The sequence below is a fragment of the Arenibacter sp. P308M17 genome, assembly GCF_003426735.1.
Classification (GTDB): Bacteria; Bacteroidota; Bacteroidia; order Flavobacteriales; family Flavobacteriaceae; genus Arenibacter.
On sequence record NZ_QVON01000009.1, the window covers coordinates 1 to 115343 of the forward strand.

84 protein-coding genes and 1 pseudogene (1 of these 85 running past the window's edge) are annotated in these 115343 nt (G+C 40.2%); 43 read left to right on the top strand and 42 right to left on the bottom strand.

Going from position 1 to position 115343, the window contains the following annotated elements; all coding sequences use genetic code 11:
* A partial coding sequence (locus D0S24_RS18150; RefSeq protein WP_117021256.1) for a PKD domain-containing protein occupies nucleotides 1–939 on the top strand: 939 nt, incomplete at its 5' end.
* A 433-nt stretch (nucleotides 940–1372) separates the two neighbouring features.
* Here D0S24_RS18150 and D0S24_RS18155 read toward each other — a convergent pair.
* Nucleotides 1373–2113, bottom strand: a complete 741-nt coding sequence (locus D0S24_RS18155) for a tyrosine-protein phosphatase (protein WP_117021257.1) — start codon at nucleotides 2111–2113, stop codon at nucleotides 1373–1375.
* Between the two features lie 2189 nt (nucleotides 2114–4302).
* Between D0S24_RS18155 and D0S24_RS18160 the strand changes: the two genes are divergently transcribed.
* Nucleotides 4303–5613 (top strand): phosphoribosylamine--glycine ligase, encoded by a 1311-nt coding sequence (locus D0S24_RS18160; protein WP_251795828.1) that lies wholly within the window; start codon nucleotides 4303–4305, stop codon nucleotides 5611–5613.
* Between the two features lie 36 nt (nucleotides 5614–5649).
* Entirely contained in the window at nucleotides 5650–6108 is a 459-nt protein-coding gene (locus D0S24_RS18165) for a GNAT family N-acetyltransferase (protein ID WP_117021258.1), read from the top strand.
* A gap of 750 nt (nucleotides 6109–6858) precedes the next feature.
* Here the strand turns inward: D0S24_RS18165 and D0S24_RS18170 are convergent.
* Together D0S24_RS18170 and D0S24_RS18175 are read right to left on the bottom strand one after the other, a co-directional pair.
* The gene (locus D0S24_RS18170) at nucleotides 6859–8130 is read right to left on the bottom strand and encodes an MFS transporter (RefSeq protein ID WP_117021259.1); all 1272 of its coding nucleotides are present in this window, start codon (nucleotides 8128–8130) and stop codon (nucleotides 6859–6861) included.
* Between the two features lie 155 nt (nucleotides 8131–8285).
* A complete protein-coding gene (locus D0S24_RS18175; protein WP_117021260.1) occupies nucleotides 8286–8864 on the bottom strand; it encodes an alkylphosphonate utilization protein in 579 nt (192 codons plus the stop codon).
* A 580-nt stretch (nucleotides 8865–9444) separates the two neighbouring features.
* Between D0S24_RS18175 and D0S24_RS18180 the strand changes: the two genes are divergently transcribed.
* Nucleotides 9445–9810, top strand: a complete 366-nt coding sequence (locus D0S24_RS18180) for a pyruvate kinase (RefSeq protein WP_117021386.1) — start codon at nucleotides 9445–9447, stop codon at nucleotides 9808–9810.
* A 174-nt stretch (nucleotides 9811–9984) separates the two neighbouring features.
* On the opposite strand, the gene D0S24_RS18185 is transcribed toward D0S24_RS18180, so the two are convergent.
* The 4 genes from D0S24_RS18185 to D0S24_RS18200 form a co-directional block, all read right to left on the bottom strand.
* Nucleotides 9985–12216 (bottom strand): TonB-dependent receptor, encoded by a 2232-nt coding sequence (locus D0S24_RS18185; protein ID WP_117021261.1) that lies wholly within the window; start codon nucleotides 12214–12216, stop codon nucleotides 9985–9987.
* 159 nt (nucleotides 12217–12375) lie between these two features.
* Nucleotides 12376–12789: a hypothetical protein gene (locus tag D0S24_RS18190; protein ID WP_147321478.1), complete on the bottom strand. Its 414-nt coding sequence runs from the start codon at nucleotides 12787–12789 to the stop codon at nucleotides 12376–12378.
* A gap of 61 nt (nucleotides 12790–12850) precedes the next feature.
* Nucleotides 12851–17002, bottom strand: a complete 4152-nt coding sequence (locus D0S24_RS18195; protein ID WP_117021263.1) for a non-ribosomal peptide synthetase — start codon at nucleotides 17000–17002, stop codon at nucleotides 12851–12853.
* Between the two features lie 11 nt (nucleotides 17003–17013).
* Entirely contained in the window at nucleotides 17014–17247 is a 234-nt protein-coding gene (locus tag D0S24_RS18200) for an acyl carrier protein (protein ID WP_117021264.1), read from the bottom strand.
* A 333-nt stretch (nucleotides 17248–17580) separates the two neighbouring features.
* Here D0S24_RS18200 and D0S24_RS18205 point away from each other — a divergent pair, with 333 nt between their 5' ends.
* Genes D0S24_RS18205 through D0S24_RS18220 form a run of 4 tightly spaced genes read left to right on the top strand, consistent with a single transcriptional unit; the run spans nucleotide 17581 to nucleotide 26715 of the window.
* Nucleotides 17581–18855, top strand: coding sequence for a HupE/UreJ family protein (locus tag D0S24_RS18205; RefSeq protein ID WP_117021265.1), 1275 nt, complete (start codon nucleotides 17581–17583; stop codon nucleotides 18853–18855).
* Nucleotides 18856–18882: 27 nt separating this feature from the next.
* Nucleotides 18883–23532, top strand: a complete 4650-nt coding sequence (locus D0S24_RS18210; RefSeq protein WP_117021266.1) for a non-ribosomal peptide synthetase — start codon at nucleotides 18883–18885, stop codon at nucleotides 23530–23532.
* A gap of 6 nt (nucleotides 23533–23538) precedes the next feature.
* Complete coding sequence (locus D0S24_RS18215; RefSeq protein ID WP_117021267.1) at nucleotides 23539–25944, top strand: condensation domain-containing protein; 2406 nt, start codon at nucleotides 23539–23541, stop codon at nucleotides 25942–25944.
* A gap of 33 nt (nucleotides 25945–25977) precedes the next feature.
* Nucleotides 25978–26715, top strand: coding sequence for a 4'-phosphopantetheinyl transferase superfamily protein (locus D0S24_RS18220; protein WP_117021268.1), 738 nt, complete (start codon nucleotides 25978–25980; stop codon nucleotides 26713–26715).
* An 18-nt stretch (nucleotides 26716–26733) separates the two neighbouring features.
* On the opposite strand, the gene D0S24_RS18225 is transcribed toward D0S24_RS18220, so the two are convergent.
* The 4 genes from D0S24_RS18225 to D0S24_RS18240 all read right to left on the bottom strand — a co-directional run bounded on the left by D0S24_RS18225 (nucleotide 26734) and on the right by D0S24_RS18240 (nucleotide 33197).
* Nucleotides 26734–29127 carry a chlorophyllase/cutinase-like alpha/beta fold protein gene (locus D0S24_RS18225; RefSeq protein ID WP_117021269.1) on the bottom strand — a complete coding sequence of 798 codons (2394 nt, stop codon included), beginning with the start codon at nucleotides 29125–29127 and terminating at the stop codon, nucleotides 26734–26736.
* A gap of 652 nt (nucleotides 29128–29779) precedes the next feature.
* On the bottom strand, nucleotides 29780–30187 hold the full coding sequence (locus D0S24_RS18230; protein WP_117021270.1) for a hypothetical protein: 408 nt from the start codon (nucleotides 30185–30187) through the stop codon (nucleotides 29780–29782).
* A 315-nt stretch (nucleotides 30188–30502) separates the two neighbouring features.
* The gene (locus D0S24_RS18235) at nucleotides 30503–32701 is read right to left on the bottom strand and encodes a xanthine dehydrogenase family protein molybdopterin-binding subunit (RefSeq protein ID WP_117021271.1); all 2199 of its coding nucleotides are present in this window, start codon (nucleotides 32699–32701) and stop codon (nucleotides 30503–30505) included.
* 31 nt (nucleotides 32702–32732) lie between these two features.
* Nucleotides 32733–33197 carry a (2Fe-2S)-binding protein gene (locus tag D0S24_RS18240; protein WP_117021387.1) on the bottom strand — a complete coding sequence of 155 codons (465 nt, stop codon included), beginning with the start codon at nucleotides 33195–33197 and terminating at the stop codon, nucleotides 32733–32735.
* 949 nt (nucleotides 33198–34146) lie between these two features.
* Between D0S24_RS18240 and D0S24_RS18245 the strand changes: the two genes are divergently transcribed.
* Nucleotides 34147–35307 carry a hypothetical protein gene (locus tag D0S24_RS18245; protein WP_117021272.1) on the top strand — a complete coding sequence of 387 codons (1161 nt, stop codon included), beginning with the start codon at nucleotides 34147–34149 and terminating at the stop codon, nucleotides 35305–35307.
* Nucleotides 35308–35476: 169 nt separating this feature from the next.
* Here the strand turns inward: D0S24_RS18245 and D0S24_RS18250 are convergent, their stop codons facing one another.
* The gene (locus D0S24_RS18250; RefSeq protein ID WP_117021388.1) at nucleotides 35477–36076 is read right to left on the bottom strand and encodes an RNA polymerase sigma factor; all 600 of its coding nucleotides are present in this window, start codon (nucleotides 36074–36076) and stop codon (nucleotides 35477–35479) included.
* A gap of 110 nt (nucleotides 36077–36186) precedes the next feature.
* Here D0S24_RS18250 and D0S24_RS18255 point away from each other — a divergent pair, with 110 nt between their 5' ends.
* From D0S24_RS18255 to D0S24_RS18280, 6 genes are all read left to right on the top strand, one after another.
* The gene (locus D0S24_RS18255) at nucleotides 36187–37353 is read left to right on the top strand and encodes a FecR family protein (protein WP_117021273.1); all 1167 of its coding nucleotides are present in this window, start codon (nucleotides 36187–36189) and stop codon (nucleotides 37351–37353) included.
* Nucleotides 37354–37655: 302 nt separating this feature from the next.
* Entirely contained in the window at nucleotides 37656–41036 is a 3381-nt protein-coding gene (locus tag D0S24_RS18260; RefSeq protein ID WP_251795829.1) for a TonB-dependent receptor, read from the top strand.
* 48 nt (nucleotides 41037–41084) lie between these two features.
* Nucleotides 41085–42605, top strand: coding sequence for a RagB/SusD family nutrient uptake outer membrane protein (locus D0S24_RS18265; protein ID WP_117021390.1), 1521 nt, complete (start codon nucleotides 41085–41087; stop codon nucleotides 42603–42605).
* 90 nt (nucleotides 42606–42695) lie between these two features.
* The gene (locus D0S24_RS18270) at nucleotides 42696–44120 is read left to right on the top strand and encodes a sulfatase (protein WP_117021274.1); all 1425 of its coding nucleotides are present in this window, start codon (nucleotides 42696–42698) and stop codon (nucleotides 44118–44120) included.
* Nucleotides 44121–44139: 19 nt separating this feature from the next.
* Nucleotides 44140–45627, top strand: coding sequence for an arylsulfatase (locus D0S24_RS18275; protein ID WP_251795830.1), 1488 nt, complete (start codon nucleotides 44140–44142; stop codon nucleotides 45625–45627).
* A gap of 593 nt (nucleotides 45628–46220) precedes the next feature.
* On the top strand, nucleotides 46221–46589 hold the full coding sequence (locus D0S24_RS18280) for a hypothetical protein (RefSeq protein ID WP_117021276.1): 369 nt from the start codon (nucleotides 46221–46223) through the stop codon (nucleotides 46587–46589).
* Nucleotides 46590–46985: 396 nt separating this feature from the next.
* Here the strand turns inward: D0S24_RS18280 and D0S24_RS18285 are convergent, their stop codons facing one another.
* Nucleotides 46986–47579, bottom strand: a complete 594-nt coding sequence (locus tag D0S24_RS18285) for an RNA polymerase sigma factor (RefSeq protein WP_117021277.1) — start codon at nucleotides 47577–47579, stop codon at nucleotides 46986–46988.
* 117 nt (nucleotides 47580–47696) lie between these two features.
* Here D0S24_RS18285 and D0S24_RS18290 point away from each other — a divergent pair, with 117 nt between their 5' ends.
* The 8 genes from D0S24_RS18290 (at nucleotide 47697) to D0S24_RS18325 (ending at nucleotide 62225) form a co-directional block, all read left to right on the top strand.
* Nucleotides 47697–48857 carry a FecR family protein gene (locus tag D0S24_RS18290; protein WP_117021278.1) on the top strand — a complete coding sequence of 387 codons (1161 nt, stop codon included), beginning with the start codon at nucleotides 47697–47699 and terminating at the stop codon, nucleotides 48855–48857.
* Between the two features lie 179 nt (nucleotides 48858–49036).
* Complete coding sequence (locus D0S24_RS18295) at nucleotides 49037–52396, top strand: TonB-dependent receptor (protein ID WP_117021279.1); 3360 nt, start codon at nucleotides 49037–49039, stop codon at nucleotides 52394–52396.
* Nucleotides 52397–52414: 18 nt separating this feature from the next.
* Nucleotides 52415–53866, top strand: a complete 1452-nt coding sequence (locus D0S24_RS18300) for a RagB/SusD family nutrient uptake outer membrane protein (protein ID WP_181938136.1) — start codon at nucleotides 52415–52417, stop codon at nucleotides 53864–53866.
* Between the two features lie 114 nt (nucleotides 53867–53980).
* Nucleotides 53981–55600 (top strand): arylsulfatase, encoded by a 1620-nt coding sequence (locus D0S24_RS18305; RefSeq protein WP_181938137.1) that lies wholly within the window; start codon nucleotides 53981–53983, stop codon nucleotides 55598–55600.
* An 18-nt stretch (nucleotides 55601–55618) separates the two neighbouring features.
* Nucleotides 55619–57304, top strand: a complete 1686-nt coding sequence (locus D0S24_RS18310; RefSeq protein WP_117021282.1) for an FAD-dependent oxidoreductase — start codon at nucleotides 55619–55621, stop codon at nucleotides 57302–57304.
* An 11-nt stretch (nucleotides 57305–57315) separates the two neighbouring features.
* On the top strand, nucleotides 57316–58896 hold the full coding sequence (locus D0S24_RS18315) for an arylsulfatase (protein ID WP_181938138.1): 1581 nt from the start codon (nucleotides 57316–57318) through the stop codon (nucleotides 58894–58896).
* A 200-nt stretch (nucleotides 58897–59096) separates the two neighbouring features.
* Nucleotides 59097–60761: an FAD-dependent oxidoreductase gene (locus D0S24_RS18320; RefSeq protein WP_117021284.1), complete on the top strand. Its 1665-nt coding sequence runs from the start codon at nucleotides 59097–59099 to the stop codon at nucleotides 60759–60761.
* Nucleotides 60762–60776: 15 nt separating this feature from the next.
* Entirely contained in the window at nucleotides 60777–62225 is a 1449-nt protein-coding gene (locus tag D0S24_RS18325) for a carbon starvation protein A (protein WP_117021285.1), read from the top strand.
* Between the two features lie 178 nt (nucleotides 62226–62403).
* Here the strand turns inward: D0S24_RS18325 and D0S24_RS18330 are convergent, their stop codons facing one another.
* The gene (locus D0S24_RS18330) at nucleotides 62404–62994 is read right to left on the bottom strand and encodes an RNA polymerase sigma factor (RefSeq protein WP_251795831.1); all 591 of its coding nucleotides are present in this window, start codon (nucleotides 62992–62994) and stop codon (nucleotides 62404–62406) included.
* 124 nt (nucleotides 62995–63118) lie between these two features.
* Between D0S24_RS18330 and D0S24_RS18335 the strand changes: the two genes are divergently transcribed.
* From D0S24_RS18335 to D0S24_RS18355, 5 genes are all read left to right on the top strand, one after another.
* Nucleotides 63119–64267, top strand: a complete 1149-nt coding sequence (locus D0S24_RS18335) for a FecR family protein (RefSeq protein ID WP_117021286.1) — start codon at nucleotides 63119–63121, stop codon at nucleotides 64265–64267.
* A gap of 156 nt (nucleotides 64268–64423) precedes the next feature.
* Nucleotides 64424–67777: a TonB-dependent receptor gene (locus tag D0S24_RS18340; protein WP_117021287.1), complete on the top strand. Its 3354-nt coding sequence runs from the start codon at nucleotides 64424–64426 to the stop codon at nucleotides 67775–67777.
* A 22-nt stretch (nucleotides 67778–67799) separates the two neighbouring features.
* The gene (locus tag D0S24_RS18345; RefSeq protein WP_117021288.1) at nucleotides 67800–69275 is read left to right on the top strand and encodes a RagB/SusD family nutrient uptake outer membrane protein; all 1476 of its coding nucleotides are present in this window, start codon (nucleotides 67800–67802) and stop codon (nucleotides 69273–69275) included.
* A 125-nt stretch (nucleotides 69276–69400) separates the two neighbouring features.
* Nucleotides 69401–70996: a sulfatase gene (locus tag D0S24_RS18350; protein WP_117021289.1), complete on the top strand. Its 1596-nt coding sequence runs from the start codon at nucleotides 69401–69403 to the stop codon at nucleotides 70994–70996.
* A gap of 128 nt (nucleotides 70997–71124) precedes the next feature.
* Nucleotides 71125–71592: a DUF4168 domain-containing protein gene (locus D0S24_RS18355; RefSeq protein WP_117021290.1), complete on the top strand. Its 468-nt coding sequence runs from the start codon at nucleotides 71125–71127 to the stop codon at nucleotides 71590–71592.
* Nucleotides 71593–71682: 90 nt separating this feature from the next.
* Here D0S24_RS18355 and D0S24_RS18360 read toward each other — a convergent pair whose 3' ends face one another.
* The 7 genes and pseudogenes from D0S24_RS18360 to mnmE form a co-directional block, all read right to left on the bottom strand.
* Entirely contained in the window at nucleotides 71683–73098 is a 1416-nt protein-coding gene (locus D0S24_RS18360; RefSeq protein WP_117021291.1) for a pyridoxal-dependent decarboxylase, read from the bottom strand.
* Between the two features lie 25 nt (nucleotides 73099–73123).
* Complete coding sequence (locus tag D0S24_RS18365; RefSeq protein ID WP_117021292.1) at nucleotides 73124–73945, bottom strand: helix-turn-helix transcriptional regulator; 822 nt, start codon at nucleotides 73943–73945, stop codon at nucleotides 73124–73126.
* A gap of 53 nt (nucleotides 73946–73998) precedes the next feature.
* Complete coding sequence (locus D0S24_RS18370; protein WP_117021293.1) at nucleotides 73999–74424, bottom strand: cupin domain-containing protein; 426 nt, start codon at nucleotides 74422–74424, stop codon at nucleotides 73999–74001.
* A 12-nt stretch (nucleotides 74425–74436) separates the two neighbouring features.
* Nucleotides 74437–74883 carry a DUF3237 family protein gene (locus D0S24_RS18375; protein ID WP_117021294.1) on the bottom strand — a complete coding sequence of 149 codons (447 nt, stop codon included), beginning with the start codon at nucleotides 74881–74883 and terminating at the stop codon, nucleotides 74437–74439.
* A gap of 10 nt (nucleotides 74884–74893) precedes the next feature.
* Nucleotides 74894–75322, bottom strand: a complete 429-nt coding sequence (locus D0S24_RS18380; RefSeq protein WP_147321479.1) for a hypothetical protein — start codon at nucleotides 75320–75322, stop codon at nucleotides 74894–74896.
* 322 nt (nucleotides 75323–75644) lie between these two features.
* Nucleotides 75645–75746, bottom strand: a pseudogene (locus D0S24_RS21470) (DUF7010 family protein); the annotation flags it as partial.
* A gap of 182 nt (nucleotides 75747–75928) precedes the next feature.
* Nucleotides 75929–77326 carry a tRNA uridine-5-carboxymethylaminomethyl(34) synthesis GTPase MnmE gene (mnmE, locus tag D0S24_RS18385; RefSeq protein ID WP_117021296.1) on the bottom strand — a complete coding sequence of 466 codons (1398 nt, stop codon included), beginning with the start codon at nucleotides 77324–77326 and terminating at the stop codon, nucleotides 75929–75931.
* 433 nt (nucleotides 77327–77759) lie between these two features.
* Here mnmE and D0S24_RS18390 point away from each other — a divergent pair, with 433 nt between their 5' ends.
* A complete protein-coding gene (locus D0S24_RS18390) occupies nucleotides 77760–78212 on the top strand; it encodes a hypothetical protein (RefSeq protein ID WP_117021297.1) in 453 nt (150 codons plus the stop codon).
* Nucleotides 78213–78395: 183 nt separating this feature from the next.
* Here D0S24_RS18390 and dnaN read toward each other — a convergent pair whose 3' ends face one another.
* The 4 genes from dnaN to D0S24_RS18410 form a co-directional block, all read right to left on the bottom strand.
* Nucleotides 78396–79514 carry a DNA polymerase III subunit beta gene (dnaN, locus tag D0S24_RS18395; protein WP_117021298.1) on the bottom strand — a complete coding sequence of 373 codons (1119 nt, stop codon included), beginning with the start codon at nucleotides 79512–79514 and terminating at the stop codon, nucleotides 78396–78398.
* Between the two features lie 146 nt (nucleotides 79515–79660).
* Nucleotides 79661–81325, bottom strand: coding sequence for a gliding motility-associated ABC transporter substrate-binding protein GldG (gldG, locus tag D0S24_RS18400; RefSeq protein WP_117021299.1), 1665 nt, complete (start codon nucleotides 81323–81325; stop codon nucleotides 79661–79663).
* Complete coding sequence (gldF, locus tag D0S24_RS18405) at nucleotides 81325–82056, bottom strand: gliding motility-associated ABC transporter permease subunit GldF (protein ID WP_117021300.1); 732 nt, start codon at nucleotides 82054–82056, stop codon at nucleotides 81325–81327. The genes gldG and gldF overlap by 1 nt, the downstream gene beginning before the upstream one ends.
* 213 nt (nucleotides 82057–82269) lie before the next feature.
* Nucleotides 82270–83100: an S-adenosyl-l-methionine hydroxide adenosyltransferase family protein gene (locus tag D0S24_RS18410; RefSeq protein ID WP_117021301.1), complete on the bottom strand. Its 831-nt coding sequence runs from the start codon at nucleotides 83098–83100 to the stop codon at nucleotides 82270–82272.
* Nucleotides 83101–83230: 130 nt separating this feature from the next.
* Here D0S24_RS18410 and D0S24_RS18415 point away from each other — a divergent pair, with 130 nt between their 5' ends.
* Nucleotides 83231–84184: a PhoH family protein gene (locus D0S24_RS18415; RefSeq protein ID WP_117021302.1), complete on the top strand. Its 954-nt coding sequence runs from the start codon at nucleotides 83231–83233 to the stop codon at nucleotides 84182–84184.
* A 10-nt stretch (nucleotides 84185–84194) separates the two neighbouring features.
* A complete protein-coding gene (locus tag D0S24_RS18420) occupies nucleotides 84195–85151 on the top strand; it encodes a phosphoribosylaminoimidazolesuccinocarboxamide synthase (RefSeq protein WP_117021303.1) in 957 nt (318 codons plus the stop codon).
* Here D0S24_RS18420 and D0S24_RS18425 read toward each other — a convergent pair whose 3' ends face one another.
* Nucleotides 85152–85817 (bottom strand): PolC-type DNA polymerase III, encoded by a 666-nt coding sequence (locus D0S24_RS18425; protein ID WP_117021304.1) that lies wholly within the window; start codon nucleotides 85815–85817, stop codon nucleotides 85152–85154.
* A complete protein-coding gene (locus tag D0S24_RS18430; protein ID WP_117021305.1) occupies nucleotides 85814–87736 on the bottom strand; it encodes a DUF294 nucleotidyltransferase-like domain-containing protein in 1923 nt (640 codons plus the stop codon). The genes D0S24_RS18425 and D0S24_RS18430 overlap by 4 nt, the downstream gene beginning before the upstream one ends.
* Nucleotides 87737–88149: 413 nt before the next feature.
* Here D0S24_RS18430 and D0S24_RS18435 point away from each other — a divergent pair, with 413 nt between their 5' ends.
* Nucleotides 88150–89757 (top strand): VCBS repeat-containing protein, encoded by a 1608-nt coding sequence (locus D0S24_RS18435; RefSeq protein WP_220377789.1) that lies wholly within the window; start codon nucleotides 88150–88152, stop codon nucleotides 89755–89757.
* Nucleotides 89758–89980: 223 nt separating this feature from the next.
* Here the strand turns inward: D0S24_RS18435 and pepT are convergent, their stop codons facing one another.
* Nucleotides 89981–91204, bottom strand: a complete 1224-nt coding sequence (pepT, locus tag D0S24_RS18440; RefSeq protein WP_117021307.1) for a peptidase T — start codon at nucleotides 91202–91204, stop codon at nucleotides 89981–89983.
* 232 nt (nucleotides 91205–91436) lie between these two features.
* Here pepT and D0S24_RS18445 point away from each other — a divergent pair, with 232 nt between their 5' ends.
* Both D0S24_RS18445 and D0S24_RS18450 read left to right on the top strand, forming a co-directional pair.
* A complete protein-coding gene (locus D0S24_RS18445) occupies nucleotides 91437–91853 on the top strand; it encodes a hypothetical protein (RefSeq protein WP_117021308.1) in 417 nt (138 codons plus the stop codon).
* A gap of 81 nt (nucleotides 91854–91934) precedes the next feature.
* The gene (locus D0S24_RS18450; protein WP_117021309.1) at nucleotides 91935–92981 is read left to right on the top strand and encodes a quinone-dependent dihydroorotate dehydrogenase; all 1047 of its coding nucleotides are present in this window, start codon (nucleotides 91935–91937) and stop codon (nucleotides 92979–92981) included.
* 99 nt (nucleotides 92982–93080) lie between these two features.
* On the opposite strand, the gene D0S24_RS18455 is transcribed toward D0S24_RS18450, so the two are convergent.
* Nucleotides 93081–93503: a Dabb family protein gene (locus D0S24_RS18455; protein ID WP_181938139.1), complete on the bottom strand. Its 423-nt coding sequence runs from the start codon at nucleotides 93501–93503 to the stop codon at nucleotides 93081–93083.
* Between the two features lie 113 nt (nucleotides 93504–93616).
* On the opposite strand from D0S24_RS18455, the gene D0S24_RS18460 reads away from it, so the two are divergent.
* The 4 genes from D0S24_RS18460 to D0S24_RS21195 all read left to right on the top strand — a co-directional run bounded on the left by D0S24_RS18460 (nucleotide 93617) and on the right by D0S24_RS21195 (nucleotide 97356).
* Complete coding sequence (locus D0S24_RS18460; RefSeq protein ID WP_117021310.1) at nucleotides 93617–94243, top strand: LysE family translocator; 627 nt, start codon at nucleotides 93617–93619, stop codon at nucleotides 94241–94243.
* Between the two features lie 31 nt (nucleotides 94244–94274).
* A complete protein-coding gene (locus D0S24_RS18465; RefSeq protein WP_117021311.1) occupies nucleotides 94275–95141 on the top strand; it encodes a hydroxymethylglutaryl-CoA lyase in 867 nt (288 codons plus the stop codon).
* 346 nt (nucleotides 95142–95487) lie between these two features.
* Nucleotides 95488–96960 carry an IMP dehydrogenase gene (gene guaB, locus D0S24_RS18470; RefSeq protein WP_117021312.1) on the top strand — a complete coding sequence of 491 codons (1473 nt, stop codon included), beginning with the start codon at nucleotides 95488–95490 and terminating at the stop codon, nucleotides 96958–96960.
* Between the two features lie 249 nt (nucleotides 96961–97209).
* The gene (locus tag D0S24_RS21195) at nucleotides 97210–97356 is read left to right on the top strand and encodes a hypothetical protein (RefSeq protein WP_181938140.1); all 147 of its coding nucleotides are present in this window, start codon (nucleotides 97210–97212) and stop codon (nucleotides 97354–97356) included.
* A gap of 132 nt (nucleotides 97357–97488) precedes the next feature.
* On the opposite strand, the gene D0S24_RS18475 is transcribed toward D0S24_RS21195, so the two are convergent.
* Complete coding sequence (locus D0S24_RS18475; RefSeq protein ID WP_117021393.1) at nucleotides 97489–98016, bottom strand: DUF255 domain-containing protein; 528 nt, start codon at nucleotides 98014–98016, stop codon at nucleotides 97489–97491.
* A 55-nt stretch (nucleotides 98017–98071) separates the two neighbouring features.
* Entirely contained in the window at nucleotides 98072–99313 is a 1242-nt protein-coding gene (lysA, locus tag D0S24_RS18480; protein ID WP_117021313.1) for a diaminopimelate decarboxylase, read from the bottom strand.
* Nucleotides 99314–99610: 297 nt separating this feature from the next.
* On the opposite strand from lysA, the gene D0S24_RS18485 reads away from it, so the two are divergent.
* Nucleotides 99611–100249 (top strand): LON peptidase substrate-binding domain-containing protein, encoded by a 639-nt coding sequence (locus tag D0S24_RS18485; protein WP_117021314.1) that lies wholly within the window; start codon nucleotides 99611–99613, stop codon nucleotides 100247–100249.
* Nucleotides 100250–100493: 244 nt separating this feature from the next.
* Entirely contained in the window at nucleotides 100494–101687 is a 1194-nt protein-coding gene (sucC, locus tag D0S24_RS18490) for an ADP-forming succinate--CoA ligase subunit beta (RefSeq protein ID WP_117021315.1), read from the top strand.
* A 77-nt stretch (nucleotides 101688–101764) separates the two neighbouring features.
* Here the strand turns inward: sucC and D0S24_RS18495 are convergent, their stop codons facing one another.
* Nucleotides 101765–102133 (bottom strand): DUF1456 family protein, encoded by a 369-nt coding sequence (locus tag D0S24_RS18495; RefSeq protein WP_117021316.1) that lies wholly within the window; start codon nucleotides 102131–102133, stop codon nucleotides 101765–101767.
* Between the two features lie 124 nt (nucleotides 102134–102257).
* Here D0S24_RS18495 and D0S24_RS18500 point away from each other — a divergent pair, with 124 nt between their 5' ends.
* Nucleotides 102258–102659 carry a TerB family tellurite resistance protein gene (locus D0S24_RS18500; protein ID WP_117021317.1) on the top strand — a complete coding sequence of 134 codons (402 nt, stop codon included), beginning with the start codon at nucleotides 102258–102260 and terminating at the stop codon, nucleotides 102657–102659.
* 122 nt (nucleotides 102660–102781) lie between these two features.
* Complete coding sequence (locus D0S24_RS18505; protein ID WP_117021318.1) at nucleotides 102782–103207, top strand: Hsp20/alpha crystallin family protein; 426 nt, start codon at nucleotides 102782–102784, stop codon at nucleotides 103205–103207.
* A gap of 100 nt (nucleotides 103208–103307) precedes the next feature.
* Here D0S24_RS18505 and uvrB read toward each other — a convergent pair whose 3' ends face one another.
* The 3 genes from uvrB to D0S24_RS18520 form a co-directional block, all read right to left on the bottom strand.
* Nucleotides 103308–105296 (bottom strand): excinuclease ABC subunit UvrB, encoded by a 1989-nt coding sequence (gene uvrB, locus D0S24_RS18510; RefSeq protein ID WP_117021319.1) that lies wholly within the window; start codon nucleotides 105294–105296, stop codon nucleotides 103308–103310.
* Between the two features lie 182 nt (nucleotides 105297–105478).
* Nucleotides 105479–106312: an ABC transporter permease gene (locus D0S24_RS18515; protein WP_117021320.1), complete on the bottom strand. Its 834-nt coding sequence runs from the start codon at nucleotides 106310–106312 to the stop codon at nucleotides 105479–105481.
* 19 nt (nucleotides 106313–106331) lie between these two features.
* A complete protein-coding gene (locus tag D0S24_RS18520; protein ID WP_117021321.1) occupies nucleotides 106332–107240 on the bottom strand; it encodes an ABC transporter ATP-binding protein in 909 nt (302 codons plus the stop codon).
* Nucleotides 107241–107317: 77 nt separating this feature from the next.
* Between D0S24_RS18520 and D0S24_RS18525 the strand changes: the two genes are divergently transcribed.
* Nucleotides 107318–108397, top strand: a complete 1080-nt coding sequence (locus D0S24_RS18525) for a hypothetical protein (RefSeq protein ID WP_117021322.1) — start codon at nucleotides 107318–107320, stop codon at nucleotides 108395–108397.
* A 92-nt stretch (nucleotides 108398–108489) separates the two neighbouring features.
* On the opposite strand, the gene D0S24_RS18530 is transcribed toward D0S24_RS18525, so the two are convergent.
* The 7 genes from D0S24_RS18530 to D0S24_RS18560 form a co-directional block, all read right to left on the bottom strand.
* The gene (locus D0S24_RS18530; RefSeq protein WP_117021323.1) at nucleotides 108490–109548 is read right to left on the bottom strand and encodes a nucleoid-associated protein; all 1059 of its coding nucleotides are present in this window, start codon (nucleotides 109546–109548) and stop codon (nucleotides 108490–108492) included.
* Between the two features lie 112 nt (nucleotides 109549–109660).
* Nucleotides 109661–110158: an IS1096 element passenger TnpR family protein gene (locus tag D0S24_RS18535; protein WP_117021324.1), complete on the bottom strand. Its 498-nt coding sequence runs from the start codon at nucleotides 110156–110158 to the stop codon at nucleotides 109661–109663.
* A gap of 26 nt (nucleotides 110159–110184) precedes the next feature.
* The gene (locus D0S24_RS18540) at nucleotides 110185–111219 is read right to left on the bottom strand and encodes a heme A synthase (protein ID WP_117021325.1); all 1035 of its coding nucleotides are present in this window, start codon (nucleotides 111217–111219) and stop codon (nucleotides 110185–110187) included.
* A gap of 119 nt (nucleotides 111220–111338) precedes the next feature.
* A complete protein-coding gene (locus D0S24_RS18545) occupies nucleotides 111339–112763 on the bottom strand; it encodes a CCA tRNA nucleotidyltransferase (RefSeq protein WP_117021326.1) in 1425 nt (474 codons plus the stop codon).
* A 2-nt stretch (nucleotides 112764–112765) separates the two neighbouring features.
* A complete protein-coding gene (locus D0S24_RS18550; RefSeq protein ID WP_117021327.1) occupies nucleotides 112766–113335 on the bottom strand; it encodes an L-threonylcarbamoyladenylate synthase in 570 nt (189 codons plus the stop codon).
* Nucleotides 113336–113344: 9 nt separating this feature from the next.
* On the bottom strand, nucleotides 113345–115165 hold the full coding sequence (locus D0S24_RS21425; RefSeq protein ID WP_117021328.1) for a CDP-glycerol glycerophosphotransferase family protein: 1821 nt from the start codon (nucleotides 115163–115165) through the stop codon (nucleotides 113345–113347).
* Nucleotides 115162–115343, bottom strand: the 3' portion of a protein-coding gene (locus tag D0S24_RS18560) for an NTP transferase domain-containing protein (protein WP_117021329.1). It continues 505 nt past the right edge of the window; the window shows 182 of its 687 coding nt (coding positions 506–687); the start codon falls outside the window, past its right edge — the gene reads right to left on this strand; the stop codon is at nucleotides 115162–115164. The genes D0S24_RS21425 and D0S24_RS18560 overlap by 4 nt, the downstream gene beginning before the upstream one ends.

Consider the following 115343-nt stretch of genomic DNA (forward strand, 5'->3'; position numbering starts at 1 on the left):
ACTGGTGCAGAAGCCAACAGCCCTTATACGGTAGAGGTAACGGTCACCGATGACGGCACTCCTGCGGAATCCGCCATGGTCTCCTTTATTTGGAACGTAACTAATGGTCCTGTTAACCAGGCACCTGTGGTCACCAATCCAGGGGTACAGAACCACCTTGTGGGTAATACGGTATCCTTACAGGTATCGGCCACGGACCCTGAGGACGATGGCCTGAGCTATTCTGCCACCGGGCTGCCCACCGGCCTTAGTATAGATACCGCTACGGGACTGATCAGCGGAACCATCGCTACTGGTGCAGAAGCCAACAGCCCTTATACGGTAGAGGTAACGGTCACCGATGACGGCACTCCTGCGGAATCCGCCATGGTCTCCTTTATTTGGAACGTAACTAATGGTCCTGTCAATGGAGCCCCAGTAGCCGTTGCAACGGCCAGTGTGGTGTCTGGGACGGTACCTTTAACGGTTAATTTTACCGGTAGTAATTCTATGGATGATGAAGGAATAACTTCTTATGAATGGGATTTTAAAGACGGTTCACCTACAGATCCAACTGCTGACCCCGTACATGTATTTGAAGACCCAGGTATATATAGGGTTGAATTAACAGTTTCCGATGGCTTCTTAACGGATACCGAATTTATAACGATAACTGTTACGGAAGTAGAGCCCGAGGAAAAAGTGAAAGCGGTAATAGCCCCAAATCCAACAAGTGATACGGCTAATGTCTCTGTGATAAATGCTCCTGATAATCAAGTGGTAAGGGAAATATTCTTGCACGATTCCACTGGAAAATATATTAGTGTTATATCCAATCCAACGTTGGTCGGTGTTCACTATGTAGTGCCTATATATTCTTTGACCGATGGGGTTTATTACATCACATTGATTATGGATGATAATGAAAAATTACCTGTGAGGCTAGTTGTTAAAAATTAATAGAATTTCATTTTAATTAAAGGGAATGGACATACAAAAAATGTCTATTCCCTTTTTTTATATTATCTAGTTAAAGCTTAAAACCCTGCCTGCCTATGCCGGCCTTTAATTTCATTGTAGTTAACGTGAGTTTCCAAAAACTTTGGCAGTCCACGGTTGGCATTGGCAGTTTAAAGTTGGTAGTGAAATCTGTTTTTTTGCCTATTGCCGTGATATAATCCATTCCGTTCCAAACTGGTGCAATTTCATGGCTCCCGATAGGTATAGGGATTAGTTTAGGAGCTTAATTATTCTAAGGGCGGTCACTAATTGTATATGAAAATGTGTTTCTTTAAAATTCTCCGTACCTGTCCCGGAGAAATTTTCTGTGGATAGGAGCTATAAACGAAGCAAATGCAGTTGCTAAGCTTTGGAAAAGGGAAATTAAAACGTCCTAATCAAAATTAATACTGGTTTTTTCAATCAAAGGTAACAGTTGCACAAGCAATTTATCCGAAATCTTCATATTATGTAACATAGTAAGTTGTTGTAAATTGTGAATATCCGAGGCTACAAAATCGATCAATCCTTCGTTTATTAACCTAAATGCCATTTTTTGAACATCTGTACCATAATAATCGCTTAATGACAACAAATTCAATTGAAATAGAATACCCTGTCTTTTATACTTCAAATATTTTGAAAGATTATTGTGCAAATAACCATAGCGCTCTGGATGTGCCAATATTGGGAAATAATTATGCTCCGCAATTTTTTGTACGGCATCCTCGAAATTAATAGAGGGTTGCAAATAGGACATCTCAATCAATAAATAATTTTTGCAAATCGGCATTATAGCTTCTTTTTCAAGCAGATGTTCAAAATTGGCATCTATCATATGTTCCGCCGCCACATCCAAAGAAATGTCTTTCATGCCTTCACTTAAAAGTTTGTTTTTTACTTTTCCATGTGCGGCTTGGATGGTGCTACGATCATTAGGATAATAATTGTGCATGATATGGGGAGTGGCAATGAATTTTTTTACCCCAATATCCGAGAACCCTTTAATAAGTTCCATGGAGTCTTCCACGGTTTTGGCACCATCATCAATTCCTGGTAGAATGTGATTATGGATGTCTATAAAATTATCAAGGGAGTCTACAACAAATTTCTTTTTCTGAAAAAAGTAAAACATGAATGCTAATTTCAGGCAAAGGTAGGATATTATTAAATATCTTGAATTGGGCATTGAGTATTGAGTAGTTAGTATTGAGAAACTAGAGTTTGGAACCTAGAAACTGGAGGGCACCTTTTGTTCAAGGTTTAAAGTGTCTAACATTCATGAATCCCTCCCCTCCTTGGAGGGGTTTGAGAGAACACAAAAGTACATTTCAAAGTGCATTGCCAATTACAATAATTTAAGACCACATGCCAGCTGTGATTACATGACTTCCAATCAAGCCCGTTCAGTAACAGCTAAACTTAAAAAACGATGGAAAAACTATCAAAATTACAACAATCCTAAAATGACTGTACAGTCATTTTAGGATTAAGAAAAAGAGTTGTATAATGATATCAGGATTTATTTAATAACCTGTATAGCTATTTCTGTACGGGATTCCTTAAATGGATCACCAAATTATTCGTCAAATGTCTCAACTAAAAAGTGTAGACTTTATGTATCTGCACCAGATTTTAGGAAGGACTAAAAATAAGTGCCATTTAGTATTCCGGTTTCGTTCTGAAGTTATATCCTAATTTACAAAATGATCAATCTAGTTGTCTTCTATATTCGATTTCTCAGTCAGAAATATTGTGATTTTAGGACGGGTCGCCTCCCCTCCTTGGAGGGGATTGAGGGGTGGGTACTCCATAGATACTCCATAGATACTCCATAGATACTCCATAGATAGTCCATAGATAGTCCATAGATACTCCATAGATAGTCCATAGTTAGTCCATAGTTAGTCCGTATATGAAACGGGCACGACCAAAATTTGGTCGCCAGCCCAAAAAATTCATTCTGGCGGGCCAACTCAAATGAAGATATATGAATTACACCCGCCTGTCCGCCAGGTTCCGGTAAGGACGGGAACGATGTAGTCGGGCAGGTATGACCGCTAAAAAACCCGTCCGTAACGGCACGGGCAGACAATAAATATCTACATATGAAAATAGGGAAAAACAGGGTATATCCACTCCTTTTTGGCGCGTTAAAATAAGATAGACAGGACACTAGTGTCCATTATTGCCTGGCCATGCGAAGTCTTGTGATTTTGCCCCTACAAATATAGGAATCCCTTAATCTTCAATTCCGTAGTCTTTCCTATAAGCCTCTTGGTCCCTATCCAATACCCTCCCCTCCTTGGAGGGGATCGAGGGGTGGGTAAACCGATGAGAAAAATTATACCCTATAGTCCAGATCTAGTTCCTTATGCGAAAAAACTTCGCAACAACATGACCATAGGTGAGATTGCCTTTGTTGATTAGGGCCTTGTTTTTACCTAGGTCAAAGAACATTCATGAATCCCTCCCCTCCTTGGAGGGGATCGAGGGGTGGGTAAACCGATGAGAAAAATTATACCCTATGGTCCAGATCTAGTTCCTTATGCGAAAAAACTTCGCAACAACATGACCATAGGTGAGATTGCCTTTGTTGATTAGGGCCTTGTTTTCACCAAGGTCAAACAACATTCATGAATCCCTCCCCTCCTTGGAGGGGATCGAGGGGTGGGTAAGGGGAAAAATAACCCCATATAATGTAGCAAAACTATTATCATTTTTAGAGCCTGGGGTATAGATGGGTCATCTAGTATTGAGTATTGGGAATCTAGAGTCTGGAATCTAGAAACTGGACGGTATTTTTTGTTTAAAGTTCAAGGTTCAAAGTTCAGCCCATGTCTAGCATCTAGTTTCTAGCCTCCAAGTATTGGGAATCTGGATTTTGGCCTAGGGGGATTATAATTTTTTGCCCTTATTTTATTATCTATTTAATTTTCATATATATTTGTCCCAAAATTATTCACTATTGGGCACTAGCTTGGTATATTGAAATCTGCACTCCCATTCGGGCATACAATTGCTATGCCATACAGTCCTGAGCATTGGACAACGAATAACATTATCGAATATTTATTAAAATTGTTTGCTGTAAAATGGAAATAGCTGGTTTTCACTCTATTTTGTATTTAATAATGTTACTTTATGTTCTATAATATCATCCAAATAATTTTCCCAAGGCACTGCCTTTGGCTTGCCCGATCGTCGGTAAGGATATTCAATCCGCCGGTACAAACGGGTTCACCTCTCCTTTGGAGAGGTCAGAACTGACTTTTTGGGCAGTTCTGGGTGAGGTTAAATAAAAAATTAATATATCCCGATACATTGAAAAAAGAGAAATTAAAAAAGCATATAGAAATTAAACGAAATTTCTTGATCGTATCCCGATGGGGAGAAACATTGGATATGGCAGTAGCCATTTTGAACGAAGGCCATGCCGTTAAAATGTATATTGAAGATAAGTCCTCAAGGGAAATAGGCTATGGTTTTGTGCAAAAGGCCAAAGAATGGAAAAACTATATCGATTGGGCCGATGTCCTTATTTTTGATTATACCGGTTACGGTAAAATATGCTCGGAATTGCGGGCCCAAGGTAAATTGGTAGTAGGAGGTACGGAATATTCCGATCTTTTGGAATTGGATCGTAGTTTTGGCCAGGCGGAATTAAAGAAACATGGCATAAAAATATTGCCATCCAAAGAGTTTTTCAATTTTCAGGGCGCCATTGATTATGTTAAGGCCAACCCCAATGCCTATGTGATAAAGCCCTCCGGGGAAACCCAGGAATACAAGCAATTGCTTTTTGTGGGCAGTGATGATGAAGGCTTGGATGTGATTCGGGTTTTAAAGGCCTACGAGAAATCCTGGGGGAACGATTTTGGTAATTTTCAGTTGCAGCGCAAGGTAAAAGGGGTAGAGGTATCGGTGTCTGCCTATTTCAATGGGAAGGAGTTTATATATCCCATTAATGTTACTTTTGAGCACAAGAAACTTTTTCCAAAAGAATTGGGCGTGTCCACTGGGGAGATGGGATCCAGTATGTTCTGGACCAAGGATTCCCCTATTTTTGAGGCCACCTTAAAAAAGTTTGAAGGTTCCTTGGCAAAAGGGGGATTTATTGGCCAGTTGGATATTAATTGTATAGTTAATGGCAATGGAATTTATCCCTTGGAGTTCACTTCCAGATTTGGTTACCCACAGATATTCATACAACGTGCAGGAATTTTGGAGCCAATGGGGAATATGTTCTACAAACTGGCCTCCGGAGAGAATTTTAGGATCAATGTTAGAAAAGGATTTCAGGTCGGGGCCTATATGGTGGTGCCTCCTTTTCCCTTCGAGGATAAAAAAACTTTTGAACTGTTCTCCAAAGATTCTGTCATCGTTTTCAAAAAGGATATGAAAGATGGGGTACATCCCATGCACCTTAAAAAAATCAATGATGAATGGCTGATTACCGGAAATACGGGAATTGCCCTATTGGTTACCGGAACAGGGCTCACTATGAAAGATGCCCAAAAAATGATGCAGAACAGGATTAGTAACATCATTATCAATAATGTGTACTATAGAACCGATATTGGGGATAGGTGGTCCGATGATTTTGACCGATTATGGTCCTGGGGACTGTTATAGGACACTGCCAAAAGTAATACACTTACAAATCTATATATGGAGCTGATAAACTTAGGACCTGAGGGACGTAATTTTTTTAAGATCCTTCCGGAAGACTGGCAAGACGTAATTGAATCTGTTTGGGACGATTACAAGGATAAGGCCAGTATCTATGTATTTAAAGATGCCTTGGACATAATAGCAGGTGGGATTGTCTTTAGGACGGCCCCTCCAAATATGACGGATTTTGAAATGGGGGAGTGGCAAAAGTACGTGAGCTCCAATTTTCATTATATTGGTTTTTTATTTGTAGATCCCAAATATCGTGGACTATCCTTGGGTTCAAAATGGCTTTCGGCAATAAAGGAAAAATTTCCCGATCAGTCATATTGGTTGACCATAGAGGAGGAAGGCTTAAGGTCTTTCTATGAGAAAAACGGATTTAAGTGTGTTTCAAAAAGCAGGGACAAGGATACCCCGGAGTGGATATTTACGTATACGCCAGGGGGACAGTAAATGGTAGGTTAGAAAGTTCAATGTTTAAAGTTCAAGGTTCAAGGACAAGTTTGAATGTTGAAAGTTAAATGGGGAAGAAGCCCTAAATCTTAATACCGTTGCCTTTCTTATAAGCTTCTTGGTTCCTAATAATAAATTACTTGGATTCGTAAAATTCAATTATTAACTTGGTTCTGGTTTTAACTGAATACATCCTTGATGAAATTGGTCCTATGTTGATTAGGGTCTTGTTTTCATCTAGGTCAAAGAACATTCATGAATCCCTCCCCTCCTTGGAGGGGATTGAGGGGTGGGTAAACTGATGAGAAAAAATAACCCCATATCATGTAGCAACTATTATTAGGCCTTGAGGTGTATTTCTGATTATGCGAACTTGCCTGCCTATCAGACAATCGGAGTCGAAATCGGAATATTCAGATGTGGTTATTGAGTACTGAGATTAAATAATCATCAGTAGGCAGTGGCAGTAGGCAGGGAAAAGGTTCAATGTTCGGAGTTATAAAGTTAAAAAGTTAAAAAGTTGAAGGTTTTTATCATCTCAATTCTAATATCTAGTATCTAGCATCTAGTATTTAGAAATGAGAATCTAGATTCTGGAGCCTAGAAACTGCACGGTATTTTTTGTTCAAAGTTTCAGGTTCAAGGTTTGAGTTAAAATGTTCAAAGTTTGAAAGTTTCCAGCTGTCTAACTTCTCAATTCTAACATCTAGGATCTAGCATCTAGTATCCAATATCTTCCCGCGCCCTTACTTAATCATTACCATTTTCATGATCTTCCAGATCTTTCCTTAAATCCAGTTTTCTAAAAGTAGGGGAGACGGCACCTGTAAATACTACCGTGATCAAGGTCATACAGCCCCCAAAAACAACTGCCGTTACGGTGCCCATCAATTTAGCGGTAAGACCACTTTCAAAGGCTCCCAACTCATTGGAGGACCCAACGAACATGGAATTTACCGAAGCTACCCTGCCGCGCATATGGTCTGGCGTCCTTAATTGTAAGATAGTCTGTCTAATGATCATGGAAATACCATCGGTAACGCCACTGAAAAAGAGGGCAATAACGGATATCCAGAACGAGGTAGACAATCCAAAAATGATAATACAAAGCCCAAAACCAAAAATAGACCCAAGTAGTTTTAGTCCCGCGCCTTTGTTTAATGGAAAATGGGCGGAAGTAAACATAATGATCAATGCGCCCACAGCCGGGGCCGCTCTTAAAATTCCAAATCCTTCCGGACCTACCTTTAGGATATCCTGGGCATAAATGGGCAACAGTGCCACTGCCCCACCAAAGAGCACGGCTACCATATCCAAGGTGATTGCGCCCAAAATAATCTTTGTCCCAAATACAAATTTTACCCCTTCCTTTAGGCTATTTAATACGGGTTCCCCGATATTTGGATTTAAAATGGGTTTCTTTTTAATCTTTGTCAGTGTCAAGAGTGCCATTAGCGAAAACGCGAAGATGAGGCACATGGACCAATGCACCCCGATCCAATTTATAGAAAACCCTGCCAAGGCCGGACCAAGTACGGCTGCCATTTGCCAAACGGAGCTGCTCCAGGTAGCGGCATTTGGATACACTTTTTTAGGGATTATCAACGCAAATAAAGAAAATATGGTGGGTCCTAAAAAGGCCCTTACCATACCTCCTAGAAATACCAAAAAATAGATGCCGTACAAAATGGTATTTTTGGACCAATCCCTAACTACTTGGGGCCAGGTAAGCAAAAATAGGCCCAAGCTTATGATAGAGAAACCTAAAATACATTTCACCAAGAGGCCTTTTTTTTCTTTCTGATCTACAATATGACCGGCAAACAAAGCAAGGGATACAGCGGGAATTACTTCCATAAGGCCTATGATTCCTAAGGAAAGGGGATTTTTGGTCAAGGAATACACTTCCCATTCAATAACCACAAATTGCATGGACCAGGCAAAGACCATAGCAAAACGGACCAACAGAAAAATATTGAATTCCTTATATCTCAGTGCGGCATAGGGATCTTTATTGGACATTGGGTTATGGTTATCAGATTATTAGGGGCTTTTCAACAATACACTGCCAACTGCAACTGTTTACTGCTAATTGGTAAGGGTTATGCAGTTATAAAGTTTTCTCAGGATATGGATTAGTACATATTCATCTTCATGGGAGTGAATCAATGGGATGCCTACATTTTCTTGACAAATTTGGTAAGGATAACAATTTGTTGCCCATCTACTTTTCCTTCAATATATTCCGCATTTTCATGGTCTAGGGAAACACGTCTTACGGCGGTACCTCTTTTAGCTACCATACTTGATCCCTTTACCGCTAGGTCCTTGATCAGGACAACACTATCCCCAGCTTCGATAACGGCCCCATTGCTGTCGCGATGTATTATTTGATTTTCTGTTGGGGCGCCTTCGGCTGTGGCCTTGGCCCAATCCAATATATCATCTTCCAGATAGAACATATCCAGTAAATCCTGTGTCCACCCTTCCTTTCTTAATCGGCTCAACATCCGCCACGCCATCACCTTTACTGGGGTATGTTCGCTCCACATACTATCATTTAAACAGCGCCAGTGATTGGGGTCCGTACTTTCCGGGTTTTCCATTTGCTCCCTGCAAATTTCACAAACCAAAAGATGGCCCTCCAGACCGTTATTTCTAGTAGGTTGCACCTCGAATACCCCCAATTTTTGAGTCCCGGTACATAACTCACATTGGTGATTGCTTCTTTTTTCCAGTTCCCTTTCCAAATTCATCGTAAAAGATTTTATAGGGGCAAATGTAAACGAATTGGGTAAATGGTCACTAAGGAATTGTAAAAAATGGGTGGTCGGATTTATGTAGGTTACTTCGGGGGTACAACCATAGTGGTATTGAAAGGAAATTTATGTTCACTTTTCAACGCCCTCATGTATCACGTTCGGGTAGGCCTGCCCGTAGCGTTCGGGTAGGCCGGAGTCGAGAGGTTATTTACTGTAACGCTTTTAAAATGAGGTCTCGATCCCCGCCCGAACGGACCGTTCAGTACGGCGCGCGTTCGACCCGACAGATGTATTGTAAATAACTGATTTTAAACAAAATATATGTCGAATTTATGTTATTTTAATCAATAGATTTCCCCAAGGCTTTGCCTCGGGTGTAGCGTTATTGTATTGGTAGACACGGATGCGCGGTTTTGGTGTTTTTTGTCTTATATCTTAGTTCTTGTAGCGCAGCGGCCTTGTTTCCAATACCTCATACGCTCTGCGTTGAGGTTGTTCATTTTGGTATTGTTTATAAGTTCTAATGCCTGAAGTTTATTTAAGTAGTATAGACCTTTATTTTTGTCCCCTTTTTATGGAAGACTTAAAAGTAGGCGACAGATTATATAACGTAGGTCAAAACGGATTTGGTGACTTTTACAGGTATTCCTTTTCGGAAGTGGTGCGTCTTACCAAGACTTTGGCGATCTTGGAGAATGGGGAGAGGTTGCGAAATAGGCCCGTAAGGTCCCTGATCAATGACGAGATTGGTTATGCCCTTGCTAAAAACCGCTGGGTGTACTGGCATAAGGTGTCCGATGAAATACTTCATAGGGCACGGAAAGAGAATGAAAAAATTGCCATACACGATTGGTTCGAGGCACGTTCATTTAGCCATCAGGAAAAAAGAATGATCCATAATCTGTTTAAGGAAAAGGGAATACTGGAAGGTCCTGAATAACTTTGAATGGATGCGATGCCACGTTAAAGAATAAAAGGCCCAATGTTTTGGATATATTGTCTGGATTTGGCGTTAAAGTTTTTATACAGACTTGTCTGGACATTAGGCCTATTATCTTTATAGAATTTACCGATTATCCGATGGGCATCATTCAAAAATGCAACGGAAGTGGAATTAGAAATTCACCGTCAGTTTACCTCTAAGATAAAATGGACTTCCTGGTGTGAAGTGAATTTCTTCAACCGAAGAGGTCTCGTTCTGTAATCTACTTTCCGTTGCAAATTGCGTTTCATTCCATTCATTATCAAATAGGTTTTCTATAATTACGCCCAAGGTCCAATTTTTAATACTGTAGTTGAGATTCATATCCGTTACGGTATACCCCTTGGCAACAATTGAATTATCTTCATTGGCCGGTCTATTTTTTATTAGCCTATAATTGATTCCGCCTGAAAAGTTGCTTAAATCCCTAAATGAAATACCTCCAGAAGAAGTTAAATCGGGCGAAAGGGGTATATAATCAGCTCCTTTGGGCTCTTCAGTGCTCCTGGCATAGGTGTAATTAACATCACCGTTAAAATATAGCCAATCGGTCATTTGGTACCGCAGACCAAAATCAACACCAAAGCGTTTTGTTTTTCCACTTGGCTCAACAATGCCTGCATCTCCAACGTATACGAATTCCTGTTCCAAAAAGAGCGTCCAAAGCGAGGCATTTAACATCAACCTTTCCATTGGCATTATAATTGCCCCAAGGTCCGCGGAATAGGCGGCAGGAAGTATTTCTTTGCCATTGTTTGCAGTAACCACCCTTGTATCGTTGGAATGAAAACCAATGCCTGTTTTTCCGAACAATTGCAAACCTTGGGACGCTGCATATATAATGTTTAGTTTAGGTCCCAAAAAAAGTTTGCTCTCACTTTGGTTATCATAGGTTTCAGGTAAAAGGTCCTCATAATCGAACTTAAAATAATCCAATCTCAGGCCTGGATTGATGGTCCATTTGTTTTTTTTGTAGGTTAGGTTAAGGAAGCCGTAACCATTAAATTCATCTATATTTCCATATGCCAGTCTCTCCAACAATTCCTGCCTGTTTTTTGTTCTGGATAGCTGCACTTCATTTACGTCATCATACCTGAAGCCAATGCCCGTTTCGTATTTTAGTTGCGAGTCATGGTCGCCAACGTGTATGGAATGTTCATATTTGGTTTCTGAGCCTATTATGGTTCTATCTTCTTTTTGGCGTATTTGGTCGCCATTGGCCGGATCTTCCAGAAAAAAAGTGAAATTGGAAAAAAGTTCAAAATCATATTTGGATATATATGCTTTTGAAGTTATGTTGGAATGTTCGTTGATCAGTTTTTTATGATTGACCAAAAAGTTGGATCTACTGGTATTGCCCCCTTCCGTATCATCAATTGCCCCAAATCTCCCTATGGTACCCTGATCAACAGCGCGTTGCGGTATTTGTCCGGAAGCATCCCATTTACTTTGAAAATGTGACAATGTGAGGTTTAATACTTGGTTTTCCCTATTATTAAAGTTATAGCGGCCCATCATATTGATGCGATTGAAATTTTGGGGGGATTCAAATGCCCCGTCGGAAAGTACCAATTCTGAAGCGATGTACCCGTTACTATAATTACCTTCTTTAATTTTAAACATTCCCATGGTACGGATGGTATTGAACATGCCAGTCTCAAGCGACAATAAATTATCCTGGATTTTTTGTTTTGTTTTGATGTCTACATATCCGGCAGTATTGAAATTGCCCTGTTCGGCGTAATATGCGCCTTTACCAAAATCAATATTATCAATTGTTTCAGGGATTATAAAGTGCATATCCGCATAGCCCTGACCATGGGCATGCGATACCATATTGACCGGAAGGCCATCCACATGTATACTAATATCCGTTCCATGATCTATATCAAATCCCCTTAAAAATATTTGTTCGGCCTTGCCACCACCGGCATGCTGGCCAATAATGAGACCTGGTACTTTTCTTAATATTTCTTGCGATGATTTTACAGGGTCTGCCTTAACATCTACATTCACAAATTGACTCAAGGCATTGACTTTGGAAACCAATATTACCTGATCCAAAGAAACAGCAGATTCTATAAGCTTAATATTAATGCTGCTATCCAGCTGATTCTCAGCTATTGTTATTTGATGGTTTTGATAACCCAGACTATAAAAATAGATAATGTCCCCAATCGATATGTCGTCCAGTTCAAAATATCCCGAAACATTGGAATAGGTATATCCACCAGTGGTCTTATTATAAACGCCTACGCCATCTAGAGGTACATTATCCTCTGAGACTATAGTGCCATTTAGTTCATGCGCCCTTAAACCTTCAAATAGAATTAAGAACATAAAAAATAGTATATAATTTTTCATAGCTTATTATTTTGATTACAAATTTTGTTTCCAACGCTGTTTTCCATGGTTGGTACTACCCTAAATTAGTGGGTAGTTAAGAAAAATAAATACCATGCTCTATAGGCATTCTACAAGCCTTTGAAATCAAATTCAAAATATTGGGAAGTTTATGAAATCCTATGAGCCTTGGCCAATGCCATTCAGGGGAGGTTTGAGCGATTTTGAGAAGAAGCCCTTTTGGGTGTTTTTTCTATTCCGACTATAATTATTCTCGGTATGATAAAAACGATTTTTAAATTTTAAATCCCAACTACCTATAAGGTGTTTGTCCAGTTCAATTGTAACCAAGAACGAATCATTGGATCGGTTTTTTTCAGGCGAAGTCTCGAAAAAGGAATTTACCAAATCCAAAAATTCATGCTCGTGAAAATCTTGATAGTCAATATGTTGATGATTTTCATGGACCAAAGGATCTGCCGATAAGGTAGAATGGGGGATAATAAATTTTGGTAATTCCAATCCGTGCGAAATTTTATGAAAAACCACATTGATCTGTTGGCGCAATGGATTCAGTAAATAACAAATGCCCATTAAAATGGCCACGTATTTAATTACAGACGGCTTTAAGCCTTTTTTGAACCCATTTTGCATATTATTCTTCCATAAGGGTTAACAAGGTTTCCTCAATATATTTGGCGTATTCCGAAATGGTGGGCAGTTCAAAGATTTTGTTCAATGGAAAAGTCATTTCAACTTCTTCATTTACACGGGCTGTAACCCGAATTGCAGCTAAGGAATGTCCTCCCAAGGCGATGAAATTATCATGTATTCCAATTTTATCCAAAAGAAGAACCTCCCTCCAAATTTTCTCCAATAGTATCTCTATTTCATTTTTTGGTTCTACAAATGGGGTTTCCATTTGGAGTTGAACTATGTTGAGGCCGCGGAGCGCTTTCTTATCCACTTTTCCATTGCTGGTCAATGGCAGTGTTTCCAAATATTTAAATGTACCGGGCAACATATAGTGAGGAAGTCTTTTCGAGAGATGCTGGGTTAATTCTTGGTGGGAGATTTTAGTCTTTGCCGTATAATAACCAACAAGCTGTGGCCGCATTTTATCATTGTAATTGGATTCTACATAACCAATTTCTTTCATAATATGTTTTACTTCATTCTCATCGATATATTCATTGATTTCCTCCAAAGTTTCGGTTCTGGTCTTATGCCCCAAGCGTACATCCCAACTATAGGGAAAAGAATAGTTGCTATATCCCTTTTGTTTCTTATGGACATAGATGCCCAATTGGTTGATCAAACAATTGGTAGATCTGCCGGTATCGGTTGGTCGTACCCATCCCACTTTTTCCTTAAGATATGCAAGCATTTCTTCCAGACGAACATCATTATACCTATAAAAATCTACAAATTGGACCTTTTCAAATGTCTTCTCATCCTTAAACATGGACACATCCAATAGTTGGTTTACAGCATCGCTCTCTTGATGGTACAATTTACGGGCCTCTAATATGGTTTGGTCTATTGTAGAGGTATCGATATCATCGTCCCAGAAAAGTTCTTCGGTCAATCGGGTCTCGAAAAATTGGCCCCTTGAAAGTCCTGTTACCACGAATGGAATTTTCTTGTCAAGCGCAACCTTTGTACTTAGCGTATAAATGGTTTTGAAACAACCATTACAGACATTTTGGTGCCTATCCAAGCTATCTACAAAAATTTTATTCATATGTTCCGTACTTCCATAAACATGGTCAACGCCAAGTTTCTGAACAATTTGGTCTATGTTCGTCTTGGCTTGCTCGGATATGTAACCATTATCCAAGGTAAATGCCAATACTTTAAGGCCCATGTTGATGAGTCTGGCCAGAACATAGGTGCTATCTTTCCCCCCGCTGAGTAGCGACAAACAATCATAAGTAGAATTTGATGCTTTTCGGGAAAGAAGTAATTGATGCAACTCCTCTTCCGTTTTAAAGTATTTATCCGTTTTTTCTTTATAGCCTTTAAACGCATTGCAAAGGTGACAAACCCCTTTCTCGTCGAAATCGGTTTTGGGGTAGTTACTGGGCAGGCCACATTCCGTACAGTTTAGTACTTCATTTTCCGCAACTCTTTCTTGTGCATCGATAAGAACGACCGAGGCATTGTCAATACTGCTATGCTCCAGTAAATTGGCTTCGATGTCCGCCAACTCTATTCTGAAACCATTTAATTTAACTTGTTCGTCATTACGACCAAGAAATTCCATTTCATCTTGGTTGTTCATTCTGACAAGATCTCCGGTCCGGTACATTATACTTCCGGGCCTGAAGGGATCATTTATGAATTTTTGTTTTGTAAGCTCTTTTAAATTGGCGTATCCTTCAGCAAGGCTATCCCCACTCAGGAAAAGTTCGCCAACAACACCTTTAGGCACCAAATTTTTATTATTATCCAGGATATAGGCATTCATGTTGGCAATAACCTTTCCTATGGGAACGGAAATATCTCTATGATGTTCTGGATTAAATTTGCTAACGATACAGCCTACAGTGGCCTCTGTTGGCCCATATTCATTAAAAATAGTAACGTCCTCGCCCAAATGGTCATAGATGTTTTTTGCTATTCCCACCTTAAGATCTTCCCCTCCCACGATCATGGTCTTGATTCTTGAACCCACCAGATTACGGACCTGCATCAATGTAATATGTGCAGGAGTAACCTTTATTGAATTTACCTTATTTTCATCAAGGACCTGAATCAAAGAGATATCGGGACCCAACATTCCTTCTCGGTATACTACAACCTTGCCTCCATTAATAAGGGGCAAAAAGGTTGATGATATAGTAAGGTCAAAACCTATGGAAGTAAATAAAGGGAAAACTGAATTGGTACCTATATTATAGAAACTCGAGGCCCATTGCAGGTAATTGTTCAAAGCCTTGTGAGAGACCATTACACCTTTGGGCATACCGGTAGATCCCGAAGTATATAGGTAATAGGCAATACAGGACCTTTTTAAATTATGCCCCGTGGAAGTTGAAGGTTCGGAACTTATCTTTTCACTTATCTCTCTTAAGTCCATTGTTTTTGTATTCCCTGCAATGTTTTTCCTTAGCGCTTTTTCCGTTATAACCAAAACGCAGTCAGAGTTGGAGATCACAAATTCTATTCTACCTGCTGGTTGATCTGCGGGTATAGGAATGAATGTTGCTCCAATTTTCATTAAGGCCAGGGCACTAATAATGTAATCTGGACTTCTATATAGGTGAAGAGCTACTTTTTCATTCTCCTTTATACCGTTTTTTATCAGAAAATGTGCCAATTGATTGGCTCTATTGTTCAGGTCTAGATAGCTTATCAAATCTTCACCATTTTCTAGAGCAATTTTCTTTGGATTATTGTGAACCGTTTTTTCGAAATGCTCTAAAAAAGTCCCTTTAAAATGACTTGTACCGCTCGTTTTCATATCCCCTAATAATTCCTCTATTTCATACTTGGTAATCAAAGGAGGTGCACCTATAGGTTGATCCAAATCTGTTAAGAGGCCATCCATGAGATTTAAAAAATGATGTGGTACCAATTCCGCCAGGCCCTCATCGAAAATGTCTTGGTTAAGATCGAATAGGATTTCCAATTCCCCTTTGGCATTGAAGTCTATAATATGGCATCTCAGCTGGTGTAAGGGATCACAATGTTTAGGGTGAATCCATTCCACATTGGTAGGAAAGCCATTAAAACTAGAAAAAGAGGTATTGATATAATTTATGACGGCGCTGAAACTTCTACCCACCTCTGCCGAAGAAGAACTAACTTGGGCATTTCTCAGAAAGTCGTTGGTCTCCAACTTCATTTTTTCTATGACCGTGGCAAAGGTGTCGTCATCACTCAACTCTAAGGATATTGGAAAAAGTTCTACAAATAATCCAGGGGTAAATTTAAAATCCCTTGATAGACGATTATGTATGGGAGAGCCTATCAAAATTTTAGATTGGCCACTGATTCTATAGAGAAATATATGAATGAGGGAAGAAAATAGGGTGAAAAGTCCCATATCGGTGGACAATGAGCCAACCTTTGGATTTCGGGTCAATTCTTTAAGTTGTTGGGTACGGCGTTTCCCCAGAGCTATATGTACTCTCTTTGCCCGAGTAGTTTTTGCTTTTTGCCTTGATCCGTATAGTTGTGGTACCGTAGCGATACTTTTAACTTTTTCTTTCCAATAATTGTTGTACTTATTATGATCGGGGCCCTTTCTTTTTTCGGCTTCGAACGTAATAAAATTACTATATGCCGGAGGAAAAGGTATGGTGGCCACATTTTTGTCCTGGACGCCTTTATAAAGATCGGCCATTAAATTAAAAATAAGTACCGCTGTAGTTGCGTCGGTAATTAGGTGATGTAGGTTTAAGTACCAAATATAATTTTCCTCAGCTACTTTTAGAATTGCAGTGTCAAACAACGGTTGGGAAAAATCAAAATTTATTTCACTTCTTTTCTCAAGCCATTCTTTAACCGAAAGTCCGTTCGTATTCCGGCTAAAATCCAGTTTTTTTAATTGGAATGAAAATTCGGCAAGTACTTTCTGGGTGACCGTTCCGTTTTCCTCATAAAAAATGGTCCGTAATATCTCGGTGCGATCAATTAATGCTTGCAAAGCAAGTTCAAAAACCTCTTCTGAAATATTTCCGTTTATTTCGAACGCATACGGAACATTATATAATGGAACATTGGGGTTTATTTTTTGACCCATCCAAATAAGTTCCTGGCTTTGCGTTAATGGTTGGCTATAGAGGTATTTATTATGCATGATCTATCTTTTTAGCTCTTATGGGATAAGTAAGCAACTATTCTGTTAACCGTGCTAAAATTTTCCACTGTTAAATCTTGATAAGGGATTTTTTCTTGACTTTCATTTTCTATAAAAGCAATTAGTCGCATGATGCCCAACGAATCTATTATTCCCGAATCGAACAACATTTCGTCACCATTGATATCTTCAAGCTTTTTATTGGAAATTTCACTCTTGATAAATTGAATTATGGATTCTTTCATTTTTTGTTGGAAGGTTTAATGTTGAGTAGAAAGTATAAATCTACCAATCCCATTGCTTAGGCCTTAATCTTGATTAGGTGATGGACTAAATAGTTGTTTTAAGTCTTGCTCGATTAAATTGGATACGAAATATTTTCTTAATGTAAAGTTAATTTAATTATTATCTCACCTCCAAATCTAGCTGATGTATATCAACTTAATTATCAATGATTTGGTCGAATAAACAATAATCTCTTAATAGAAATTAAAAAATATTATAATATTTATACTTAAATGAGTATATAATTGTATTTTGTTTAATACGTACCGAACTAAATAACCACTATACCGATCATGAGAAATCTTACATTTTTTATAGCTTCAGTTTTCGTTTTTTTATTGCCATTAATTGGATTCGCCCATCAACCAAATCATAGTTTTATCTATTTGAGGGTATATGAAAACCAAAATGTAGAGGGTAGGTTTGAAATGGATGTCAAAGATTTAAACAAATATTTCGGACTGCAACTTAACGAAAGCCCCAAAGCGGAAGACCTTCGGCCTTATTTGAATCAGATGAAGGATTATTTGCTCAAAAACACGAGGTTTTCATCTGGGGATGATGAATATCAAATTGTTTTTACAGATGAAATAAGCATGATGTCCGTAGTTAAAACTTCATTTGCGCGTTTTCATTTTTATCTGGAGAATTCACAGGAACTTCCTGAGGAGATGGAGGTCACCTATACGGTTCTTTTTGATGAGAATCCGGATCATATTAATATGTTGGCTTTCGAATACAACTGGAAAGCTGGTTTGATCAATAATGAATCAATAATAGCTCTCGATTTTACTTTGGGAAACGAAACCAAAATTTTATCCATGACCGATTCTTCCATTTGGAACGGGTTTGTGGCGATGGTTAAACAGGGGGTATGGCATATATGGATAGGTTTGGACCATATCCTTTTTTTATTGGCACTTATTCTTCCATCAGTTGTTCGGCGTAAAAAGAAATTGGTAGAGGTTGAACCCGGGAAGACCGAATCCAAATATTATATATGGGGATGGGAACCGGTACTGAAATTTAAACCAGCCTTTATCTACATCATAAAAGTGATAACTTTTTTCACCATAGCACATACCATAACTTTAACATTGGCTTCCTTGGAAATCGTTAGTTTGCCTTCCCGAGTTGTAGAGTCCATTATTGCCTTATCTATTGGTCTTGCGGCCTATCATAATATCACCCCTATATTTAAGGGCAAAGATTGGATAATTGCTTTTGTATTTGGTCTGTTCCACGGTTTTGGATTTGCCAGTGTGCTTGGTGACCTGGGAATAAAAGGAGAGTTTCTAACTTTAACCTTGTTTGGTTTTAATTTAGGTGTGGAAATAGGACAGGTCGCTATTATTGCGCTTATATTTCCAATTCTGTATTTCATACGTAAAATTAAGTTCTACCCTCATTTTCTTGTTTATCTATCCGTACTGCTTATCATTATTTCGTTATACTGGTTCGTGGAACGGGCCTTTGATTATGACATGGCATTGGATGAAAAGATTAGAAGATTTGGGGGAGACATACTTAGGGCGCTTGGACTCAGGGAGGACTATTATAAATCTTAATTTCATAAATTAAAAGGAAAAAGTTCTATGTCAATTTTAAGTAGATGGAAAAACAAGGATAAAGGGGAATTGACCAAAGACACAATAGGAAAAGCGCCTAATGGGGCAACTATTCCTCTTACGGGTGGTCAACAAAGACTTTTTTTTCTAGAATCGTTATATCCCAAAAATCCTGTTTACAATTCTTCTGAAATTTATAGGTTCAGGGGCAAACTCGTAAAAGAAGATTTGCTGAAAAGTCTACAGGCCATATTTGACCTGAACGATGTTTTTAGGTGTTCTTTCCATATTAGGGAAGGAATTCCTTTTCAAAAGGTATGGGATACGGTTACCCTGGATTTGGTGCATTATGATATAAGCGATGTTATGGCCGCAGAGAAAGATACGCGACTAGCGGAAATTATGTCCGGCGATGCGCTGAAACCTTTCGATCTACAAAGACCGCCCCTGATACGGACTACCCTTATTAAGTTAGATTTTAACACACATATTTTATTCATTACCATGCACCATATTATTGTGGATAAATGGTCTATGGGTATATTTCGTGCACAACTTGCCAAATATTACATAAATCCGCCTACAACCTATGAAATTAAGGATATTCGATCAAGAATTCAGTTTGCGGATTACGCCTATTGGGAACAGGGTAGAGGTGTAGATAGGAATCAATTGGAGTATTGGAAAAATAAACTTTCTGGAAATATTCCCAAGCTTGAGCTACCGACCGACTACCCTCATCCCGCGCATCCTTCCTTTAAGGGAGATTCCAATGTTCAGATTTTATCAAAATCCTTGTCCAGCAAAATTCTTGAACTATCCAAAGAAGTGGAATGTACTCCTTTTATTTTATTGTTGTCCGCTTACTATGTTTTATTGTTTCGATACAGTCGTCAAAATGATATAGTTATTGGTTCTCCCATTTCTATCCGTAATTCAAAAGTACTACAAAATGTTATCGGTTTTTTTGATGAAACGATTGTGTTGAGAACAGATTTTTTATCTTCTATTTCATTTATTGAATTGGTAAAGCGCGTTCGCCAAACCGTTTATGAGGCTTTTAGCAATAAAGACATTGCATTTGATGTCTTGGTCAAAGAACTGAAGCCTGATAGGGTAGCAGGAATTAACCCTTTCTTGCGAACAATGTTCATTTATCATGATGTTCCTCCAATGCCATTTTTTGGTCAAGATTTGGATCTGTCATATGATTTCTATAATACCGGGGTCTCGAAATTTGATTTAACACTCTACGTTGCAAATGAAAAGGGACAGCTTTTGTCAGAATTTGAATATTCAACGGATTTGTTCGATAAAGCTTCCATTGAACAATTTCAGGAACATTTTAGGTTATTGCTAATAGGGGTTACGGACAATCCTGGGATAGAGATTGCCGCCATTCCCATGATGACGGTAAAGGAGCAGGATATTCTTTTACCAAAAAAGGCAACTTACCTTGGGCCGTATGATTCTTATAAAGGCATTCATGAAATTATACGCCAAACCGCTTTGGATAGGAAGGATGCTGTAGCGCTGATTTATGGGCAGGAACAAATGACATATGGAGAACTTGATGATTTATCGGATACCATAGCCCAACATATACTCTCTTTTACGAAAAATACCAATAACAGTATTGTTGGATTATGTTTGGAACGATCTACAATTTTAATTGCCGGTTTAATTGGTATTTTGAAGGCTGGATGTGCTTATTTGCCCATAGACCCGGATTACCCGTTAAACCGAATTTCTTTTATGTTGGAGGATTCCAAAGTTCAATTCGTGCTTACAGATGGGGATTTGTTGTCCAAACTTGAATCCTATAAGGGTACACAACTTCTTATAAGAAATATCATTGATTCAGGGGTGTCCACTCCCATTGCCTTTCCAGATGTAAACGGCAATGATTTGGCGTATGTTATTTATACATCCGGTAGTTCTGGTAAGCCTAAAGGTGTACCCATTACCCATTCCAATATCATAAATTCTACGGAAGGACGCCTTTTGTTTTATCCGGAAAACCCATCAGCATTTTTATTAATGTCCTCAGTGGCTTTTGATAGCTCCAAGGCTGGAATTTTTTGGACACTATGTACCGGGGGTACTCTGGTAATATCCGAGAAGAGATTGGAACAGGATGTAGCCAAAATAAATGACATTATTTACTCCAATAACATCAGTCACACACTGATGTTGCCTTCCCTTTATAAAGTTATGTTGGATTACAGTGATTTGTCCAAGTTGGAATCCCTGACTACCGTAATGGTTGCCGGGGAGGCTTGTTCCAATGTCTTATGCCAAAACCACTTTAACAAGTTGCCCAATACAGGTCTCTATAATGAATATGGGCCTACTGAAGCATCGGTTTGGTGCATGGCCTATAAGATAACGAATGAAAATTTAGGGAACATGATCCCCATAGGAAGTGCAGTCGCAAATGCCGAAATATACCTTCTTGACCCCAATCTAAATTTGGTTCCTTTTGGAGCGGTCGGGGAAATTTATATAGGCGGCCCTGGTCTGGCCAATACTTATCTGAACAGACCAGACTTAACGAATATGGCGTATATAAATAACCCATTTTCTGATACTATTGGAAGTAAATTATACAAAACCGGGGATTTGGGAAGGTATAGGAAAGATGGTGAGATGCTATTCTTGGGAAGGACCGACCAGCAGGTTAAGATTCGTGGATTCCGGGTGGAATTAAGTGAAATTGAAGAGGTAATACTAGAGGACCCCTTGGTTGACCAGGTTTTGGTTATAGTGGCCGAATCGGAAATACAGGAAAGTTCGGGCCCTGCTGAAAATTCCAATTATTTAATTGCATATGTGGAATATAAAGGAATTCTTGATCAAGAAAAGTTCAAAGAACAATTGACAAAAAGTTTACCCAATTACATGGTTCCTTCCAAAATAATCGCAATTGACAATTTTCCTCTTTTACCAAATGGAAAAATTGATAAAAATAGTTTGCCTAAACCCAAAAAAGATGGGAACAAGGCGTTGTCAGCCCATTTTCAAGGTCCTAGAAATGAATTGGAAATTGCGCTGGCAGAGATTTGGCAAGAAGTATTGCATAGGGCACCAATTGGTGTGTACGACAATTTCTTTGAAATTGGCGGGGATTCCATATTGAGTATTCAAATTGTGGCCAAGGCAAGAAGCAAAAACATATTGTTGAGGCCCAATCAAATATTTGAGAACCAAACCATAGCAGATCTTGCGCTCTTTGCCAATTTTTCTACACTGAATGTAGCTGTAGCGCAAAGTATAGAAGGAGATGTTTGTTTGACCCCCATTCAACATTGGTTTTTAAGTACGCACCACAATGCACCACATTATTGGAATCAAATAGTCCGTTTGTTGAATGTGGGAAAACCGGATAGGGCTATCATTCAATCGGTAATTGAAGAATTGGTTTGTTATCACGATGCACTCCGGCTTAAGTTTGTAAAGACAGATTCTTGGAAAGCCGTAATAGATCCCAAGGATGGAAAAAAAGTTTTTTATTTGGAGGATGTAAGCGCTATTGGGGATAGCGTTGAACAGAATAAACAAATCCAAGAATTTTTATATACTATTCAAGAGTCTACCAAATTGTCCGATGGACAACTTTTTAAATGCATTTATTTCAATTGTGGTGAAACTCAGGGGGATCAAGTGTATCTAATAGCCCACCATTTGGTTATAGATGTAGTTTCATGGAATATTCTATTTAATGATATTAATGTTGCCATCAACCAGATAATTAACAATAAACCAATATTATTTAGTGGTAAGACAGCATCGGTTAAGCAATGGGGAGCATATCTAAAAGAACTTTCCAAATCCCAACACCTTTTGGAAGAACTTTCATTTTGGAAGTCCCAGAAGAACGATATACAAATGTTTCCCTCAGATTTTGTTTGTGAAAAGAATAGTTACGAAGAGAGTACAATAGAAATATATCAAGCATCGCTCGGAGCGGAGGACACTCTTAAACTGCTGCAAGATGCCAATTGGGTCTATAACACAAAGATTGAAGAATTGTTGGTAACCGCACTTCTTTCCGTTCTACATAAATGGAGCCTCTTGGATAGGATTTGTCTTGGAATGGAAAAACACGGTCGGAGTGCTGAAATTTTGGATTTGGACGTATCGGGCACTATTGGTTGGTTTACCTCGTATTTTCCGGTTGCATTGAATGTAATGAAGCATGGGGATTTGGGGAATCAGATTAAATTCGTAAAAGAGCAACTTAGAAAGGTTCCGAATAACGGTATTGGTTATGGAATACTAAAATATCTTAGCCAAGAACAAATTGATACTGAGGAACTTGATCAAAGACCTCAGGTGATATTCAACTATCTTGGCAATCGAATGGTTAACGGAAACTCTACGGATATTGGGTTTGATTTGTTGTGGAAAGGAAGTCGGGATCCCAAAAGTGAACGAAGTTATGGTTTGGAGATCAACTCATATATCCTAAATGGGCAATTGTACTCAAACTGGAGTTACTGTAGGGATTTATACAAGGCAACGACCATTGAAAGATTGGTTTCCGAATTTAATACCGTTCTGCATCAAATAATTTTGCACTGTAAAGACAAGGAAATTCAGGAGTATACGCCTTCGGATTTTCCTGAATCCGGTATGGGTCAAGACGATTTGGACATCCTTTTGGGGAATTTATAACCGGATATGGATAAAGAAAAAAAAACAAATATTGAAGCTATTTTACCCCTGACGGAATTACAGCAAGGAATGCTCGTCCATCATCTTTTCAATCCATTGCACGATGAAGGTTTTTTACATGTAGGCTTTAGATTGAAAGGGTCATTAAATACCCATTTTTTCAAGAAGGCATGGGAGCTTTCCATTAAAAGACATCAGGTTTTGAGATCATCGGTGCATTGGGAAAATATCCGTACGCCAGTACAGTTGATACGAGGAACAAGTGAACCCAACTGGACCATTTTGGATTGGACTCACCTCAGTTTAGCTGAGCAAGACATAAGGCTTGAGGCTTTAAAGTCGGACCAAAAAGGATCGGGCTTGGATTTCAAACAAAATCCATTGCTTAATTTTTATCTTATCAAAATGGGCCAAGCGGAGTTTTTTTTTCTTTGGCCATGCCATCACCTTCTATTGGATGGTTGGTCTAGCAGTATCATTGTAAAGGACCTATGCGCCTTTTATGAAGGATTATGTAAAGGCACCGATAGGGAATTGGAAACACTCCCGTCTCTTAAAACCTATTACGCCTGGCTCAAAAACAAAGAACGGAATGGAGCAGCATCCTTTTGGTCCAATTATTTTGCCGGCTATTCCAAATCCCATCTTTTTATTAGGGCCAATGCCCCTATTAGGTCAGATGGGAGCATCATGGAGTGCATATCTTTATCGGTAGCTGAATCAAAAAAAATCACAGAAAAGGCAAGAGCTAATTTGGTAAGTGTCAATACAATGATTCAAGGGGCATGGAGTTTACTTTTGAGTGCCTATTTCAATGCGGACAATGTCGTATTTGGAACTACGGTGTCCGGTCGTTCAAACGATTTCCCCAATATGGACCTTCTTGCCGGAATGTTTATGAATATCTTACCTGTAAGTAGTATAATTGTTAAGCAGTGTTCCTTAATAGAATGGTTGCAATCGTTTCAAAAACGACAGCTGGTATGCCTGCAATATGAGGAAACTGCCTTCACGGAAATTTTGTCCCAAGTTAGTAATACCAAAGGGGGTATAAGGTTCGACAGCCTGTTGGTTTTCGAAAACTTTCCATGGAAGGACCTCAAATGTGGTGATGTTGAAATTAATGACTATGGAAGCGGAGTTACTTCCAATTATCCAATAACCTTAATTATTGTGCCCGGTACACAAATGGAATTTAAGTTTATATTCAATGCCGATGAATTAAATGAGGGAACTAAAAAATGGATTATGGATAATTGGGAGCGTGTTTTAAAACTCATATTATCCGATGGGGTAACGCAGGTCGGTGAAGTTTTGGATGGGGTTGGGGTTTTTCTTCACGATGATTCCGAGCAAAAAAAAAGTAAGGCTCTTAAAATTGAAGCTTTGTGCGTTGATTATATTGCCCCAAGAAATGAGATTGAAGAACAGCTGGTCAATATATGGAAAAATCTTTTGGGATTGGACAAAGTTGGGGTAACGGACAATTATTTTGAACTTGGTGGTAAATCCATAATGGCCGTTCAGATGTTTGTATTGATCGAGAGCAAATTGGGAGCAAAATTGCCCCTGACAACCCTTCTTTTTAGCCCTACAATAGAACAAATAGCGGAGTTGCTTGCCAAAAATATTAAATCGGAATTACCGAATAGAAAGTTTATTGTTCCACTTAGGACAACCGGAAGTGAAAAACCTCTTTTTTGTGTGCATGGAGGTGAGGGCCATGTATTATTTTATAAACTGCTCCCTAAATATTTGAAAGAAAATAGGCCTGTTTATCTGCTGCAACCAAGAGGAATTGATGGAGAGGGCACAATGCATGCTAGTATAGAGGCAATGAGCAAGGATTATCTGTCCGAAATGTTGGAGATAATAGACGATGGTACGTACAATATTATGTTTTTTTGCTATAGTGCCCTTGCTATTGAAATGGCTTTGCTTCTTCAAGGAATGGGCAAACGGGCAAACCTTATAATTGTGGACAGTACGGCACAGTCTCCAGCCAAAATAGACCAACCAAGTTTAAGGCCAAGACTTAAAAATTACTTTTTGAAAATACGGTATGCTCCAATAATGACTTTGAAAAGTTCCATAGTATACAGATATAGGCAATTATTGGAACCTACCTATATTACTTTTACCCAGGATAAGTCTACTATTGCCCTTACTAAAATCCGGAAACATTTGGATTATGTGCATGAACAGTATATATGGAAAAAAATTGATAGTCCAATTACCCTTGTTTTAACTGAAAAAGAACCCATAGGAAGCAGGGAAGAAAAAATACGATTATGGGAATACTGGACCAATTCGAAGGTGAAAGTATATTACAATACAGGAAACCATTTAAATCTTTTTGAAGAACCTCATGTACGTTTATTGGCTAAAACAGTTGATGAAGCATGTGCGTGAACACGCGTAGTATTGTAAATAATAACTAATAGAATGGGTGCTGAGCTGGCTAATTATTACAATTTGGAAAAAGAAACCCTTCATTTATGGTTTGTAGATGTAGGGGCCAAGTTGGCTAACCGTTATTATAACCTTCTATGTGAAAATGAAAAAATTAGGGCAGGCAAGTATAGGTTTGCCCATGATCAATACATTTTTATAACGGCCAGGGCGGTTTTGAGAATATTATCTGGACATTATTTACAAAAAGATCCTACACAAATTAGGTTTAAGTATGGAGCGTATGGCAAACCTTACTTTAAGGAAGAAAATGGTTTGCTTTTCAACATCTCCCATTCGGGTGGCAAGGCTATAATAGGTTTTGGTAAGGTTATGGAAATGGGGGTGGATATTGAAAAGATCAAGGACGATTTTGATGTAGTCGATATTGCGGGTAAGTTTTTTTCACAAAGTGAAATTAAATCGCTAAAAGAAATTGCCAAGGAAACGCAGAACAGGGCATTTTTTCGCTGTTGGACCAGAAAGGAATCGTTTATAAAGGCTAAGGGCGACGGTCTTTCCCTGCCCTTGGATTCCTTTTCTGTTACGCTTGATGACGATAGAGAGGCTAGACTTATTGAAACAAAATGGAATCCCTGTGAAAAGGACAGTTGGAGAATATTTTCTTTTGTACCATATGATAATTACATAGGTGCAGTTTCGGTTCGGGGAAACGTTCAAAATATTAAATATCGGAATTGGAACGAGGTTAGTGAACGGCATAATTTTTAGCTAGGAATAAATGGTTCGTTAGTGATCTAAAGACTGCATAAAACCAATATTATCCATTACAATAAGGCCTTCCTCCGAACGGTCAAATAAAAAATGGATACTCGCAATACATGTAGGGTTAAAACTTGGGTTTTTCTTTAGCATTTCCTTTACTGGAAACGCGAACATTTGAAAAATTTTCTCCGAATCAAACTTACCTTCCAAGTGGTCTATTTTACTGAGGCTTGTTTTGATTTTCCTTTGTAAACCGGAAAAATCGCTAAGTTTAAAACTAACTTGCGTTCCTTTATGATCTATTATGTTAATTGAAAAATCGATAGGCGCTTTTGTATCCGTTTTTTTATTGTGGTTAGTATTTTTATGGTTGACACGAATGACAGTATTGACTTCATAATTGGCAGAGTTGGATTTTTTTTTCATCAATTTAGTGTACTCCCCTTCAGATTCGGCTATAGAGAAAACAAGTACAGATGAAGAGTCTACACGGATTTTTTTTTGTGGAATTTGGATGGAGTATTGTGGAATCGGGTAATTGACAGGGTTTTGCGCCCACAAATTTCCTAATTCAACTGGTTTGGTTTGTTCGCCAGCCCTGCCTTTTGAAGAATTATTAGAATATGGGTTTTGCCAACCAATGAATACCCCTCTACTTCCTTTTAGTTCCTTTTTCAAGTCAATTTCCCTTTCTTGCCAGATTGTCAAACCTTCCGAAGAAATAGCGTTTTTGCCCAGGGTTGAGGAAGTAAGGTCTGCGTCTTCATCAAATGTACAGATAAAGCTTGTCCTTGAATCTTCAAATTGATTCAAATAAATATTATTTGGCAACCAATTCCTACCCTTTCGATAATCTGCAAATATTGGAAAAAATGTTTTGTTGTTTTTAAGTGTGGTTTCCAGAAAAGCACTTACATAGACTTTTGTGATATTTTGTTGCTCTACTTCTGGAATTAAATCGGCTAGATTTAAAAAACCTTTATAGAAAGGAGTAAACGCATCGTTATCCCCCCATGTTGAATTAAACTGACCGTGATTGGCGCCCTTAATATAAAGCCCCGATTTGAAATAATAGGCACTATCGGAAAAATTGATTCGCTCAAATTGCTTTGCCCCCAAAAACGAAGGTACTTCGGCATCTAGAGATCCATGCAATGTTAGGTAGTTAATGTTTTGAATGGAGGATCTTTTACCACCTGGTTTATATTGTCCATCAACTGGAGATAGTGCCACCAGCGATTTTATAGCGTAGTCATAATCCAGCTTTACGGTCATGTCATCCGGATGATGTTTTAGCCTGTTCATCACTGCGGCATGCACTACCGATTCGCCGCCCTTGGAATGACCAAGGAGCGCAATATTTGTTGTATCTACCTTTTTGAAGAATGGGTGATTTTGCTTTGTGTTCCAAGTGTGCCATATTTTAAGATGTTCCAATAGCAGTAATGCTCTGGCGTTGTTATCATTTTTAATTCTTCCCCTATAATCGGACCATGAATAATTAAGAAAGTTTTGGGCTACCGAAACAAGTATGAATCCACGGGAGGCGAGTAGCTCCCCTAAATACGCATAACCATATTCGGAAAAATCCTTCATATCGTGATCCCCATGAACAATCAAAACTAATGGAAAAGGTCCTCTTCCTTCAGGATACCAGACATGGGCATTTAAGGGGAGGGCAGAGGTGTTGAACCCCCAATATTTTTCTCTGAACCAACCACCAAAACCGGTCCAATCCTCCATGAAAGCACTGCCATCTATAGTAGGTGTAAGTAAATCGGTCTCCGATCCAAATGCAGGTCTGTGCTTGTCCTTTCCACTGCCATAGCTCAAATGTTTAACTCGATGGGGGCCGTTCTCAGCTGGAGAAGGGGCGTTAATAGGAACTACATTTTCCGCCGAAAGGGCCGCTGCATTGACCATGGGATCCATTTTCAGACCTCGAATGGAGTATAGAACCAAAGTTGCTATACATAGGGAAAGCGCAAAAGTAAGGATTGTAAGAACAATTATTTGTTTTTTAAGATGCAATGATCGGAGCCCTGGTTTACGTAAATTGGAAAGCCCTCCACCTAAAAGGGACAATATGAGCACCATAAAAATTGTAGAACTTAACTCAAAATAAAGGACCTTCAAAAAAATTGGGATGGTAATCAGAATAGCGGAAAGGTATCTTTTCGGAAAGTTGTAGATTAGGTGGGTCAATCTGAGCAAAACATAGGCGAAGATTAATATGGCCGTGATACGTGCCAGATAGTTTAAAAGAATCCAGGGGTCGTTGTAGGAGAAGACTGCACTCATTGCGGAAAGCAACACAAGTAGAGAGGTAGATACATATAAGGTATATGTAGCCCAGTGAAGTTCACGCTTTGTTGGTCTTAAGTCTTTTGAAATTGATTGTATTTGTTTGAAAATCATGTACTGTTATAATCTAAATGTATTGCTTATTAGGGCAGAAATCCAGTTGATAAAGTCACTAAATTCACCTCGAATCAAGATACCAAAAATTGGGCATCAAGGATATAGAACTAAGTGATCAGCTAAGGAAGATACTACATTTTGCCCATTAATGGTACTGCAATTAATGAAGGAAAAATGTTTTTATTTGGGTATCGGAAATGATTAAACCCCATGGTCACTAGTACCTACCTAATGAATATTTGGATTCGTGTAGGGGAGTTTATGAAATATGGTGGCAGTCTTTTATGGATGGGGGCGTTAACGAAAGTTATGTCTATATAAAAGTAGGATCGCCACAGGAAAATCCAAATCGTATTTCCGTACATAATAGTTAATGGGAAAATTTAACCTTAGGGGCATTAGAGCCGTGTTTGCATACAGGCAGCTCGAAAAGTCCATATAAACTGGATATGGTTCCAAGGTAATGATTATTGAAATTCGAAGTCCTTTGAAATGAAATATCTGTTTTTGAGTTTGAACCGATTTAATCAGAAGATTCTCTGACCCTTGGGTAGGGTCTGCAAATACTTACAAACAGGGTTTCCTATCCGCCCGTGCCCTTCGGACCTGCCTTTTCCGATTTGTACGTGCTTAAATGCACATGGACGCCCTATTGTTCCAAAGTATCGATCCGCTTTTGCAACAATTCCTTTATTTCCTTTAAGGAATCGTTGTTTTCCTTTAAGGCTTCAATGGCTGTTTTTAGAATATTGATCTGCTCCTCCAAAACAGTAATTTTTTCCTGCAGCTGGTAGGTTTCCCCTGCTTCCTTCATGTGATGAAGGTCATTGGTTTCCTTATGTTTTAGCATAGGCCCCTTGTTGGTCAATATCCATTCAGGATTATATTCGGGATAGTTTTCAACAAGGGCAATGAGCCACTTCACCTGAATATCGGTGCCGTGTTTAAGGGCCCTTGACAATACCCCTTTACTGGCTCCGATGGATTTTTCAAGTGCGGACAGGCTAATACCTTCATTCTCGGCGATAATGCTGAAAATTGTTACTATTGAATTCATATAAAGAAAACTATTTCCATGCTGAAAATAATCAAAAAATTGGTTCTGTTTAGGATGTTATCAACCAAAACAAATCTACGTAAAAAATAGAAAGTACGTATTTATGGTTTATTATCATTTCAGGGATGACTATAAAACGCTTACCAAGGGGGATGGAAATAGGATGGATTGCCGCTTATTTATAGAATTTAAAACGGCCTATGGTGATCGTACCCGATCAATAAATTTCGAAAAAACTTAGCTCAAGACTTCGCTCCTGAAAGCGTGCCATATAAATATAACCGAAATATATGAGAATGCCCTATCCAAATTTTCCTATCCCACTAGCTGTTTTTCGGTTACAAAAGGCTGATGATAATGTCGCTGTCCGGTGGCTTTATAAAGGGCATTGGCCAAAGCCCCTATAGCTGGTGGTAGACCAGGTTCTCCCAATCCAGTAGGGTCTATTTCATTTTCGACAAAGAAAACCTCAATTTCCTTTGGCGCCTGTGAATGCCGGATCAACTGATATTTGTCAAAATTCATCTGGTGGGTTGTCCCATTGTCAAAGGTAAGCTGACTATACATGGCATGGCCTATACCATCTATAACGCCGCCTTCTATCATATTTTTTGCGGCATCCCTGTTTACCACTATACCACAATCAACGGCGCACCACACCTTTTCCACGATGGGCTTCCCGTTTTTTATACTCAAATCAAATACTTCCGCAACATAGGTAGAGTGACAAAAATAGGCGGCTACCCCGCGATGTACATTAGGTTTAGCTACTCCCCAATTGGCTTTTTCCTTGACCAGTTTCAATACACCTGCATAGCGTTCCGCTTCGTATTCGTGCTTTTCCCCTACAGGATCTTTTATGGCCCGATCAAACAGTTCCAATCGAAAATCTATAGGATCTTTGCCCGCTGCTTCCGCTACTTCGTCCAGAAACGCCTGTTCGGCACCGGCAGTAAAATTAGATCTTGGTGCCCGCCAGGCGCCTGTAGTAACATTGGTATCGGCCTTTATTTTCTCGGCCGAATAATTTTCAACGGCCCCAGCAGGGAATCGATTGGGAAATACCGGCCCCTCTGGCAACCCGGCACCCTTAACAGTGAAAGCGATCAGATTATTGTTCTCATCCAGACCCGCCTTGTAAATAGAACGATAGGTAGGGCGATAGGTTCCCTGGGTCATATCATCCTCCCGGGTATAGATCAACTTTACGGGACCCCCTATTTTTTTAGAAATAGCGGCCGCCTCTACACCAAAATGTACATAAAGCCTTCTGCCAAAACCACCCCCAATACGGGTCATGTTTACGGTCACATTTTCGAGAGGCAATTTCAACAATTTTGCAACCGACCCTTCCAAGGCCTCTGGAGTTTGGGTTGGACCAATAAGTTCTGCCGAATCCGCCGTTACGTTGGCAAAAAAGTTCATGGGTTCCAAGGTATTGTGGGCTATGAAAGGGGCACTATAGGTGCGTTCAACAATTTTGGCCGCTTTTTTAAAGGCGGCTTCCGGATTACCGTCCATTCTACTTTCCTGTACTTCTCCTGTTGCTAAAGCTTTTTCCAATCTTTTTACATGTATATCGGAACTCTCCAATTCCCCGGTAGTTTCCCAATTGGCCTTTAGTGCCTTTTTGGCCTGCATTAACTGCCATGTAGAATCCCCAACTATGGCGATGAGTTGCTTAAAGCCTTTTTCGTCGAATCCCCCTGGCTCTTCAATGGAAGTATCAATAATAAACGCATCTTTTACCCCGGGCATACTTTTTATTTCCGCTTCATTAAAATCCTTAATAGTCATCCCAAAAGCAGGGGGATGTTGTATCATGGCCAGTTGCATACCGTCCCTATGAAAATCCAGGCCAAACAAGGGCTTGCCGGTAACTATTTTCTTACCATCTACATTTTTGATACTACTACCTATCAGTTTAAAATCCTTAACCCCTTTCAGCTCCACTTCCTTAGGGACTTCTATTCCGACCGCTTTGGAGGCCATATCTCCGTAGCCGACCGTGCGTTCTCCAATATTCTCTTTGATAATTCCATTGCTGGCGCTGAGATGCGATACCGGTATGCCCCATTCTTTTGCAGCGGCTTCCATTAACATCCTTTTACCCGTGGCACCGGCCATTCGCAAGGCATTCCAGCTTAAACGAATGGACAGGCTACCTCCTGCAAATTGATTTTGATACCATCCTGTATTTAGTGGCGCCTGTTCCACTACCACATTTTCCCATGGCACATCCAATTCTTCCGCCACGATCATGGGCATGGACGTACGCACGTTTTGTCCTATTTCAGGATTGGGAGAATATATGGTTACCATTCCGGTATCCCCAATTTTGATGTAGCCGTTTATTTCGAACCATTCCTTAGGTACCGCCACCCCCGCCCCTGGTTCGGGAGTATTTGGCTTACAGGCATTGAGCCAACTAAAGCCTATAAGCATTCCGCCACCGGCAGCAGCTGAAACCTTTATAAATGAACGACGATTGTATTGTGTTTTTATCCGTGTCATGATTTATCTTTTTTTGATGTACCGGGCAATTTTATACGATTTGTGAATTAGCAGCAGTTTTGATCGCTTTTTTGATGCGTGTATATGTGCCACAGCGACAAATATTTCCGTTCATAGCTCCTTCGATTTCCTCATCGGTGGGATTTGGGTTCTTTTTAAGAAATGCAGTTGCGTTCATGATCTGTCCGGCCTGACAATATCCACATTGATATACATCTTCTTCCAACCATGCTTTTTGAACTGGATGGTCGCCGTTTTCGGAAAGGCCCTCGATGGTGGTAATATTTTGTTCGCCAACAGCAGAAATGGGCAATTGGCAGGAACGTACGGCGTTATCGCCCAAATGTATGGTACAGGCCCCACATTGTGAGATACCGCAACCGTATTTGGTACCCACCAATTTCAGATGGTCCCGCAATACCCATAACATGGGTGTATTGGGATCTACATCTATTTGCTGGGTTTTTCCGTTGATTTTAAGTTTGAAGTTTGCCATGATTTTAGTGTAAGGGAGTGATAGTGTTGAATTTACAAAATTATTGGATGAATAATAGGGGTGAAGCAATTTTTTTATCAAGAACAGGTTAAAGAACATGTTAAATTACATAACTTATATTCTAAGGCATAATGATTCTTAATTAAATGGTGGGGATTAATTGGGGCCGAGATACCTAGGCTGCAGAGCACGAATCCAAAGATTCTCCAGCCCTTGATTCTTTTCCGGACAATATAGCTTATAGACACTAATGATGATAATTATCAACTTTAATAATCAGTCATTAAATTGGATGTCTGCTCTCTGCTTCAACACCATATAAAGAGCCATTTAATTGGTAATAGTTTATTTTTAAAGAAAGTATCTACAAATTTTTATGTCTCGCTAACAATGTTGAAAATTGTTAAAATTTTATTGATAGCAAAAAAAATTATTGTAGGTGTAGTTTTGTTGAAAATTATCACCTATATTTGTTTTGTATAAGTTTATTGTTAAGTTGAACATATCTACGATAAGGAAGGTTAATTATAAAAATTTTGCCCAGTAGAGTGTTTTATAGTCCTTTTCAGGATGTAAGCGAGAAGATAACTTATTGAAATTGACAAATAAAATTGTATATAGGATATTCGTTATGGGATTAACGCCACACTATTTTTTCGGTTCTTATCTCCATACCATTTAATTGTTCAATTGATTTTTAAATGGTATTTGTTCCATAATTAACGTACTACACCCGTCATGGTAATCCGGCCATGTTTTTTGTTCCAAACCTATATTGTTAAAAATCACGCTTTTTAATTTGAAGCGTACAATGGCCCAATGGTCTGGATTCTCTATATCATTAAGGCTTTAAATCGGGTACAACAAAAGACACATGGGTATCTTGATATCTATATATGGTCTTATTTCCTGTAAGTATTGTATATCAATTAATTAATATTTATCTAAAATGGAAGCCACACCGCAAATCTTAAGTAAGCTTAATTCGTTGCCCCAGGTGCAACTTATTTACCAATTGAAATTAGATCGGAATGCGAATAGGGAATCGCTATTTATATTCATATTGGACAAAAATTGTGCTCTTGTACCAAAGGAATTGTCGTTAAAGCTGGAAAATATATTTGGTAATGAAACTGACTATTTGTACAGGGTTTTTCCTTTAGAATATGCCCGGCAACAATTAATGGGGTATAATCTATTTTTCGTTCGGGCATGTCTTTTTGGCCAACGGGTTTACTCCAGTTCCAATGAGGGTACGGACCTGTTTAATCAATGTAGCGTAGAATCTGAACAATTGAAAATAATCCATCAGGCTTTTAACAAGGAGTTGGAAAGGGTGGGGAATTTATTGGAAGGCGCCATTTATTTACTTGAACAGGAGAATTTTTTGCAACCGGCATTGTTGTTCCATCAGACTATAAAATTGTTGTTTCTCAAGGTGTCACTGTTTATGAAGGGCGAAGCATATCCGTCCCATAGCCTTAAGGAACAACAACAGTTTATAAAGGCATATGTTCCTGAATTAGGGTTCCTTTTCAATACAGAAGTGAAACATGAACCAAATCTTTTGGAACTATTGGACGAGGCTTATGCCAATAAAGCGGACGAGCATAATTATCTCCTCAGCAAAACGCTATTTCAAAAGATACATGGGAATACGGTCCAAATGTCCGCTTTGGTTTCGAAACTCTTTGCAGATAAATTGGCCGAATGCCAGTCGCATATTCAAAAGCGGGGCACCAAAAAGAAAACACCCTTTGTTCAAGGGAATACCCCCAATAGTAATATTCCGTTATCAGAAGACGATGTAGCCTTAAATAAAATAAAGGCACTGGTAAAAGAACATTTCTCTACCTTAAAACGGTATCCAACGAGGAAGGAACTTTATGCTGTAAACCTCTTAACCGATGGTTATCTGGGAGCTTCATTTATGGTTTCCAACCTAATCAAGGTCTGTATCATGGCATTGGAAGTTGATTTTACTCCCACCCGGGCCGTTCCCGAACCCGAACACAATGTGCGGGAAGTACTGGGATATATTCTGGACATGATACCCTATGAAGAAATGGAATTTCTGGACAAAATTCGGGATTTATTATCGGAACCCTAAAGGCGGCGGTAGAGGGTAGTTAGTAGTGAGTATTGAGATTGGATAGTCTTCAGTAGGCAGTAGCAGTTGGCAGGGCGCACTGGTTCAAAGTTTCAGGTTCAAGGTTCAAAAAGTCTAAAGTCTAACATCTAGCATCTAACATCTCAATTCTATATTTAACAATAGTATGTCATTTGACCAATCCTTTAGTTTCGCTGCCGAAGATGAGGAACATTATCATCCCATATTCCTTGCCCAATTTTTCTCTGAGAAGTCCAAAAGCCTTGGTAATCTGCCCTTCAACAGTTTTTTTGGATACGTTCAAATATTCCGATATCTCAATATTGGTGAGCCCTTCCTTTTTGCTCATAAGAAAAATCTGTTGGCATTTTGGGGGCAATTCATATATGGCATTGAAAAGTATTCCCAATATTTTTTGCTCTTGTAATTCGTCCTTTTCTTCAACCGCCAACTCCAAAGCCTCAATATACTTTCTTTCAAGGGACATTACCGCCTTGCCTTTTCTGAACTGGTCGATGAATTTATTATGTACGGATTTATAAAGGTAGTTTTCCAGGGAAAAATCATGCATCAGTTTGTGCCGCTTTTCCCAAATCTGTACAAAAACATTTTGCACTATGTCTTCGGCCATAAGGTCGTCCCTAATAAGACTGTTGGCATATACACATAATTTGTTGTGATAATGCTCCACCAAAAATTCATAGGCAGCTTCATTACCTTTTTTAAGGCCTTCAATTAGAGTAGATTGGTTTTTAAAATCCCCCTTCATTGTGTGATTTGGTTTTTTTTGGTTCGAAATTATGGTAAATATGAAAAAAAAATGTGAAAAAAATAAGGGTTTCCCAAAATGGCTTCGTATAAAAGTGAAATGCTTAGTCAATGAAGCCAAAAAAGGTAATTGGATTAATAGTAAAATATATTACCTCTTCCATTTCAAGTGAGGAGCTGGATCAATTGGAAATTGAATTGTTGAAGCCTTCAAATACTTTACTTTTTAACGAATATATACGATTAAATTACAGCATTGACCGTAAAATGAAAAGCTACGATACCGAAAAATCAAAACGCCTTTTGCTGGACAAAATAAAGAAGGACAAAAGCAATCTAAAAAGATTTAAGTACCGAGGTGTTCTTAAGTATGCCGCGATTATAATTTTCTCCATTACCCTAGGGTACTTTGTTAATGAAAACCTTTCTAAAAAAAGCCAGTACAGAGCATTTACTCCAAAAGAGAACTTTATTACCTTGGAACGGGAGGATGGAAATATCCAAATTATATCCGAAGACGGCACCTCTGAAGTAATGGATTCTGAAGGGAATGTAGTTGGCTCCCAAGTAGGGAACCAACTTGTATATACCAATGCAAGCAAGGCAGGTTCGAGAGAACCCATGTACAATACACTTCATGTACCCTATGGCAAACACTTTGAGCTGAAATTATCCGATGGTTCCATAGCTTATTTAAATTCGGGATCATCCTTAAAATATCCGGTGGATTTTATAACGGGGAAAGAGCGAAGGGTCTATTTATCCGGCGAGGCATTTTTGGATGTGGCCAAGGATACGGAACGTCCTTTTATTGTAAATGCCGCCGATCTGAACATTAGGGTTTTTGGTACCAAGTTCAATATATCGGCCTATCCGGAAGATCCACTAAAGGAGGTGGTCTTGGTAGAGGGTTCCGTAGGGATGTATCCGGGAAAGGAAATGTCCGATGACAGTGAAGGAACAATGCTTGTTCCCGGGCATAAAGGGAGTTATGATAATGTCCATGGTAATATTAACACCGAGCCTGTGGTTACCAGTATATATACTTCCTGGGTAAACGGGGTAATGGTATTCAGGAATATGACATTCGAAAATATTCTAAAAAAGCTGGAACGACATTACGATGTAAAGATCGTCAACAACAATGGGAAATTGGCTTCGGCCAAATTCAATGCCAGTTTTGGGGAAATGCCCATCCATAAAATATTGGATTACTTTAAAGCGGAATATCATATTGATTATTCTGTAATCAATGACCATGAAATCATTGTAAACTAAATAACAGTGCATGACAAAAACCAATAGGAGCATAAAAAATGCGTTGTTGCTAACAAAGTGAAGCAATCTGCCCAATGGGCGACAGATCGCTTCGTACCTCGCGATGACGAAAAATTATTTTTTGTCACGTACTAAAAACTAAATAATTAAACTTTAAAACATAGGCAGCCAATGAAGAACTAAAAAAAACCAAAAATTTACTTTGTACAGGATCATAAAAAAATCGGAAAATGCGTCACCATTTCCCGATCGGTAGAAGTGATCAACATTTAAGTATAACCACAATCAAACATTATAAAAGTATGAAAAAAAATCTTGACCAAAAGAGAAGGTCCTACCCATTGCTTAAACTCAATTTAAAGATGAAGATTAGTATGTTATTCATGTTTTTGGTGCTGTTTACCATGCAGGCCAATTCCTCCTATGCACAGCGTACAAAGATTACATTAAACCTTCAAAATGTTACGGTAGAGCGACTTATTGATGAAATAGAAAGTAAGACCGACTTTCATTTTGTATATCAGATAAAAGAGGTGGATCTTAACCGCGTAATAAGTGTAAAAGCCAATAAGGAGTTGGTTACCAATATCCTGGAAAGGATATTTGATAATACTAGGACCACGCACAATGTAGTAGATAAACAAATTTTCCTTAAGGAACGTGGCGTTTTAGGCAGAAGGGATAATTCAATTTATCTGTCCGGTTTAGATCATCTTCAAGCTACAGTTTCCGGACAAATTGTAGATAACAATGGCACTCCACTGTCCGGCGCAAATATTGTTGAAAAAGGAACAACCAATGGCGTTACGGCAGATTTCGATGGAAATTTCACTATAGAGGTTGCCAGCGGGGATGCGGTTTTGGTCGTTTCCTACATAGGTTTTGCCACTAAGGAGGTCCAGGTAAATGGACAGACCAGTCTCAGCATTGTTTTAGAGGAAAGCGCAGCTGGATTGGATGAAGTAGTATTAATAGGGTATGGTGAAGTCCGCAGAAAAGATTTGACAGGTTCCGTAAGCAAGGTAGGTGGTGCCGATCTGGAAAATCTCCCAGTAGCTAGGATAGACCAATCATTGCAAGGGAGGGCTTCCGGTGTTCAGGTTTCACAAATTAGCGGGGAGCCCGGGGCGGCAACAACTATAAGGATACGTGGCGGAAATTCTATTCAAGGCAACAATGAGCCGTTATGGGTCATAGATGGTGTTATCGTGGGGACCGACTACAATTTGAGCAACCTGAATACAAACGATATTCAATCCATAGATATTCTAAAAGATGCCGTTGCCGTTTCCATATATGGTACCCGAGGTGCCAACGGGGTAATATTGGTAACAACAAAAAGTGGTGCCGGCGCTACTCCTGGCATACCCAACGTATCCGTTAATGCATATACCGGACTTCAGTCCATGGTTACCCAAGTAGAATTCCTTGATGGTCCCCAGCATGCGGCCTATGCCAATGAGGATGCAGAATTTAGAAATGCAGCCTTACCGTTTCCCGACCTTTCAAGCGTTCCCGATGTTGATTGGATAGATCAGGTAACACATACGGCACCGGTCCAAAATATAGATGTATCGGTATCGGGGGTTTCTGAGAATAGAAATATCAATTATTATGTGTCCGGGAATTATTTTGATCAAGAAGGTCTTGTTAGGGCCACAGGAATCAGTAAATATGTTTTCAGGACCAATTTGGATATTAAACTTTCCGAAAAGTTTAAAGTAGGAATGAGGGTAAATATTGCCAAATTAAAAAAGGAAAATAATAAGTTCAGTTTGGATAACCTGTTTCTTTTCACCACTCCTACAAGAGCAATTTATGACGAAGAAGGGAATTATACGGCATTGGACCCTATTACGGACGGAATAGCATCGAATTATGAGGCGGATATACAATTAAAACAGGACCATAATTTGGAAACAAATATATTGGGGAACCTTTATATGGAATTCAGACCCTTTTCAAACTTGGTGTTCAAAACAACTTTTAGTCCCGAATTGAACAACTTTAAAAGGAATATTTTTAACCCCGGGGCATTGCCCAACAATTTAATCGTTCAAAATGGAGGGAATGCCGAAGTGCGTAATTCTGTGAGAACAGGGTATATCAATGAGAATACCTTGACCTATAATAAGACCATAGGTCAGGACGATTACTTAACTGTTTTGGCGGGGTTTACCCTTCAAAAAACAGAACAGGAGGAAAGCGTGGCGAGGGCATTTCAGATTTCAAACGATGTTACGGGATTCAATAATCTTGGATTTGGATCCAATCCCACACGAAACGAAGTAGTTTCTGGTTACGATTCTTTTCAACTGGCCTCATGGTTGGGAAGAATAAATTATTCCCTGGACAATAAATATCTTTTCACGATAGTGGGGAGGGTAGATGGTTCCTCTCGTTTCGCCCCAGGCAACAAGTATGCATTTTTTCCTTCCGGGGCCTTTGCATGGAAATTAGCGGAAGAGGAATTTATTCAAGATCTCAATATTTTCAGCGAGCTTAAGTTTCGTACCAGTTATGGTAGATCAGGAAGCCAGGCAATACCTTCCTATAGGACTTTGGCTATTTTAAATGGTGCCAATACTACATTTAATGGGATAGAACAACCAGGTGTTGTTCTGGGAAGGCCTGAAAATCCAGAATTAAAATGGGAGACTACAAATCAGTTGGATATAGGTCTGGAGATGGGTTTCTTTAACAATAGACTATCAGTAGAAGTTGATTATTATAAAAAAAATACGGAAGATCTTTTACTCGATGCCCGATTGCCCAGACAAACCGGTTTTGTAAGCAAATTGCAGAATATTGGCAAGGTTGAAAATAAGGGAGTGGAGTTCATGGTAAATAGTGTAAATGTTACAAATGATAATTTTAAATGGACTTCATCCTTATCACTATCCAGTAACAATAACAAGGTGGTCGACTTGGGAGGTGTTGATTTCATAAATCTTGTAACCCCTGCACAACAGGGAGGAACAGGGGCACGTCTTATAGTTGGAGAAAGTGCTCCCGTATTTACCGGGGTCCGTTATTTGGGAACTTGGAAATCACAAGAAGAGATCGATGCCGCTGGACTAGGTGGTAGCCAGGATGTAGGTGGTCCCCATTTTGATGATACCAATGGGGATGGAGAGGTCAATGAGGAAGACTTTGTTGTATTGGGAAGCCCTCAGCCCGATTTCTATTTTGGCCTTGGCAATACACTGTCCTATAAAAACATTGAGCTGGATTTTTTCTTTCAGGGTACCTATGGCAATGAAGTTTTCAATAGCCTAACACAAACGGCATTTTTTGGCCGTTCTGAAACTACAAAATATGCCGAAACGGTCAACAGATGGACACCGGAGAACCCAACTTCTGATATTCCCAGGGCAGGGGCCGTAGCGGCTTTGTCCGAAATATACAATAATTCGGCCATGATCGAAGATGGGTCCCATATTCGTTTAAAAAGTTTGAGATTGGGCTATAATATCCCTGTGGATAATTTGGGCTTAAAGGGATTTAAGGGGATCAATGTATATGTAACCGGAACCAACCTTTTCATTCTTTCCGATTTTAGATTAAAAGATCCGGAAACCAGTCAGTTTGATAGGGATCAGGAAAATCTTTCCATTGGGTTCTCAAGAGGGCAATACCCCACTTCCAGAACAATTTCCGCCGGGGTCAGGGTTAATTTCTAAATATAACAAGCTATGCATCATATGGAAACAACATATAAGATACTGAAAATGAAACAACATATAAATTTCATAATACTAATAACGATCATTACATTGCTTTTTGGCTGTGATAAATTTTTGGAGGAAGAACCTAGGGATTTGGCCTCGCCTTCCAATTTTTTTAACACCCCTACCGAATTCGAATTGGCTATAGTGGGACTCTATAATATCTATAAGGACAATTCCCTTCACGGAAAAATAGGATTGGACCGTTATTATGAGAACGGGGCCGACATAATAGGGCCCAATAGAATTTTTGGGCAGGTAGAACCTACCCAGGCCTATACCTTGAGCGAAAGTAATATTGGTGCCATAGACCAAGGTGCAGGAGCACCTTTGACCTGGCAAAATTTATATGCCATTGTTCTTAATGCGAATACCATTCTGGAACAGATAGATCTAAACCAAACATTGACGGAGGAGGAGCGGAATATGTTTGAAGGGGAGACCCTGTTCCTACGTTCGTATGCCTATTACCATCTAACCAATCTTTGGGGGAACGTACCGTATTATAGGGACAATCTTCCCATAAGTGAAATACAGGTATTGCCCAGAACGGATAAAACCTTGATCAGAAACGAAATACTGGAGGATCTTCAAAGGGCACAGGACCTAATGCCCAATTCATTATCCGAAACCGACCAAGGGAAAGCTACCAAATGGGTTGCTGCCACCGTTATGGTAAAAATTCTGCTTACCCAAGAAAAATGGGAACAAGCACGGGATAAGGCAGTGGAGATAATCAATAACTCCCCACATGATTTATTGGATGATTACGCTGCCGTATTCGACCCCAATAATGAATACAATGTGGAGAATATATGGGAAATCGATTTTGTTCGGGACGTAAGTAGTAACGATTGGGTAGATCATTTTACCCCGCGAATAAGGGACGAACCTAAAGATCCCTCCCAACAAAACGCCTTGAGTGCTGCTTTGGGAGGCAGAAATGAAGGATTTACGGGTTATGGGCTTACCATACCTTTGCCGGACTATGTCAATGATTTTCCTATGGACGATCTTAGAAGATCAGAGAATATTGTTACCGAATACCTGGGATTCGAGCTTAATTTTCCATATATGCCCAAAATGTGGAATCTGGACCAAGTAAATTCACCTAGGGGAAACCATGGGGATAATAAAATTGTGTTTAGATTGGCAGATGTATACCTTATGGCGGCAGAAGCAGAAAATGAACTTAATGGCCCTGGCAACGCCTATCAATATATAAACGAAGTAAGAAAAAGAGCCTATGAGCCAGATCAGCCCTTGGCCAGTCTTACCCAAGAGACCTTCAGACAGGCTATTTATGACGAAAGGCGATGGGAATTGGGCGGAGAAGGACACAGACGAATGGATTTGATTAGATGGGGCATACTGTTGGATGTGGTAAAATCCACGGAGTATAGAGTGTATGACCCAGCTGCCAATATACAGCCCCATCATATATTGCTTCCTATACCTCCGGAAGAATTTACTTTGAATCCGGCTCTTTTGGAATCGGATCCAACAAACAACGGATATAGATAAGCATTTTTATAAAAGGCTGATCGGGTTGTCCTAATTGGCCTTTTATATTTATATTCAAAAATTTCATATCATTAGTTAAAGTAAAAATGTATGGTTCCAAGGATATTTGTTTTTATACTCTGTACCCTACTTATTTCTTGTTTAGGGGTAAATAAGGACAAGGTACAAGAGATTCCATTGGCAAAGCCCAACGTGATTTTTATTAATGTGGACGATTTGGGATGGAAGGATGTCGGTTTTATGGGGGGTGAATTTTTTGAAACGCCCAATATAGACCTGCTGGCTTCGGAAAGCATGGTTTTTATGAGAAATTATTCTGCTGCGGCCAATTGCGCCCCGAGCAGGGCGTGCTTAATGACAGGTCTAAATACGCCTAGGCATGGGGTCTATACCGTGAGTCCATCGGCCAGAGGGAACAAAAAATCCCGAAAATTGGTTCCCATTGAAAATACCGATTCCCTGTTATTGAAAGACATTACCATGGCAGAGCTCTTTAAAAAGGCCGGATATACCACTGGAGTTTTTGGGAAATGGCATTTGGGCAAGGATCCTACCGAACAAGGTTTCGATGTTAATGTAGGCGGAAGCCTTAGGGGCAATCCCGGACGTGACGGTTATTTTAGTCCCTATAATGATTTGGCAAATCTAGAAGTAGCACCGGAAGGGGAGAACCTTACGGACCGGTTAACACAAGAGAGTATTCAGTTTATAAAGGATAATAAAGACCGACCCTTTTTTGTATACCTGCCATTTTATGCGGTCCATACCCCTTTGCAGGCCAAACAGGAGCTTGTAACCAAATATGGGGGCAAATTAAACCAAAAGGACATATCGCCGGTCTATGCCGCTATGGTAGAGACGGTGGACCAAAATGTGGGAAAACTATTGAAGAGCTTGGCCGAAATGGGTTTGGAAGAAAATACTATTTTAATATTTACCTCGGATAACGGAGGAATAAGGAGCATATCTAGCCAAGAGCCCTTAAGGGCAGGTAAAGGTTCCTACTATGAGGGAGGAATAAGGGTGCCATGTACCATTAAATGGCCCGGAACGGATAGGGCCGGTAAAATAATAGGGGAACCTATCAGTAATCTGGATTTTTTCCCGACTTTCATGGAGCTTTTGAATGTGGATTTACCCAATTATAGATCCGACGGCCAAAGTTTAATGCCATTATTGAAGGGTGGTACCATGGAGGAACGACCCTTGTTTTGGCATTTCCCTATCTATTTGGAAGCCTACGACCCTAAATTGGATGATGGCCGCGATCCACTGTTCAGAACCCGCCCTGGATCGGTAGTGATGCAAGGCGATTGGAAACTGCATTACTACTATGAAGATAATGACATAGAGCTGTACAACCTTCGGGACGATGTTGGGGAAAGAAATAATTTGAACACTTCCAATCCCAAAAAGGCCAAGGAGTTATTAGGCCTATTAAAAGATTGGTTGAATGAAACAGGGGCACCCATACCCAAAGTTCCCAATCCGGACTATGATTCCCACGAAAACTAAATTAATTTATAAAAGATACATGATGATCATAACAAAATTTAAATCCTTTTACTATATCGCTATTGGTGTTGGCATACTATTCACATCCTGTAGGGAAGAAGCCAAAAAGGAAGTCTTAAAAATTACTGAAGCCGAAAAGCCCAATATAATCTACATTTTGGCAGATGACCTTGGCTATGGCGACCTTGGCGTCTACGGACAGAAAAAGTTTTCTACCCCTAATATAGACAGATTGGCCTCACAGGGAATTAGGTTTACCCAACATTATTCCGGGAGTACGGTATGCGCCCCTTCACGATCGGCCTTAATGACAGGGATGCATACAGGACATACCGTGGTAAGGGGAAATAAGGAAATACAACCTGAAGGGCAGTATCCCATACCCGATAATACGTACACCTTGGCGGAGGCCCTAAAAAAAGCAGGGTATGTTACAGGCGCATTTGGAAAATGGGGCCTGGGTTTTCCAGGGTCGGAAGGAGATCCGGTACATCAGGGTTTTGATACTTTTTTTGGATACAATTGCCAACGTTTGGGACATAATTATTATCCCTACCATCTATGGTCCAATAGGGATTCTATTGTACTTAAGGAAAATTTGGATATGGGTGATGGAAGCTATGCGCCAAAACTTATACATGACCAGACCTTACAGTTTATGGAAGACAATAAAGAGAAACCATTTTTTCTATACGTACCCTCCATTATTCCTCATGCGGAACTGGTTGCGCCCGAAGATTATATGGAAAAGCACAGGGGAAAATATCCTCCTGAAAAAGTGTATAAGGGAATCGATGAGGGACCGGAATTTAATCTAGGGCCCTATAGATCCCAGACGGAATCGCACGCCGCTTTTGCTGCCATGGTCAGCTTATTGGACGATCAGGTAGGGGAAATTATGGATAAGGTGGAAGAACTGGGCCTGGGCAATAATACCATAATTGTATTTTCATCCGATAACGGGCCACATCAAGAAGGTGGGGCCGACCCGGAATATTTTAATAGTAACGGACCTTTAAAAGGATTTAAACGCGATCTTTACGAGGGGGGCATTAGGGTACCCATGATTGTACGCTGGCCCGGAAAGATTAAGGCCAACAGCCAGACCGACCATATATCCGCATTTTGGGATGTTTTTCCTACCTTATCCGAAATTGCAGGGGTATCGGTTCCCAACAATCTTGATGGTATTTCCTTTCTTCCTACCCTTATGCAGAACGGGAATCAAAAACAGCACGATTATCTTTATTGGGAATTTCATGAAAAAGGGGGGCGACAGGCCATCAGAAAAGGAGATTGGAAGGCCGTTAAATATGATGTATTGAAAAATGCCGATGCCCCTATGGAACTTTATAATTTAAAAGTGGATTTGGGAGAGGAAAACAATGTTGCCCAAACGCAGCCTGAGGTAGTAAGGGAGATGCAGGCCATTTTTGATACTGCACGCACGGATTCCGATATTTTCACATTTTCCTCGCGTACCTATTTGTCCAAACAATTGAAATAGTTTGTAGTTTGGCTGCAATTATTTTTACCACCTTTGCCCGAGGGCCAATTACTGGTAGACTATTTCTATTGCAGATTATTTGAAGAGGGTAGGAATAGGGTATACCCATTATTTTTCTGTCCAATTGTTAGCAGCACCCATAAGCGGGCCTATTGATATGGAAATTCAAGAATTGGGCTATTTCTGTGAAAATTTGCCGGAACCCCAAAATACAAAAAAGCTAAAAGGGGAATGGGTTGCCTATGATTAAAATTATGGGTACTCCTTAACCTATATAACCCCCAAGGTGCAGCCACGGCTTTCCTCTCCCTAATAAAATTTCAGGATTTATTTGGGGAAAATTGCCCTATTGGGGTAAAATTACCCAGATGGATTGTATCAATGCCATCTTAGTATATTATATTATCTCCTGTATTTCAAGTGTTTAATATTTGGGTTTTCATTGCCTATGGTACATGGCATAAGCTTTGCGTAGGGTTGCAATGTATGATGGGTTTTTCACGATATTTTCATGATCGCTAACGCGAAATTGTTAAGACACGGAAAGTCTATCAAAAAGCAGAAAAAATTATTAAACCTTTAAATACATTGGTATGAAAAAAATTATTATTGCAGTCTTGTTTATAGTAGGAGCTTATGGTATGAACGCCCAAAGTAACGGGGCCGAAGCCCTTAATGGGGTAAAGGAAGGGTCAGTACTTCAAATAGGTACCTTGGACACCCCGAGATATAAGCATATAGATTTTCCAAGGGCTAATTTCATTATAAAAAAAGGAGGAATTGCCAACTATAAAAAAATGGAGGGGGTACAAGTAGTTGTGACCGCAATAAACAAAAAAAATGATGGTACTCTACAGGTTCAGATCAAAAGGACTGATGGCAGACGTTTTTTTGGTAATCAATCCGTTGTTTTTGCCGATTTGAAGGATGCACTTGAATCTGGGGAACTCAGGAAGATTTAGTATTTAAACAGTTTCTTTTCTTTCCGTCCAGTTCCGGGTTGTTAAAGTTGCTCTAATTGGTTAGTATGGGCTGGACGGAATTTTTGGTAATAATATACCAATAGGATATGTATTTTATAATTGGATACCGATCCTAATAATTCGTAATCCGGGTTTAAGAGAATCCAACTTTAGCTTCGGAAAATATTTTTGCCATAAGCCATAAGCAAAGGGTACTAAGCAGTGAAAGTAGGCAGGGAAAAAGTTCAATGTTCAATGTTATAAAGTTTAAAGTTGAGTCAAATTCTAATATCTAGCATCTAACATCTAATATCTCAATTCTAACATCTAGTATCTCATTTCTAATATCTAGCATCTAACATCTAATATCTCAATTCTATATTTAACATTAGTATGTTATTTGGCCAATCCTTTGGTTTCGCTGCCAAAGATAAGGAACATTATCATCCCATATTTCTTGCCCAACTTTTCTCTAAGGATTCCAAAGGCCTTGGTGATTTGAGCCTCCACTGTTTTTATAGATACGTTTAGATGTTCCGATATTTCAATGTTGGTAAGACCTTCTTTTTTACTTAGGATAAATACTTTTTGGCATTTTGGGGGTAGATTTTTGATCTCTGTGTTCACCACTTTAATCATCCGTTCCAAAATGTTCTCATCGGTCTCCTCTACGACATCTCCTAGCGACTCTATATATTTTTGCTGTAATAACATCATCGCCTTATTTTTTTGATAATTGTTTATAAACTCGTTGTAAACGGACTTGTATAAAAAGCTTTGTATGGAAAATTGTTTTTTTAATTTTTTTCTTGATTTCCAGATCTTTAAGAATACATTCTGCACTATGTCCTGAGCTTGGGCCGGATCATTCACCAAAGTTAGCGCATAGGCATTTAATCTTCTGTGATAGGTATCCAAAAGAAACATATAGGCTTTTTCATTCCCGCTAATAAGGTTTTCTATCAGAGTATCATTATCGCTAAAATTCATGAAAAGATAATTTTATCGCAAAATAGAACTAAAAATAATATGAATATAAAAATTATTTTAGAAAAAAGTTAGGGTATAGTAATTCTGTCTTGTATTATATAAAAGAATGGTTTAGAAATGATTTCCCCTGAAATAGAAAATCTTATTGTTAAATATTTGTCCCAAGCGGCAACGGCAACGGATTTGGATATTCTTGATAACTGGATAGAGGATGATAAAAATCATCAAGCCTTTAAGGACTTTGTTAAAACTCATTTTGCGATTACATTGGCTATGAACGATTCGGGTATACATAAAATTAAGGAAGAACTCCAGAAAGAAATAAGTAGGGAAAAGAGGGGATACTACAGTAGAAGATTTCTATCAGTAATGAAATATGCGGCTATTGCCATTTTTTTTATTGGAGTTGGGATCATATGGCAGCAGGATACTTTTAATAAAACACAGAACACAATAATTGTCCCAAGAACCGATGCCGTTACACTTGAGTTGGAAAATGGGGATGTAAAAGTCATTACGGAAGCTGGAACCGCCCAAGTTGAGAATTCCAATGGAAAGGTGGTCGGTGTACGTCAAGGAAACAAACTTGTTTACGACCAGGGTGAAGCATCGGAATTGGTTTATAATACATTGACGGTTCCAAATGGCAAACAATTTAATATTGTACTCTCGGACGGTAGTAAAGTGCACTTGAATTCGGGAAGTTCCATTAAGTATCCAATTAATTTCTTAAAAGGGCAGCAGCGGCAAGTGTTTTTAAGGGGAGAAGCTTTTTTTGAAATTGCCCATGACCGGGAACACGCTTTCATTGTAAATGCCCAGGATTTGAACATACAGGTCTATGGAACAAAATTTAATGTGTCCAACTATCCGGAAGACAGGGATACGGAAGTAGTTTTGGTGGAAGGTTCCGTTAGTCTCAAGGAATCCAATTTGGATAAGGGAGACAAGGGGGAAGTATATCTTAAACCAGGATATATGGGGGTCTATAATAGGTCCGATAACCATATTTCACAAGAGGAGGTGAACACCGCAATTTATACCTCCTGGTTGAATGGCAATTTAGTTTTCAGAAATATTTCCTTTGAAAATATTATTCAAAAATTACAGCGGCATTATAACGTGGTCATTATAAATAATAATAAAAAATTGGCACTCGAAACCTTTAATGCCACTATTGAAACGGAACATGAGACTATAGAGCAAGTGTTCAATTATTTTAACAAGGTCTATCAAATCGAGTACAAAATTATAGAAAACAAGATCATAATCAATTAACCCAAAAAATACCGTATGCCTATGGATTAAATCAATTAAGCCAATTCAACCACTTTACAAATTTCGATTTTCATCAAGAACAAGAAATAAAAAAAATCGGAAAATGCTGTAACATTTCCCGATTTCGTAAAGTGATCAGACCTTTTAATAAGTATAACCACCAGTAAACATTCAAAATTATGAAAAAACCACCAAAGTCCGTGGAAATATTCCTATGGCGCTTAAACTTTGATTTAAAAATGAAGTTATCACTTCTTTTTTTAATAACCGTATCCTTTGTAATGCAGGCCAATTCATCCTATGCCCAGAAGACCAAGATTACTTTGGATTTTGGGGATGCCACTATGGAAGAGGTCATTGATGAAATAGAGGCCAATACCGAGTTCAAGTTTATTTTTAACACCAAAACTTTAGATTTAAAGCGAAAGGTCTCCATAAATGTGAGGAAAGCCACAATTAAGCGGGTTTTGGAAATACTCTTTACCAGTAAGGATATTGTATATGTTATAGAGGATCGTAAAATTCTTTTAAAAAGGAAAGAGACAACAATAGGTGTTCTTAGTCCACCACCTTCCAATATGGATGTTGGGAAAATACAGTTTCAGTTAAGCGGAAGCATTAGGGATAAGGTGGGGCAGCCCATGCCCGGAGCCAGTATTGTTGAAAAGGGCACCACCAATGGAACCCAATCCGATTTTGATGGAAACTATACCATGGAGGTGGCCAATGGGAACGCGGTACTTATTGTATCCTATATTGGTTATGCCACCAAGGAAATACCCCTAAATGGGCAGTCCGTTCTGGATATAGTCCTTGAAGAGAGTGCTGCCGGTTTGGAAGAGGTCGTGGTGGTAGGCTATGGCACCATGAAGAAGGCCGATTTAACGGGCTCTGTTTCCCAAGTAAAAACGGAAACCCTGGAGGCTGTCCCGGTCTATAATATGGAGCAGGCATTAAAAGTGGGTGCGGCAGGTGTTAGGGTCTCCCAAAACTCCGGCACACCGGGTTCTAGGATAGAGGTTAGGATAAGAGGTGGCAATTCCATGATAGGGGATAACCAACCCTTATATGTGGTCGATGGCTTCCCTGTTACCGGAGGTATCGATTTTTTGAACCCATCGGACATAGAATCCGTTGACATTTTGAAAGATGCCTCGGCTACCGCCATTTATGGTTCAAGGGGTGCCAACGGGGTAGTGATCATAACTTCCAAACGAGGGGCAAAGGGACAGGATAGCAAGATTGAAATAAATAGTTTTTTTGGTATGCAGGAGTCCATAAATAGGTACGACCTGCTAAATGCACAGGAATATGCCATAGTTGCCAATGAATGGTTGAAGAATGAAGGTTTGGAGCCTTTTTTTGACCCAAATACAGTAGTAAATCCGGGTACCGATTGGTGGGATGCCATTTTTAGAGTGGCTCCCGTTACCAACAATACCATTACATTTTCAGGAAGTTCCGAAAAAGGTAGGTATTCCATTTCGGGCAACTACTATGATCAGGAGGGGATAATAGAAAACTCCGGGGTTGTAAGGGGATCCGTAAGATTAAATTTGGATCAACAGTTAAAGAGCTGGTTAAAAATGGGGGTTAACCTTCAAATATCACGAAATGTGCAAAATTTGGTCGATGTAGATAATGGAAATCGTGGAAATTCCTTGCTTTCGGCCGCTGCTTCGGCACCGCCAACCTTGCCGATTTATGATGAAAACGGCTTGCCTACCCAGATTGAACAGGCCTATAATTTTGGGTCCGCCGACATGCGGAATCCGTTGATTTGGACATTAAGAAAGAACCAAAATTTTTCCAATAGTGTTTTGGCCAACGCCAATTTTGATTTCGCCATTACACCGGAACTATCCTTTAAGACTTTGGCAGGATTGCAATACCAAGATGGGAGAAACGAAACCTTTGTGCCCATAATATATGATAATGATAGGGGGTCGGCCTCGGAAAGCAATTCCTATTCCAATTCCTTCCTAACGGAAAATGTACTCACCTATGCCAAGGTATTTAATGAAAAACATAGTGTTAATATCATTGGCGGAGCTACATACCAGACCAACATCAGTAGAAGTTCAAGGATAAGTGTTACTGGCTTTGCCAATAATGTTACAGAAAATTATGACTTGGCGGCGGCGGAATCCATTGGAAATCCTACATCGGGGTATACAGATTGGACCTTGGCCTCTTTTCTCTCCAGGGTAAATTACTCCTTTGATGGAAAATATTTGTTTACGGCCAGTGTAAGGGCAGATGGTTCCTCGAGATTTGGGGATAACCACAAATGGGGATATTTCCCTTCTGGGGCCATTGCATGGAGGGTTTCCGATGAGCCATTTCTTGAAGAAAGTAAATTTATCAATAATTTGAAATTGCGTGCAAGTTATGGCATCACAGGTAATACGGCCCTAAACCCGTATCAATCTTTGGATAGGCTTAGGTCGGTTAAATATATATACGGGAACCAGACCGATGTAATAGGATTTGTTCCCGATGGTATTTCAAACAGTAATTTAAAATGGGAAACTACCGGGCAGTTGGATGTTGGTTTTGATCTGAACATTTTAAACGATAGGTTACGCTTTGTATTCGACTATTATAAAAAGAATACCAAGGATCTATTGGCTTCGGTACCTCTTCCCCCTACGGTTGGCTTTGGATCTATTTTGAGAAATTTGGGCGAGATACAAAATTCAGGGTTTGAATTAAGTGTAGATGCGGATATATTGAAAAACGATTTCAAATGGGATATATCGGCACAATTTTCCGCAAATAGAAACGAAGTATTGGAACTTGCCGGGGACAGTGATATTTTTGGGGCCGAACAAGGTGCCGTTTGGCCCAGCGCCAACATTGCCAGGGTAGGGGAGCCTCTAGGGGTTTTCTATGGGCTTCTTGAAGATGGCCTGGACGAGAACGGTTTTATCAAATATCAGGATCTTAGCGGACCGGATGGGGAGCCGGACGGGGCGATCAATGCTTTGGACCGGGTTATATTGGGGAGCTATCATCCCGATTTTATTTATGGACTTATCTCCAACTTTAGCTATAAGGGTATAGAATTGAATATAGCCCTGGAAGGGGTGCAGGGCAATGAATTATTTAATGCTACCGACGGAACGCACTTAAATTCGTTTCAAAGGGGGAACAACCAATTTAGGGATATCATAGGGAATTACTGGACCGAGGAAAATCCGGACCCAAATGCAAAGTATCCGAAAATTAGCAGTGCTACCCAAGTAACCGTATCCGATCGTTTTATTGAGGATGCAAGTTATTTGCGGATTCGTTCAATGAGATTGGCGTATAATCTACCTGTTCAGCAAATTGGGCTCACAGGCTTTGATATGGCCCAAATATACGTATCGGGAACCAACTTGTTCACCTTTACGAGCTATTCGGGAATAGATCCCGAAGCAAATACCCGTGGTACCGATTCCAGTAATGTTGCCGATCGCTTAAGATTTGGCCATGACCAAAGCAGCTATCCGAATGCAAAAATATATGCCATTGGTTTAAAATTTAGATTTTAACTATTAATGTACCGTATCATGAAATATATATTTATTACAATAGTAACAACTTTATTGTTTTTTGGCTGTGACAAGGCATTGGAAGAAGTTCCCAAAGATTTTGTTTCCAAGGCCAACTTCTATAAAAATGAACAGGATGCCGAGGCTGCCATTGCCGGGGCCTATGCAGGAATGCAAAATGATTTTTTCGGGATAACCAATTATCTTATGACCGAACTGCATGGGGATTATTTGTTTGGGAGAGGCTCACAGGCCCCTATCACGATTTGGGATCAAATTTTGAACCAGCAGAATATAGGGAGGTGCGCCACCAACTGGTCCCAGTTTTATACCACTATCAATCGCGCCAATGCCGTACTGGACAATGTTCCCAATATTGAAAATATGGATGCCAATACCCAAAAGCAAATATTGGCAGAGGCCCATTTTCTTAGGGCTTTGTGCTATTTCGAATTGGTACGGGGTTGGGGGGCCGTTCCCCTTAAGACCAGTGAAAGCATTGATTTGAGCGCTGTTGAGGCGCCCCGGGCACCGGAGAGTGAAGTGTACGATCTAATAGTCCAGGACTGCCAAATTGCAGAAAATGATTTGGGAGAAGTAGGTGCCGAAACTGGCCGTGCCTCTAAATGGGCCGCCAAAATGTTATTGGCCCATGTATACCTTACGATGGAAAATTGGACCGGGGCCGCTGAAAAAGCCAATGACGTAATTACCAACGGACCGTTTTCCCTGGTAACGGTGACAGAGCCGGACGATTTTTATAAAATTTTTGCAGTGGATACCAGTACAGAGGATATTATGTCCATGCACCACTCCGAGACAAAAGGCTCCACCATTCCCAATTATCTGCACAGGGCGGGCAATATACCCTATAATTACTCTTCAGGTGGGGTTTTTGCATGGTTGCCGGATATGAACTCATTTATAGGGGATAGTTGGGACAGTAATGATTTAAGGAAAGATTTTAATCTCTACACCGAAATTCAGAATGCGGATGGAGAATGGGTTCCCCTACCATCTACTACACCCGTACTGTTTAAAAAGTTCATTACCAATGCTTCGGGAATTAGTTTGTACAGTGTTCCTATTTATAGATTTACCGAGGCTTATTTATTTTACGCTGAAGCTTCGGCTATGGCTGATGGTACCCCTTCAGATCTGGCATTGGAGCGACTCAACATGATAAAGCGAAGGGCCTATGGGTATGATCCATCCACTATATCTCCGGTAGACTATCCTTCTGGAATGGGAGGAGATGAATTTAGGGATGCCGTAATTCAGGAGCGTGCCTATGAGTTTATTACGGAAAGAAGGAGGTGGTTCGATTTGAAACGTACGGGCAAGGTGAAAGAAGCATTTGCAGCTGCGGGGAAAAACATTATCGATGAGCGTCTTTTGTATCCTATTCCAGAGGACGAAATCAATAACAATCCTGCCATTGGTCAGCAAGATCAAAACCCAGGGTACTGAAAGCTAGAGTGGGTTTATAGAAGTTCCCTAATATAAAGGAAATTTTACAGGCTTTTGACCAAGCCTGTAAATTCCTTAATGGAATTTATATTTCAAACTGAATTATTACCAACTATGAAAATGACTAAAAACGCATTAGTGTTAAGGGGGGTGTACATACGTTTGGCAGGGCTTTTTATTTTTGGAGCACCCCTATTTTCCGTTAACGGATATTCCCAAACGCTTAAAGGGAAGTCTCCCAATATAGTCTTTATTTTTCCGGATCAGTTAAGGTCCGATTATATAGGGGCAGAGGACAAGAGTGTAGCTTATACGCCCAATATGGATCGTATGGCCAGAGAAGGAGCTATATTTTCAAGGGCATATAGTGCTTCACCAACTTGTTTGCCCGCAAGGGCCGCTTTGTTAACAGGAATGGCCCCATGGAAGAATGGTCTTTTGTCTTATGCACCAATAGCGACAAAGTATACATATGAAATGCCCCAAATGTTAAGGGATGCAGGTTATTACACTTTTGCTACGGGAAAACTTCATTTTAAGCCTATTGGGACTGGCGATCTCAATGTGAAATTGAGTGAACTGGATAGCAGTAAATTTATGCACGGTTTCCATGAAATAAAATTATGTGAAGGTTGGGGACATCCGCAGAATGCATATAACATATGGTTTAAGGAAAACGCCCCTAATTTGGCTATGGATGGTACCGGACTAGGGCCCACCGATCATCGCACAGGTATTTATCCTTACAGTGATGAATTTCATCCAACGGCTTGGACCGCCAACCAGGCTATTGAATTCATAAATAATAACACTGGCGATAAACCTTTCTTCCTTAAAATAGCCTTTCATAGGCCTCATCCACCTTTTGATCCGCCAAAGAGATGGTTGGACTTTTATAGAAAGAGGGAAATCCCAAAAGCTGTAGTTGGCGATTGGTCGGAAGAAAAATACGGAGGATTTAACCAAAAGCCCCTGCCGGACCAGCAGTTAAATGCCCCTAGGGGACATTATGGTGATAGTATTGTTCGTGATTCACGGGAAGGTTATTTGGCCGCCATTAGTTTTTTGGATGAACAAATTGGAAATGTCATAGCTTCTTTGGAAAGAAAAGGCGAGTTGGAAAATACCTTGATCGTTATATCGTCCGATCATGGTGATATGATGGGAGACCATCATTTATGGAGAAAGTCCTACCCTTATGAAGGCTCGGCCGGGGTACCGATGATCATCAGATGGCCAGAGAGTATCGGAATAAAGGCAAGTCGTGGTCAGGTCATTAAAGAATTGGTGGAGTTAAGGGATATCCTGCCTACTTTTCTCGATGTAGCAGGTGTGGACATACCGTCCGAAATGGATGGCAGGAGCATGATGGCATTATTGGAAGGCAAGAAAAAGGGATGGCGCAAATTCCTGGATATGGAACATGGTCAATGTTATTGGAAGGAAAACAGTTGGACGGGATTAACGGATAGGAAGTACAAGTACATCCATTATTCCGTAACAGGGGAAGAACAGTTGTTCAATTTAATAAAAGACCCCGGAGAGAAAAATAATCTTGCCGGCCTATCCAAATATAAAGGTATCCTAGCTAGATGGAGGCAAAAAATGGTAGATCATTTAACAGAGCGGGGAGAAGAATGGGTTAAAGGGGGCAAATTGGTCATCAGGGATGAAAATATAGTTTTTAGTCCTAATTATCCAAAGGAATATTATCCAGAAGAAATTAAAAATTAACCACTAATTAAATATAAAATGAAAAAAATTATAAGCGTGTTTATGTTGTTCCTGATGGTTCAATGGACGAACGGTCAATCCAAGAAGTATGATATCGTAATCTACGGCGGAACATCGGCCGGAGTGGCTGCTGCCCTTCAAAGTAGTAGGATGGGCAAATCCGTGGTGTTGATAGAGCCAACAAATCGCATAGGCGGTCTCACAACGGGAGGCTTGGGCCAGACCGATATTGGCAATAAGCAGGCTATTGGAGGTATTTCCAGAGAGTTTTATGAGAATATCAAGAAATATTACGATGATCCCAAAAATTGGAAATGGGAGAAAAATTCCGAATATATGGATGGTGGGCAAACCCGCACTGAGGAAGGGGAGGCTACCATGTGGACCTTTGAGCCTTCTGCTGCCCTAGCGGTATACAAGGCCATGATGGATAAGGAGAAAATCACGATGGTCTATAACGAACGGTTGAACAGGGAATCCGGGGTTAAAAAAGTAGATGGCAGAATAGCATCCATTACCATGGAAAGCGGCAAGACTTTTAAAGGAAAAGTATTCTTGGATGCCACTTATGAGGGAGATCTGATGGCTTCTGCCGGGGTTTCCTATTCCGTAGGTAGGGAAAGCAACGAGGAATATGGGGAAACCCTGAACGGGGTACAGGCCAATAGCATAAATAGGGCCTTGACCGGCTTTGTTTCCAAAAACGCCTTCAACCACAATTTTATACCAGGGGTGGATCCATATGTGGTAAAAGGGGACCCAACATCCGGATTATTGCCAAATGTTAATGAGAAGCCTGGTCTGGAAGGGCAGGGCGATAAAAAAATACAGGCCTATTGTTTTAGGATGTGCCTTACCGATCACCCGGATAACCGTATCCCTTTCCAAAAGCCGACAAATTATGATGAGGTAAATTATGAACTTCTTTTTCGTAATTATGAAGCCAGAAAGGGGCCTATAAGGGAAATGTACAGTTACGGCAATTCATTGCTTCCTTGGATCAATTCAAGTATGCCCAATAGAAAAACCGATACGAATAACAAGTTCGGTTTCTCTACGGACTATATAGGTAGAAATTACGACTATCCCGAGGCCTCATATGGGGAAAGGGAGAAGATCATCGAAGACCATAGGAACTATCAGATGGGGCTTATGTGGACCTTGGCCAATCACCCAAGGATTCCTGCCGAGGTCCGGGAGGAAGCTTCCAGATGGGGCACTACCAAGGATGAATTTGAAAGGGCGGATGGATGGCAGCAACAACTATATATCCGCGAAGCCAGAAGGATGATTAGCGATTACGTAATGACGCAAAAAAATTGTGAAGCATTGGATGTGGCCGAAGATGGTATTGGATTGGCAGCCTATGGGATGGATTCCCATAATGTGCAGCGTTATGTGGATGCCAATGGATATGTGCAGAACGAGGGCAATGTGGAGGCCCATGGCTTTAAGCCCTATCCCATAAGTTATGGATCATTGGTGCCCAAAAAGGAGGAATGCCAAAATCTTATTGTACCTGTATGCGTAAGTTCCACCCATATCGCCTTCGGATCTATCCGTATGGAGCCAGTGTTTATGGTCTTGGGGCAATCGGCTGCCACAGCGGCGGTAATGGCCATAGATGGTAATACCAATGTTCAGGAAGTACCATACCCTAATTTAAGGGAGCAGCTCCTTAAAGATGGCCAAAGGCTAAAATGAGTGTAGGTAATATGATTATAATTGATTCCAGATCGATAAAAAGGAGGGTACTTTATCAAGATAGGATAGCAGGTATTCGTGAATTTTTCAAGAAAAGGATTTTTATTTTTGGTCTATTCTTGATGGTCTCCTTACTGGCTTCCTCATGTAAAGATAAGGATGGTGGTGATTTAGGGGTCTATCCCAATGTTGTAATCATCTTGGCGGATGATCTGGGTTATGGAGATCTACAATCGTATAACGAAAATTCCTTGATTCCGACACCCAATTTGAACAAGCTGGCTTCTGAGGGTATCCGCTTTACGGATGCCTATTGTCCGGTTTCAGTTTGTTCCCCTTCCAGATTTGCCCTAATGACGGGAACGTATCCTTTTAGAAGTTGGAAGAAATCGGGGGTCATGGCCAATTATGAACCATCATTGATAGCACCTGGTCAATTGACATTGATGCAAATGCTTCAACAAAATGGATACGTTACCGCCGGTTTTGGCAAATGGCATCTTGGTACCACCTTTCCTACATTGGACGATAAAAAACCGGCAGGTTATGGTAAGTTCAAAGCGGAAAACAATGGGGCCAATATAGATGTAAACAGGCCGGTAAGCGACGGTCCAATAGACCAAGGGTTTGAACATTGGCTTGGATTTAGTTGCGCTAGTGAATGTTGGGTGCTGGAGGGCAAAAGAGTTATGGGAATACTTCAGCACGATTACTATAATGTGGATTCCGCACAGAACAAGGAGCATTTAAAAACTATACCTCGGGATGAATATCTTTCGCTCATTACGGACAAAAGCACTCAATTTTTGACAAAGCATGTTGCCAAGGATAGGGGTAAACCATTTTTTTTGTATTATGCTCCCTATGTTCCCCATATTCCATTGGCAGCAAGTGAGGATTTCATTGGATCAACGGATGCAGGCCTATATGGCGACTATGTGCACGAGTTGGATTTTTATATCGGGAAACTGCTAAGTACTTTGGATAGTCTAAACTTGGCCAAAAATACAATAGTTCTTTTTGCCAGTGATAATGGTTCCACTTTTACGGAAACCAGTAGGGATACGGATTTTTCGAAGGTCAGTAACAGCTTGGGCGAGATGGAGGTTAAGGCCAATAATTCTTTGGTTCATAACCCCAATGGGGAATTACGGGGAACGAAACAAACGGCTTGGGAAGGTGGAGTTAGAACCCCGTTTATAGCAAGATGGCCCGGGCATTTTCCCCAAGGAGCCGTTTCAAAACAGCTTTTTGCCCTAAATGATATTATGGCCACCCTGGCTTCTGTTTTAAATAAAAAATTACCTGGTGATCAGGCTGTGGACAGTTATAACTTACTCCCTGTTCTTAGAGGTAGCCCAGTAAATGTCAGACCCTCGGTAGTCATCCAATCTGGAAGAGGGGACAAAGGTCTACGCATGGGTAAATGGAAATATATCGAGCCAAATAATGCAAATAATGGGACAGGGGAATTATATAACCTGGAAGAAGATGCCTCGGAGGAGGATAATCTAATAGTGAAAATGCCGGTAAAGACACAAGAATTAAAAAGTGCATTGGATAAAATTGTTGAGGGGAAATCTTCAAACTAGTGTTAAGTTAACGGTGAAATGACTTTTCGACTTCCCGCCCGAACGGCCCGTTCGGTACGGGCGGCCGTTCGAAGAGACGATAGATTGTCCGGTCGAGCGGAGTCGAGACCTAAATTTAATTACAAAACATACTTAACATAACACTAGTAAAGATTTAATATTAAACCTATAGGAATAAACAATTCAATAAAAATTAAACTATGAAACGAAAATTAAGTTACCTCGGTTATTTGTTACTGGTCATTTTAGTATCAAGTCTATCATCTAGTTGCGGAAATAGTGACAAACCGGACAATAGCAATGTTGCCGATATCATTATCTATGGTGGCACTTCCGCGGCCATATCGGCAGCAGTGGAAGCCAAGCGTTCCGGAAAATCCGTAATAGTCGTATCCCCGGATATCCATTTGGGCGGACTGTCCTCTGGAGGGCTGGGCTTTACAGATACCGGGGACAAGAGTGTCATTGGGGGCCTTGCCAGGGAGTTCTACCATAGGGTCTGGAAACACTATAACACGGAAGAGGCCTGGATGTGGCAGAAAAAAGAAGAATATGGCAACAAAGGACAGGGTACCCCGGCTATGGACGGAGAGAACAGGACCATGTGGATCTTTGAGCCCCATGTGGCGGAAAAGGTCTTTGAGGATATGGTGGCGGAAGAGCAGATCCGTGTGGACCGGGATGAATGGTTGGATAGGGAAAACGGGGTACAGATGAAGGATGGGAATATAGTTTCAATTACCACTTTGTCCGGTAAGACGTATTCCGGTAAAATATTTATGGACACCACCTATGAAGGAGACCTTATGGCCGCGGCGGGCGTAAGTTACCATGTAGGGCGCGAAGGAAAAGAGGTATATGGAGAGGAATGGAACGGGGTACAGACCGGTGTCCTGCACCATAAACACTGGTTTGAGTCGGATATATCCCCATATGTAGTACCTGGGGATCCCAATAGTGGCCTACTGCCCAAGGTATCTGGAGAGCACCCGGGCGAAAAGTATAGCGGAGACGATAAGATCCAGGCCTATTGTTTTCGGATGTGTATGACAAATCATCCTGAAAATAGAGTTCCCTTTCCAAAGCCTGATGGTTATGATCCCATGCAGTATGAACTTTTGGCACGGGTTTTTGAGCATGGCTGGAAGGATTGGTTCGTGAAGTTTGATCCTATACCAAACCATAAGACGGATACCAATAACCATGGCCCATTTAGTAGTGACAATATAGGTATGAACTATGATTATCCGGAGGCAAGCTACGAAAGACGAAAGGAAATCATAAATGAACATGAAAATTATCAAAAGGGCCTTCTTTGGTTTGTGGCCAACGACCCTAGGGTACCCGAGGACATACAGATGGAAATGCAGAAATGGGGCTTGTCCAAGGATGAGTTTAAGGACAACGGCAATTGGCCCCATCAGATTTATGTTAGGGAAGCCAGGCGGATGATAGGGGATTTCGTCATGACCGAAAATGAACTGTTGAAAAAAAGCCCCACCCCTAAACCAATAGGTATGGGTTCCTATACAATGGATTCGCATAATGTACAGCGCTATATTAAACCCGATGGGTTTGTACAGAACGAAGGGGATATAGGGGTAAGTACCAATGGTCCATATACCATATCGTACGGTTCCTTGGTCCCGAAAAAGGAAGATTGCAAAAACCTTCTGGTGCCGGTTTGTCTGTCCTCCAGTCATATCGCCTTTGGTTCAATTCGTATGGAGCCCGTGTTCATGATTTTGGGGCAATCGGCGGCTGCGGCCGCAGTTCTGGCTATCGATGATGAAATGGCGGTACAGGATGTGGGTTATGATAAATTAAAGGGAGTTCTGTTAGGGAAAGGACAAATAGTGGAATAGGATAAAATTTCGTGTATGATTTCATTCATAGTTTCCATTGCAGTCCTGATCCTGGGTTATTTTACCTACGGAAAATTCGTTGAAAAAATATTCGGAGTCGATAAGGACCGTCCCACTCCGGCCATAAGATTACAGGATGATGTGGATTTTATGCCCTTGCCCGCCTGGCGAATTTTTCTCATCCAATTTCTGAACATTGCAGGACTTGGACCTATTTTTGGAGCGATTGCCGGAGCTATGTTCGGACCTGTCGCATTTCTATGGATCGTACTTGGAAGTATATTTGCCGGCGCTGTCCACGACTATTTGTCGGGCATGCTTTCTGTGCGCCATAACGGACTCAGTATTAGTGAGGTAGTAGGTATATATCTTGGTCCAAAAATGAAGCATTTTATGCGCTACTTTACCATAATACTTTTAATTTTTGTCGGTGCGGTATTTTTAATGGGACCGGCCAAGATCATAGATGGGATGACGGGTAATATGTGGAACCTATGGGTATGGGTGGGCATTATTTTGGCCTACTATATTCTCTCCACCCTTTTGCCCATAGATAAAATGATAAGTAAGCTCTACCCAGTTTTTGGTATAGCCATGCTTTTGATGGCCGTTGGGCTGCTTTTGGCACTTTTATTTGGGGATTACCACATCCCGGAAATTGTACCGGCCAATTTAAGGAATATGACCACTAGTCCTTCTGACACTCCCTTATTTCCTATCCTGTTCGTGACCATTGCGTGTGGTGCCATATCGGGATTCCATGCAACACAATCCCCCTTGATGGCACGTTGTATGAAGAATGAAACATTGGGAAGAAAGATTTTTTATGGTACTATGATAACCGAAGGTATAGTGGCCCTGATCTGGGCCGCAGCGGCAATGACCTTCTTTGGCAATGTAGAATCGCTCAATGGCGCTATGTTGGCCAATAACAATAATGCGGCTTGGGCTGCCAATGAAATATCGCTCCACATGTTGGGTAGCGTAGGAGGCGTTCTGGCCCTATTGGGCATTGTAGCGGCACCTATAACCTCTGGAGATACCGCTTTTAGGTCGGCCAGGTTGATTCTGGCGGATGTGTTCGGAACAGATCAAAAAAAGATCAAAAACAGGCTTTACCTGAGTTTACCCTTGTTTGTGATCGCCTTTGTCCTTACCCAGATCGATTTTGGCATTATATGGCGCTATTTTGCCTGGAGCAATCAGACCTTGGCCACGGTGGTGCTTTGGACCATTACGGCCTATCTTATGTACAATAATAAAGCCTATTGGGTAACCTTTTTACCGGCAATTTTTATGACCATGGTGTGCAGTACCTACATTTTAATTGCTCCCGAGGGATTTAAATTGGCCAATAATTTGGCATATATCGGAGGAGGCTTAATTTCGATCTGTATAACTATCCTATTTTGGAGGTATACGGCTAAAAGACAAAGGGATTTGGGGCCTTTGCCCATTAATTAAGAGAGTTGGGTTTGTTAGTTAAGTTGCAAAAGGAACAATGGGAGACTGTTGTTCTTTTTTTTGCTAACGACAATTTTTAACCTCATATTTATTGGGTTGACGGAGATTTAGGTACGGCAATCTTCGAAAAGTTGACTGATATTACCCATAGGTTTAGGGTTGACAGGACACTAAACCATCATACTAATTTATGTAGGTGTTTGCCAAAGACTACCATCATGATCATTTTATATTTTTTCCCCAACCTTTCCTTTAGAATTCCAAATGCTTTTGTGATTTGGGCTTCCACCGTTTTTAAGGAAACATTTAGGTATTCCGATATTTCCATATTGGTCAGCCCTTCCTTTTTGCTTAACACAAAAATCTGCTGGCATTTGGGCGGTAGGTTTTGTATCTCCTTGGTTATTTGCGCTATAATTAAATCAAAGGATTGCTCATTATGCATATTTACCGCTTTTTCCAGACCCTCGAAATATTTGTGCTCCAAGATCATTGTGGAACGATTTTTCTTATAGGCATTTATAAATTCATTGTAGACCGACTTGAACAAATAGTTTTGTAAAGACGTGTGTACGTTGAGTTTCTTTCTCTTTTCCCATGTTCTTAGAAAAACATTCTGTAGAATATCTTCGGCTAGGGCATGGTCGTTGGTCAATGTAAGCGCATAACCAAAAAGTCGCCTGTTGTACATATCTACCAAACTTACGTACGCCTTTTCATCCCCTTTTTGCAAGCGCTTTAATAATAAAGCATTATCAGCCATTTTCATAAAATAGATAAAAGTTAAGTTGGTCGTAAAATAATGCAATGGTTATTACAAATATGAAAAAAAAATCAACAAAATGTTAGGGTATTGCAAATTTGTTCTGTCATTACTTTAAAGGACACACCTAATGACCAGATCTGAAGAAGAAGGACTTATACTTAAATATTTGTCAAATCAGGCAACGGCAAACGAGCTGGATATTTTGTCCGATTGGATTTTGGAAGAAGGCAATGTTGCCATTTTTGAGGAATACATTCAATTACATTTAGAGATAATTACAAGTATGAACGGACCGGACACGGATAAGATAAAACATACCCTACTTCGGAAAATAAAGAAGGACAAGATTCGTAAGAATATAAAGGGGTTTTTGAAATATGCCGCTATAGCCCTGTTGCTTTTTTCTTTGGGCTACTACATTCAACAAGAGTATATTATAAATAACGAAACCAGTATATTGATTCCTAAGGAAGAAGCGGTTACCATCGTTTTGGACAACGGTAAGGTGGAAACCCTTGTGGCTGATGACAATAGGGAAGTACGGGATACGGAGGGCAATATTATCGGTAGGCAGAACAAGTCCAAACTGAGCTATACCGCCACCACCAAAAATCAAAAATTAATCTACAATACGCTGAATGTACCCTATGGCAAAAGATTTGATGTGGAGCTATCCGATGGAACCCATGTCTATTTAAATTCAGGAACATCCCTACGTTACCCCATAAGCTTTATCCAAGGAGCTGCCCGAAAAGTTTTTTTAACAGGGGAGGCCTATTTTGATGTCAGGGAAGATAAAGAACATCCTTTTGTGGTGAATACCCATGAGATCGATATTCAAGTGTTGGGTACAAAATTCAATGTATCCCACTATCCTGAGGAAGCCAACATTAATACGGTCTTGGTGGAAGGAGCCGTTGAGCTGCGGAGGACTTCCAAAGAAACTTCCGATCAGGAACCTGTGGTGTTGGAACCTGGTTACAAGGCGGAATGGTACAAAAACAATGATGAAATAGCGATAAGCAATGTGGATACCGGTCTTTATACTGCATGGTTGAGTGGAAAATTGGTTTTTAGAAACACTCCGTTTAAACAGATCCGTGAAGCCTTACAACGATATTATAACGTAACCATCATTAATAAGAACGACCAATTGGAGGAACAAATGTTCGATGCCACTTTTGATATAGAAACAATCGACCAGGTTTTGGAATCATTTAATAAAAGCTGGGCCATAGACTATACCATTGTTAACAATGAGGTAGTCATTAAATAATTTTTAAACCCATTAAATCCATAGTGTATGAACAAACATTTTTAGCCAAACCAACCACAGGGTCATTTTAACATAAAAATCGGAAAATGCGGACACATTTCCCGATTTGGTTCAAAATGATTTAAACGAATTTAAATCAATTAACAAATCAAAATTATGAAAAAACTCTTTAATTACGGGGGGTATTTACAATTCCCTTTAAAATTAAGCTTAAAAATGAAACTTACGGTACTGTTAACTATTGTTTCCTTGTTCCAAATTCAGGCAAATACCTATTCACAAAACAAAAAGATCTCCCTGGATATTTCAAATGCTCCTTTAGAAACCATTATCAATAGAATAGAGGCAGCGTCGGAATTTAAATTTTTGTTGAACAGGAAAGATGTTGATCTTAATAGGAAAGTTACCATTAAGGTGGAGAATAAGAGGATTGCCGTTGTCCTATCAAAATTATTTGAAAATACGGATGTTACTTTTGAGGTTTTGAACAAGCAAATTATTTTGAGCAGGAAGAAATTAAAAGTTGGTTCCCCGGACAAGGCCCTAGGCCCCGATCTTAGTTCAATAATAATGCAATTTCAGGTTACAGGAGTGGTTCAGGACCAGGATGGCAATCCGCTGCCAGGAGCCAACATTGTTGAAAAAGGGACAACTAATGGTGTTACGGCCGATTTTGATGGTAATTTCTCACTGGCACTAAATAATGATAATGCCATTTTGGAGGTTTCCTATATCGGATTTTTGACCAAGGCAGTTTCGGTGAATGGTCAAACGAACCTTAATATAATATTGGAGGAAAGCGCGGCTGGACTGGATGAAGTGGTGGTAGTGGCATACGGAACAGTGAAGAAATCCGATTTAACGGGAGCAGTTGCTTCCATTAAGACCGCGGAAATAAATGCGACCCCCTCGGTAAGACTGGATGATGCATTGAGAGGTAAAGTTTCCGGGGTCCAGATTACACCAACTTCTTCCCAACCAGGGGCAGCGGCCTCCATTAGAATTAGGGGGACAAACTCCATTTCGGGAAATAGTTCGCCCTTATTTGTTATAGATGGACTTATCGGGGCGGGCAATTCTTCGGACATTAATGTATTGGATATAGAATCGGTGGAGGTATTGAAGGATGCTTCGGCCACTGCACTTTACGGTTCAAGGGGATCGGCCGGTGTTGTGTTGATCACTACAAAAAGAGGTAAGGCCGGACAATCTAAGTTTACTTATGATGCCCATACCACCTTTCAATCCCCAACACGGTTTTTGGATGTATTGAATGCCGCTGAATTTGCTTCTTGGCAAAACGAAGTTCAAGGTATTGAGGCCTATCCAAATCCTGCTTCTTATGGTGAGGGGACCAACTGGCAGGAAGAAGTCTATAGACATGGGGCTCCTATGACCAGTCATACCCTGTCCGCTTCGGGGGGCAACGAAAAGGCACAATATTTTATTTCCGGCAATTATTTTGACCAGGATGGCATCTATATAGATGGCAACTTAAAAAGATACCAACTGCGCTTAAACGGGGATTATCAATTGAACAAAATATTGAAGGTGGGAAACTCTGTTACCCTTTCCCGAAGTACCATTGTACCAAGAAGTAATAATATTATTAATATTGCCGGTTGGTTCCCCACTTTGCCCGTTTTTGATGAGAATGGAGAATATACGATCCAAACGGTCAGTTCCGAGCTAAATGCTGAAAATCCGGTTGGAAGCTCGGCAAAAGGGATTAATTTAAATACCAGGTCCAGAATATTGGGGACAGTCTATGCCCAGTTGGAACCAATAAAGAACCTTAGGTACAAGTTTAATTTTGGAACCGATCTTTCCCTGGATAAAAGTGAAAATTATGCACCTTCCACATTATTTGGCCAAATTAATGATCGTGGTACGGCAAACATTTCCAATTCGGAGTATTTAAGTGTTCTGGTGGAACAAACTCTATCCTATAACAAATCGTTTGGGGATCATGATTTGGATGGACTTTTGGGTTATACCCGGCAACGGATTTTCAATTCAGGAAGCTCGGTGGAAGTCAGGGGGTTTACCACCGATTATTTTGGGTACAACAACCTTGGGGCGGGATCCGATAGAACAGGAGCGGGTTCCAATGCCAATGAGTTTGGTGTGGAATCGTTCTTGTTCCGATTAAATTATGGCTACAAGGGGAAATACAGGATAACCCTGAATGGAAGGGTAGATGGGTCGTCCAATTTTGCTAAAGACAGTAAGTGGGGTACGTTTCCTTCTGTTGCCGTGGCATGGAATGCCGGTCGTGAAGAATATATAGATAACTTGGGTATTTTTGATGACCTAAAATTTAGGGTCAGCTATGGTAGGTTGGGCAATCCTGCCTCTGGAGGTACATCCTTGGCCAGGCTAGGGGCCGGATTCACCTATCTTTATGGGAACAGTGGGGATATTACCAATGGTATCGGGTTAAATAGATTGGGTAATGATCAGTTGAAATTTGAGACTACGGACCAATTGGATCTGGGTATCGATACCTCTTTTTTTAATGACCGCCTGCAGGTAACCTTGGACTACTACCACAAAAAAACCAACGACTTGTTTACCAATGAAGATATTTTATGGTTGGCAGGAGTGCCCAATGCCATAATTCCTACCAACTTTGGATCCATAGAAAATCAGGGATTCGAGCTTTTCGTAAACTCAATCAATATCGATAAAAATGATTTTAGATGGGATACCAGTTTTAATATTTCTACCAACAAAAATAAGGTGATATCCATACCGGATGAAGATGGCGAGTTATTGATAAATAGATTTGGAGGGGTTTTAAATCAGCCGTCCGCAGTAATTAAGGAAGGAGAGCCTATTGGATCTTTCTATGGGTATATCCGCAATGGTATTTGGAATACGCAGGCCGAAATAGATGCTGCAGGGGTAACCGGCAGAGGTGTTTTTCCCGGGGGCAAACGGTTTGAGGATATCAGTGGTCCGGACGGCACACCGGACGGTGTAATAGACGCTTTGGATCAGACTATTATTGGAAACCCCCACCCGGAGCTTTTTGGGGGCATGAACAATACGTTCACCTATAAGGGATTGGAATTTTCCATGTACTGGTCTTTTGTTCTGGGCAATGATATTTTTAATGAAACCGATTCCAGAATTAACACGGCTTTTGATAACAACGTTAATGGTATGTTTGCCAATCGTTGGACACCGGACAATACCGAAAGTAATATTCCGTCCGTAAGAGGTGTTTTCAGGACGGAGGTCGTTCCTGAGACAGGGATAATCGAGGACGGTTCATTTCTCCGCTTACGGAATATAAGTTTAGGCTATAACATCCCTACCAAATTGATTCCGATTTTTCAAAATGCGAAGGTGTATGTGAGCGGAACCAATTTGTTGTTGTTCGATAAGTATAGTGGGTATGATCCTGAGATTAACAGAGGAAATGAGAATGCCCGAAGGGGGTATGATCAGGCACAGGATCCATCTGTAAGATCAATCACCCTAGGCTTAAGTTTGACATTTTAAAAAAACAAATAAATATCAACAGATGAAAAAATTAATTCTAATAACATTAATATTGGGGATAGCATTGCAATCCTGCGATGATATCATCACCGAAAAGCCCATAGATTTTTTGGTTCCCGGGAGTTTCCCCGCAACCGAACAAGATGCTTTGGCGGCAACGACTGCGGCCTATACCAGATTGCACAGTAATATTATATCCTTTTATTATGCCTTTACCCCGAGTGACATCGCTTTTCAAGGTCAACACAATATGCGTCCAGTATCTTGGTTTCTGGACCTAAATGAAAATGATGCCGATGCCACTGCTATGTGGCAATCTAACTACCAAGGGATTGCGCTGGCCAATACCGTCATTCAATTTGTTCCGGATGTACCCATGAACGATGAGTATTTAAAAGAGCGTTTAATTGGGGAAGCCAAATTTTTGAGGGCATTTTATTATTTTGAGTTGGTAAGGGTGTACGGGGCTGTTCCGGTACTTACCCAAGTAGTAGGCAATACGGATGAGTTGATAGGTATTACCAGAAATACGGTAGATGAGGTTTATGATTTAATAGAGCAAGACCTTGGTGAGGCGCTATCTGTATTGCCCAACGAGTATGTAGGGGAAGATTTGGGCAGGGCCACCAAATGGTCGGCTACCGCTCTACTGGCCAAGGTACATCTTACCCAAAGTGAATGGCTGGAAGCAAATACCAGGGCACAGCAGGTAATAACTTCAGGGATGTTCGGTTTGGTCGCAGATTACAATAGCTTGTGGGGCCAAAATGCGGAGTATGTGCTAATGCCCGATAAAAACGGTGTCTTGGTAAACGAAAATGTCTTTGATATTCAGTTTGAACAAGATGAGCGCAATGATTTTAAACAGAATTGGGTAGGCTCCAGGGATATTGAAATAGTGGGTGCTACCAATGCCGTGGGCGGCGGATGGGAGAACATGTTGCCCACTACGGATTACCAGGATATGTTTGAAGATGGTGACCTTAGAAAGGACATAAGTTATGTTACCGAATTGAACGGGAATGTATTGGAGTCGCCCAGAACCCCTGGTGCAGGTCCAGTAACGGGTAAGTATTTTAATGCGGATGGAGATGCCCCTAAAAGCAACAACGGTAGTCAAAACACCTATGTAATTAGGTATGCCGACGTACTCTTAATGCGTGCCGAGGCAGAAAATGAATTGAACGGACCTGAGAACGCCTATACATTTATCAACTTGATCAGGGAACGGGCAGGCCTACCTCTTTTAGGTGGTTTGGATCAGAGCTCCTTCCGTGAGGCCGTGCGTAAGGAACGTGCCACTGAACTTGGTTTTGAAGGGCATCGCAAGTACGATCTGTTGCGATGGGGGGTTTTTGTGGAGACCATCAGAAATGTTTCCGATCCACATATGGATACCCCGGCGGCCAACATTCAGGATCATCATATTTTGATGCCGGTCCCTGCCAGGGAACGCGAAATTTCAGAACAGAGTCTGTCCCAGAATCCGGGGTATTGATATTAAATATGTAATAATTTGTAGATTTGAAAAACCATGGGCCTAACCATGGTTTTTCATCTTAGGGTGGATAGGAAGTAGGTCTGTGAAGATGAATAGGTATAAAGCAAAAACAATAATTTGAAATGAAAACTCCAAAATTTTATCTAGTATTAATTTTTATAATAGTTTTCTCCTCGTGCAAGGAGGAAAATAAGGTTGTGGGGAAAGACCATAAAAAACCGAACATTGTATTTATTTTGGTCGATGATCTGGGTCTCCACGATCTAAGCGTTACCGGGAGCGAATTCTATGAGACACCCAATGTGGACCGTATTGCCAAAGAAGGCCTTATATTCAATCAAGGATATGCGGCCAGTAGGGTATGTAGTCCCTCCAGGGCAAGCATAATGACAGGGAAGTTTACGGCCCGCCATGGCATTACGGATTGGATCGGTGCCGCATCGGGTACGGCCTGGCGTAAATATAATAGGCATGATAAATTGTTGCCGGCAGAATATGTACACGGCCTTCCAAAAAAGGATGTGACAATAGCGGAGGCCATGAAGGCGGCCGGTTATAAAACATTTTTTGCGGGAAAATGGCATTTAGGGGATGAAGGCTCCTATCCCGAAGACCACGGATTTGAAATCAACAAGGGGGGGTGGGAAAAGGGAAGCCCTATGGGAGGCTATTTTTCACCTTGGGACAATCCTAAGTTGCCCAATAAGGTTAAAGGGGAGAACCTGACTATGCGATTGGGCATGGAAACAGCCAATTTTATTGAACAGAACAAAGACTCTGCTTTTTTTGCCTTTCTGTCGTTTTATGCGGTGCACGGCCCTATTCAGACCACAAGGGAAAAATGGGATAAGTACAGGGACAAGGCCGAGGTTCAAGGTATTGTGGAGAAAGGTTATAAAATGGAACGCGTTTTGCCTATCCGACAGGTTCAGGACAACCCAATTTATGCAGGTCTCGTTGAAAGTATGGACGACGCTGTGGGAGTGGTCCTGAATGCCCTGAAAGATGCCGGCTTGGAAGACAACACTATAGTGGTCTTTACTTCGGACAATGGAGGTGTTGCCTCTGGTGATGCCTTTTCCACTTCCAACCTTCCATTACGGGGCGGAAAGGGGTACCAATGGGAAGGCGGTATCCGCGAACCCTACTTTATAAAGGTACCTTGGTTAAAGAATGGGGGGACACAAAGTGATTTTCCGGTTATTGGAACCGATTTCTATCCTACCCTTTTGGATTTGGCCAATGTAGATCTACTGCCTGATCAGCACATAGATGGGATAAGCCTGAAACCTATTTTGGAAGGCAAGGAAATGAAGGTAGAAAGGCCCCTGTTCTGGCACTACCCCCATTATGGCAATCAGGGAGGTAACCCGTCCTCCATAATTAGGCAGGGCGATTGGAAGCTTATCCATTATTGGGAAGATGGAAGCGAGGAATTGTACAACCTGGCTTTAGATGGTAGCGAGCAGTCCAATGTTATTGCCTATAATCCTGAAATAGCAGAAAACCTTGGTATAACGCTTGTTGATTGGTTAGAGGAAGTGGGAGCCAATATGCCAACAAAAGATCCTGAATTTGATATGGAACTTGCCCAAAAACGGCATCAGAGCATTGTAAATGAGAAGTTACCTGCTTTAGAGGTCGAACGAATGAATTTTTTATCGGTGGATTTTGAACCTAACAACGACTGGTGGGGAAGCAAAGTAACCGAAGATTGAAATTCAACTATGTTTTTTAATTATGTAGGTTCTTGATACTAACAAAATTATAACTGTTATTTTTTTTGAAACCGTAATGAAACTAGTAGGTTGCAATTTCAATATTTTAACAATTAAAATAAATAATTATGTTAAGACTTAAAAGAAAGATGAATGTAATGCTATTTTGTGCCTTGATCTTCGCAGGTTCTATAGCTATTTCACAAACCCAGGAACCTACCCAACAACAAATATCGGTACCAGATGCGGAATTACAGTTGTTTGCCAAAGCATATCAGGGTATCCAAGTAGCACAGCAGGATGCACAGAGAAAGATGATTGCCGTTTTGGAAGAGCAGGAGATCGAAATAGACGTTTTTAACGAGATTCAACAGGCCAAATTGCAAAACCAAGAAATAGAGGCGGCACAATCGGATGTTCAAAAACACGCCAAGGCAGTTGAAAAGATTGAGAAAATGCAACCGGAAATACAGTCCAAAATGGAAAAGATAATAACGGATACCAACCTTGCCGTTGAAAAGTACGAGCAAATTGCAGGTGCCCTCCAAAGCAATCCAGATCTTGTTAAGAGATTGCAAAAATTAATGGCAGGATAATAAAAAGCGAACGAATAGACCATAAAAAAACTGTCCCTTTACGGGGCAGTTTTTTTATTTTATCATCATTGCTAAGAATATACTGACTCCTCAAATTATGGTTATTTTGTCCAATACAGCCTGCATTTCATTAACTGCAATATTTATATCTTCAACGCCCGTCCTCCAATTTACAAATGCAGCTCTAATACCTTTTCTACCGTAATATACCGAAGGGGTCATAAAAACCTTTCCTCTACTATTGACCCCATTGAGGAAATGATCAATTTGTTTATCAGTTAGTCCTTTTATGGTAAAGGCCACAATATTAAGCCTTACAGGAACCATTAGTTCATATTTACTTGTTTCAATCAGTTTTTCTGCAAATAACCGGGCTTGATGAATATTCTCCTCAACCAATTTGGTATAGGTGTCTTTTCCGTATGCAACAAGACTGAACCAAACTGGTAAGGCTTTTAGCCTCCTTGAGTTTTCCGGCAATACATTGAGAAAATTAAAATTATCTTCTGTGTTGCCCAGGTACGGGGCGTTAGAATTCTGAAAAGTCTCGGCCTGTAGGATCGCATGCTTTTTATTTATGAAATAAACAGCACTCTCATAAGGTACGTTAAGCCATTTATGGCAGTCCACAGTAATACTGTCTGCGGCTTCCCAACCCTTGACAAGGTACCTGTATTGAGGTGAACAGCCCGCAAAAGCTCCAAAGGCACCATCTATATGCCACCAAAAGTTGTATTTTGACCTAATCCGTGAGATAGCTTCAAAGTCGTCAAAATCCCCTGAGTTAACGGTTCCGGCACTTGAAATAATAATGCAGGGTTCATCGTCAAGTTTTCTCAGCTCATCTTCTAGGGAAGCAATATCCATAGCTTCCCTGTTGTCTTTCAGGCAGTTTACAATAATGATGTTCCTACTTCCAATACCTAACATGGATAGTGATTTTACGGCAGAGGAATGTGGTGTGGCACATAAAACTTTCAATTGGGATATACCGGATAATCCATCTTTTGCAATATCGTAACCCGATTGTGTTCCTACCCATTGCCTGGCAGTGGAAATACAGGTGAAATTTGACATGGTAGCACCGGTTACAAACCCTCCCGAAAAGTCGTGTGGCAGCCCAAAAAGATCGAGTAATAAACTTATGGTCTCAAATTCTATCAAACCTGAAATATCGCCCGTTCCTTTAATAGTTTGAGTGTTCTGGTCGTATACACTGGCCAGCCAGTCGCCCGCAATGGATGCGGGGGTAGAGCCCCCGGTTACATAACCCCAGTATCTGGGCCCGGAAGAAGCTACAATGACCTCCCTGAAACGCTCATTGAACTCATTTAGTGCTGCAAGGGATCCTTTTCCTTCCGGTTCTATTTTACGAGTAGATAATTCTTTGTTTATTACCGATGTGGGGGCATTTTGAATATTGTTCAGATATGAAAGCCCCTCATTTTTTATAGTTTCAAAAAGTCCCTCTATTGCAGAAAGATCTTCCCTTAGTATTGAATTCATGTTATTATTATTGATTGGATAATTATTACTGATCGGCCACGTTTACAATGAAATTTTCCTTTTCTTTTAGAAAGCCCCTTGGATTGATGCCGGTCAATAGCTTAAATTCCCTGATAAAATGTGACTGGTCGGCAAAGCCGTTTTCATATGATAGTTCGGTAAGTTTAAAATGCCCGGCACCCTCCATATACTTCTGTATGGCGTTGAACCTCGAAAGCCTCATATACTCTTTTGCAGTGATCCCAAACCTTTTTTTAAATTCCCGCTGTAATTGCCTAACGCTTATAGGCACTTGTTTTATAAGGTCGTCCAGGCTTATTGCACCCTGATGTTTTCTTATGATCTCTGATGCCAGCTTAACGTAATCGTAACTGTTGGTATTATTGGAAAGTCTTTTAAGTAAAAAATTTTCGGTAAGGAAAATTTTCTCCTGTATTGACCCCGATTCCCGTAACCTTGAACAATAATCATCAAAGTCTGGGCCGAGAACATCCCTACCGCTTTCAAAAGTTGAGGTGAAATGGGACGGAGGGACCCCGAATATGGTATAGATTCCTTCTGGGTTAAATCTTATACCGAAAACCTGTACCTGCTCATTAAAACGGACTATATAGGGCTTGGTTTGCAAGCCTATGAGGGTAAACTCGGGCGACCTGCCCCAGGCATCTTCTTTTTTCAATTCACAATGATCATGAGTTAAATGTACGATCAATTCAATACATCCGTTTGGGATTACCGATTGTACAAAGTTATTTTCAGAATACAGGTTGAAATCACCTGTCCAATACGTTTGTATCAGCTGTGTCAGAGGTAATGATGGCCTGTATTCTGAAAACCTGATGCCCATGTTCGTTTTTTGATTAATAAAAATAGTAATTAAAAGTAAATCAGATGATTATATCAGTCTTGAAAAAGCAAGGCTGTGTTGACCACTTTCGATTCTGTTGGTAGCATCTCTTTTTCAAAAGTAGCTACGATATTGTTTGCACCGCCAAAAACCCCCAGCACTTTTACAGTATTGGCACCAATATTCTTCACGTCATGTGGCACCATTTTAGGAATCAGTACTATAGTCCCCTGTTGCGCCCCACTTTTACAGTTGCCTACGGTTGCTTCTGCCTTCCCACTTAATATAATAAGAAGCTCTTCTGCACTATCTGTATGCATCCCTAGGTTATCCCCGGGTTCCAGCTCAAAATAGACCGTGGCTATTTCTTTCGACCCGTGAGCCCCGACCAAAGGAAAAGTTGCTTTACAATGCTGTTTATGGTCCTCTTTTCCAATGAACTCGTTAAGTTCGAGTTCGTTTAAATTTACTGTTGTCATTTTGTATTCATTTTAAATTAAATATCCTTTTATGTTAGCTGTGCCGGTATAGAAGTCAACATCCCCTATGCCCAACACCTGTTTATGGTTCAACCAGGCATATCTTTCATCACTGGTAAAGAAAGACATAAACAATTTTAAATCGCCGTTGCTGTTCGTTCCGGTTTCAACAACTTTAATATTTGCACCGTCGTCTGTAATTATACAGGCATGTAGGTTTAAAATGAACTTCCTGTCGGTTCTTACTTCTAAATAGTCGACCCCCCTGATCTTGCCTTTGATCTTCTCACCAATAAGGCTGCCTTCAAAATGAATATCGAAATGGGCCCCTTCATTTGGTATTGGTTTTGTACTATCGAGCAAGTCCCGCATTTCAAAACCGTATTCAATAAAATCGGTTAACCTTACACTTTCTTCAAAGAGAAGTTCCGTACCGGTAGTTGTCATTAAATTTTCCATGTTCGTTTTTTTAAATTTGAAATGATTGTTGAAACACTTTTTTCCCGTCTTTGAATATTACGGTATACACCCCTTTAACTTCTGAAAAGTCAAATCTTTTACTGATATGGGTTTTCTTTCTCGATACATCGGAGTATAGTGTTGTTCCTTTTTCATCGAAGACCACTACCGTAACCGGCGAACCATCAAGATTGGGATAATTTAAGTTGATAATGTTCTCAGAGATTCTGTAATAGGGACGAATCTTTGTAGCCTTTGTTGCCTCTTCTCTTTTTAAACTAAAATATCCCTGATGACTCATTTCTTTTGTCACATTGATGGCTCGGATAGTGTTTCTTACTTCGTTTAAATGAAGCGAATTTGCCTGCCCTATGGCTAAAAAAGCCATCATTGTAACAATTGCAAGCCTTTTTTTCATAATGTTTACTTTTGTCTTCATTTTCATTGATTTTTAAGGTTATATATTTATATGATTAATACGGGCAAAGTTATTATGGTCGGGTCCTTGGAAATTGTAAAAAAACGACTTTGAAAGTGCTTTCTGTGGTTGTTAAGAAGCTGATTCACAATGACGATCCACTAACTTCTGCTTTGCCCTCAATGAAAAGGAAATAAACAAACAAACCTATAACTAGCAATAACATACTTATATATAGTGGAATGTAAAATATATATACTCCCTGCAACCGGCGCATTACAGTTGCCCCAATTGTCATAAGTGCGGCCATAACAGCATAAGATATTTCTTTGTACAACCAAGCCTATGGGAAAAGATGTGCCCCGGTAATAATGGCATAGGCAGATATGAAATAATCGGGTTTTTTGGCGATAAGGAAAATGAGTATGGGAAAATAGAACAGTTGGGAAAAATTAAATTAATTAATTTTTCAGTTCCTTATAAATTTAAAAATAAAAAACATTTTATTAATGTTCTTTTTATCCCTTAAATAGTACCCAGATTCAACGTGTAGATAAAGTGCGGAGCCTCTTTAATCTTTTATCGATAATATTGGAATAGATTTCAGTGGTTTTTTTGGGTTCAAATCTATTTGCCGATACAGAAATTGGCAAATATATTTCCCAACAATTCATCATTGGTCACTTGTCCCGTAATTTCCCCCAAATGGTATAGGGCCTCCTTTACATCTATGGCCAAAAGGTCGCTGGGAGTGTCCTCTTCCATGCCAAATTGTACTTTTTCTATTTCCTCCAAGGCCTTTAACAGCGAACTGTAATGTCTGGTATTGGTTACAATGGTCTCACTGTTCCGCAAGGCTCCCGTATTTACAAAATCCAATAGGCGCGACTTCAAGGTTTCCACCCCTTGTCCGGTTTTGGCGGATAATAGGTGTAGTCCGGGAATTTTGGATTGTAGGTCCTTAATTGGTTCCTTATCCAACCTATCTACCTTATTGGCAATTACCACCAAAGGTTTTTGGGGATATTTGGTCCTTATTTTTTCCAGCTCTTTTATACTGGTTTTTAATTTATTTGCATGGTTTGCCATTTGCCAAGCATCTACCAATAGCACCACTACCTGCGCCTGTTCTATTTTTTCAAAGGTCTTCTTAATGCCAATGCTTTCCACCACATCCTTGGTATCCCTAATTCCAGCGGTGTCTATAAACCGAAAACCTATGCCCCCTATTACAATTTCATCCTCAATGGTATCCCTAGTGGTTCCTGCAATATCACTTACAATAGCCCTTTCCTCGTTTAGCAATACATTGAGCAAAGTGGATTTCCCTACATTGGGTTCCCCTACAATGGCGATAGGAATTCCGTTCTTGATCACATTGCCCACAGCAAAGGAATCGATCAGGCGTTTTAGGATCCGTTGTATTTTGGTCAAAAGTTTTTTAAACTGTGTACGGTCCGCAAATTCCACATCCTCCTCTGCAAAGTCGAGCTCCAATTCCATAAGGGAGGCAAAGTTCAGCAATTGGTCCCGCAATTTTTTGATCTCGTTGCTAAACCCGCCACGCATTTGTTGTATGGCTATTTGATGACTGGCCTCGTTATCGGAAGCTATAAGGTCGGCCACGGCCTCGGCCTGACTCAAGTCCATTTTTCCATTTAAAAAGGCACGGAGGGTAAACTCCCCCGCATTTGCCATGCGGCAACCATTACGCAAAAACAACTGGATTATTTGTTGTTGGATATAGGGCGAACCGTGACATGATATCTCAACAACGTCTTCGCCGGTATAGGAATGCGGGCCTTTAAAAAGGGATACCAATACCTCGTCCAACACCTTGTCATTTTCCATAATATGCCCCAGGTGTATGGTATGGCTTTTTTGTTTTAGTAGATCCTTGTCCCTGATGGATCTAAAGAAAGGACAGGCAAGGGCAATGGAATCCTTACCGGAAATACGGATTACGGCAATGGCCCCGGCCCCGGAGGGAGTGGCCAATGCAATGATGTTGTCGTTGGTAATCATAGCATGATAATTGATATTAAATTACCTCTGGGCAAACCCTCGAGGCATTGAAAGGAACTTTATTTTTAGATTTCGACGCCCGCCTGAACGGAACGGGCAGGCAAGCGTCGGAGCATTTAAATCTCGATTATCGAGTAAAAATACAATATAATATTTTCAAACCAGTCCCATTATCCAATTCACATATTTAGTGGCCCCAATATTTGAAACAATGTGGGTTAAGCCTGAACACTGTATAGAACAGTCTTAAATCGCCCAGATTATAGAAGTGTGGAAAAATATTTTAACAATAGTTAAGTGATGGCCAATGATTTTAGGGCCAATTATTTAAGGAAAAATTGCGTAATTTTAATACTGACCAATATAGCATAGGATCCGATCAAGATTTGGAGTTTAGTTATATCGGGAACCTCAATTTAATATACCATACCAAATGAAAATAATAAATGTTTTTACACTATTGGCAATGGGTTTGTTATGCCAAATCAACTTGGCACAGGAAACCCAAGTGCCTGTAACTCCAATTGATAATACCGAACAAATGGAGCAAGGGCAGATTTTGGCCAAAGCCAAAGAGGCCAAAGAGGTTCAAAAGAGAATTGAAAAGGCCGAAAGGGACGCTAAAAAGTCTGAAAAAGTGCAAAAGAAGGCTGAAAAGGAATTAAAAAAGAGGGAAAAACTTTCGTCGGACATAGATAAAAAGAGAAGGTCTATTGCCAAAGATGAAAAGAAAATTAAAAAGATTCAGGAAAAAATTATCAAAGATGAAAAAAAAGGAAGACTGTCTCCCATGGAAATGGAAAAGCTCACTAAGAAAATAGAAAAACTAGAAGATGGGATTGAAAAAGATAGGGAGAAATTGCTAAAATTGGAGGGTAAACAATAAGTCTCAATTATGGAAACAATTTAATTGTTTATACGTCCTAACCGGTTTGCCAACACAGTAGAAATGTAGGTGCTGGTTTTCATTTTAAGGAACAAAAAAGCCGTATTTTATTGGAAATACGGCTTTTTTATAATGAAAGAGTGGGTGAATTTTGAATTCAACCTTCAAGTTGAATATCTATTTCTAACTGTTCAACATTACCGGCATTACCAGCATGGTTACATTTTCGCCTTCGTCCAAACCGTCGATTGGAGTAAGGATTCCGGCCCTATTCGGAAGGCTCATTTCCAATTGCACATCATCTGAAGTAAGGTTGTTCAACATTTCTACCAGGAACCTGGAATTAAACCCTATCTGCATATCGTCACCCTGGTAAGAACAGGTCAAACGTTCTTCCGCCTTATTGCTGTAATCTATATCCTCTGCAGAAATATTAAGTTCTGCCCCGGCAATTTTTAATCTTATCTGGTGAGTGGTCTTATTGGAGAATATGGAAACCCTTCTTACCGAACTTAACAATTGGTTTCGGGCAATGGATAATTTATTTGGATTTTCTTTTGGAATTACCGCTTCGTAATTCGGGTATTTGCCATCGATCAATCTACAGATCAGGACGGTGTTTTCAAAACTGAATTTGGCGTTGCTCTCATTATATTCAATGAGCACTTCCGTTTCGCTGCCGGCCAAAATTCCCTTTAATAAATTCAATGGTTTTTTTGGCATTATAAATTCGGCCACTTTGGAGGCAGTGACATCCGTACGTTGGTATTTTACCAATTTATGGGCATCCGTGGCCACAAAGGTTAAACTTTCTGGTGAAAATTGGAAAAAGACACCGCTCATTACAGGTCTCAGATCATCATTTCCGGCAGCAAAAATAGTTTTGTTGATGGCAGTTGCCAATATATCCCCAAGTACTGTGGTGGCGGACGGATTTGACAGTTCCACTGATTTTGGAAATTCGGCACCATCGGCATAGGCCAAAGCATATTTACCGTGGTTAGAACTGATTTCCACCGTATTATTATCCTCAACAACAAAAGTTAAGGGCTGTTCAGGAAAGGTTTTTAAGATTTCCAACAAGAGTTTTGCCGGAACCGCAATGGTTCCCTCATTGTCCGAATCCACTTCCAATACAGAACTCATTGTGGTTTCCAAGTCGGAAGCCGAAACGGTGAGTTCCCTTTGATTTAAATCGAAGAGAAAATTGTCTAGAATGGGTAGTGTATTACTGTTATTGATGACCCCACCTAAAACTTGGAGTTGTTTTAGTAAATAAGTACTGGATACTATAAATTTCATTGGTTTATTTTTTTTTAAGGAATCTACATTATACTACAACCTAAAACAGGGTTCGAATATCTGTTTGAATCCGTAAAATTCCTCGAATTACGGTCAAAACAAAGATATTTTAAATGTCCTTTTTAAGGAAACAAACTTATCAACACTTATGCCCCATATTTTTTCTTTCGTATGGCGTGAATTAGGAAACCAAAAATAAGGGTCAAACAAAGGGGTAGGCCAATATTAATCAACTGCCATTTGGTTTTTTGATCATTAATTTTTTCCACGTCCAAGAAAGGGATAGTTACTTTTTTGTTCCGAATGTTTATAAGTCCGGTATCGTCCAAGAGGTAATTAAGGCAATTTATAAGAAATTCCTTGTTGCCAAAAAAGTTGTTTGTCCATTTATCATAACCCAATTCCAAGGGCCTGCCGTTTCGGACCTGGTTTCTTATAAGATCCCCGTCCGTTAGTACGATCATTTTGTTTTCAGGACCTTGATCCACAATTTTGTCCAACTTAAGCGGTTTTACCCGGTTCATGAATGTGGATTTGAAGGCGCCTTCCACCAATACTCCCAAGATCTTATTTCCATTATTGTAGAAGTCTTTATCCGGAGGCGTATTTATAATATCCAGTTGAATCGGCTTTGGCACTGTTTCGGTTTTGGATAAGGGCGAACTACTGAGCAGCACGTGTTTTCTGTAATCATTGGGCAAAGTATCCAAACTACCTGTGAACTGGAACCTTATCGCTTCCAAATTGTTGTTTATGGGATGGTCGTTTTTGGAAAAGACCATTGGATGGTAGTACCAGGGAACAGGTTTGTATTGGGAACTGTTCCCTTCTCCGGTCGCCAAGACTATTTGGGTAAAATAGAGGTCGTTGATCAGATCCGTATTTAAACGAATCCCGTATTTAAAGAAAAAATCGTTTAGGTTAAGATTGCGCGGTAGGGCCATGGCGGTTCCTTCTTCGTTAAAAAGACTATCCAGTTCCATAGCTACCTGATCTATGAGCCAAAGGGATTTGCCGCCCCCGGCAATATATTGATCCAAAATAAATTTTTCTTCATCACTAAAGGCCTCTGTAGGCTTTGCAATGAGCGCAAGGTCAAAACCATTTAATTGTTCCGATACCTTCTCTGGATCTGTGGCCACCGAGTCCAAGGTAATGGCTCCAATGTTGTAATACTCTTTTATGGTGGTCAGATAATCTGCCATAAAAATATCGTCCAATTCCCCATTGCCCTTAATAATGGCTATCTTTTTCTTTTCTTTTATGTTCAATTTTGTAAAGGCGTCCGCAAAGGCATATTCCAAATGTTGCACGGAATTGTTTACCCGCTCCTCTGTAGTGGCACCCAGTTTATTTTTTAGCAAGGGTACCTTAACGGTGCTGTTGTTGTAATTGACCATGGCCCAGGGAAAGATAATCTCTTGGGAGACTTTTCCGTTCTGTTCAACGGTAACGTTGGTGGGGGTAAGGCCCAAAGCCTGTAAATCTGTGATAACGGCATCAATCTGAGTGGCCCCTTCAAGCGGATTTACAAAATTGAACTTTATATTCTTGTTTTCCGCTCCAAATTCCTCTAAAAGCTGCTGCGTTTCCAACTTAAGTTTTACAAATTCCGAAGGAAGATTTCCATCTAGCAGAATATCTATAATTACCGGAGCGTTAAACTGTCCAACAGAATTTAAAGCCGCCTTGGAAAGGGTATATCGGCCATCTTCGGTAAGATCTATTCTCTCATGGAAATAGTTGGCCAGAACATTTACGATCAGCAATAGGGCAAAAGCCTTGATAATAGATAATACAGCTTTCTTCATTACCTATTTTGATTTTTTAGTTGATTTACGGTCAGGTATAGAAAGAACAGGGTAAGACTTGTGAAATAAATAATGTCCCTGGTATCCAGGACACCCCTGGCGATACTTTCAAAATGGGCCTTCATCCCTATTTGCTCCACCAAAAGTACCACAGGACCATTTGGCAATATGGTGGCCAGGCTTTCAAATCCGTACAGCATAAAAAAGCAGAGCACCATACCGATTATAAAGGCCACAATTTGGTTTTCGGATAAGGTAGAGGTAAAAAGACCTATTGCGGTATAGCTTGCAATTAAAAATAAGAGGCTAAAATAAGACCCCAATACCAGGCCTATATCCAGATTACCAATAGTTGCACCCAATTGGGAAATGGTATAGACATAGAGAAGGGTAGGTAGTATAGCGATCAATGCCAGACAAAGGGAACCGAAGAACTTTCCCAGAACCGTTTCCCATAATGAAATGGGCTTTATAAAAAGCAGCTCCAAAGTGCCCAGTTTTTTTTCCTCCGAAAAACTTTTCATGGTAATGGCGGGAATCAGAAAAAGAAATACCCAAGGGGCAAGAAGAAAGAAATTGCCCAGATCTGCAAAACCGTATTCAAATATGTTGAACGGTCCCTTAAATACCCATAGGAACAGGCCGGTGAGCACTAAAAAGAGTCCTATGACCAGATAACCGATAGGTGAGGTAAAAAACGATTGAATTTCTCTTTTAAATATGGCAATCATGTATGTTGGATATTGGATATAGGTTCTATTGTTCCAAGAATTGTAGGCAATAAAATATTTCTTACTTCCGCGCTCTGCAATATTTCCTAAAGGCTAAAGCCTTCCGCCTGTCCGGATTTCTTGGTATTGTTTTTAAAGTTGGCCCTAAAACTAGCAATATTTTTTATTTTGAAGGTCAAATCTACAATTCCTACCAACCTTCACAACTTGATATTAATTGAAATTAATAATTACGGTATCCCTATAATCAAGACCCAATAGGGTAGAGGCCCCCCCCACCGTATTTAGGTCGCTCTTATAAATAGCGATCTCTACATATCCAGAAGAGTTGAATAGGGCCAGTAATTCCCCGGGCGATTTCCGCTGACTTTTATCCAGTTCATAATTAATGATGTCGCTGTATTTTTTATGGATCTCCTTAATTTTTTTATTTCGGGCATGTAGTTCAAAGGGCCTACCCTTGCCAACGGATTTGAAAATATTTTGTTGAATGTTGGTTACCACATTCCCATAGTTATCTATGTAAATAACACTTCCGGAGATGGTCTTGCCGTCATCCGAAATTCTTGGATTGAACTCCCTTAGGTCCTTTAGGTTTTTAAAGGGCCTACCTATTACTTCCAATTTTCCACCTCTTGCAATATGGCTTGCGGCCTTAACAAAAACATCCATTTCAGGAAACGAACTATCAACCGTATTGGGCAATTGAATTTCTATCACTTTTTCCGGTACTATTTCAGAAATAATAAGCCCTATTACCCCATTGTTGGCCATAATAAAATAGTGGTCGTCCACTAAAACGGCAATATGTTGGTTTTCCGGTGTCAATTCAGAATCCACCCCTACGATATGGATACTGCCGTCAGGAAAATTTTTATATGAATTTTTGAGTATGTAGGCACATTCCTGAATATTGAAAGGTGCTATGGAGTGAGAAATATCAACAATTTTTGCGTCTGCCAATTCTTTGTAAATTGTCCCTTTTATGGCGCCTACAAAATGGTCCTTATGTCCAAAATCAGTAGTTAAAGTAATTATAGCCATACAGGACTGTTGATATGTTTTTGGTTTGGTAAGTTGTTTTTTTACTTAAGTTTGTTGCACAAAATTACATAAAAAAACAGCGAACCAAAATATATATTTCATATCTAATCCTTTATAACACCTCTCTTCTTTGAACGAACTTATAATAGAACTTACAGACATTAGCCCAAGGGAATTTTTTGGACAGAGCAATGAGAACATAGATTTACTGAAAAAGCATTTTCCCAAGCTCAAAATTGTTGCCAGGGGAAACAAGATCAAGGTCTATGGAGACGAAGACCTTTTGGATGAATTCGATAGACGGTTCGACCTGCTCACCGCCCACTATGCCAAGTACAATAAGTTGGATGAAAACAGTATTGAGAGACTCCTGGCCGGTAATGGGCAGGAAGTTTTTGAGTCCTCTGAGATCAGTGGTGAAGTTTTGGTACATGGCGTAAGCGGTAGACTAATAAAGGCACAAACGGTAAATCAACGTAGATTGGTCGATGCTGCCAGAAACAATGATATGGTATTTGCCGTAGGACCGGCGGGAACAGGAAAAACCTATACGGGGGTGGCCTTGGCCGTAAAAGCGTTAAAGGAAAAACAGGTGAAACGGATCATCTTGACCAGGCCTGCCGTGGAGGCCGGTGAAAATTTGGGTTTTCTGCCAGGAGATCTTAAGGAAAAGTTGGACCCCTATATGCAACCTTTATACGATGCCCTACGGGACATGATAGCACCGGAAAAATTAGCCCATTATTTAGAAAACGGCACCATACAGATAGCCCCTATGGCCTTCATGCGCGGTAGGACCTTGGACAATGCCTTTGTGATTTTGGACGAGGCCCAGAATACTACCCATGCGCAAATGAAAATGTTCCTGACGAGAATGGGAAAGAATGCGAAATTTTTGATCAATGGCGATCCGGGACAAATTGATTTGCCAAGGCGTTTGATCTCGGGACTCAAGGAGGCCTTGTTGGTACTTCAGAACATTGAAGGGATAGAGGTTATCTATTTGGACGATAAGGATGTGATAAGGCATAAATTGGTTAAAAAGGTGATCGAGGCCTACAAGGGAATTGAGCATAACAATTGATAATTGCAACATGGGTAATACAATAATTGATACAAATTTTAACTTTCCGGGACAGCAAAGTTTATACAAAGGAAAGGTAAGGGAGGTATATTATCTTGAAAATGATATTCTGGTAATGGTGGCTACGGACAGGCTTTCCGCTTTTGATGTGGTTATGCCAAAAGGAATTCCGTATAAAGGTCAAATATTAAATCAGATAGCCACTAAGATGATGGCGGATACCTCCGATATAGTACCCAATTGGTTGTTGGCCACTCCAGATCCCAATGTTGCCGTAGGGTTAGCCTGCGAGCCGTTTAAGGTGGAAATGGTAATCAGGGGGTATTTGTCCGGACATGCCGCAAGGGAATACAAGCTGGGGAAAAGAACGCTCTGCGGTGTTGCCATGCCCCACGGAATGTTGGAAAACGATAAATTCCCCGTTCCTATTATAACCCCTGCCACTAAGGCCGAAATGGGGGACCACGATGAGGATATTTCCAGGGAAGCCATTTTGGAAAGGGGAATAGTTAGTGAGGAAGATTACCTAGTTCTAGAAAAGTACACCAAGGCACTCTTTCAAAGAGGTACGGAAATTGCCGCCAAAAGGGGATTGATTTTGGTGGATACCAAATATGAGTTTGGGAAAACCAAGGAGGGCAAGATTGTGCTTATTGATGAAATCCATACTCCGGATTCTTCCCGTTATTTTTATGCCGATGGCTATGGGGAACGACAGAACAGGGGAGAGGCCCAGAAGCAATTGTCCAAGGAGTTTGTGCGCCAATGGCTGATCAGCAATAATTTTCAAGGGTTAAAAGGACAGGTAGTACCTGAAATGACCGATGAATATATTCAAACGGTCTCGGAACGATATATTGAGCTCTACGAAAATATTACCGGAGAAAAATTTATTAAGGCCGATATTTCGGATATCCAGTCCAGAATTGGAAAAAATGTTTTGGACTATCTAGCTACCTTAAAATAATTACCCCATTTTCAACAGGTCTTTTAACTGCAGTTGTCCCTTGCCCTTCAATCGACTCCTGATTTTTAGGAATGCAATGGCAGTAATGTAGGCATCCCCCATGGCCGTATGCCTATCTTTCTGGGATATATCGAACTTCTCTGCCAATTCATCCAAGGAATAGTGTTCTTTCTTTTTAAATACATTGGAATTTAAAAGTGTTTTTTTGTAGAGATTTGAAGTGTCCAACACCTTGTTTTTTAATCTGGGAAGGCCGTTTCTTTCCAACGCCCTGTTGATCATGGTAATATCAAAAATGGCATGGTGCGCTACTATTACCGCATTCTGCAAAAAGCCCAATAGTTCTTTCATGGCTGCACCCTCACTAATACAGGAGGTCCCGCCATTTTTGAGGATACCGTGAATTTTTGCAGTTTCCGCATTATAGTGGTCCTGCTTTAAAAAGAGTTCCAAGCTTTGGTTCAGGGCAATATTTTTGTTGACCAAACTTAGTGCGCCTATGCATAGAATCCTGTCGTTGAGATAGTCGAAACCTGTGGTTTCCGTATCCAATACCACAAATCTTACCAGGCTGGGGTCCTCAATCGGTTTTTTATTGAAGCTATTCTCGTATTCCTGCCAATAATCGGGATAGTCGTTTACTTTTTTTTTAAAGAAATTTATCATCTCAACAGGTTTGAAACTTTGAATCTTATACTTACCAACTCCTGAATTTCCTTTATGGTCTTAAATGTCCTTTTAAGTTTAATTTTCTCTTCCTTGGTCAATTCCTCTATGGCAATATACCTACCCGAATCATTGTGGAGCAGACCGTGTTTTGTCCTAAACTTTAAAAGGGCCCTAGTGGCATAGGAACAGGCCATGAAAATTTCCTCGTTGTTGGGTTCCAGCTCTGCCAATTTTTCAAATCGCTCTGCGGTACTGTTGATGGATTTGACCGAATGTGATAAAATCAGCACCCTTGCCGCATCGGTCAAAGGCATTAAAGCCCTTCTCTTTAGATCGAAAGAATCTTTATGTTCCCCGTCTTCCTCCACCAATAACTGTCTAAAAAAGCCTGTTGGTGAAGGGTTTTGCAAAGCGCCACTGGCTAAGTGTAAATAGAAAATAGGATATTTTTTGGTGGCATCAAAAATGTGTTCCGATAGTTCGTTCACCAAATTTACATCACCATAGGTAATATTATAATCGAAAAATATGGACGAAAGCAGTACTTCATCTGTCCCTGGATTTATAATCCATTGGGAAATGGTCTTTTTCCATTCCTCCAGACTTAAACACCAATTGGGATTGGAGGCCATCATTTCGGCAGGGCAATAATCGTATCCAATATCAAACAACCCTTTGTTTATCAGTTTGGACAATTTCAAAAAATAATCGGTTGTTTCTATAAGCCTGTCCTCAGGAACATTTTCAAAGACCAGGGCGTTGTCCTGGTCGGTCTGAAGGAGTTGTTCGCTACGTCCTTGACTACCAAGCGCCAGCCATGCAAATTTTACGGGAGGTTTTGTTGGCATTTCCTCCAGGGATAGTTTGATAATTTGTTTTACGCAGGCATCGTTAAGTTCGGATATTATTTTGGTAGTCAATTTAATTGGAATATTTTGATCCAAATAGTCCTGTAAAAGCTGCGTAATACTTTTCCTAATTTGTTTTATCGATTTTATTTTCTTGGCCCTATTTATAGCTTTTATCAATACGGCCGGGTTGTTGCCCAGGGCCACCATAACATCGTGTTTGGATAGTATCCCGATAGCCTTTGAGTTGGGCGTGCCGTCCTTGGTAATACATAAATGGCTGATATTGCTTTTCATCATCGCCATTTGTGCCTGGGTTATGGTCATGTGTTTGTTATAGGTAATCACCGGCGAGACCATTATATCCCGGGCCATGGTTGTAATGGGGTATTTACCGGTAACAATATTGTTACGAAGATCCTTGTCCGTAATGATCCCAATGGGCATCTTATCCTTGACCACCAGCATGGCGCCCACTTTTTTTTCGGTCATTCTCTTGGCTATAGTTTTGGCAGAGGTGGTAGCGGTACAGGTAACCAATTTTTTAGAATACTGTACAGATTGTAAATCCAATACTTGGGTATCGGGGGCCACGGGATTTAAATCCGGTACCTCGTCATACAATTTGCCCCGATGGCTTTTGGAATACGGATTTCTGGTATTGGAGGCGAAACTTTCAATTAAGAAATTTCCAACGGCTATATTCCTTTGGGCGTAGGGTTTAAATATGTTGATGGGAATAGCGTATAGTATACTTTCTTCATGCGCCTTTGCGGTCATTTTATAATTTTCTTGGGCCATTAAGGGTCTAAGTCCAAATATATCCCCTTCATCGCACATGTCCATGATACTCTTGTCCAATCCTTTTTTAAGGGCAACAGCTCCCTTATTTACCACATAAAAATGGGGGTGTGGCTCATCATTTTCGGCAAAAATAACACTATCCTTTTCCTTATAGACAATGGTTATTTCTTGGGCAAGGGTTTCAAGGTCTGTCTGGCCCAGGACATTGAAGGGCGGGAAATTTTTAAGAAAATCGGCTACTCTATGTGAAATGGTATTTTTCATCTAATATCTACTGTTGTTTCTTAATCATTATATTCCTAATTCTAGTTTCCATAAGAAATTAATGTTTAAAGTTACTTTTTTTGGGAAGCTCCAACAACTGAACTCATCTTAACTTTTTCTATTACCTGCAAAATCATCATTTTGCACCCTAATTTTGTCTTTTTCTCTCACCGTAGCGCTGCTATGCTGATCCAAAAAGCCTTTATTAGGGTACAATAGCATAACTTTTCGGTTGAAAACAAAAAGTCAAGATGAGTTCACTGAAAAAATAGCTAATATTTTCTTCTGTCCAATTAAAACAAAGAATAAAATTATATTTGATTAAACCCTAAATGCATTGGTTTTGGGATTGGATTGAATTAATATTGCATGGACCTGTTGGGCAAACGTATATTTTCCAATAAATTTTTTAAATGGAATCGACTATCGGTATCAGATTTTTTATGAAGGTTTTAATTCCATTTGCGGGACTCCTTGTTATGATGTGCTCCTGTTCCGGAAATAAAAAGGAATCGCGGACTTTGGAATATAAGGAACCAACGGCTAGCAATTTACCTGGGAACCGCTTGGCGGAAATTCACTGTGCCAGTTGCCATCTCTTCGTTAAACCGGACCTGTTGCCCAAGTCCAGTTGGAAGAACGATGTGCTTCCGGCCATGGGCCATCGGTTGGGGATATACAAAGGAAACATAAGGCCAGATAGTCTCTTTGATAATGGTAGGAGCGGGGAAGTGGTCAAAAAGGCAAATATCTTTCCTGAAAGACCACTTATCGCCCAATCCGATTGGAATAAAATAGTGGATTATTACCTTAATAATGCCCCGGATACCATTATGCACCCTCAGCGGACCCAAAAAATGAATATGGGCCTAAAGCATTTTAAATACAGGGAGTCCGCTTTTTCCCATACTCCGCCCTTAACGTCCATGGTAAAAATATTACCGGAAAATAGGGGAGTGGTGTTTGCAGATAGTAAGCGAAATATAAATAGCCTAACTTTCCTTACCAATAAGCTCGAAAAGGATTTCATTCTCGGCCTTAAATCGGCCCCTGTCCATTATTACGAAAAGTATGATACTATTTATTTAACCACTGCAGGCAAGAATATTTTTCCTAATGATGTTTCGGACGGGGCTGTACAAAAAATATTTGCCAAGGGAACCCAAGGGCAGTACACTGCCAATGAAATACTTCCCGATCTGCAACGGCCGGTAAGCATGGCCTATGGCGACTTAAACAAGGACGGATTAGAAGACATTGTGGCCTGTGAATACGGCAATGAAACCGGAAAATTGGTTTGGTACGAAAATAAAGGTGGGGATAAATACATTATGAGGGCGCTGGGCAACAGGCCAGGTGCCATTACTGCAGTAATAAAGGATGGCAATGGGGATGGTCTCCGGGACATTTTTGTCCTTATGGCCCAAGGGGATGAAGGAATTATGTACTATCAAAACCAGGGAAATGGTACTTTTTCCAACAAAAGATTACTTTCTTTTCTTCCATTAAATGGTTCCCAATATATGGAACTGTTGGATTTTAATGGGGATGGCTTCGATGATATCGTATATGTTTGTGGGGATAATGCGGATAAAACCCCCATATTAAAGGACTACCACGGTATTTATATCTTTCTGAACGATGGAAATTTAAATTTTAAGCAAGCCTATTTCTATCATTTGAACGGGGCCTATAAAGCTATGCCAAGAGATTACGATCTGGATGGGGATCTGGATATTGCGGCCATTTCATTTTTCCCTGATTATATAGGTTCTCCAGAGGAGAGTTTTGTGTACCTGGAAAATAAAGGGGATATGAAATTTGGGGAATATTCCTTTCCGGAGTCGATCAAAGGACGATGGATCGTAATGGATGCGGAGGATATGGATGGGGATGGCGATATTGACTTGGCCCTGGGATCTTTTGTATATTTTCTACCCTTGGGGGACACGACCGGTCTGGGCCAAAAGTGGCTTTCCAACGGACCTTCGATCGTTGTCTTGGAAAATACTACTCGATGAAGCCGAGCTATATGCAATTAGCAATTAACAATGAACAATAAGCTATAGGCAATGATCAATTGTGTACTGCAGGCAGTGTTGAAAAATTCCCCTCAATTATTTTTATATCGAACTCACGTTACCCTAGAACCAGAATCTCCTGCGAACGCCACTGGCAACTGCTACTTCCTATTGCCAATTGGCAGTATATGGGTGCACTTAAAAGCGCCAATAAATGATAGGACTATCTTTTGGCCGTAAGCTCACAAATTTTTATGATGACCTCCACCGCTTTCTGCATGCTTTCTACAGGCACATATTCATATTTTCCATGAAAATTATGTCCGCCTGCAAAAATATTGGGACAGGGCAGTCCCATATAACTCAATTGGGAGCCATCGGTACCGCCCCTTATAGGTTTAACGATTGGTGATATGCCCAGACTTTCCATGGCCTCTTTGGCAATTTCAACAATATGCATTACCGGTTCTATCTTTTCCCTCATATTAAAATATTGATCTTGGATATGAAGGGATGCACATTCCCCGTATTCCGCATTCAATTTTTCAGTGATATACTGTACAAGTTCTTTGCGCTGTTCAAATTTTTTTAGGTCGTGATCCCTGATGATCAATTCAATTTCGGCCAGTTCAATTTCTCCCTTTATGTGGTGGACGTGAAAGAAACCTTCCCGTCCCGTAGTTTTTTGGGGAATTTCATGTCCGGGCAATTGGGAAATGAAATCGTTGGCGATCAAAATGGCATTGACCATTTTATCTTTGGCATAACCCGGATGTACACTTTTCCCCTTAATGGTTATTTTGGCTCCTGCCGCATTAAAGTTTTCGTATTCCAATTCCCCAATTTGGCTGCCGTCCATCGTATAGGCCCAATCGGCCCCAAATGCGGCAACATCAAAATGATGTGCCCCGCGGCCAATTTCTTCATCCGGGGTAAATCCTACCCTGATATTACCATGTTTAATTTCGGGATGTTGTATTAAGTACTCCATGGCCGTAATGATCTCCGTAATTCCGGCCTTATCATCCGCACCCAACAAAGTGGTGCCATCCGTTGTGATAAGGGTATTGCCCTTGTATTGTAATAGGTCTTCAAAATAACTGGGAGAGAGTATAATATTTTCCGCTTTGTTAAGCACAATATCCCTCCCATCATAATTTTCGATTATTTGGGGCTTCACTTCGGTGGCCGTAAAATCCGGGGAAGTATCAAAATGTGAAATAAACCCTATAGTAGGCACTTCCCTTTCCATATTACTGGGCAAAGTGGCCATAATGTAGGCTTTGTCATCGATAACCACATCCTGCATTCCTATTAGCTTAAGTTCTGCCTCCAATTTACGGGCAAGTGTCCATTGCTTTTCGGTGCTGGGGGTGGAAGTGGAGTTGGGGTCGCTTTGGGTGTCTATGGTGATATAACTTATGAACCTGTCAATAATGTGTTGCATAATAATGGATTTTAATCAAAAATACAGTTTATTATTTTTATTGGTTGCTATTGTGGTAACTCCTTAGCATATAATGTCCTGCATCCAGAAGTAAACTGGTATAGGTCATGAATTCAAGATCTTGTGTAATTTTTTTTCGGTATATGAATATACAGCAAAAGATGTCCTTTGGAGAGGGGCAAGTGGTGACATTATTAGCTTATATTTGTATTTATGATCAGGATAAGAAGCCATGTGTAAAAAAGTTTTTACCGCCTTGATTTTTATTGTCGGATTTTGGATATCCGCGCGGGCACAACAAGAATGTAGTCTGGCGATTGGTGCCACGGAATCGGATACTATTATACAAATATTTCAACTTAAGGAAGATCAGGTGGCCCATTTAGAAGAGTTCAAGGCAGCACTGGAAATAGAAACCCGCCTATTGGATGAGGAACGGAAAAATCTATTTGAAAGCCATCCACAAACCACTCCCGAGGATTTAACGGCATTGGGGGTAAAGTATAAGGTTCTGGAGGAGCGTATGAAGCAGGTTTTTAAGAAGTACGATCTTAAACTTTTGGCACTTTTTAATGAAAAGCAATACCAAAGGTATGTAACACTTTGTCAGGAAGTGTCCAGGCAACCTCTAGGAATGGTACGGGAATAAGTTGTAGTTAATGTTAATAAAAAGCAGGTGTTTAGAGTGGTTTGGCAGGTGTAGTTTGTATTTTTGCGAAAAATATTCTACATGTATAAACAGCTTATCCGCCCCATCCTTTTTCAATTTGATCCAGAAAACATTCATCATTTTACTTTTAAAGCGTTACGTTTTTTTTCCAGAATGGGATTTGGAGCTATATTCAGGAAGCTATATACGGTTAATGACCCGCGTTTGGAACGTGAATTGTTCGGGTTGAAATTTAAGAATCCGGTGGGATTGGCGGCCGGTTTTGACAAGGACGCCAGATTGTACAATGAACTATCCGATTTTGGATTTGGATTTATTGAAATAGGTACCTTGACCCCCAAACCTCAGGATGGAAATCCAAAAAAACGATTATTTCGCTTAAAGAAAGATCAGGCCGTCATAAATAGAATGGGATTTAATAATAAGGGGGTATTCGATGCTGTTGAAAATCTGAAAAAAAAGCATAGGGTATTGATCGGGGGCAATATTGGGAAGAATAAGCTAACCCCCAATGAATTGGCTGCAAAGGATTATTTAATATGTTTTGATGCCCTGTTCGATCATGTGGATTATTTTGTAGTAAATGTTAGCTCCCCAAATACGCCCGGGCTCAGGGAACTTCAGGATAGACAACCTTTGACGGCCTTGCTGAAGGAATTAAAAAAGGAAAATACCAAATTGGCAAGAGCAAAGGATGGGAAGGAGAGGCCCATTCTTCTGAAAATAGCGCCCGACTTATCGAATGACCAGTTACTGGATATTATTGGTATTGTCAAGGATACCGATATAGATGGGCTAATTGCGAGTAATACGACCATTGCCCGTGATAATCTGAAATCCGATATTTTGTTAAAAGAGGAAACAGGGGGGTTAAGCGGTAGGCCACTGGCCAAAAGAAGTACGGAAGTAATCCGTTTTTTATCGGAAAAAAGCAATAAGGCATTTCCCATTATCGGAGTTGGCGGAATTCATTCTGCCGAAGATGCATTGGAAAAGTTGGACGCCGGAGCGGATTTGGTTCAATTGTATACAGGGTTTATCTATGAAGGCCCGTCACTAATAAAAAGAATCAACAAGGCCATTGTAGGCCGGTCCAATGGCCAGTAGGGATAGATTGTCTTATTTTTTAAGGAATAAAAAAAACCAGGCTTTTTCAATATAGGAAAAGCCTGGGTTTTTTTGCCAACTGCTTACTGCCGAAAGACATTAGTTGGTCCAATAATCCACCACGGTAACATCCTCCAAATGTGGGGTCAATATAGCTCCAAAAGCCTTATGGTCGGGATGCGGAAGATATATGGCGCGATCCTCTTCACTGTGGAAGGTAAGGAAAAAGCAATGTGTAAACCCTTTGTCCAATCCTTCGGGACTGTTATTGATTCCCCATTCGTAACCCACTATCTGAGGAATTTTGGAAGGTAGGGCACTAAAAGCGGCCTCCACTTTTTCAATGTCCTCCTTGGAGGTATTCGCCTTAAACTTAAATAGTACTACATGTCGTAATACACTGTCCTGTTTTTTGGAATTTTCCATGTTTAAATCTTTGTTCAAATTATTTGTGTTAGGGGCGCCATAACCCATCAATAGTAGTGCTCCCAATAGGCTGAGGGTAGAAAAAACTAATTTCATATCATGATTTTTGGGGAAGATATAAAAAAGTGGATTAATGATAGGGTAAAGAATCCATAATAATTGATTTCCATCCATGAAAGTTATATACTTTTATTCCAATTTTCTGTAAAATGGATTACGATATATTATTGGCATTTGTATTGGCTACCGCGGCTTTGGCCATTTCTCCGGGACCGGACAATATTTTTGTATTGATTCAAAGTATGGTCCACGGAAAAAAATATGGCATAGCTACCATTGCGGGATTAATGACAGGTTGTTTGGTCCATGCCACCTTACTCGCTTTTGGGGTGTCGGCATTAATAAAACAGAATCCCAATGTATATTTCTCAATAAAGATCTTTGGTGCCTTGTATATGTTTTATTTGGCCTTTAAAGTGCTTAGAAGAAGTGATGAACTGAATATATCCAATGGCCATACAGAAAAAAAATCATTGACGGCCTTATATAGAAAGGGCTTTATAATGAATGTATTAAATCCAAAAGTAACCATATTTTTCTTGGCTTTTTTTCCAGGTTTTTTGTTTAGCCATTTTTTGAATATTATTATTCAATTTTATGTACTGGCAACTATATTCATATTGGTTTCCTCAATTATTTTTATTGCCATTGCCATTCTTGCCGGATCCATTTCCAAATATATTAGGGAGAATGGGCAACTGGGAAAAATCTTGAAATGGCTTCAGATTGTTGTTTTTGTGGCTATCGCCGTTTATCTATTGGTATCCGATAATTAATCTTAATTTTGGAAAAAGCTTTAGCAGGGAAATGTCCAATACCATTAAAATAATAGAATGTCCAAGAGATGCCATGCAGGGGATCAAAACTTTTATTCCAACGGAAAAAAAAGTCCTGTATATTCAATCCCTTTTGAACTGCGGTTTTGATACCATCGATTTTGGGAGTTTTGTGTCCCCTAGGGCAATTCCGCAGATGGTGGATACGGCCGAGGTGCTTTCCCAACTGGATCTTTCCAAGACTACAAGCAAGTTATTGGCCATTGTTGCCAATGTTAGAGGGGCTATGGATGCCTCCAAACATAATTCCATTGATTATTTAGGGTATCCTTTTTCCATATCGGAGAATTTTCAAATGCGGAATACCCACAAGACCATTGCCGAATCAGTTATTACTTTGGAAGAAATTTTAAGGATAGCCGGAGACTCGGGCAAGGAGGTCGTTACCTATATTTCTATGGGGTTCGGCAACCCATATGGGGATCCCTGGAACGTAGAGGTGGTGGGGCAATGGACCACAAAATTGGCAAGAATGGGAGTAAAGATACTATCACTTTCAGATACTGTGGGTTCTTCGACCCCTGAAGTAATCGACTATCTTTTTTCCAACCTAATTCCAAAATTCCCTGAAATAGAATTTGGGGCCCATCTACATACCACCCCGTCCAAATGGCACGAAAAAGTCGATGCTGCCTATAAGGCCGGTTGTCGCAGATTTGACGGGGCAGTACAAGGTTTTGGAGGCTGTCCAATGGCAAAGGATGAGCTCACAGGAAATATGCCCACCGAAAAGATGCTTTCCTACTTTACGGCGGCTAAGGCCGACACCAAGGTTAATTGGATGGCTTTTGAGGCTGCATTCAATAAGGCGTCCGACCTGTTTTCTTCCCATCATTGAGAAGAAAAGGTAGGTTTATGATCATTTTAATAGGCTTTTATGGAAAATTATTAGGGATATAGGGAGAAAACGGATTATAGGTGTTTTATAATCCAGTTAATGGTTAAGGTCCCGCCTGAACGTAGTCGGGCAAGCCTGCCTTTTCCGGCCTGTAATTTCATCTTAGTTTAGTTGGCCGTTGGATGTATTGAAAACGGAATCGTCACATTGGCATATTTAATCATTGCCACATTAATTATGTATTGTCCAATTCCTGTTAAATAAACGTTACAGGCAATTAACACAATAACTGTGCATCAGTTCCTTTAAATGTAGTATATTTGCACGCAATTAATCTTTAATTGCTATGCAAGCTCACCTAAATAAAATTGTTGGAGAAGGCCTTACGTACGATGACGTACTTTTGGTTCCCGCTTTTTCAGAAGTGCTTCCTAGGGAAGTCAATATTCAAACAAAGTTTACAAGAAACATTATTATCAATGTTCCCATCGTTTCGGCCGCTATGGATACCGTTACGGAATCCCGTATGGCCATTGCCATTGCCCAGGAAGGTGGTATAGGTGTATTGCACAAGAACATGACCATAGAACAGCAGGCGCTGAAGGTACGCAAGGTAAAACGGGCGGAAAGTGGTATGATCATAGATCCCGTTACCTTGCCTTTAAATTCGAAAGTAAGGGATGCGAAGGCCAACATGAAGGAATTTAGTATTGGTGGGATACCCATTGTAGATGATGAAGGCAAATTGATCGGAATCGTGACCAATAGGGATCTTCGTTTTGAAAAAAACAATGATCGTCCCATATCCGAGGTGATGACTTACAAAAATCTTGTTACTGTAAGCGAGGGGACTTCCTTAGAGCAGGCAGAGGATATTTTACAGGTAAATAAAATTGAAAAATTACCGGTGGTAGACAAGGATTACAAGCTTGTTGGATTGATCACCTTTAGGGATATTACAAAACTTACCCAAAAGCCTATAGCCAATAAGGACCAGTACGGAAGATTAAGGGTAGCGGCAGCATTAGGGGTTACAGGTGATGCCGTGGAGAGGGCGGAAGCTTTGGTGAACGCTGGAGTGGACGCAGTTGTTATAGATACTGCACATGGGCATACCAAAGGGGTGGTAAACGTTTTGAAGGAAGTAAAAAGAAGATTTCCAGATTTGGAAGTTATTGTAGGTAACATTGCCACTGCAGAAGCTGCCAGGTATTTGGTGGAAGCGGGAGCCGATGCCGTGAAAGTCGGAATAGGTCCCGGATCAATCTGTACTACCCGTGTAGTCGCGGGGGTTGGTTTCCCTCAATTTTCAGCAGTATTGGAAGTGGCCGCAGCCATCAAGGGCAGTGGAGTACCCGTTATTGCCGATGGAGGAATCCGTTATACAGGGGATATCCCCAAGGCCATAGCGGCCGGGGCCGATTCGGTAATGTTGGGCTCCTTGTTGGCGGGAACAAAAGAGTCGCCTGGCGAGACGATTATCTATGAAGGGCGTAAATTTAAATCCTATAGGGGAATGGGTTCTGTTGAGGCCATGAAACAGGGTAGCAAGGATAGGTATTTTCAAGATGTGGAAGATGATATCAAAAAATTGGTTCCGGAAGGAATCGTAGGCCGTGTACCCTATAAAGGAGATCTATATGAAAGTATCCATCAGTTTATTGGCGGTCTGCGAGCCGGGATGGGATATTGCGGTGCCAAGGATATCGATACTTTAAAAGAGACTGGAAGATTTGTTAAGATTACGGCAAGTGGCATCAATGAAAGCCATCCACATGATGTAACCATTACCAAAGAATCACCGAACTATAGTAGATAAGGGATCAGGAACAATTGCTGTGTTTATGCGAATATTCGTATGGAAGAAATAGCTTCATAAAGACACTGCTTTTTAGCTTCGTTTTCCGCAAGGGATCCCGGAAAGTATTTTGCTGTCCATGAAAGGTAAAAAGTGGCTTGAAAAGGAGATATTTTAGAGCGTCAAAAAAGGTGTGGATCCAGCCTGTTTTTCCCTATTTTCATTTATGGCCTAACTATGGCCTAACTATGGCCTAACTATGGACTATCTATGGAGTATCTATGGAGTATCTATGGAGTATCTATGGAGTATCTATGGCTTATCCCCGGACAACAAGACATTTGTTTTTTATTGGTATTCATGAATGCGCTGCATTTGGGCGATCCAAAAAATGAACAGAACACGAATTTGGGATAGAAAATTCTATCTTATTCCGATTCATACACAACTTTTGAGATTGATCCTAGATAAGCAAGTCTAGGTTGGATTTGATGGAATAAAAAAAGCCGGTAGACCGGCTTTTTTTATTTAAACATAGCGTATACCAAACTATTTGCTTTCGCTATCGTAGGTATTCCAATCTTTCTCCTTGTGTATATTGTCGCCAAAATATTTGGCTATTTTTAGGAAGGGTCCGGGCTTTTGATACCCCGGAACAGGAGAGAGCATATTCATTTTTTCATCCAGAAATATCGTCGTGGGATAACTCATTTTGCCCTGCATAAGTGCCGCCGCAAATTCATGATAGCCATTTCTGCCCGAAGGAACGAATTTAAAGGTTTTTCCTTTGAAAACAATAGGTTCCTTGCCTTCCCCATCCAACTTCACCATATAATAGTTTTTGGACATGTATTCGGCAACTTCTGCATTCTGAAAGGTGTCCTTGTCCATTTTTTTACACCATCCACACCAGTCGGTATAGACGTCGATAAATATTTTCTTTGGATTTTTCTCCGTTTCGGCCAATTTGGCCGCTTCATCCCAGCTAAGCCATTTTACTTCCTGTGCCATACTACCTAAGGGCAAGATGGCAAGACAAAAAAGGATTGCTGTTTTTTTTAATGATTTTACGACCATGATTTTAAGGGATTTGCCCAATAACATTATCAAAACTAACGAAAATTGGGCAACTTTATTTTGCTATTGCCTTTTCTTTAACAGTCGCGAATAGGTCCTGGACATCGACCTGGCTTTTGATCAGGTCTTCAAAAGTCTCCCTTTCCCTTATCAGGATTGCTTTTCCTTTATGCCATAAAACCTCGGGAGGTCTAAATCTTGAGTTGTAATTGCTTGCCATAGTGAAGCAGTAGGCACCTGCATTTTTAAAGCAAAGGATGTCCCCCTCGGAGATTTCATTGATGCGCTTGTTGCTTGCAAAGGTATCGGTCTCACAAATATAGCCTACCACGGAATAATAGCGTTCACGGCCGTCAGGATTTGAGATATTTTCAATGCTATGGATGGCACCATAAAACATGGGACGGATAAGATGGTTGAAGCCGGAGTCCACACTTGCAAAAACGGTTGAAGTGGTCTGTTTTACCACATTTACTTTGGCCAAGAAAAAACCGGCCTCACTGACCAAAAATTTACCAGGCTCAAAAGCCAAGGTCAATTCCCTGCCATATTCCTTGCAAAAGGAGTTGAAACGTTTTCCCAACTTCCTGCCCAATTCCTCAATATTGGTTTCAATATCCCCTTCCTTATAAGGAACTTTAAACCCACTTCCGAAGTCTATAAACTCAAGATCTTGGAAATTCTTCGCCGTTTCAAAAAGAATTTCTGAGGCGTAAAGGAATACATCGATATCCAAAATATCACTTCCGGTATGCATATGTATCCCATTAACCTTCATGTTGGTGAGATTAACGATTCGCAGTAAATGGGGTATTTGATGTATGCTGATGCCAAATTTGGAATCTATGTGCCCCACGGAGATTTTAGAATTTCCACCGGCCATTACGTGCGGATTTATTCTAATACAAACAGGAATATCCGGATGCTTGCTACCAAATTGTTCCAAAATGGATAGGTTGTCAATGTTGATGCGCACGCCCAATTTCGCTGCCTCCTCAATTTCCTCCAAGGATACCCCATTTGGAGTAAATATAATGGAACTAGGCTCAAAACCGGCCATGAGTCCCAATTGAACCTCTTGTATGGAAACGGTATCCAGGCCGCTTCCCAAACTGTTCATCAATTTTAAAATGGCAATATTGGAAAGTGCCTTTGTGGCGTAATTTAATTGTAGTTTTTTTACATCCTTAAATGCATTGGTCAGTCTTTGGAACTGGGAAATTATTTTTTCGGAATCGTATACATAGACTGGGTCACCGTAAGTTTTTGCTATCTTTAATAGGTCAGTGTTTCGCATTGTTCAATATTTTGTGCAAATTTAGACTACTTATTGTCTTTGAGCAAAAATATATAGCAATATTTGAAAAATGTAACATATTGTTAATTATATAACAATCATTGACTCTTCCATGTGTAATCAATGGAATTTCTAGAGGCAGAGCTAGGATGTAATGTAGGGGGGTAGCCGTTATACATGGAATTGCAATATTTTGTCCTGTATCTTTGTAACGCAGTGGACTTGCTTTCCATACCTCGTCCGCACTGCGTTGGGCTGGTTCATTTCTTGGTCCGTTGTAATTTTAAATAAAAACTTATGCTGTTACCCTTATTTCCTTTACCGTCCGTATTTTTTCAGGAAGAAATCGTAGCCCTTCACATTTTTGAGGAGCGTTACAAACAATTAATTAGGGATGTACGGGAAGAGTCCAGTAATTTTGGGGTTCCTGTATATATTGATGGCGAAATGACGTACGGCACTGAACTGGAATTAAAGGAAATTGTAAAAACCTATGATACAGGGGAAATGGATATAGTATGTGTTGGCCGGCGCCTCTTTAAAATAAATACTTTCCAAAAAAATATGGACGGTAAGTTGTACGCTGGGGGCGATGTGGAATTTTTACCTTATTATGATGACAGCGTCAAAACCTTAAAGGAGAATGTCCTTGGTCTTGTCATGGAGCTTTATGGTTTAATGGATGTATCCATTTTAGGTCTAACAGCAGGGAATTTTGATATTTATCAATTGATTCATAAGATAGGGCTTTCCCTTGCCCAGGAATACAAACTCCTGAAAATGGCCTATAAAAGTGAACGCCTGTTGTTCATCAAAGCTCATTTAACAAATACTATTCAAGTTTTGAAGCAGGTAAACCAATCAAAGGAAATGATAGGGATGAACGGACATTTCAAAAATTTCGACCCTATAGACTTTAAGGATTTTAAAATGTAATGGCAGGCAGCATGGCTTGATTGGGCATTAGGTTAATGGTAAGTTGAAAAGGTCTTCCATATGGTAAACTATTGCAATTGCGCCCTTAGCTAATAGTTGTTGTTAGGGTGGTATTTCTTTGATTTCCGTTTAAAAGTGGTGCAATTTCTCCATAGCCGGCACACTGTATTTTCTGTTTTATTTAATTAGGGTAAATCCGCTGTGTTTCCTATTTTTGCAACTCAACAAATAGAACCTTCAATTTATGAACCTTCACGAATATCAAGGAAAAGAGATTTTAGCGAGCTTTGGAGTACGCATTCAACGCGGTTTAGTGGCTTATAATGCCAAGGAAGCAGTAGATGCTGCCAAACAATTGACCCAGGAGACCGGAACCGGTTGGCACGTAATCAAGGCCCAGGTTCATGCAGGAGGCAGGGGAAAAGGAGGAGGAGTAAAATTGGCAAAGAACTTGCGTGAGGTAGAAGATATTGCAGGGGCGATCATTGGGATGAATTTAATAACCCCTCAAACTTCGGCAGAAGGTAAAAAAGTACATAAAGTTTTGATTGCCGAGGATGTTTATTACCCCGGGGACAGCGAAACTAGTGAATTTTACATGTCCGTTTTATTGAACAGGGCCGCTGGAAGAAATATGATCATGTACTCTACCGAAGGTGGAATGGATATAGAAGAGGTTGCGGAAAAAACGCCCCATCTAATTTTTACCGAGGAAATAAATCCGGCCACTGGTCTATTGCCCTTTCAAGCAAGGAAGATAGCCTTTAACTTGGGACTTTCGGGGACGGCTTTTAAGGAAATGACCAAGTTTGTTACCAGTTTATATAAGGCCTATGTGGAGAGTGATGCCAGTTTATTCGAAATAAATCCGGTCCTTAAGACCTCCGATGATAAGATTATGGCCGTGGATGCCAAGGTGTCCATTGATGATAATGCACTTTTTAGAAGAAAGCAATATGCTGAAATGCGCGATTTATTGGAGGAAAATCCAATTGAGGTAGAGGCAAGGGCCGTAGGACTAAATTATGTTGACCTGGATGGAAATGTGGGCTGTATGGTGAACGGTGCGGGATTGGCAATGGCTACCATGGACCTTATTAAAATGGCAGGTGGTGAACCGGCCAACTTCTTGGATGTAGGTGGAACCGCCGATGCCAAAAGGGTTGAAGAAGCTTTCAGGATTATTTTGAAGGATCCTGCCGTTAAATGCATCCTAATAAACATCTTTGGTGGTATTGTGCGTTGCGATCGTGTAGCGCAAGGGGTAGTGGATGCCTACAAAAATATGGGCGATGCTATAAAAGTGCCTATCATAGTAAGATTACAGGGTACCAATGCCGAATTGGCCAAGGAAATTATTGATAATTCGGGGTTGGCCGTACATTCTGCCGTGCAGTTTCAAGAAGCTGCCGATAAGGTGAAGGCCGTATTGGCATAATATTAATAGATTATAAAAAACCAAAGGCAGTACTTCTAAAGTGCTGCCTTTTTTATGTCAATTGGTCTGACGAAGTATCAGGGCTTTTTTTTGTTCTTGTATTTTACGGGACTAATGTCATGGTCCTTCTTCTTTTTTTGTTGCTCCTTGAATCCCAGTTTTTGATACGCTTTAAAAATGGGGGCCTTTTTTGGTTTGGGCAGGGATAATTTTGGGTCTTTGGGGTTTTCCTTGGTCCCACGATAATGTATCACCAATCCATTTAAGAAATTACGCAAAATTTGGTCGCCACATTCTACATAGTTGGGGTGGTCCTCTTTTCTGAAAAATGCACCCAACTCACTTTTTGTAATTTTAAAATCGACCAATTTTAAAATTTCTACAATTTCATCATCCCTTAATTTTAAGGCAACCCTTAACTTTTTAAGCACATCATTATTGGTCATATGGTAAATTTTTTCACAAGATATTACAAAAAATACGATGTAGTACCAGTTTCGGAACACTTTCCTACATCCGGGGACCGGAAATCAAAGCTATTTAATGTAACTTAGTGTTAAACTGTAATTTATGAGTACATATCTGGAGAAGTTGGGCATTCTTTCCCAAATGATCTCTTTTGCTAAAGCAGATAAGGAGATCAAGGATTCGGAGTATGATTTTTTATTGGGCGTGGCACAACAATTGGAGATCGATAAGGAAACCTTCGATTCCCTTTTTCATAAAAAAATGGGCAAGGTCGTACTTCAATCCGAGGCGGAGCGTATCCTACAGTTTCATAGGTTGGTACTGCTCATGAATGTGGACAGGGAACAGCGCCTGGCCGAAATTGAACAGTTACATAATATAGGACTGGGGTTTGGACTTCCCCAAGCGGCCATAGAGCAGGTGCTTACCGTTATGCACAATTATCCGGACAAAGTGGTTCCTCCGGCTGTATTGATCAATATATTCAAAGCCTATAATAATTAAAAAGAGACACAATGTCTTGTTATTGTTTTAAATACATGACATAATGTCTTAATTATGCCTTCGGTACACCATTTGCCTATTAGCTCATGAGAAATTAATGTATAACTTAAAATATAAAAGTCATGAGTCTAGTAAAAAGAAACCATGTTATTTTTCCATCCTTAATGAACGAATTCTTAAGTCCGGATTGGTTTGGTGGCGTAGATAACTTTAAACAAAGCGTACCGGCCGCCAATGTTAAGGAAACCGAAACCGAATACGTGTTGGAACTGGCCATACCCGGAAGGAAAAAAGAAGATTTCAATGTTGAAATCGACAATGACATCCTAACCATTTCCTCCGAAGTAAAAAGTGGGGAAAACAAGGAAGGGGATGGATATACCAGAAGGGAATTTACTTATTCTTCCTTTAAAAGAGTGTTCAGTTTGCCCGAAACCATTTCCTTGGATAAAATTAACGCTTCCTATGAAGATGGAATCCTGAAATTTGTCCTTCCCAAAAAGGAAGAGGCATTGCCAAAGCCTAAAAGGCTAATTGAAATAGCTTAAGTTTAATTGGTTGGTTGATTGTAATGGCGCTTCGAGAAATCGAAGCGCTATTTTTGTAATAAATCTAAAGTCAGTCATGATTTTGTGTGACAGGAGTATATTATTCCTGTTCCTGAAGCGATTTAATTTCGTCCCTTAACTTGGCAGCTTGCATAAAATCCAGATCTTTTGCCGCTTTTTCCATGGCCTTTCGTTTGTCCCGTATCATTTTCTCCCTTTGTTCCTTGGTAAGATATAATAAGTCGGGCTCCGCGGCCTTCATTTCTTCTTTTTCAAAATGATAGGTGGAGACTGAATTTTTGGCCAAAACACTGTCCAGATTTTTGTTCAGTGCGGTGGGCGTAATATTATTATTAAGATTATAAGCCGTCTGTTTTTCGCGTCTATAGTTGGTCTCGTCTATTGTTTTTTGCATGCTATTGGTAATTTTATCCGCATACATTATCGCTTTTCCATTTAGGTTTCTGGCAGCACGGCCAACGGTCTGGGTGAGGGATCTTGCACTTCTTAGAAAACCCTCCTTATCGGCATCCAATATGGCCACCAGGGAGACTTCGGGTAGATCCAGGCCTTCCCTTAATAAATTCACCCCAATGAGTACGTCAAAAACTCCTTTGCGCAGATCCTGCATAATTTCTACCCGCTCCAAAGTGTCCACGTCACTATGAATATACCGACAGCGGACATTTATTCTGGTTAAATATTTGGCCAATTCTTCCGCCATTCGTTTGGTAAGGGTAGTGACCAAGGTGCGTTCATCCTTTTCCACCCTCAACTGGATCTCCTCAATTAGATCATCAATTTGGTTCAGGCTTGGACGGATCTCTATAATAGGGTCCAATAGGCCGGTCGGCCTAATTACTTGCTCCACATAAACCCCTTGGCTCAATGCCAGTTCGTAATCGGCCGGGGTAGCGCTGACATAGATAACCTGATTTTGAAGCGCTTCAAACTCCTCAAATTTTAAGGGTCTGTTGTCCATCGCAGCTGGCAATCGGAATCCGTACTCCACCAAATTTTCCTTTCTGGACCTATCGCCGCCATACATGGCGTGTACCTGTGGGATGGTAACGTGGCTTTCATCCACCACCATTAAATAATCCTTTGGAAAATAGTCCAACAAGCAGAATGGTCTGGTGCCCGGTTCCCTTCCGTCCAGATACCTGGAATAGTTTTCGATCCCTGAGCAATATCCCAGTTCCCGTATCATCTCCAAGTCGAAATTTGTACGTTCTTCCAGTCGTTTTGCTTCCAAGTGTTTCCCAATTTCCTTAAAATAGGATACCTGCAGCACCATATCCTCCTGAATGAGGTGGATGGCATTCTGTAAAACATCCGGGGAGGTCACGAACATATTGGCGGGGTATATATTTAGTTGTTGGTACTTTTCCAATATTTTGTTCTTATATGGGTCAAAGGCTTCTATTTCCTCTATTTCATCCCCAAAAAAATGAATTCTGAAGGCATGGTCGGCATAACTTGGAAAAACGTCCACTACATCGCCCTTTACCCTAAAATTACCGTTCTTAAAATCGGCAGTCGTTCTGGAGTAAAGGCTTTGTACCAGTTGATGTAGGAATTTGGTCCTTGGAATTATCTGATCCTTTTCTATTCCTATGACATTTTTCTGAAATTCCACTGGATTTCCGATGCCGTACAAACAGGAAACCGATGCCACGACCAGGATATCCCTTCTGCCGGACAATAGGGATGATGTGGCGCTCAAGCGCAGTTTTTCAATATCTTCGTTAATGGAAAGATCCTTTTCTATATAAGTGCCACTTGAGGGTATATAAGCTTCGGGTTGATAGTAATCGTAGTAGGAGACAAAATATTCAACGGCATTCTCTGGAAAAAACTGTTTAAATTCCGAGTATAATTGGGCCGCAAGGGTTTTATTATGAGCCAATACCAGGGTAGGTCGTTGCACTTGTTCTATAACATTGGCAACGGTAAAGGTTTTTCCGGACCCCGTAACCCCCAAAAGGGTTTGATAACGCTCATCGGTCTCCAGGCCCTCTGTTAATTGTTTAATAGCTTTTGGCTGATCGCCCGTAGGTTTATAATCGGAAACAACTTTAAATTTCATGGGTAAGGTTTTCAGGTACTTCTGTAATATGATCTTTTTCCCAGCGGGGCAACAATAAAAAATCACATTCGTTTTATGACCTAAAATTAATAAATAGCCGGCAATACTGAGGAGCTTCGGTAACTATTTATAGCTATTATTCCATACTTTGTGGTAAAGCACCTAACTATTGGAAGTTAACTTTACAAATCACGTTTCCTCAGCAGGGCGTAAGAAAGATATATGAAAATTGCGGTCCAGCATCCCACTATCAAAATTTCATAAGAATGCACGGCATAGTCCTTATGGAATTGTTCCCCCACCTGTTCTACCATACTTTGTACGGCTTTAAATCTGGATACCGGCTCTTTAATAAGGTTGCCCATAGATTCCAGAGGGAGGAATTTCATGACCGAGGCCGAAGCTTCCTTGCCGGCCAGCCACCATACCAAAAAACGGATACCCAAATTTTCAATGGCAAACCATATAATTAAAAAGCCCAAGGCAAAGGCAGAGCGTTTTACCAAAATCCCAAGGAAAAGGCAGAAGGAGAAGAACCCCAATAGCTTGAAAAAATAGGCCAAGACATATTCCAAATCCGAAAAAATGATGGATAACTCCGTGAAATCGGAATAAAAAAGCCCTAAAACCAATGAGACAATAAAGACAAAAAGGGTGGAAATTACAGAAAAGGCAAAAACGGCCAAAAATTTTGAGGCGATGAATTCCTTCTTGCTCAGTCCATCTATTAAATTCTGCTTCAAGGTCTTATTGCTGTATTCATTGGCCATCATAGAGACAATAACGATGGCAAAAAAGAGTTTCAATCCACTCGCAATCCAGGTATTCAGGTGCCATATATAAGGAAAATTAAAGATACCCTGTTCGGCCACATGGAACTGTATGGGGCCTATGTCAAATTTTATAGCGGCCAACAATGCCATACATAGGATAAGAACGAAATAAGCAATGATCAGGATCTTACTTGCATTATTGTTCCATAATTTTATAAACTCTATCTGTAATAAGCGTACCATATTTTATGCTTTTGGGGTATTAATGCAATTCATCCCTATGGTTGGTCAAGCTCAGGAATTGTTCCTCAAGACTTTCTTTGCGCCTTACCAAATGGGATAGGACTATGCCATTGTTAAACAATTCCCGATTTAGGGTATCCGCCTTCATTTCTTCCTTCAAAATGGCTTTGATCGATCCATTTTCTTGTTTTATATCACCAAAACTGGGATGTTTGCCCAAAAAGGTGACCAAGGCTGCCTCGTCCTTTGCCCTGAGTTCAAAGAAACCATAACTGTTCAACATTTCGTCGACCCGGCCCGAATAGAGCTTTTCCCCTTTTCTAAGGATAATGACATGGCTACATACTTTTTCTACCTCGTCCAATAAATGTGAGGCCAACAGAATGGTGGTGCCCTGGAAGGCAATTTTTTTTATGATCTCCCTTATTTGATGTATTCCTTGCGGGTCCAAACCATTGGTGGGCTCGTCCAGAATTAATATTTCCGGATCGTTGAGAAGTGCCGAGGCAATGGCCAATCGCTGTTTCATGCCCAAGGAGTAGGTGCTGAACTTGCTGTTTTTGCGGTCTAGGAGTCCGACCATTTCCAAAGTATCCTCAATTTTGTCTTGGGGAACATCCTTTATTTTACAGACCAATTTTAGATTTTGAACTGCGGTCATATAGGGATAGAAATTGGGACGTTCAATAATGGCGCCTACTTTTTTCAGGGCATCGTGTGTGGAAACGCTCCCCCCGAACCAGGAAAAATCGCCAGATGTTCCATTCACTACGTTCAATACTATTCCCAAGGTGGTGGATTTACCGCTACCATTGGGTCCCAGGATGCCATAAACATTGCCTTTTTCTATACTAAAGGATAGGTCTTTGACCGCGGTGAGATATCCAAATTTTTTGGTAAGGCGGTTTACGGTCAGAATAGTTTCCAAAATGGGATAGATTTATTGATTGTTTGTACTTACTTGACGAAGAAATCCTTATTTTGTTACAAAATAAAGTTTTTTCCATGTCCGAAAGATTAATGTCCAAGAAAAAGCCTGCATTCCCGGTGAATAATAAACTGGATGCCTATTTGGACCACTATAGCAGAAAAATTGAAATTCCAATTTTTTATGAGGACCTATTGCGCTTTTCCGGGTCTATTGTGGTCTATGATTCCAATGAGGAGGACACTCTTTGGGTACGGGTGTATTACAATGAATTTGATAGGATCGAAATCGATATCAGTCTAAAGAAAGTATATTCCATTCTGCATTCCGATGGTAGTGATAGTATATTTCCATTTTTAAATGTTGATGCGGTGGACTATTGTACTTTTGGGAATTCCAAGCCTTTTAGGATAAAAGTGAGGAATATTCTGAACGACAATTTCACTTATTTCTATGTAAAAAGGACCGATGCTTCCAGGATCTATGGATTGGAACTGGAGCATATGTTATCGCCCTACAACCTAAACTTTCTTGTTTATGGGGATACCTTGATAGAGGAGCATATTGCCGGTATACCGGGAGATGTGTTTATCAAGGATTTTTTGCCAAAATGTACGGAATCGGAAAAGTCGCAATTGGCCAAAGAATTCGTTAAGTTCAATGAACGCTGCATGATCCGCCTTTTAGGGGATATGCGATCTTATAATTACGTTATTGTTCCTACCCACGATTTTGATCATGTAGTCTATAAGATAAGGGCGATAGATTTTGACCAACAGTGCTATGAGGGAAAATTAAAAGTGTATAGGCCACAATTTTTTAAGGAAAATTATTTAATGGTTATGTTGGTCAAGGAAAAGTTGCAAAGGAATTCGGTGGATCAGTATAAGATAGAGGAGCGATCCATTGTAGCGAAAAGAATTTTGAGTTCCGGGAACCGTATTAAGCGACTCATATCCATAGTGAAGACAGATAATATATCCAATGACGATAATATTACGGCCCTATCACAGCACATATATGACCTTACAGGAGATATTAACTTTAAAAAATGTAAGACCATGGGGGAAGTATTGGCACTTGCCCTAGATTTTGTGAAAAGAAATTATGAGGACGTAAGTATGAAACAGATTATAGAGAACAGGATCAACTTTTAATGTAGATAGGTTCTATTGCTTAATTTAACCCAAATCCCTTTATGCCACTAAACTCTCTTTAAAGTTGTGAACAGGGTAGCTTCCGGATTGGCCTAACTTTTCTGTTCTTTGTTAAAGTAGACGAGGTAGTAGTACATTTGCCGCTCTTCGTCCCAGCCCTTTTCCACAAATTTTTGGGCCGATTCCGGATTAATAAAATCAAGTTTGATCTGGATATTGGTATCCAGGTTAATGACGTTCTTAATTTTTTTTCTGGCGTCGGAAACCGCTTTGTTGGCAATGTCGAACGTAGAGACATCCTCTATACTGTATTTAGGTCCTTTTTCTACCTTATAGTGTTTAAATTCAGGTATCAATTCCGGATTTTCCATCACCTCGTTCAAGAAATTGGTCTCTTCAAAAGAGTCATTTTTGGCAAAATGATTTACCGCCCTGTTCATAAACAACACCTCTTGTTGTTTGTCCTCTGCGGGCAACACCACATCCTTGGCAAAATTCTGACAGAATTTTAAGTAGTTTTTGGTCTTAAAGTTATCATCGGACAAGGCATCCACCCCTAGAAAATTTTCCAACCAGTACTTGGTATCGTAGCGATTACTATCCACTGAAAGTACTTTATACCCTTCCTCCCTGTTCGTATTAAAAATAAGGCAGCCTTTGTCCAGCTTATTGATGTTGATGCCTTGCTGTATCAGAATATCCAAGTTATTTCCCTTTTCCTGAAATTGCAGGAAATCGTGCTTTAGCTCGCTTTTGAATATGCCCACCGCATTCACCTTAACATTGTCCAACATTAGATCGGTAAGATAGGCCACATATACTTCACCACTTTTGATATGTGGGTGGTTCGACTGGTCGAACAATTGGGTCGCTATTTTTTTGGAATTGGCATGAAGGCTGGCCGGCTCATCAAAAATAGCGGAAACAATTTTATAGACCTCATTAAATTCTACGTCGGATTCATGGGAAAAATAATAGTAATTCTCCTCCTTTTCCCTAAAAGGTTTAAAAAAATACTCCTTTAACAGTCCGGTAGTTTCATCGTTGAGGGAAAAAGGGGCTTCCGAGAGAAAGATACCTTCGCTTTTATTTTTGTTTCCTACGCGGTGTATGGAAATGGTTTCAATTTGGGTAGGGTATAAGTTGATCATGGGTAAAAGGGAAATATTTAGGTGTAATGTTATGTAATAGGCTTGCGGGAACCTTGATAAGGTCGCTTTAATGCTAATATACCACTAATTTAATTTGTAGCTACGGGATTTATCAGTTCCAGTTTTCATCAAAATCCAAATCTTCGTAGTTATCAAGGGTATTGTCAAAATCGAATTCATTTTCATCCGCCTCAAACTTTTTTTCAGGTGGGGAGTCCGGTAATTCTCCAAAACTGAAAAGGGTACGGGGATAGGTCTTTGCGTCCTCTTTTTCCACTATATCCGCCAATTCAACAAAGAAGGTCCACATACTCAAAAAGTCATATACATAAATAAGTTTGGGGGAATGTTCCGTAAGAATGTCCTGTAATAGGATCTCGTTCATCAGACGAACATCGGAGCCGTTTTCACTCATGTCGAATAGGGCAATTTCCTCTTCTTGCCTCCACTCTTCGTCACAGGTGTAAAATGAGGCCATTTCATTTCCCAAAAAACCAAAAGCTTGGGTAATGGCATTGTGAAGGTCTTCCATAGAATTGTTTTCCTCTATTTCAATATCCCTAAAAATATCTTCCTCTGCATCTAGAATAATCCTTATTTTGTATATCATCGGCTCCTTTTTTTGTGATGGCAAAGTTACAAAGTTTTCATGGTTTTAAAAGCATTTAGCGCTTCCAAAACCAAATAGAATTGAAAACCGAACAAAACGGATGCCAGCACTAGATGCAATGGTTGGGAAGCGAACGGGAAATCCAGATAGTACATGGCCATACCGGAAATAACCTCCAAAAGTAAAATGGCCAAAACCCATTTTATTTTGGAATAACCGAGATTCAAATTATAGATTCTTATGGCCAGGGCCAGGTTCAAAAGAACAACGATTATAGAAAATGAACGGTGCATGTAAAATGATAATGTAGCATTATGCAGCCATAGGTTGGGGGAGTCTTCTCCGTAAATGTCGGTTTGCACATCCACAAATTGTCTTACCTGAGTGCCCAATACTACCTGTACCAAAGTGGTCAAAAGAACAAAGATGATCAGGTTTCTCGTTACTTTATCAGGTTTTAAGGATTTAATCTTATTGTTTGTGGCCTGGATCAAGTACAGGATAAGGGCAAGGATGAACAGGGCCATGACCATATGGATGGTTATTTTGGCCGGAGCCAAAACTGAATACACCACAGTGGCCCCAAGCCATGCCTGGAAACCCATGGCGAATACTACGACCCAGGAAAGGATGGTGATGGATCTCTGTTTTTTCCAATAAGCAAAAGAGGCTATGGCCATTATTAAGGTTCCCAGTCCGGCCAGGGCACCAAATAATCTATTGATGAATTCGGTCCAGGTATGGAAAGGGTTAAAAATGGCGTAGCCATGCTTTGTATAAGGGGCCCAATTATTGGGGTTATATGTAGAGGAGGTGCTAAAATTCTTCTTGGCCACCCATAGGGCTTCATCTAAAATAATGACCTGGCCTTTCTTAAATTCTTTTTTTGGTTGCCATTGTAATTCCCCAATATCCGTAGGGGGTATATAATGGCCAAAACATTTTGGCCAATCCGGGCATCCCATGCCACTGCCCGTCATTCTTACCACTGCCCCGGCTATAATTACCAAGTACACCAAAACTAGACTGATCTTGGCGATTTTTGTAAATTTATTTTGCATTTGAATGTTTGAAAGCGTCCTGTAAAATTACCACTCTTTTATTAAATTATGGTCTGGGCAGGTCTTAATTTTAGGACATAAATAAGCTACATTATTTAACAGATCAAGTCAACATGGGTTTAGTTTAAATGTAATCCCATCTCCTTTCCTTTTTGTAGCATAAGGGAATAGGCGGCGTTGTATTCGTTGGGAATTTCACCTTCCAAAATGGCTTCCTTGATAGCCTCTTTGATCATTCCTATTTCCTTGGAGGGTCTTAGGTTGAAAGTTTTCATGATCTCTTCCCCACTAATTGGTGGTTGAAAGTTTCTAATATGGTCCCTTTCCTCCACCTCTTCGATTTTCTGACGGACAATTTTAAAATTGTTTCTATACCTCTTTTGTTTTTTTGGATTCTTGGTAGTAATATCCGCTTCACATAGGGTCATTAAATCCTCTACATGTTCGCCCGCTTCAAAAATGAGCCTTCTAACGGCTGAATCGGTTACAAAATCTTCTGAAAGTACAATGGGTCTGGAACTCATAAGGACCATCTTTTGCACATATTTCATTTTTTCATTCAAGGGCAGTCTAAGTCGCTTAAAAAGTTTGTAGATCATTTTGGATCCCACAAATTCATGTCCATGGAATGTCCATCCGATCTTTTTGTCGAATTTTTTGGTAGGGGCTTTGCCAATATCATGTAGTAGGGCGGCCCAGCGTAGCCAGACATTATCGGTATGTTCAGCAATGTTGTCTACTACTTCCAGCGTATGCCAAAAATTGTCCTTGTGCCGTTGCCCTTCAATTTCCTCAATGCCTTCCAAGCCAACCAGTTCCGGCAATATAAAAGGTAAGAGCCCAGTGCTGTGGAGTAGGGAAAATCCAATGGAAGGTTTGGGACTGGCCAAAATTTTATGTAGTTCGTCCACGATGCGCTCATTGGAAATAATCTTGATCCTTACCTTGTTGTCCGCAATGGCCTGTAATGATTCAGGATGGATAATAAAGTTAAGCTGTGTAGCAAACCTTATGGCACGCATCATTCGCAAAGGATCATCGGAATAAGTAATGGACGGGTCCAAAGGAGTTCTGATCAATTGTCTTTTTAAATCCCCAATGCCGTCAAAAGGGTCCAATAATTGTCCGAAATCTTTGGAATTAAGGGAAATGGCCAAGGCATTTATAGTGAAATCCCGTCTTTTTTGGTCGTCTTGCAAACTCCCATTTTCAACAACAGGTTTTCTACTTTCCCTGTGGTAACTTTCTTTTCTTGCCCCTACAAATTCAATTTCAATATCCTGAAATTTGATCATTGCGGTTCCAAAATTTTTGAAGATACTGACCTCTGAACTTCCCGGTAATTTCTTGGCAACCAATTTGGCCAATTCTATTCCGCTACCAATGGCAACAATGTCGATATCTTTAGGGGTTCCCCTTTGTAGTAAATAGTCCCTTACAAAGCCCCCGATTACGTAAGAATCCAATGAAAGTTCTTTGGCCGCTTCGGAAATGGTAGAAAATACTGGGGTGTTTATGGCTTCTAAGTGTTGTCTCTTAGTCATTCTTATTCTCGGATCACTTTTACGCTACCATCATTACGTAGCATAATAATAGAAGATGGGGTATTGTTAACTTTATCACGGCCCAAATTTACTATATAGTCCACACCTTTTAAAATCTCAGGGGATATTTCTTTGAAAGAGTTGGGGGTTGGATGCCCTGCTAAATTTGCAGAGGTAGACACGATGGGCTTTTTTAATTTCTTTATCAGGAATTGGCAAAATTGATCGGAAGCAACCCTAATGGCCAAAGTATTGCCCTCGGCAATTAAATTTGCGGCCACCCCCTTAGGCGATTCATATACAATGGTGGTTGGTTTGGTAGCAAGATCTATAATATCATAGGCCAGTTCCGGTACTTTTTCAACATGTTGTTCCAGCATAAAATCATTGGCCACCAAACAGATCATGGTCTTGGTATTGGAACGTTGCTTTAAGGTGTAAATTCTTTCTACTGCTGCCGCATTTGTAGCATCACAGCCAATACCCCAAACCGTATCGGTAGGATATAAGATAAGACCTCCTTTTGTAAGTATATCATGGCAGGCGTTTACTTCGGAAAGCAAATCTTTCATAGTAGTTCGTTATTTTAAATTTCTTAATCTTTTGAGCTCCTTGTACCGGGAATATACCCCTAAGGCATTAAGATAGCATATGATCAGTCCCTTTTTTCCGTCCAGTATGCCCAATCTTAAAATATAATGGTTAAAAAATTTGTAAAATGGGCGAATTATAAAATGGTAATAGTTGGGGTCATAGTCCTTTTTAAATTCCTCTACGGCCTTCATTTGTCCATACTTTATCATTTTGCCCCTATAGTCTTCATAATTCTTATAGGAGTAATGGATCAACTTGTTTTTGAGTACTCCCGATGGTCCGTCCACCACCAAAGTCTCATGTACTATCCTGTCCTCTGTAAAATGCACTTTACTTTTTCTGAAAAGCCTATAGTTTTTATCGCTCTGCCAGCCACTAAAATGCAAAACTTTATCTTTGAACATAAAGGTTCGATAAAAGTAATATGCATCCGCTGTTGGTTTAGAGGAGTTTATCGTTTCGAGGATTTCATTTCTAAGTCGGTCCGGAACCCGTTCATCAGCATCCAGAAAAAGGACCCAATCATGGGTAGCCTGTTTTAGGGCATAGGATTTTTGATCTGTGTAATTGACAAATGTGCGTTGTATTAATTTAACATGTGGGTGCTGCTCAATTTTTTCGATGGTGCCATCCTTACTAAAGGAATCTACAACGATAATTTCGTCCGCAAACTTTATATTTTCCAAAACGGCATTGATATGGATGTCCTCATTATAGGTAATTAGAACGGCAGAAATTTTATTTGTCTTTTCGCCTACAAAGGGATTTTTTGTGGGCTTTCCGAAGATGGAATTGATTTTGAGTCTTCTGGCCAGCGATAATTTCCTTTCTTGGGGTACTCCATGGATCTCAATGTAATCCTTAACCGCATTTACCATACGAAGTGCCGATTTTCCATCTTGATATGGGTGAAATTGCATGTTTATGTAGGCTCTTTCCGCAGCGTAGGCGTCCGAATGAAAATTGTCCAAAACTTTCTCGGTAAGGCCGGTGTAGGAATTGGAGTTGTCCCATAGCACCCTGTCCGAAATATTTTTGAAGGTTATGACCGGTTTGTTCAAGAGAATGAATTCGTAAATTACAGAGGAGGTGTCACTGACCAATATATCTGCCTGGAGGAGCAGTTTAATAATATTTTTGTCCTCTTTGAAAATTACATTGCGTATTTCGTTGGAGAGTCTTTTGTATATCTTAATCCATTTTTGATCCATAAGGTCATGGAACTTTATGAGAACTACGTATCCCGTAGTCTCGGCTAAGTTCCTTATTTCCTTTAATAAATATGGGGCAGAAGTTAGGCTAGGGGAGAAGGTAGGGGCAAAGAGCACAATTTTATCCGTGTTGAATTGTTGCAATATGGCCTTTTTTTCAAAGTCGTACCTGTTTTTTTCAGTGCTGTACACATCCAATTTGGGCCAACCTGTCTCGATAACATCAAAATTTTTGTGTACTTTCTTTAACTCATTAAATTTATCCGTGAAATAAGGACCTTGGGTAAGATAAAGATCGAAGTAGTGCCTTATCCTGAAATGTCCTTTTTTTTCACCCGCAAGTCCATGAAAAACCTGAACTTTTAGGCCTCGTATATAATAAGGCACTTCATTGCCGGGAACAAAGATGGCATCACTTTCATAGCGTTGTAAATCTAATGTGCTAAGGGTATAATTGTCATCTTTATATGGAAAATTGTCCAAGAGTTTCCCGGAAATATACCAAAGAAAACCGTGTCCCTGCTCTATGAGTACATCCCGGATGGGGACAAGGATGCCAAAAGCATATGCATTTTGGCAGAATAAAATTACTTTCATTTTCGAAATAGGGTATTGGCATTCTCCAAATCTTCCTTAAAATCTACTTCCATGCAATTGTATTCGGAAATATCCACAGCGCTAATTTTGAGATCGTCTTTTTCTATTGCCATCTCCAGACCTTTCTCAAAATAATCGTTGTCATCACATTCTTCGAGCCTGGCGATAAAACTTTTTA

What these genes read in the sequence shown, in the direction of transcription:
- D0S24_RS18475 (WP_117021393.1), bottom strand. Translation starts at nt 98,016, where the DNA reads ATGGTCGTAAAATCATTAAAAAAAACAGCAATCCTTTTTTGTCTTGCC.
- D0S24_RS18275 (WP_251795830.1), top strand. Translation starts at nt 44,140, where the DNA reads ATGATGATCATAACAAAATTTAAATCCTTTTACTATATCGCTATTGGT.
- uvrB (WP_117021319.1), bottom strand. Translation starts at nt 105,296, where the DNA reads ATGAAATTTAAAGTTGTTTCCGATTATAAACCTACGGGCGATCAGCCA.
- pepT (WP_117021307.1), bottom strand. Translation starts at nt 91,204, where the DNA reads ATGCAACACATTATTGACAGGTTCATAAGTTATATCACCATAGACACC.
- D0S24_RS18535 (WP_117021324.1), bottom strand. Translation starts at nt 110,158, where the DNA reads ATGATATACAAAATAAGGATTATTCTAGATGCAGAGGAAGATATTTTT.
- D0S24_RS18290 (WP_117021278.1), top strand. Translation starts at nt 47,697, where the DNA reads ATGATTTCCCCTGAAATAGAAAATCTTATTGTTAAATATTTGTCCCAA.
- D0S24_RS18165 (WP_117021258.1), top strand. Translation starts at nt 5,650, where the DNA reads ATGGAGCTGATAAACTTAGGACCTGAGGGACGTAATTTTTTTAAGATC.
- D0S24_RS18250 (WP_117021388.1), bottom strand. Translation starts at nt 36,076, where the DNA reads ATGAAGGGGGATTTTAAAAACCAATCTACTCTAATTGAAGGCCTTAAA.
- D0S24_RS18545 (WP_117021326.1), bottom strand. Translation starts at nt 112,763, where the DNA reads ATGACTAAGAGACAACACTTAGAAGCCATAAACACCCCAGTATTTTCT.
- D0S24_RS18220 (WP_117021268.1), top strand. Translation starts at nt 25,978, where the DNA reads ATGGGTGCTGAGCTGGCTAATTATTACAATTTGGAAAAAGAAACCCTT.
- D0S24_RS18300 (WP_181938136.1), top strand. Translation starts at nt 52,415, where the DNA reads ATGAAATATATATTTATTACAATAGTAACAACTTTATTGTTTTTTGGC.
- D0S24_RS18355 (WP_117021290.1), top strand. Translation starts at nt 71,125, where the DNA reads ATGTTAAGACTTAAAAGAAAGATGAATGTAATGCTATTTTGTGCCTTG.
- D0S24_RS18430 (WP_117021305.1), bottom strand. Translation starts at nt 87,736, where the DNA reads ATGAAAAATACCATTTCACATAGAGTAGCCGATTTTCTTAAAAATTTC.
- D0S24_RS18260 (WP_251795829.1), top strand. Translation starts at nt 37,656, where the DNA reads ATGAAAAAAAATCTTGACCAAAAGAGAAGGTCCTACCCATTGCTTAAA.
- D0S24_RS18200 (WP_117021264.1), bottom strand. Translation starts at nt 17,247, where the DNA reads ATGAAAGAATCCATAATTCAATTTATCAAGAGTGAAATTTCCAATAAA.
- D0S24_RS18365 (WP_117021292.1), bottom strand. Translation starts at nt 73,945, where the DNA reads ATGGGCATCAGGTTTTCAGAATACAGGCCATCATTACCTCTGACACAG.
- D0S24_RS18315 (WP_181938138.1), top strand. Translation starts at nt 57,316, where the DNA reads ATGATTATAATTGATTCCAGATCGATAAAAAGGAGGGTACTTTATCAA.
- D0S24_RS21425 (WP_117021328.1), bottom strand. Translation starts at nt 115,165, where the DNA reads ATGAAAGTAATTTTATTCTGCCAAAATGCATATGCTTTTGGCATCCTT.
- D0S24_RS18370 (WP_117021293.1), bottom strand. Translation starts at nt 74,424, where the DNA reads ATGACAACAGTAAATTTAAACGAACTCGAACTTAACGAGTTCATTGGA.
- D0S24_RS18350 (WP_117021289.1), top strand. Translation starts at nt 69,401, where the DNA reads ATGAAAACTCCAAAATTTTATCTAGTATTAATTTTTATAATAGTTTTC.
- D0S24_RS18530 (WP_117021323.1), bottom strand. Translation starts at nt 109,548, where the DNA reads ATGATCAACTTATACCCTACCCAAATTGAAACCATTTCCATACACCGC.
- D0S24_RS18295 (WP_117021279.1), top strand. Translation starts at nt 49,037, where the DNA reads ATGAAAAAACCACCAAAGTCCGTGGAAATATTCCTATGGCGCTTAAAC.
- D0S24_RS18435 (WP_220377789.1), top strand. Translation starts at nt 88,150, where the DNA reads ATGGAATCGACTATCGGTATCAGATTTTTTATGAAGGTTTTAATTCCA.
- D0S24_RS18420 (WP_117021303.1), top strand. Translation starts at nt 84,195, where the DNA reads ATGGGTAATACAATAATTGATACAAATTTTAACTTTCCGGGACAGCAA.
- D0S24_RS18265 (WP_117021390.1), top strand. Translation starts at nt 41,085, where the DNA reads ATGAAACAACATATAAATTTCATAATACTAATAACGATCATTACATTG.
- D0S24_RS18455 (WP_181938139.1), bottom strand. Translation starts at nt 93,503, where the DNA reads ATGAAATTAGTTTTTTCTACCCTCAGCCTATTGGGAGCACTACTATTG.
- gldF (WP_117021300.1), bottom strand. Translation starts at nt 82,056, where the DNA reads ATGATTGCCATATTTAAAAGAGAAATTCAATCGTTTTTTACCTCACCT.
- D0S24_RS18270 (WP_117021274.1), top strand. Translation starts at nt 42,696, where the DNA reads ATGGTTCCAAGGATATTTGTTTTTATACTCTGTACCCTACTTATTTCT.
- D0S24_RS18320 (WP_117021284.1), top strand. Translation starts at nt 59,097, where the DNA reads ATGAAACGAAAATTAAGTTACCTCGGTTATTTGTTACTGGTCATTTTA.
- D0S24_RS21195 (WP_181938140.1), top strand. Translation starts at nt 97,210, where the DNA reads ATGGAGTATCTATGGAGTATCTATGGAGTATCTATGGAGTATCTATGG.
- D0S24_RS18235 (WP_117021271.1), bottom strand. Translation starts at nt 32,701, where the DNA reads ATGACACGGATAAAAACACAATACAATCGTCGTTCATTTATAAAGGTT.
- D0S24_RS18240 (WP_117021387.1), bottom strand. Translation starts at nt 33,197, where the DNA reads ATGGCAAACTTCAAACTTAAAATCAACGGAAAAACCCAGCAAATAGAT.
- D0S24_RS18285 (WP_117021277.1), bottom strand. Translation starts at nt 47,579, where the DNA reads ATGAATTTTAGCGATAATGATACTCTGATAGAAAACCTTATTAGCGGG.
- mnmE (WP_117021296.1), bottom strand. Translation starts at nt 77,326, where the DNA reads ATGATTACCAACGACAACATCATTGCATTGGCCACTCCCTCCGGGGCC.
- D0S24_RS18305 (WP_181938137.1), top strand. Translation starts at nt 53,981, where the DNA reads ATGAAAATGACTAAAAACGCATTAGTGTTAAGGGGGGTGTACATACGT.
- D0S24_RS18495 (WP_117021316.1), bottom strand. Translation starts at nt 102,133, where the DNA reads ATGACCAATAATGATGTGCTTAAAAAGTTAAGGGTTGCCTTAAAATTA.
- D0S24_RS18445 (WP_117021308.1), top strand. Translation starts at nt 91,437, where the DNA reads ATGTGTAAAAAAGTTTTTACCGCCTTGATTTTTATTGTCGGATTTTGG.
- D0S24_RS18410 (WP_117021301.1), bottom strand. Translation starts at nt 83,100, where the DNA reads ATGGCTATAATTACTTTAACTACTGATTTTGGACATAAGGACCATTTT.
- D0S24_RS18485 (WP_117021314.1), top strand. Translation starts at nt 99,611, where the DNA reads ATGCTGTTACCCTTATTTCCTTTACCGTCCGTATTTTTTCAGGAAGAA.
- D0S24_RS18245 (WP_117021272.1), top strand. Translation starts at nt 34,147, where the DNA reads ATGGAAGCCACACCGCAAATCTTAAGTAAGCTTAATTCGTTGCCCCAG.
- D0S24_RS18330 (WP_251795831.1), bottom strand. Translation starts at nt 62,994, where the DNA reads ATGAAAATGGCTGATAATGCTTTATTATTAAAGCGCTTGCAAAAAGGG.
- guaB (WP_117021312.1), top strand. Translation starts at nt 95,488, where the DNA reads ATGCAAGCTCACCTAAATAAAATTGTTGGAGAAGGCCTTACGTACGAT.
- D0S24_RS18210 (WP_117021266.1), top strand. Translation starts at nt 18,883, where the DNA reads ATGTCAATTTTAAGTAGATGGAAAAACAAGGATAAAGGGGAATTGACC.
- D0S24_RS18360 (WP_117021291.1), bottom strand. Translation starts at nt 73,098, where the DNA reads ATGAATTCAATACTAAGGGAAGATCTTTCTGCAATAGAGGGACTTTTT.
- D0S24_RS18190 (WP_147321478.1), bottom strand. Translation starts at nt 12,789, where the DNA reads ATGGGCATTTGTTATTTACTGAATCCATTGCGCCAACAGATCAATGTG.
- D0S24_RS18215 (WP_117021267.1), top strand. Translation starts at nt 23,539, where the DNA reads ATGGATAAAGAAAAAAAAACAAATATTGAAGCTATTTTACCCCTGACG.
- D0S24_RS18225 (WP_117021269.1), bottom strand. Translation starts at nt 29,127, where the DNA reads ATGATTTTCAAACAAATACAATCAATTTCAAAAGACTTAAGACCAACA.
- D0S24_RS18170 (WP_117021259.1), bottom strand. Translation starts at nt 8,130, where the DNA reads ATGTCCAATAAAGATCCCTATGCCGCACTGAGATATAAGGAATTCAAT.
- D0S24_RS18335 (WP_117021286.1), top strand. Translation starts at nt 63,119, where the DNA reads ATGACCAGATCTGAAGAAGAAGGACTTATACTTAAATATTTGTCAAAT.
- dnaN (WP_117021298.1), bottom strand. Translation starts at nt 79,514, where the DNA reads ATGAAATTTATAGTATCCAGTACTTATTTACTAAAACAACTCCAAGTT.
- D0S24_RS18525 (WP_117021322.1), top strand. Translation starts at nt 107,318, where the DNA reads ATGTCCGAAAGATTAATGTCCAAGAAAAAGCCTGCATTCCCGGTGAAT.
- D0S24_RS18325 (WP_117021285.1), top strand. Translation starts at nt 60,777, where the DNA reads ATGATTTCATTCATAGTTTCCATTGCAGTCCTGATCCTGGGTTATTTT.
- D0S24_RS18390 (WP_117021297.1), top strand. Translation starts at nt 77,760, where the DNA reads ATGAAAATAATAAATGTTTTTACACTATTGGCAATGGGTTTGTTATGC.
- D0S24_RS18540 (WP_117021325.1), bottom strand. Translation starts at nt 111,219, where the DNA reads ATGCAAAATAAATTTACAAAAATCGCCAAGATCAGTCTAGTTTTGGTG.
- D0S24_RS18205 (WP_117021265.1), top strand. Translation starts at nt 17,581, where the DNA reads ATGAGAAATCTTACATTTTTTATAGCTTCAGTTTTCGTTTTTTTATTG.
- D0S24_RS18515 (WP_117021320.1), bottom strand. Translation starts at nt 106,312, where the DNA reads ATGGTACGCTTATTACAGATAGAGTTTATAAAATTATGGAACAATAAT.
- D0S24_RS18340 (WP_117021287.1), top strand. Translation starts at nt 64,424, where the DNA reads ATGAAAAAACTCTTTAATTACGGGGGGTATTTACAATTCCCTTTAAAA.
- D0S24_RS18450 (WP_117021309.1), top strand. Translation starts at nt 91,935, where the DNA reads ATGTATAAACAGCTTATCCGCCCCATCCTTTTTCAATTTGATCCAGAA.
- D0S24_RS18550 (WP_117021327.1), bottom strand. Translation starts at nt 113,335, where the DNA reads ATGAAAGATTTGCTTTCCGAAGTAAACGCCTGCCATGATATACTTACA.
- D0S24_RS18310 (WP_117021282.1), top strand. Translation starts at nt 55,619, where the DNA reads ATGAAAAAAATTATAAGCGTGTTTATGTTGTTCCTGATGGTTCAATGG.
- D0S24_RS18375 (WP_117021294.1), bottom strand. Translation starts at nt 74,883, where the DNA reads ATGGAAAATTTAATGACAACTACCGGTACGGAACTTCTCTTTGAAGAA.
- D0S24_RS18425 (WP_117021304.1), bottom strand. Translation starts at nt 85,817, where the DNA reads ATGATAAATTTCTTTAAAAAAAAAGTAAACGACTATCCCGATTATTGG.
- lysA (WP_117021313.1), bottom strand. Translation starts at nt 99,313, where the DNA reads ATGCGAAACACTGACCTATTAAAGATAGCAAAAACTTACGGTGACCCA.
- D0S24_RS18180 (WP_117021386.1), top strand. Translation starts at nt 9,445, where the DNA reads ATGGAAGACTTAAAAGTAGGCGACAGATTATATAACGTAGGTCAAAAC.
- sucC (WP_117021315.1), top strand. Translation starts at nt 100,494, where the DNA reads ATGAACCTTCACGAATATCAAGGAAAAGAGATTTTAGCGAGCTTTGGA.
- D0S24_RS18230 (WP_117021270.1), bottom strand. Translation starts at nt 30,187, where the DNA reads ATGAATTCAATAGTAACAATTTTCAGCATTATCGCCGAGAATGAAGGT.
- D0S24_RS18195 (WP_117021263.1), bottom strand. Translation starts at nt 17,002, where the DNA reads ATGCATAATAAATACCTCTATAGCCAACCATTAACGCAAAGCCAGGAA.
- D0S24_RS18505 (WP_117021318.1), top strand. Translation starts at nt 102,782, where the DNA reads ATGAGTCTAGTAAAAAGAAACCATGTTATTTTTCCATCCTTAATGAAC.
- D0S24_RS18280 (WP_117021276.1), top strand. Translation starts at nt 46,221, where the DNA reads ATGAAAAAAATTATTATTGCAGTCTTGTTTATAGTAGGAGCTTATGGT.
- gldG (WP_117021299.1), bottom strand. Translation starts at nt 81,325, where the DNA reads ATGAAGAAAGCTGTATTATCTATTATCAAGGCTTTTGCCCTATTGCTG.
- D0S24_RS18185 (WP_117021261.1), bottom strand. Translation starts at nt 12,216, where the DNA reads ATGAAAAATTATATACTATTTTTTATGTTCTTAATTCTATTTGAAGGT.
- D0S24_RS18255 (WP_117021273.1), top strand. Translation starts at nt 36,187, where the DNA reads ATGAAGCCAAAAAAGGTAATTGGATTAATAGTAAAATATATTACCTCT.
- D0S24_RS18345 (WP_117021288.1), top strand. Translation starts at nt 67,800, where the DNA reads ATGAAAAAATTAATTCTAATAACATTAATATTGGGGATAGCATTGCAA.
- D0S24_RS18175 (WP_117021260.1), bottom strand. Translation starts at nt 8,864, where the DNA reads ATGAATTTGGAAAGGGAACTGGAAAAAAGAAGCAATCACCAATGTGAG.
- D0S24_RS18465 (WP_117021311.1), top strand. Translation starts at nt 94,275, where the DNA reads ATGTCCAATACCATTAAAATAATAGAATGTCCAAGAGATGCCATGCAG.
- D0S24_RS18380 (WP_147321479.1), bottom strand. Translation starts at nt 75,322, where the DNA reads ATGAAGACAAAAGTAAACATTATGAAAAAAAGGCTTGCAATTGTTACA.
- D0S24_RS18155 (WP_117021257.1), bottom strand. Translation starts at nt 2,113, where the DNA reads ATGTTTTACTTTTTTCAGAAAAAGAAATTTGTTGTAGACTCCCTTGAT.
- D0S24_RS18460 (WP_117021310.1), top strand. Translation starts at nt 93,617, where the DNA reads ATGGATTACGATATATTATTGGCATTTGTATTGGCTACCGCGGCTTTG.
- D0S24_RS18500 (WP_117021317.1), top strand. Translation starts at nt 102,258, where the DNA reads ATGAGTACATATCTGGAGAAGTTGGGCATTCTTTCCCAAATGATCTCT.